Origin of the sequence: Nocardia mexicana NBRC 108244, from assembly GCF_001613165.1 — a bacterium.
Classification (GTDB): domain Bacteria; phylum Actinomycetota; class Actinomycetes; order Mycobacteriales; family Mycobacteriaceae; genus Nocardia; species Nocardia mexicana.
On the sequence record NZ_BDBV01000074.1, the window covers coordinates 1 to 115,343 of the forward strand.

107 protein-coding genes and 1 pseudogene (1 of these 108 running past the window's edge) are annotated in these 115,343 nt (G+C 69.1%); 54 read left to right on the top strand and 54 right to left on the bottom strand.

The annotated features are described in order from the left end of the window. Positions 1-113: 113 nt before the first annotated feature. On the bottom strand, positions 114-1,385 hold the full coding sequence (locus NM1_RS27585) for a hypothetical protein (RefSeq protein ID WP_114699722.1): 1,272 nt from the start codon (positions 1,383-1,385) through the stop codon (positions 114-116). A gap of 457 nt (positions 1,386-1,842) precedes the next feature. Here NM1_RS27585 and NM1_RS27590 point away from each other — a divergent pair, with 457 nt between their 5' ends. Continuing rightward, positions 1,843-2,997 (top strand): glycoside hydrolase family 3 N-terminal domain-containing protein, encoded by a 1,155-nt coding sequence (locus tag NM1_RS27590; RefSeq protein WP_068026067.1) that lies wholly within the window; start codon positions 1,843-1,845, stop codon positions 2,995-2,997. 111 nt (positions 2,998-3,108) lie between these two features. Next, a complete protein-coding gene (locus NM1_RS27595) occupies positions 3,109-3,708 on the top strand; it encodes a TetR/AcrR family transcriptional regulator (RefSeq protein ID WP_068026070.1) in 600 nt (199 codons plus the stop codon). Between the two features lie 121 nt (positions 3,709-3,829). Here the strand turns inward: NM1_RS27595 and NM1_RS27600 are convergent, their stop codons facing one another. Beyond that, the gene (locus NM1_RS27600) at positions 3,830-5,254 is read right to left on the bottom strand and encodes an alpha/beta fold hydrolase (protein WP_068026073.1); all 1,425 of its coding nucleotides are present in this window, start codon (positions 5,252-5,254) and stop codon (positions 3,830-3,832) included. A 156-nt stretch (positions 5,255-5,410) separates the two neighbouring features. Here NM1_RS27600 and NM1_RS27605 point away from each other — a divergent pair, with 156 nt between their 5' ends. After that, on the top strand, positions 5,411-5,986 hold the full coding sequence (locus NM1_RS27605) for a TetR family transcriptional regulator (RefSeq protein ID WP_068026076.1): 576 nt from the start codon (positions 5,411-5,413) through the stop codon (positions 5,984-5,986). Between the two features lie 141 nt (positions 5,987-6,127). Here NM1_RS27605 and NM1_RS27610 read toward each other — a convergent pair whose 3' ends face one another. Continuing rightward, positions 6,128-6,988 carry a MaoC family dehydratase gene (locus NM1_RS27610; RefSeq protein WP_068026079.1) on the bottom strand — a complete coding sequence of 287 codons (861 nt, stop codon included), beginning with the start codon at positions 6,986-6,988 and terminating at the stop codon, positions 6,128-6,130. A gap of 10 nt (positions 6,989-6,998) precedes the next feature. Next, complete coding sequence (locus NM1_RS27615; protein WP_068026083.1) at positions 6,999-8,360, bottom strand: 3-oxoacyl-ACP reductase; 1,362 nt, start codon at positions 8,358-8,360, stop codon at positions 6,999-7,001. A gap of 229 nt (positions 8,361-8,589) precedes the next feature. Between NM1_RS27615 and NM1_RS27620 the strand changes: the two genes are divergently transcribed. The 3 genes from NM1_RS27620 to NM1_RS27630 all read left to right on the top strand — a co-directional run bounded on the left by NM1_RS27620 (position 8,590) and on the right by NM1_RS27630 (position 10,680). Next, a complete protein-coding gene (locus NM1_RS27620; protein WP_068026086.1) occupies positions 8,590-9,930 on the top strand; it encodes an acetyl-CoA C-acetyltransferase in 1,341 nt (446 codons plus the stop codon). Positions 9,931-10,051: 121 nt separating this feature from the next. Then, complete coding sequence (locus tag NM1_RS27625) at positions 10,052-10,258, top strand: hypothetical protein (protein ID WP_068026304.1); 207 nt, start codon at positions 10,052-10,054, stop codon at positions 10,256-10,258. Positions 10,259-10,260: 2 nt separating this feature from the next. Beyond that, a complete protein-coding gene (locus tag NM1_RS27630; protein ID WP_068026089.1) occupies positions 10,261-10,680 on the top strand; it encodes a type II toxin-antitoxin system VapC family toxin in 420 nt (139 codons plus the stop codon). A 54-nt stretch (positions 10,681-10,734) separates the two neighbouring features. Here the strand turns inward: NM1_RS27630 and NM1_RS27635 are convergent, their stop codons facing one another. The 3 genes from NM1_RS27635 to NM1_RS27645 form a co-directional block, all read right to left on the bottom strand. After that, a complete protein-coding gene (locus NM1_RS27635; protein WP_068026092.1) occupies positions 10,735-11,208 on the bottom strand; it encodes a hypothetical protein in 474 nt (157 codons plus the stop codon). Between the two features lie 140 nt (positions 11,209-11,348). Beyond that, entirely contained in the window at positions 11,349-12,686 is a 1,338-nt protein-coding gene (locus NM1_RS27640; protein WP_084520113.1) for an ADP-ribosylglycohydrolase family protein, read from the bottom strand. Positions 12,687-12,692: 6 nt separating this feature from the next. Continuing rightward, positions 12,693-13,139, bottom strand: coding sequence for a hypothetical protein (locus NM1_RS27645; RefSeq protein WP_147289063.1), 447 nt, complete (start codon positions 13,137-13,139; stop codon positions 12,693-12,695). A 347-nt stretch (positions 13,140-13,486) separates the two neighbouring features. Between NM1_RS27645 and NM1_RS27650 the strand changes: the two genes are divergently transcribed. The 4 genes from NM1_RS27650 to NM1_RS27660 all read left to right on the top strand — a co-directional run bounded on the left by NM1_RS27650 (position 13,487) and on the right by NM1_RS27660 (position 20,101). Beyond that, on the top strand, positions 13,487-13,972 hold the full coding sequence (locus tag NM1_RS27650; RefSeq protein ID WP_068026099.1) for a universal stress protein: 486 nt from the start codon (positions 13,487-13,489) through the stop codon (positions 13,970-13,972). Between the two features lie 108 nt (positions 13,973-14,080). Further along, positions 14,081-15,172 (top strand): isochorismate synthase, encoded by a 1,092-nt coding sequence (locus NM1_RS27655; protein WP_068026102.1) that lies wholly within the window; start codon positions 14,081-14,083, stop codon positions 15,170-15,172. Between the two features lie 257 nt (positions 15,173-15,429). Next, positions 15,430-15,600 (top strand): DUF2613 domain-containing protein, encoded by a 171-nt coding sequence (locus NM1_RS41545; RefSeq protein WP_084520114.1) that lies wholly within the window; start codon positions 15,430-15,432, stop codon positions 15,598-15,600. Then, positions 15,581-20,101 (top strand): alpha-(1->3)-arabinofuranosyltransferase domain-containing protein, encoded by a 4,521-nt coding sequence (locus NM1_RS27660; RefSeq protein ID WP_373864073.1) that lies wholly within the window; start codon positions 15,581-15,583, stop codon positions 20,099-20,101. The genes NM1_RS41545 and NM1_RS27660 overlap by 20 nt, the downstream gene beginning before the upstream one ends. Positions 20,102-20,113: 12 nt before the next feature. On the opposite strand, the gene NM1_RS27665 is transcribed toward NM1_RS27660, so the two are convergent. Then, entirely contained in the window at positions 20,114-21,181 is a 1,068-nt protein-coding gene (locus tag NM1_RS27665) for an acyltransferase family protein (protein ID WP_157124017.1), read from the bottom strand. A 346-nt stretch (positions 21,182-21,527) separates the two neighbouring features. Between NM1_RS27665 and pgfA the strand changes: the two genes are divergently transcribed. Further along, the gene (gene pgfA / locus NM1_RS27670; RefSeq protein WP_068026105.1) at positions 21,528-22,661 is read left to right on the top strand and encodes a cell envelope lipid trafficking protein PgfA; all 1,134 of its coding nucleotides are present in this window, start codon (positions 21,528-21,530) and stop codon (positions 22,659-22,661) included. A 90-nt stretch (positions 22,662-22,751) separates the two neighbouring features. Here the strand turns inward: pgfA and NM1_RS27675 are convergent, their stop codons facing one another. Beyond that, positions 22,752-24,068: a polysaccharide biosynthesis protein gene (locus tag NM1_RS27675; RefSeq protein WP_068026312.1), complete on the bottom strand. Its 1,317-nt coding sequence runs from the start codon at positions 24,066-24,068 to the stop codon at positions 22,752-22,754. Positions 24,069-24,310: 242 nt separating this feature from the next. Here NM1_RS27675 and NM1_RS44190 point away from each other — a divergent pair, with 242 nt between their 5' ends. Both NM1_RS44190 and NM1_RS27685 read left to right on the top strand, forming a co-directional pair. Then, positions 24,311-26,365, top strand: coding sequence for an MmpA family trehalose lipid delivery protein (locus tag NM1_RS44190; RefSeq protein WP_246011531.1), 2,055 nt, complete (start codon positions 24,311-24,313; stop codon positions 26,363-26,365). A 38-nt stretch (positions 26,366-26,403) separates the two neighbouring features. Next, complete coding sequence (locus NM1_RS27685) at positions 26,404-26,841, top strand: VOC family protein (protein ID WP_068026112.1); 438 nt, start codon at positions 26,404-26,406, stop codon at positions 26,839-26,841. A gap of 105 nt (positions 26,842-26,946) precedes the next feature. On the opposite strand, the gene NM1_RS27690 is transcribed toward NM1_RS27685, so the two are convergent. Then, entirely contained in the window at positions 26,947-28,122 is a 1,176-nt protein-coding gene (locus NM1_RS27690) for a glycosyltransferase family 4 protein (protein WP_068026314.1), read from the bottom strand. 582 nt (positions 28,123-28,704) lie between these two features. On the opposite strand from NM1_RS27690, the gene NM1_RS27695 reads away from it, so the two are divergent. After that, positions 28,705-29,508, top strand: a complete 804-nt coding sequence (locus tag NM1_RS27695) for a class I SAM-dependent methyltransferase (RefSeq protein ID WP_068026115.1) — start codon at positions 28,705-28,707, stop codon at positions 29,506-29,508. An 8-nt stretch (positions 29,509-29,516) separates the two neighbouring features. Here the strand turns inward: NM1_RS27695 and NM1_RS27700 are convergent, their stop codons facing one another. The 6 genes from NM1_RS27700 to NM1_RS27725 form a co-directional block, all read right to left on the bottom strand. After that, positions 29,517-29,816: a hypothetical protein gene (locus NM1_RS27700; RefSeq protein ID WP_068026118.1), complete on the bottom strand. Its 300-nt coding sequence runs from the start codon at positions 29,814-29,816 to the stop codon at positions 29,517-29,519. 186 nt (positions 29,817-30,002) lie between these two features. Beyond that, positions 30,003-30,206, bottom strand: a complete 204-nt coding sequence (locus NM1_RS27705) for a hypothetical protein (RefSeq protein ID WP_068026121.1) — start codon at positions 30,204-30,206, stop codon at positions 30,003-30,005. A 270-nt stretch (positions 30,207-30,476) separates the two neighbouring features. Next, positions 30,477-32,309 (bottom strand): phosphoenolpyruvate carboxykinase (GTP), encoded by a 1,833-nt coding sequence (locus tag NM1_RS27710; protein ID WP_068026124.1) that lies wholly within the window; start codon positions 32,307-32,309, stop codon positions 30,477-30,479. A gap of 459 nt (positions 32,310-32,768) precedes the next feature. Next, a complete protein-coding gene (locus tag NM1_RS27715) occupies positions 32,769-34,427 on the bottom strand; it encodes an AAA family ATPase (protein WP_246011532.1) in 1,659 nt (552 codons plus the stop codon). Continuing rightward, positions 34,414-35,553 carry a GTPase Era family protein gene (locus NM1_RS27720; protein ID WP_246011533.1) on the bottom strand — a complete coding sequence of 380 codons (1,140 nt, stop codon included), beginning with the start codon at positions 35,551-35,553 and terminating at the stop codon, positions 34,414-34,416. The genes NM1_RS27715 and NM1_RS27720 overlap by 14 nt, the downstream gene beginning before the upstream one ends. 117 nt (positions 35,554-35,670) lie before the next feature. Continuing rightward, positions 35,671-36,459 carry an SDR family oxidoreductase gene (locus NM1_RS27725; RefSeq protein ID WP_068026131.1) on the bottom strand — a complete coding sequence of 263 codons (789 nt, stop codon included), beginning with the start codon at positions 36,457-36,459 and terminating at the stop codon, positions 35,671-35,673. Positions 36,460-37,112: 653 nt separating this feature from the next. Here NM1_RS27725 and NM1_RS27730 point away from each other — a divergent pair. Then, a complete protein-coding gene (locus NM1_RS27730; protein WP_084520124.1) occupies positions 37,113-38,552 on the top strand; it encodes a lipase family protein in 1,440 nt (479 codons plus the stop codon). 103 nt (positions 38,553-38,655) lie between these two features. Next, positions 38,656-39,036, top strand: a complete 381-nt coding sequence (locus NM1_RS27735; RefSeq protein WP_147289064.1) for a hypothetical protein — start codon at positions 38,656-38,658, stop codon at positions 39,034-39,036. Between the two features lie 21 nt (positions 39,037-39,057). Here the strand turns inward: NM1_RS27735 and NM1_RS27740 are convergent, their stop codons facing one another. After that, positions 39,058-39,912: an NAD(P)H-binding protein gene (locus tag NM1_RS27740; protein WP_246011534.1), complete on the bottom strand. Its 855-nt coding sequence runs from the start codon at positions 39,910-39,912 to the stop codon at positions 39,058-39,060. Positions 39,913-40,198: 286 nt separating this feature from the next. On the opposite strand from NM1_RS27740, the gene trmB reads away from it, so the two are divergent. The 3 genes from trmB (at position 40,199) to NM1_RS27755 (ending at position 45,501) form a co-directional block, all read left to right on the top strand. Beyond that, positions 40,199-41,005: a tRNA (guanosine(46)-N7)-methyltransferase TrmB gene (trmB, locus tag NM1_RS27745; protein ID WP_068026138.1), complete on the top strand. Its 807-nt coding sequence runs from the start codon at positions 40,199-40,201 to the stop codon at positions 41,003-41,005. A 204-nt stretch (positions 41,006-41,209) separates the two neighbouring features. Next, positions 41,210-41,932 carry an NYN domain-containing protein gene (locus NM1_RS27750; protein WP_068026325.1) on the top strand — a complete coding sequence of 241 codons (723 nt, stop codon included), beginning with the start codon at positions 41,210-41,212 and terminating at the stop codon, positions 41,930-41,932. Next, positions 41,932-45,501 (top strand): MMPL family transporter, encoded by a 3,570-nt coding sequence (locus tag NM1_RS27755; protein WP_068026140.1) that lies wholly within the window; start codon positions 41,932-41,934, stop codon positions 45,499-45,501. The genes NM1_RS27750 and NM1_RS27755 overlap by 1 nt, the downstream gene beginning before the upstream one ends. 50 nt (positions 45,502-45,551) lie before the next feature. On the opposite strand, the gene NM1_RS27760 is transcribed toward NM1_RS27755, so the two are convergent. From NM1_RS27760 to NM1_RS27780, 5 genes are all read right to left on the bottom strand, one after another. Beyond that, entirely contained in the window at positions 45,552-46,361 is an 810-nt protein-coding gene (locus NM1_RS27760; RefSeq protein ID WP_068026143.1) for an alpha/beta fold hydrolase, read from the bottom strand. Between the two features lie 36 nt (positions 46,362-46,397). Further along, positions 46,398-47,096 (bottom strand): DUF1707 SHOCT-like domain-containing protein, encoded by a 699-nt coding sequence (locus NM1_RS27765; RefSeq protein ID WP_084520125.1) that lies wholly within the window; start codon positions 47,094-47,096, stop codon positions 46,398-46,400. Between the two features lie 72 nt (positions 47,097-47,168). Beyond that, a complete protein-coding gene (locus tag NM1_RS27770) occupies positions 47,169-47,849 on the bottom strand; it encodes a response regulator (protein ID WP_068026146.1) in 681 nt (226 codons plus the stop codon). Next, complete coding sequence (gene macS / locus NM1_RS27775) at positions 47,801-48,976, bottom strand: MacS family sensor histidine kinase (RefSeq protein WP_068026150.1); 1,176 nt, start codon at positions 48,974-48,976, stop codon at positions 47,801-47,803. Before macS ends, NM1_RS27770 begins: the two co-directional genes overlap by 49 nt. Positions 48,977-49,117: 141 nt before the next feature. Continuing rightward, positions 49,118-50,359: an AI-2E family transporter gene (locus NM1_RS27780; protein WP_068026328.1), complete on the bottom strand. Its 1,242-nt coding sequence runs from the start codon at positions 50,357-50,359 to the stop codon at positions 49,118-49,120. 244 nt (positions 50,360-50,603) lie between these two features. On the opposite strand from NM1_RS27780, the gene NM1_RS27785 reads away from it, so the two are divergent. The 3 genes from NM1_RS27785 (at position 50,604) to NM1_RS27795 (ending at position 53,824) form a co-directional block, all read left to right on the top strand. Continuing rightward, positions 50,604-52,139 (top strand): adenylate/guanylate cyclase domain-containing protein, encoded by a 1,536-nt coding sequence (locus NM1_RS27785; RefSeq protein WP_068026331.1) that lies wholly within the window; start codon positions 50,604-50,606, stop codon positions 52,137-52,139. A 79-nt stretch (positions 52,140-52,218) separates the two neighbouring features. Then, complete coding sequence (locus tag NM1_RS27790; protein WP_068026153.1) at positions 52,219-53,388, top strand: lysylphosphatidylglycerol synthase transmembrane domain-containing protein; 1,170 nt, start codon at positions 52,219-52,221, stop codon at positions 53,386-53,388. 37 nt (positions 53,389-53,425) lie between these two features. Continuing rightward, positions 53,426-53,824: a DUF3054 domain-containing protein gene (locus NM1_RS27795; RefSeq protein ID WP_068026155.1), complete on the top strand. Its 399-nt coding sequence runs from the start codon at positions 53,426-53,428 to the stop codon at positions 53,822-53,824. A gap of 124 nt (positions 53,825-53,948) precedes the next feature. Here NM1_RS27795 and NM1_RS27800 read toward each other — a convergent pair whose 3' ends face one another. After that, positions 53,949-55,625: an NTF2-like N-terminal transpeptidase domain-containing protein gene (locus NM1_RS27800; protein WP_068026334.1), complete on the bottom strand. Its 1,677-nt coding sequence runs from the start codon at positions 55,623-55,625 to the stop codon at positions 53,949-53,951. 276 nt (positions 55,626-55,901) lie between these two features. On the opposite strand from NM1_RS27800, the gene abmR reads away from it, so the two are divergent. The 5 genes from abmR to NM1_RS27825 all read left to right on the top strand — a co-directional run bounded on the left by abmR (position 55,902) and on the right by NM1_RS27825 (position 59,305). Continuing rightward, complete coding sequence (abmR, locus tag NM1_RS27805; protein WP_068026158.1) at positions 55,902-56,510, top strand: ATP-binding transcription factor AbmR; 609 nt, start codon at positions 55,902-55,904, stop codon at positions 56,508-56,510. A gap of 29 nt (positions 56,511-56,539) precedes the next feature. Continuing rightward, complete coding sequence (aroQ, locus tag NM1_RS27810) at positions 56,540-56,971, top strand: type II 3-dehydroquinate dehydratase (protein ID WP_068026161.1); 432 nt, start codon at positions 56,540-56,542, stop codon at positions 56,969-56,971. A gap of 321 nt (positions 56,972-57,292) precedes the next feature. Further along, entirely contained in the window at positions 57,293-58,225 is a 933-nt protein-coding gene (locus tag NM1_RS27815; protein WP_068026163.1) for an ABC transporter ATP-binding protein, read from the top strand. Continuing rightward, positions 58,222-59,073 (top strand): ABC transporter permease, encoded by an 852-nt coding sequence (locus NM1_RS27820; RefSeq protein WP_068026167.1) that lies wholly within the window; start codon positions 58,222-58,224, stop codon positions 59,071-59,073. Before NM1_RS27815 ends, NM1_RS27820 begins: the two co-directional genes overlap by 4 nt. Beyond that, complete coding sequence (locus NM1_RS27825; RefSeq protein WP_068026170.1) at positions 59,063-59,305, top strand: helix-turn-helix transcriptional regulator; 243 nt, start codon at positions 59,063-59,065, stop codon at positions 59,303-59,305. Before NM1_RS27820 ends, NM1_RS27825 begins: the two co-directional genes overlap by 11 nt. 9 nt (positions 59,306-59,314) lie before the next feature. Here the strand turns inward: NM1_RS27825 and NM1_RS27830 are convergent, their stop codons facing one another. Together NM1_RS27830 and NM1_RS27835 are read right to left on the bottom strand one after the other, a co-directional pair. Next, the gene (locus NM1_RS27830; RefSeq protein WP_255286231.1) at positions 59,315-60,181 is read right to left on the bottom strand and encodes an NAD(P)-dependent oxidoreductase; all 867 of its coding nucleotides are present in this window, start codon (positions 60,179-60,181) and stop codon (positions 59,315-59,317) included. Then, the gene (locus NM1_RS27835; protein ID WP_255286233.1) at positions 60,178-61,131 is read right to left on the bottom strand and encodes an NAD(P)-dependent oxidoreductase; all 954 of its coding nucleotides are present in this window, start codon (positions 61,129-61,131) and stop codon (positions 60,178-60,180) included. The genes NM1_RS27830 and NM1_RS27835 overlap by 4 nt, the downstream gene beginning before the upstream one ends. Before the next feature lie 91 nt (positions 61,132-61,222). Here NM1_RS27835 and NM1_RS27840 point away from each other — a divergent pair, with 91 nt between their 5' ends. After that, a complete protein-coding gene (locus NM1_RS27840; RefSeq protein WP_373864074.1) occupies positions 61,223-61,537 on the top strand; it encodes a winged helix-turn-helix transcriptional regulator in 315 nt (104 codons plus the stop codon). A gap of 99 nt (positions 61,538-61,636) precedes the next feature. Here the strand turns inward: NM1_RS27840 and NM1_RS27845 are convergent, their stop codons facing one another. After that, entirely contained in the window at positions 61,637-62,764 is a 1,128-nt protein-coding gene (locus NM1_RS27845) for a glycerate kinase (RefSeq protein ID WP_084520115.1), read from the bottom strand. Positions 62,765-62,810: 46 nt separating this feature from the next. Then, positions 62,811-64,349 (bottom strand): alpha/beta hydrolase, encoded by a 1,539-nt coding sequence (locus tag NM1_RS27850; protein WP_068026179.1) that lies wholly within the window; start codon positions 64,347-64,349, stop codon positions 62,811-62,813. Positions 64,350-64,509: 160 nt separating this feature from the next. Here NM1_RS27850 and NM1_RS27855 point away from each other — a divergent pair, with 160 nt between their 5' ends. Next, positions 64,510-64,821, top strand: a complete 312-nt coding sequence (locus NM1_RS27855) for a GNAT family N-acetyltransferase (RefSeq protein WP_068026182.1) — start codon at positions 64,510-64,512, stop codon at positions 64,819-64,821. A gap of 4 nt (positions 64,822-64,825) precedes the next feature. On the opposite strand, the gene NM1_RS27860 is transcribed toward NM1_RS27855, so the two are convergent. Further along, a complete protein-coding gene (locus NM1_RS27860; RefSeq protein WP_068026185.1) occupies positions 64,826-65,587 on the bottom strand; it encodes a lysophospholipid acyltransferase family protein in 762 nt (253 codons plus the stop codon). A 355-nt stretch (positions 65,588-65,942) separates the two neighbouring features. On the opposite strand from NM1_RS27860, the gene NM1_RS27865 reads away from it, so the two are divergent. From NM1_RS27865 to NM1_RS43615, 3 genes are all read left to right on the top strand, one after another. Further along, on the top strand, positions 65,943-66,557 hold the full coding sequence (locus tag NM1_RS27865) for a YqgE/AlgH family protein (RefSeq protein ID WP_068026342.1): 615 nt from the start codon (positions 65,943-65,945) through the stop codon (positions 66,555-66,557). Between the two features lie 66 nt (positions 66,558-66,623). Then, a complete protein-coding gene (locus NM1_RS27870; protein WP_084520116.1) occupies positions 66,624-67,208 on the top strand; it encodes a sigma-70 family RNA polymerase sigma factor in 585 nt (194 codons plus the stop codon). Beyond that, entirely contained in the window at positions 67,205-68,152 is a 948-nt protein-coding gene (locus NM1_RS43615; RefSeq protein WP_068026188.1) for an anti-sigma factor family protein, read from the top strand. The genes NM1_RS27870 and NM1_RS43615 overlap by 4 nt, the downstream gene beginning before the upstream one ends. Before the next feature lie 9 nt (positions 68,153-68,161). Here NM1_RS43615 and NM1_RS27880 read toward each other — a convergent pair whose 3' ends face one another. The 5 genes from NM1_RS27880 to NM1_RS27900 all read right to left on the bottom strand — a co-directional run bounded on the left by NM1_RS27880 (position 68,162) and on the right by NM1_RS27900 (position 73,428). Then, positions 68,162-68,638, bottom strand: coding sequence for a DUF1772 domain-containing protein (locus NM1_RS27880; RefSeq protein WP_068026346.1), 477 nt, complete (start codon positions 68,636-68,638; stop codon positions 68,162-68,164). A 79-nt stretch (positions 68,639-68,717) separates the two neighbouring features. Then, entirely contained in the window at positions 68,718-69,866 is a 1,149-nt protein-coding gene (locus tag NM1_RS27885; protein WP_084520117.1) for an aminotransferase class I/II-fold pyridoxal phosphate-dependent enzyme, read from the bottom strand. Continuing rightward, entirely contained in the window at positions 69,863-70,903 is a 1,041-nt protein-coding gene (locus tag NM1_RS27890) for a 3-oxoacyl-ACP synthase III family protein (RefSeq protein ID WP_068026191.1), read from the bottom strand. The genes NM1_RS27885 and NM1_RS27890 overlap by 4 nt, the downstream gene beginning before the upstream one ends. Positions 70,904-70,912: 9 nt before the next feature. Then, positions 70,913-71,572 carry a hypothetical protein gene (locus tag NM1_RS27895; protein WP_068026194.1) on the bottom strand — a complete coding sequence of 220 codons (660 nt, stop codon included), beginning with the start codon at positions 71,570-71,572 and terminating at the stop codon, positions 70,913-70,915. Beyond that, positions 71,569-73,428 carry a thiamine pyrophosphate-binding protein gene (locus NM1_RS27900; RefSeq protein ID WP_068026196.1) on the bottom strand — a complete coding sequence of 620 codons (1,860 nt, stop codon included), beginning with the start codon at positions 73,426-73,428 and terminating at the stop codon, positions 71,569-71,571. The genes NM1_RS27895 and NM1_RS27900 overlap by 4 nt, the downstream gene beginning before the upstream one ends. Before the next feature lie 152 nt (positions 73,429-73,580). On the opposite strand from NM1_RS27900, the gene NM1_RS27905 reads away from it, so the two are divergent. The 3 genes from NM1_RS27905 (at position 73,581) to NM1_RS27915 (ending at position 75,975) form a co-directional block, all read left to right on the top strand. Beyond that, positions 73,581-74,108, top strand: coding sequence for an EXLDI protein (locus NM1_RS27905; protein WP_068026199.1), 528 nt, complete (start codon positions 73,581-73,583; stop codon positions 74,106-74,108). Between the two features lie 122 nt (positions 74,109-74,230). Next, entirely contained in the window at positions 74,231-75,205 is a 975-nt protein-coding gene (locus tag NM1_RS27910) for an ATP-binding cassette domain-containing protein (RefSeq protein WP_068026202.1), read from the top strand. Continuing rightward, the gene (locus tag NM1_RS27915) at positions 75,202-75,975 is read left to right on the top strand and encodes an ABC transporter permease (protein ID WP_068026206.1); all 774 of its coding nucleotides are present in this window, start codon (positions 75,202-75,204) and stop codon (positions 75,973-75,975) included. Before NM1_RS27910 ends, NM1_RS27915 begins: the two co-directional genes overlap by 4 nt. Before the next feature lie 99 nt (positions 75,976-76,074). Here NM1_RS27915 and NM1_RS27920 read toward each other — a convergent pair whose 3' ends face one another. After that, positions 76,075-76,686, bottom strand: coding sequence for an HAD family hydrolase (locus NM1_RS27920; protein WP_068026209.1), 612 nt, complete (start codon positions 76,684-76,686; stop codon positions 76,075-76,077). Continuing rightward, entirely contained in the window at positions 76,686-77,087 is a 402-nt protein-coding gene (locus NM1_RS27925) for an SdpI family protein (protein ID WP_068026212.1), read from the bottom strand. Before NM1_RS27925 ends, NM1_RS27920 begins: the two co-directional genes overlap by 1 nt. 408 nt (positions 77,088-77,495) lie before the next feature. On the opposite strand from NM1_RS27925, the gene leuS reads away from it, so the two are divergent. Together leuS and NM1_RS27935 are read left to right on the top strand one after the other, a co-directional pair. After that, on the top strand, positions 77,496-80,393 hold the full coding sequence (gene leuS / locus NM1_RS27930; protein ID WP_068026215.1) for a leucine--tRNA ligase: 2,898 nt from the start codon (positions 77,496-77,498) through the stop codon (positions 80,391-80,393). Positions 80,394-80,583: 190 nt separating this feature from the next. Beyond that, positions 80,584-81,372, top strand: a complete 789-nt coding sequence (locus NM1_RS27935) for an N-formylglutamate amidohydrolase (RefSeq protein ID WP_068026217.1) — start codon at positions 80,584-80,586, stop codon at positions 81,370-81,372. A gap of 204 nt (positions 81,373-81,576) precedes the next feature. On the opposite strand, the gene NM1_RS27940 is transcribed toward NM1_RS27935, so the two are convergent. Continuing rightward, positions 81,577-82,278 (bottom strand): SDR family oxidoreductase, encoded by a 702-nt coding sequence (locus tag NM1_RS27940; RefSeq protein ID WP_068026220.1) that lies wholly within the window; start codon positions 82,276-82,278, stop codon positions 81,577-81,579. A gap of 422 nt (positions 82,279-82,700) precedes the next feature. Here NM1_RS27940 and ggh point away from each other — a divergent pair, with 422 nt between their 5' ends. Beyond that, positions 82,701-84,035: a glucosylglycerate hydrolase gene (ggh, locus tag NM1_RS27945; RefSeq protein ID WP_068026224.1), complete on the top strand. Its 1,335-nt coding sequence runs from the start codon at positions 82,701-82,703 to the stop codon at positions 84,033-84,035. A 112-nt stretch (positions 84,036-84,147) separates the two neighbouring features. After that, the gene (locus NM1_RS27950) at positions 84,148-84,897 is read left to right on the top strand and encodes a glycoside hydrolase family 25 protein (RefSeq protein WP_068026228.1); all 750 of its coding nucleotides are present in this window, start codon (positions 84,148-84,150) and stop codon (positions 84,895-84,897) included. Here NM1_RS27950 and NM1_RS27955 read toward each other — a convergent pair. Beyond that, entirely contained in the window at positions 84,894-85,478 is a 585-nt protein-coding gene (locus NM1_RS27955) for a TetR/AcrR family transcriptional regulator (protein ID WP_246011535.1), read from the bottom strand. The two genes, NM1_RS27950 and NM1_RS27955, sit on opposite strands and share 4 nt — an antisense overlap. Next, positions 85,475-87,016 (bottom strand): MFS transporter, encoded by a 1,542-nt coding sequence (locus NM1_RS27960; RefSeq protein ID WP_068026234.1) that lies wholly within the window; start codon positions 87,014-87,016, stop codon positions 85,475-85,477. Before NM1_RS27960 ends, NM1_RS27955 begins: the two co-directional genes overlap by 4 nt. Before the next feature lie 247 nt (positions 87,017-87,263). Between NM1_RS27960 and NM1_RS27965 the strand changes: the two genes are divergently transcribed. Continuing rightward, on the top strand, positions 87,264-87,560 hold the full coding sequence (locus tag NM1_RS27965) for a hypothetical protein (protein WP_068026237.1): 297 nt from the start codon (positions 87,264-87,266) through the stop codon (positions 87,558-87,560). A 71-nt stretch (positions 87,561-87,631) separates the two neighbouring features. Here NM1_RS27965 and NM1_RS27970 read toward each other — a convergent pair whose 3' ends face one another. The 6 genes from NM1_RS27970 to NM1_RS27990 form a co-directional block, all read right to left on the bottom strand. Next, positions 87,632-89,692 (bottom strand): PhoX family protein, encoded by a 2,061-nt coding sequence (locus NM1_RS27970; protein ID WP_068026240.1) that lies wholly within the window; start codon positions 89,690-89,692, stop codon positions 87,632-87,634. Positions 89,693-89,807: 115 nt separating this feature from the next. Beyond that, positions 89,808-90,572 carry an amino acid ABC transporter ATP-binding protein gene (locus tag NM1_RS27975; RefSeq protein WP_068026349.1) on the bottom strand — a complete coding sequence of 255 codons (765 nt, stop codon included), beginning with the start codon at positions 90,570-90,572 and terminating at the stop codon, positions 89,808-89,810. Between the two features lie 44 nt (positions 90,573-90,616). After that, positions 90,617-92,419, bottom strand: a complete 1,803-nt coding sequence (locus NM1_RS27980) for an ABC transporter substrate-binding protein/permease (protein WP_068026242.1) — start codon at positions 92,417-92,419, stop codon at positions 90,617-90,619. Between the two features lie 31 nt (positions 92,420-92,450). Continuing rightward, entirely contained in the window at positions 92,451-93,557 is a 1,107-nt protein-coding gene (locus NM1_RS27985) for a YeiH family protein (protein WP_307719338.1), read from the bottom strand. Continuing rightward, positions 93,554-93,679 carry a hypothetical protein gene (locus tag NM1_RS44200; protein ID WP_255286234.1) on the bottom strand — a complete coding sequence of 42 codons (126 nt, stop codon included), beginning with the start codon at positions 93,677-93,679 and terminating at the stop codon, positions 93,554-93,556. The genes NM1_RS27985 and NM1_RS44200 overlap by 4 nt, the downstream gene beginning before the upstream one ends. A 114-nt stretch (positions 93,680-93,793) precedes the next feature. After that, positions 93,794-94,588, bottom strand: a complete 795-nt coding sequence (locus NM1_RS27990) for an LLM class F420-dependent oxidoreductase (RefSeq protein WP_068026249.1) — start codon at positions 94,586-94,588, stop codon at positions 93,794-93,796. 183 nt (positions 94,589-94,771) lie between these two features. On the opposite strand from NM1_RS27990, the gene NM1_RS27995 reads away from it, so the two are divergent. After that, the gene (locus NM1_RS27995; protein ID WP_068026252.1) at positions 94,772-95,860 is read left to right on the top strand and encodes an ABC transporter ATP-binding protein; all 1,089 of its coding nucleotides are present in this window, start codon (positions 94,772-94,774) and stop codon (positions 95,858-95,860) included. 74 nt (positions 95,861-95,934) lie between these two features. Here the strand turns inward: NM1_RS27995 and NM1_RS28000 are convergent, their stop codons facing one another. Then, positions 95,935-96,426, bottom strand: coding sequence for a winged helix-turn-helix transcriptional regulator (locus NM1_RS28000; RefSeq protein ID WP_068026352.1), 492 nt, complete (start codon positions 96,424-96,426; stop codon positions 95,935-95,937). 109 nt (positions 96,427-96,535) lie between these two features. Between NM1_RS28000 and NM1_RS28005 the strand changes: the two are divergent. Beyond that, a pseudogene (locus NM1_RS28005) lies at positions 96,536-97,704 on the top strand (thiolase family protein). A gap of 67 nt (positions 97,705-97,771) precedes the next feature. Here the strand turns inward: NM1_RS28005 and NM1_RS28010 are convergent. Both NM1_RS28010 and NM1_RS28015 read right to left on the bottom strand, forming a co-directional pair. Then, a complete protein-coding gene (locus tag NM1_RS28010) occupies positions 97,772-98,119 on the bottom strand; it encodes a hypothetical protein (RefSeq protein ID WP_068026255.1) in 348 nt (115 codons plus the stop codon). 18 nt (positions 98,120-98,137) lie between these two features. Next, the gene (locus tag NM1_RS28015) at positions 98,138-98,524 is read right to left on the bottom strand and encodes a hypothetical protein (protein WP_068026257.1); all 387 of its coding nucleotides are present in this window, start codon (positions 98,522-98,524) and stop codon (positions 98,138-98,140) included. 165 nt (positions 98,525-98,689) lie between these two features. Here NM1_RS28015 and NM1_RS28020 point away from each other — a divergent pair, with 165 nt between their 5' ends. Continuing rightward, positions 98,690-99,664 (top strand): o-succinylbenzoate synthase, encoded by a 975-nt coding sequence (locus NM1_RS28020; RefSeq protein ID WP_068026260.1) that lies wholly within the window; start codon positions 98,690-98,692, stop codon positions 99,662-99,664. A 64-nt stretch (positions 99,665-99,728) separates the two neighbouring features. Here NM1_RS28020 and NM1_RS28025 read toward each other — a convergent pair whose 3' ends face one another. After that, a complete protein-coding gene (locus tag NM1_RS28025) occupies positions 99,729-100,202 on the bottom strand; it encodes a MarR family winged helix-turn-helix transcriptional regulator (RefSeq protein ID WP_068026262.1) in 474 nt (157 codons plus the stop codon). A 93-nt stretch (positions 100,203-100,295) separates the two neighbouring features. Between NM1_RS28025 and NM1_RS28030 the strand changes: the two genes are divergently transcribed. The 4 genes from NM1_RS28030 to NM1_RS28045 are packed head-to-tail and all read left to right on the top strand — an operon-like array spanning position 100,296 to position 102,750. After that, on the top strand, positions 100,296-100,937 hold the full coding sequence (locus NM1_RS28030; protein ID WP_084520119.1) for an SgcJ/EcaC family oxidoreductase: 642 nt from the start codon (positions 100,296-100,298) through the stop codon (positions 100,935-100,937). After that, positions 100,934-101,653, top strand: a complete 720-nt coding sequence (locus NM1_RS28035) for an SDR family NAD(P)-dependent oxidoreductase (RefSeq protein WP_068026265.1) — start codon at positions 100,934-100,936, stop codon at positions 101,651-101,653. Before NM1_RS28030 ends, NM1_RS28035 begins: the two co-directional genes overlap by 4 nt. 33 nt (positions 101,654-101,686) lie before the next feature. Next, on the top strand, positions 101,687-102,127 hold the full coding sequence (locus NM1_RS28040) for an SgcJ/EcaC family oxidoreductase (RefSeq protein WP_068026267.1): 441 nt from the start codon (positions 101,687-101,689) through the stop codon (positions 102,125-102,127). Further along, positions 102,127-102,750 (top strand): NAD(P)-dependent oxidoreductase, encoded by a 624-nt coding sequence (locus NM1_RS28045; RefSeq protein ID WP_068026270.1) that lies wholly within the window; start codon positions 102,127-102,129, stop codon positions 102,748-102,750. Before NM1_RS28040 ends, NM1_RS28045 begins: the two co-directional genes overlap by 1 nt. Before the next feature lie 182 nt (positions 102,751-102,932). Here the strand turns inward: NM1_RS28045 and NM1_RS28050 are convergent, their stop codons facing one another. The 4 genes from NM1_RS28050 to NM1_RS28065 all read right to left on the bottom strand — a co-directional run bounded on the left by NM1_RS28050 (position 102,933) and on the right by NM1_RS28065 (position 105,964). Then, positions 102,933-103,643: a GbsR/MarR family transcriptional regulator gene (locus tag NM1_RS28050; protein ID WP_068026272.1), complete on the bottom strand. Its 711-nt coding sequence runs from the start codon at positions 103,641-103,643 to the stop codon at positions 102,933-102,935. 64 nt (positions 103,644-103,707) lie between these two features. Then, a complete protein-coding gene (locus NM1_RS28055; RefSeq protein ID WP_068026275.1) occupies positions 103,708-104,079 on the bottom strand; it encodes a hypothetical protein in 372 nt (123 codons plus the stop codon). 357 nt (positions 104,080-104,436) lie between these two features. Next, on the bottom strand, positions 104,437-104,949 hold the full coding sequence (locus NM1_RS28060; RefSeq protein ID WP_068026277.1) for a TIGR04338 family metallohydrolase: 513 nt from the start codon (positions 104,947-104,949) through the stop codon (positions 104,437-104,439). 190 nt (positions 104,950-105,139) lie between these two features. Continuing rightward, complete coding sequence (locus NM1_RS28065) at positions 105,140-105,964, bottom strand: DUF2786 domain-containing protein (RefSeq protein WP_068026356.1); 825 nt, start codon at positions 105,962-105,964, stop codon at positions 105,140-105,142. A gap of 199 nt (positions 105,965-106,163) precedes the next feature. Between NM1_RS28065 and NM1_RS28070 the strand changes: the two genes are divergently transcribed. From NM1_RS28070 to NM1_RS28095, 6 genes are all read left to right on the top strand, one after another. Further along, a complete protein-coding gene (locus NM1_RS28070) occupies positions 106,164-107,465 on the top strand; it encodes an ABC transporter substrate-binding protein (protein WP_068026280.1) in 1,302 nt (433 codons plus the stop codon). A gap of 45 nt (positions 107,466-107,510) precedes the next feature. Next, positions 107,511-108,536 carry a carbohydrate ABC transporter permease gene (locus tag NM1_RS28075; RefSeq protein WP_068026284.1) on the top strand — a complete coding sequence of 342 codons (1,026 nt, stop codon included), beginning with the start codon at positions 107,511-107,513 and terminating at the stop codon, positions 108,534-108,536. Then, positions 108,536-109,423 carry a carbohydrate ABC transporter permease gene (locus tag NM1_RS28080; protein WP_084520121.1) on the top strand — a complete coding sequence of 296 codons (888 nt, stop codon included), beginning with the start codon at positions 108,536-108,538 and terminating at the stop codon, positions 109,421-109,423. The genes NM1_RS28075 and NM1_RS28080 overlap by 1 nt, the downstream gene beginning before the upstream one ends. 124 nt (positions 109,424-109,547) lie before the next feature. Next, positions 109,548-111,800 carry a transglycosylase domain-containing protein gene (locus NM1_RS28085; protein WP_068026287.1) on the top strand — a complete coding sequence of 751 codons (2,253 nt, stop codon included), beginning with the start codon at positions 109,548-109,550 and terminating at the stop codon, positions 111,798-111,800. Between the two features lie 272 nt (positions 111,801-112,072). Beyond that, entirely contained in the window at positions 112,073-112,543 is a 471-nt protein-coding gene (locus NM1_RS28090) for a GyrI-like domain-containing protein (protein ID WP_068026290.1), read from the top strand. 11 nt (positions 112,544-112,554) lie between these two features. Beyond that, entirely contained in the window at positions 112,555-112,980 is a 426-nt protein-coding gene (locus NM1_RS28095; protein ID WP_068026294.1) for a GyrI-like domain-containing protein, read from the top strand. 190 nt (positions 112,981-113,170) lie between these two features. Here NM1_RS28095 and NM1_RS28100 read toward each other — a convergent pair whose 3' ends face one another. Together NM1_RS28100 and NM1_RS28105 are read right to left on the bottom strand one after the other, a co-directional pair. Next, entirely contained in the window at positions 113,171-114,271 is a 1,101-nt protein-coding gene (locus NM1_RS28100) for an inositol-3-phosphate synthase (protein ID WP_068026297.1), read from the bottom strand. Further along, the gene (locus NM1_RS28105) at positions 114,264-114,821 is read right to left on the bottom strand and encodes a PadR family transcriptional regulator (RefSeq protein WP_068026300.1); all 558 of its coding nucleotides are present in this window, start codon (positions 114,819-114,821) and stop codon (positions 114,264-114,266) included. Before NM1_RS28105 ends, NM1_RS28100 begins: the two co-directional genes overlap by 8 nt. Before the next feature lie 146 nt (positions 114,822-114,967). Between NM1_RS28105 and NM1_RS28110 the strand changes: the two genes are divergently transcribed. Then, a protein-coding gene (locus NM1_RS28110) for a DUF5318 domain-containing protein (protein WP_169814335.1) crosses the window boundary here: on the top strand, positions 114,968-115,343 show its 5' portion. It continues 35 nt past the right edge of the window; 376 of the gene's 411 nt are visible here — the first part of the coding sequence; the start codon lies at positions 114,968-114,970; the stop codon falls past the right edge of the window.

Below are 115,343 nucleotides of genomic sequence, written 5' to 3' on the forward strand. Positions count from 1 at the left end.
TGCCCACCGCGGGCGCGGTCGGCGCCGGGGCCGGTTGTGCCGCAACGGTTCCCGCGGCGGTGCACAGCATCGCCAGGCTAGCGGTCACCGCGATCAGATTTCGTCTACGCATCTCAGCCCTCCTGTCCTGCCGTGGCCGGGGCGACCTTCAGTTCGTTCGCCGCCGAGGTCAGCAGCTGCGGGATGTTCAGCAGCGGGCGATGCGATTCCATCTGCTGCTCGTACGGGACGCGCATGGCGGCTTCCAGTGCGGGCCAGTTGTTTTCGACCTGGTCCTTGTACTTGGGCAGCAGCTGGCCGGTGATGTAGTCCCACCGCTGGTCCAGCACCGACCAGTTCCAGTCCGGCAGCGGCAGGGTCAGCTGCATGGGCCGGCCGTTGGACCCGGTGAAAGGCACATGCACGGGACGGAATTCGCGCGGCGGCACCACGCCGGCGACGGACGGCGAACCGACCGCACCGCTGAGGTAGGTGATGGCCTCGCCGACGGGCCCCTTGTAGGCGCGCACCTCGTCCCACTGCTTGCCGATCGCCCACTGCTGTTCGCGCCGCAGCAGCGCGCCGTTGCCGTCGGCGATCCGGGCCCGGTCTCCCGAGGCGACATCGCGCCAGGCGTCCATGATGTCGTCACCGAACAGCCCTGCCCGCTGGAACTCCTCCACCGCGGGCAGCCCGCCGGTGACGTAGGCGTCGTGCATGGGCATCAGGTCGGAGAAGATGTTCTTCTGCATCACCAGGATCATCCCGAGGATCCAGTGCAGGTCCTCCGGCGTGATCTGCGGACCGGCCTGGGCCAGCGCCCGCAGTCCGCTCGGCAACATGGCCACCGCCTGCGGTCCCGCCGCCTGCTCCACCGCACCGAGCACGGTGTTCGCCGCGTCGGCGATGCCGGGCAGGTCGTAGATGCTGCCCATCAGCTCGAAGTCGATGAGGCCGCCGCCGAAATCGGCGCCCACCTGGCCGCCCATCCCGGCCCACTGCAGTTCGCGGTGGCCCAGCTGCAGATCCTCGTAGTAGCGGTAGGACTTGATCAGGTTGTCGCGGTTGGCCTGCACGCCCGCGCGCGGGTTCCAGGACTTCAGGTCGATGCCCGCCTTGCCGGTCGCATCGACCAGCCAGTACTGGTACAGCAGCGCGGCATACCGCGTGGGCGCCACACCCTCGGCCCGCGCCTGATCCAGCAGACGGCCGAGTTCGGCATGGTCATAGGGCAATTCGGGGTTGACGCCGCCCGGGCTCTGCGCGGCGTTCCGGTTGACCAGCGGGAGATCGAGATAGCGATCCACCTCGCTGCTCGCTGACGCCGGCGCCGCGGCGACGAGTCCGAGTCCTACCAGTGCCGCGAGAGCCAGGCCCGCGCCGCGCATCATTGCGCCGATCCGCATGGTTGTTTTCAGCCTTCCGCTTACGCTGTGGGGGTCGAAATAGTGACGACGACGGCTATTTGCCATCGAATAGCTGATATGTGCCGATATTCGGCCCATACCGTGCGGCGCGCGTGCTCGCACCGACGGTCTACGCCGACCGCTGGTCGACTCAATGGTTAACGAAAGATTACCAATGCTCGTTACAGCCGTTTACCTAAGTCATGGGATGATTTTGCGCCGCAGTTAAGTCGACGGACGGTGCAAATTGCCTGCAAGTAGCAGGTTTTGCTGATCCAGCGAAGGATCGCCGCACCCGTTCGCGCGACAGATATAGATGGTGCATATCACAGACCGATAACGTTTGATATAGGTAATTGCGGTGCGGGTCACATTCGCGCGGTCGTCGGCCGCCGGAGGCGCCACACACCGATCCCGAGCTGTCGAGCCGTCGCCCGGGCGGCTACCGTCGGATGCCATGCGCACCGTTCCCGGGATCGTTCTCGCGGTACTCGCGGTCACCGTGACCGCCTGCTCCGGCGGCAACCGAACCGCCGACACCTCCAGCGCCACCGCGGCGCCACCGAACTCGACCACGGCGGCGACCACCAGCGCGCAACCCGACTGCACCGCAGGGTTTCTCGCCCAGTACACCACCCGCCAGAAGCTCGCCCAACTGCTGACCGTCGGCGTCAACGGCCTCGCGGACGCCGAGAGCCTGGTGCGGTCGGAGCAGATCGGCGGGATCTTCCTCGGCAGCTGGACCGATCAGTCGCTGCTGGCCGACAAGCAGATCGACCGGGTCAAGGCGGCCGCACGCACCCCGCTGATGGTGACCATCGACGAGGAGGGCGGCCGGGTGTCGCGGCTGAGCAACCTCATCGGCGCCGCGCCGTCCGCCCGGGTCAGCGCCCAGACCGTCTCCGCGGAGGACTACTACCGCGAGAGCGTGGCGCGCGGGCGGGCCATGAAGGACCTCGGCATCACCGTGGACTTCGCACCGGACGTCGACGTCTCGAGCCAGCCCGACGACAGCGTGATCGGCGACCGGTCCTATTCCGACGATCCCGAGGTCGTCACCCGGTACGGCGACGCCTACATCCGCGCGATGCACGACGCCGGGCTGGGCGCGGTGATGAAACACTTCCCGGGCCACGGCTCGGGCTCGGGCGATTCCCACACCGGCGCGGTCCGCACGCCGCCGCTGGATCAGCTTCAGCAGGTCGATCTCGTGCCGTACCGCGCCCTGATCGGCTCGGGCGCGGGCGTGATGGTGGGCCACCTCGACGTGCCCGGCCTGACCGATCCCGGCGTGCCGGCCAGCATCAGCCCGCAGGTGATGTCGCTGCTGCGGCAGGGCAGCGGCTACGGGGCCGCGCCGTTCGACGGGCCGATCTTCACCGACGACCTGAGCGGCATGGCCGCGATCACCAGCCGGATGGGGATCGCCGACGCGGTCGCCGCGGCGCTGGAGGCCGGCGTCGACAATGCGCTGTGGATCAACTCCGACGCGGTCACCCAGGTGCTGGACCGGCTCGAGCAAGAGGTGCGCGAAGGGCGGCTGCCGCTGAAGCAGGTCGACGACTCGGTGCTACGGATGGCGCGCTACAAGGGCATCCCGATGCACTGCTGAGGCGCCGTACGCGGGCAATCCCCCGCAGTGGGGAGCGAATCGCGGGCAAGTGCCTTCCCTCGAACTTACCTTGGAGTAAGATAAGAGTTTCACCATGGTCTAGGAGAGCGGATGGCAGGCGGAACGAAACGGCTTCCTCGGGCGGTTCGTGAACAGCAGATGCTGGACGCCGCCGTGGAGGTGTTCTCGCGCAAGGGATACCACGACACCTCGATGGATGCCATCGCCGCGGAGGCAAAGATCTCCAAGCCGATGCTCTATCTGTACTACGGCTCCAAGGACGAGCTGTTTCGCGCCAGCATCCAGCGTGAGGCCGCGCGCTTCATAGAATCCGTTGCGGTGGCGGGCAACCCGAAACTGACGCCGCACGAGCAGTTGCGCGCGGGCCTCGAGGCGTTCCTGTCGTACGTGGACAACAACCGGCTGTCCTGGCAGGTGCTCTACCGGCAGGCATTGGGCCAGCAACCGTTCGCGTCCGAGATCGCCAACAGCCGCGAGCGGGTCATAGAGCTGACCGCGAAACTCCTCGAGTCCAGCGCGAAGTACGCCGAGCCCGGAACGAATTTCGACATCGTGTCGGTCGCGGTCATCGGCGCCGGGGAGGCCATCGCCGACCGGATCGCCGACGGCGAGGTGGAGGTCGCCGAGGCCGTGGATCTACTCGACAACCTGGCCTGGCGCGGCCTGGCGGGCAAGAAGAAGGCGGAGTAGCTTTCTCTCCCACTCGGTCGCGGGGCATCGTCGAGATCGGTGTTTGGGGCAGCGCGGTTCACCAGGTTCGGCGTAGGGCTTGCGAGTCCGGAAGGACGCCGCAAGCCCTGCGGAACGCAGGTCAGGAAGCCTGCGCGTCCTCGTCCTCGAACCAGTAGGTGAGGTTGTAGACCGACAGCGGGCCGGTGGGGCCGTCGAGCGTGACGTCGAATTCGCCCTCGCCACGCAGCCCGGCCAGTTCCCCGGTGCCCGAGCCCTCCACCACCGTCCACCGGCCGTGCGTCATGTTGTAGCGGTCGTGGTAGGCGGCGTCGGTGATGACGAACGACCCCTGCCGCCCGTCCACCGTGCCGACGATCCGCTCGACCCCGGTGATCGTCGTGGTCCCGTCCTTGCGGACGACGCTGACATGTGAGGCGGTACCGGTCCCGGTGACACCCCCGGAGAACTTTTCGGTCATGCCGTACCGCACCAGCGACACCCCGGACTCGTCGGCGGCGGCGACCTCGGTCTGCTGGAAGGACTCGGGCAGTACGAGATTGAATCCGCTGACCCTTGCCCGCACGGCGTAGCCGCGAGGCGCCGCACCGGCCGGTCGGATGGCCGATGCGGTGTGCCCCGGCGGCTGGGTGAAGCCGAGCGACTCCCGCTGCGGCGCGACGCCTGTCTGTTGATCGGACATGATCACTCCTGTTTCTTGTTGTGTTGCAGGGACTTCGGAATTCCGGCGAGAGGTTGCGAGGGAGCGGATCAGCTCGGCGGTCGCGACCGGCTCGCTGACGTGCGGCAGGTGTCCGCCGGGAAGTTCGCGCAGGGTGTTACCGGCGTGGTCGGCAACCCACTGCGCGGTCGTGCGCAGCAAGCCGTCGGCGGAATCGGAAGCGGCGGCGGCGAATACCGGAACCCGGGTGCCTCGCAGCCGTTCGGCCAGGATGGCGGCGTCGGGCATCGACGCCAGGAATCCGGGCAGTTCGACGGTGAAGAAGACCTCCGCATTGCCGAACATCCGCTGTCGCCGCTTCGGGGACAGCCGGTCGAAGGCGGCGCCCAGCTCCTGGCGCGCATGCGCCTCCAGCGCGCCCGACAGACCGCCCTGCCGGATCGCCGCAGCGGTGTCGTCGGACAGCTGCCGAATCACCCGCTCCGGACCGTCCAGAGCCGAGAACAGCGGCGGCTCGTGCACGATCAGCGTCCGCACCAGATCCGGTCGCCGACACAGCAGATCCAGGGCGATCACCGCGCCGACGCTGGACGCCCACACCGTCGCGGGCGCCACGCCGAGGGTGTCGATCAGCGCGGCGAGATCGGCGGATTGCTGGGGAATATCGGTACCGCGGTGGCGAGGCGCCGGGCTCCGGGAGTTTCCCCGGCGGTCGTAGGTGACGACGGTGAATTCGTCTGCGAGCAGATCGGCGACCTCGTCGTAGAAGCCGCCGTCGACCGTTCCGCCGTGCACCAGCACGAGCGCGGGCCCGGTACCGCGTCGTTCGTGGTACAGCCGCAGGTCACCCACATCGATCAGGCCCGTGGTGTCGGTTGCGTTCATCGGCGCGTATCCCTTCGCGAGCGAATTTCTAAGTGTTCCGTATGAGCGTTTGCCTAATTCAGTAAAATGCGCCTGAGTGACAGATGTCAAGAGTGGGCGCGATATGGCAAGCTGATCCCGGTGCCGAACGACGGCCGGGGAGTTGGGAGTTGGTCGATGACGTTGCGCGAACAGAAGAAGGCGGTGACCCGCTCGACCATCGAGGCCACGGGCCTGCGGCTGTTCCTCGAGCGCGGCTTCGACGAGGTCCGGGTCGAGGACATCTGCCAGGAGGTGCTCGTGCACCGCCGCACGTTCTTCCGGTACTTCGCCTCGAAGGAGGACGTGGTGCTGTCGCCGTTCCGGCGCGACCTCGTCGAGGCGGCCGATTTCCTGCCGGGCCGACCCGCCGCGGAATCGCTCTCGGAATCGCTGCGCGCCCTGTGCGACGTGATCGCGGCCCGCTTCGACAACGACAACGACGACGACCGGCAGACGAATCTCGCCCGGCTGCGGCTCATCGCCGAGGTCGAGTCGCTGGCCTCCGCGTATCTCAAGGTCCTGGCCGACTTCGAACACCTGCTCGGCGGGTTCCTTGCCGACCGATCCGACACCGACGCACGGCTCGCCGCCGCTGCGGCCGTCACCGGCTTCCGCGTCGCCCTGGAGACCTGGCGAGACACCGCGGCCGCTCGGCCCTTACGGCCGATGATCCGGCGGAATCTCGATCTCCTCACCGCCGGGATGGTCTAGGCACAACCCACCGCAACGAGGAAGAGCCGCACGCCTTTTCGGCTTCGTCGCGTATCGAATCCCCCATGCGACTCGATATGCGGCGACCTAAAAGACGTGCGGCTCTTCTCGTTCGGTCCCCCGACGGGACCGAAGTTCAGCTCAGCGCAGGGTGGCGGTCAGGTGCGGGTAGCCCTTCTTCGGGTTCTTCAGCGACAGGTCCCAGCCGCCCTCGGCCTGGTCGGCGTACACGTTGACCGTGGACGGCAGCAGGATCGGCTTGCCGAACTTCACCGAGTAGGTGGTCTGCGCCGGGACGCGGCCCTCGATGACGCCGAGAATCGCCGCGGCCGACCACATTCCGTGCGCGATCGAGCGCGGGAACCCGAAGGCCTTGGCGCTCAACGCCGACATGTGGATCGGATTGCGGTCGCCGGACGCCGCCGCGTAGCGGTGGATCATCGCCTGGTCCACGCGCAGCGTGCGCAGCGGCGGCGGGGGCACCTCGTCCGGCTTGGGCTCCGGCTTCGGCCCGCCCGACAGCGACGTGCGCTGCTGGTGCAGGAACGTGGTGACCTGCCGCCACACCTGTTCACGGCCGACGCTGATCTCGCTCACCGCGTCGACCAGCAGGCCCTTCGGATGCTCGCGCAGGTTCTCCACGTGCGTGTGGATGTCCAGCGGCTCGCTCACCGAGATCTCACGGGTGCGCTCGATCAGGTTCTCCGCGTGCACCGCACCCACCGCCACGAACGGGAAGTCGCGCGCGACGACCAGTTGCATGGCGAGCGGGAAGGTGAGTACGAACGGATAGGTCAGCGGCAGCGAATCGCCGAATCGCAGCCCGGTCGCGTGGCAGTACGCGGCGAGGTGGTCCGGGTCGACCTCGAGACCGCTCATCTCTATGGAGCGGTCGGGGATCTGCGACTTGCGCGCCGAGAGCAGCGGGACGGCCCCGAGGGCGGCCTTCAGGTAGAGGCTGCCCGTCTTGGGGGGCTCGTGCAACGAAATGGTCTGGGTCATGATGCTCCGATCAGGCGCCGATGAGGCTCTGGCCGCAGACACGGACGACATTGCCGGTCACCGCGTTCGACGCCGGGCTGGCGAAGTAGGCGATGGTCTCGGCGACGTCGACGGTCTGGCCGCCCTGCGACAGCGAGCTCATCAGCCGGCCCGCCTCGCGGGTGCCCAGCGGGATGGCGGCGGTCATGGCGGTCTCGATGAAACCGGGGGCGACGGCGTTGATGGTGACGCCCTTCTCGCCCAGCTTCGGGGCCTCGGCGTCGACCATGCCGATGACACCGGCCTTGGAGGCGCCGTAGTTGGTCTGGCCGCGGTTGCCCGCGATACCGGCGATGGAGGACACGTCGATCACGCGTCCGCCCTGCTTCAGCGCACCCTTGGACACCAGCGACTCGGTAATCCGGTGCGGCGCGGCGAGATTCACGTTCAGCACCGAGTTCCAGCGGCCCTCGTCCATGTTGGCGAGCAGCTTGTCGCGGGTGATGCCGGCGTTGTGCACGATGATGTCGATGCCGCCGAAGCGCTCGGTGGCGAACTCGGCGATCTTGTCGGCGGCGTCGGCCGCGGTGACATCCACGGCGAGCGCGGTGCCGCCGACCTTGTTCGCGGTCTCCGACAGCGCCTCACCGGCGGCCGGGATATCGGCGACGATCACCTTGGCGCCGTCGCGCGCGAACACCTCGGCGATGGTGGCGCCGATGCCGCGCGCCGCGCCGGTGACCACGGCGACCTTGCCCTCGAGCGGCTTGTCCCAGTTGATGCCCGCGACGGCGTTGTCGTCCTTGCCGACCCGGAACACCTGGCCGTCGACGAACGCCGACTTGCCGGACAGCAGGAACCGCAGCGTGGACTCCAGGCCGGTGGCCGCGGCGGCCGCCTCCGGGTGCAGGTAGACCAGGTTGGCGGTGGCGCCGCGCAGCAGCTCCTTGCCGACGCTGCGGGTGAAGCCCTCCAGCGCGCGCTGCGCGATCTGCTGCTCGACGCCCGAGGCCAGCTCCGGCGTGGTGCCGACGACCAGCACCCGGCCCGACGGCGCGATCGAGCGCATGGCCGGCTGGAAGAACTCGAACAGCTGCTCGAGCTCCTCGATGGAACCGAGGCCGGTGGCGTCGAACACCAGCGCGCCGAACTTCACGCCCGGCGTGGGGGAATCCACGAAGGTGTAGTCCGACAGCAGGTTCCGGGTGGCGTCGGCGACGCGGCCCTTGCCGCCCACCAGCACCGGGCCGGGCAGCGCGGGCTCACCCGGGGTGTAGCGACGCAGGTTCTCGGGCTTCGGCAGTCCCAGCTTGCTCGCCAGGAACGCACCGGGGGCCGAGTGAATGAACGATCCGTAGAGGTTGGGAGCGCCCTTACTCTTGCTGGCTGCCACTGTTCCTACCTTTTCTCGTGTCGAATGTGGACGTCTGCATCGACCATCGCATGCCTGCCGCCCCGAGCGTTGTTGCGCACATCTACGGGGTACGGTGTCGACAACGAACTTACTCCAGAGTAAGTTTAATGTAAACCGACAGCGTAGGGGCATCGGTGCGGAGCCGACTTTCGGCCACGCCCGAGCGCCGAACATCCGACGAGAACAAATCCGACGAGTGGAGACTCGAGTGACTACCAAAGCCCGTTCGGCGAAGGCCGCCGCTTCGAACAGCAGCGGGGCCAAGAACACCAAGCAGACCCGCCCCGTCGCGGTCCTCGGCGGCAATCGGATTCCGTTCGCCCGCTCCGACGGCAAGTACGCGCACGCCTCCAACCAGGATATGTTCACCGCCGCGCTGAACGGCCTGGTCAGCCGCTACGGCCTGCAGGGCGAGCGGCTGGGCATGGTGGTCGGCGGCGCGGTGCTCAAGCGCGTCGGCGAGCACGGCATGATCCGCGAGAGCGTGCTCGGCAGCGAGCTGTCGCCCTACACCCCGGCACACGACCTGCAGCTGGCCTGCGGCACCGGCCTGCAGTCGATCGTCACCGTCGGCGACGCGATCGCGCTGGGCCGCATCGATGCGGGCGTGGGCGGCGGCACCGACACCACCTCGGACGCGCCGATCGGCGTGAGCGAGCCCATGCGCGAGTGGATGCTCGACGCCAACCGCGCCAAGAAGAACTCCGACTACGTGAAGCTGGTCGGCCGGCTGCGTCCCTCGATGGTGGGCATCGAGATCCCGCGCAACGCCGAGCCGCGCACCGGCCTGTCGATGGGTGACCACGCCGCCATCACCGCCAAGGAGTTCGGCATCGCCCGCGAGGCGCAGGACGAGCTGGCCTACCTGTCGCACCGCAATATGGCCGCCGCCTACGACCGCGGCTTCTTCGACGACCTGATCACCCCGTTCCTGGGCCTGACCCGCGACGACAACCTGCGCCCGGGCTCGACCATCGAGAAGCTGTCGACGCTGAAGCCGGTGTTCGGCAACAAGCTCGGCGACGCGACCATGACCGCGGGCAACTCCACCCCGCTCACCGACGGCGCGTCCGCGGTGCTGCTGGGCAGCGAGGAGTGGGCCGCCGAGCGCAACCTGAAGCCGCTGGCCTACCTGGTCGACAGCGAGGTCGGCGCGGTCGACTACGTGTGGGGCCCGGACGGCCTGCTGATGGCGCCGACCTACGCGGTGCCGCGCCTGCTGGCCCGCAACGGCCTGACCCTGCAGGACTTCGACTACTACGAGATCCACGAGGCCTTCGCCTCCGTGGTGCTCGCGACCCTGCAGGCCTGGGAGTCCGACCAGTACTGCAAGGAGCGGCTCGGCCTGGACGGCGCGCTCGGCTCGATCGACCGCAGCAAGCTCAACGTCAACGGCTCCTCGCTGGCCGCGGGCCACCCCTTCGCCGCGACCGGCGGCCGCATCATCGCCTCGACCGCCAAGCAGCTGGCGGAGAAGGGCTCCGGCCGCGCCCTGATCTCCATCTGCGCCGCAGGCGGCCAGGGCGTAGTGGCAATCCTGGAGCGCTGAGTCTCGAAGGGCGGTGCCCGGTTCGTGAACCACGAACCGGGTGCCGCCCTTCTTGTACGAAAGGGCCATCCATCCGGCCTCGTGCCTGCCTCGAATCTCAGTGGTGCATTATCGTGAAATCGTGAGCGCTGAGCGTGACGAACTGAAGCGCCTGGTGGAAGAGCTTCCTGAAGACCAGGTGCCGCAGGTGCTGGCGGACGTCCGTAGGCATCTGCACGTTGCCACGGAGCGCACGTGGCCCCCTGCGTGGTTCGGCAGTGCGGAGGGGGACGGTACGGCTTACGGCGCGCGAAGCGAGGAGCTGCTGCGCGACGGCTTCGGCCACTGAAAATGATCGTTTGCGATACCGGCCCGCTGGTCGCCGCGGCATTCACGAAAGATCCCGACTACCACGCCTGCGCTGAACTTTTTACAAGCCTGCATCTGGCGAATCGGCCGATGCTCGTGCCAACTCCGGTACTTGGAGAGGTCGGCTACCTTCTCGGAAATCTGGCCGGTCCGCGAACCGAGGCCGCACTCCTCAGGTCGCTGGCGGCCGGAGATTTCACCGCGCTGGACCCGATCGGCGAGGATTACCGACGCACTGCGGAACTGGTCGAAAAGTACGCGGACCTTCCACTCGGAACGTGTGATGCGATCGTCATCGCGGTCGCGGAGCGATTGGGGATCACCGAGGTAGCAACCCTCGACCACCGGCACTTCACAGTTGTAAGACCTCGGCACGTGCAGGCGCTGACACTGTTGCCCTGACGAGGGGCCGGATTGGGACGCCGTCGAGATCGCACGGACAAGCCCGTGGGCTGATCAGCAGAGGGTGCCGCCGTTCATGGTGCCGGGGGTTGTTCCCGGGGGGCAGGCCAGTTGGCGGTTCTGCCGGTCCTGGTCGCGCTGCCACTGCTGGCGCTGCCAGTAATCGTCCTGCTCGCGGTTCCACTCATCCTGCTGTTGACGCTGCCACAGGGTCTGCGCCTGGGCATTCCACAGGATCGGGTGTGCGCCGGGGCCGCAGTCCTCGACGAACTGCTGGGTGGAGTTGGGCTCGAGGGTGTAGGTGGACCAGAAGATGCGCAGGTTGGTGCACAGCGCCTGCATGTATCCGGAGGCCGGGGCATCGTCGTCGTTGCCGCATGTCGTCACCATCCGGCTGTCCTCGGGCTGTGCGCCGCAGCCGGCCAGCCCGAAGGGACGCGCCGATGACGATCCGGCGCCCAGGGCCACGCCCGCTCCCAGAACGATCGCCGTGGCGGCGAGACATGCCGATATCGGACGTAGATTCATGGATCCCCCTCGTGTCAGTGCGGCACCGAACAGGCAGAGCCTGGCACACACGAGCGCGGCATGTCAACGGACCTTCACCTGGAATAGGCAGTGGCGCTTGAGATCTGGCTTATCAGCGCCGTACCGCGGCTCGCCCGCACTCATCCGCACACCACGTGCTGGCGGGCCAGGTCGAAGGTGCGGCGGGCGAGGTCGGAGACGCTCAGGCCGTCGCAGCCGGAGACGGCGCTGCGCAGGTGGTCGTGCAGGGGCGCGGTCCACCGGTCGGGTATCGCCTCGGCGCCCAGCAGTACCCCGGCCACGGAACCGGCCGTGGCGCCGTTGGAGTCGGTATCCCAGCCGCCCTGCACGGTGAGCGCCACGGTTCTGGTGAAATCTCCTTCGCCCCAGAGCAATCCGCACGCCACGAGGCAGGCGTTACCGATGGCGTGCACCCAGTTGTAATGCCCGTGCCGGGTGTGCACCGACTGCATCGCCGACTCCCAGTCGATGCCGCGCCGGTGGTCCTCGATCACCTGGGACAGCGCGACGGCGAGTCGGGAGCGCTCCGGAATCACCTGCTGCGCAAGGGTTATCGCGGCGGCCGGATCGGAGGCGGTGAAGGCGGCGGATACCAGCGCGGCGGCCCACATCGCCGCCCAGATCCCGTTGCCGGTATGCGAGATCGAGGCATCCCGGGCGGCCAGCGCGGCCGCCCGCACCGGGTCGTCCGGGCAGACGTAGCCGTAGATGTCGGCGCGAATCATCGCCCCGATCCATTCGCGGTAGGGATTGCGGTGCCGGGCCGTCGCCGGCGGTTGCCAGCCGTCGATGAGATTGCGGTAAGCGACCCGCTCGGCGGTGTAGGTCTGCAGGAACGGCAGGCGCGCCAGCCATTCGGTGGCGACCTCGGCGGCGGTGAACTCGGCGCCGCAGTGCTCCAGCAGGTGCAGGCCGAGGACGGTGTAGTCGAGGTCGTCGTCGCGCGGGCAGCCGTCGATGCGGCCCAGGGTGGACTCCGGCCAACTGCGCTGCAGCCGGTAGCCGTCCGGCATCGGATCGAGCACCGGCACGTAATCGGTCAGCGGATAGGCGTCGGCGCGTTCCAGATAGGAGCGAATCAGCTGCGGGGTCCAGTGGAATCCGTTTTCCAGCGGCTTACCGAGCGTGCAGCCGACACACCGGCCCAGCCAGCCTCCGAGAATGCGATCGTAGAGCCTGTTCCCCGACTGCGACGGGCTCGGAATTTGTTGCGGTGTAGCAGCTTCCCCGATTTCGTCGTACGGCCACGCCGGATCGCGCGGCGCCGATTCGACGCGATCGAGCAGCTGCCAGCACGCCGCGGGATTGGGGGTCGGGGTGTGGGTGAGATCGCGGACTTCCTCCGCGAAATCGTCGACGATATAACCTGATTCGCTCCGCTGCAGCCATTCGAAATAGAGCAGGGCGCGCGGATCCCCTTCGGGATGGCCGAAGAAGGCCGATTCGATCGGTTCCATGATCTTTCACAGGATCGTGGTGACCACCGCGACGACCTCCGACAGCAACGGCAGCGACTCGTCCCGCTGTGGCGCACGCGCCCACCAGCGTCCCTCGTGGGTGTGCCGGCCGAAGCCGGTGGGCAGGATGACGTTGCTGCGATGCGGGCCGATGTCCACGCCGTGGCGCTCCAGTTGGACGGTACATTCCAGAGAGGGATACCCATCGAAGACCGCGAGGAACGTCCGGCGGGCCGGTCGGTCGCGCACCAGCACCGGGCCCGGTATCCCGCGCACCGTCAGTTCGCCGAGAATCAGCGCGCCCAGCGGTTCGGGGGTGTTCACCGCGGCAATCGAGTCGAGCAGGGGTAGTACGACGAACCCGGGCGAGGTGACATGCACGCGCGGCAGTCCGAACAGCGACCTATACGCCTGTGCCCAATCCTGAGGAGTGGCAAGTTCTTCCAACCGCAAGATCAACCTCATTCGGTTCGATACCCGGCCCCGGCAACCGGTAACGGTCGTGGGATCTTCCAGTGAAGACCGAAAAGCGGGGCGGGATCAGTGGTTTCGGTGAATCATGCGCAAATTGTCAGATACGGCTGCATAGAGGGGTTATAGCGAACGAACGGTTTGAAATCCTTGTGCCACAAACTGTTCGGTACGAATAGGTCGGCCGCGGCGCGCAACGGACCGGTCGAACGATCACAATCCCCCCGGAAAACATCCCGCAAAAGCATCCTCGACATCCGCGTTTCGGGAGGTCCGGCGGGGTACTCTCGCTGGCATAGGCCGAGGCACCGGAACCCGGGAGGTTCGCTATGCCCTGCGACACGATGCTCATTGCCTACGACGGCTCCGAGAACGCGAAGCGGGCCGTCGAGTACGCGGGCCGGTTCCTGTCCGCGACCAGAGCGGTGGTGCTCACCGCCTGGGAGCCGATGGTGCGCCAGGCCGCGCGAATGTCGGGGCTCTCGGGGGTGATGCAACCCGAATGGCTACCCGACGAGGAGATCGAGGACGTCGCCTACGTCGACGCCAAGCACATCAACGCCGAGGGCGTCCGGCTGGCCAAGCTGTCCGGGCTCAACGCCGAGGCGCGCACCGCCGAATGCACCTCCACGATCTGGAACGCGATCGTCGACGTCGCCGACGAACTGAACGTCGACATCATCGTGGCCGGCACCCGCGGCGCCACCGGCATCCGGGCGCTGATGCATTCCAGCGTCGCCGAGGCGGTGCTCAAACACTGCCACCGCCCGATCCTGCTGGTCCCCCCGGGCAAGGACCCGGCCGACTCGCAGTAGGCGCCCCGCTCCCGCGCACCGTCCGGGGACAGGTGCCGGTGACCACAGTGAGACCTCCATCGCTTCTCCCGGGGCATCTCGGATACCGCGGACTATGGTCGAGGAGTCATGGACGGTTTCCTGCTCGCTCAGCCCGGGGGTGTGGTGCGCACCAGCGGCACCCGGCGCACCTTCGACGATGCGCGCCGAGCGGCGGAGGCACTGCACGACGGTGCCGGACTGATCGTCGGAGCGCTGGCGTTCGACCCGCGCACACCCGCGGCGCTGTGCGAACCCGAGCGAGCCGAACACACCGCGGGACCGTGGCGCCCCGCGGCGCTGCCGGAGCTGCCGCCGGTCCGGGTGATCACCGAACTACCCAGCGCCGCAGAACATATCGCGCGGGTGACGAAACTGGTCGAACAGCTGTCGGACGCCGCCCAGCCGCTGCGCAAGGTGGTGGCCGCGCGATCCCTGCTCGCCGAGGCCGAGGCCCCCTTGGACCCCACGGTGGTGGCCGGTCACCTGCTGGCCCGGCATCCGCGCGCGAACGTTTTCGCCGTGGATCTGACCCCCGCCGGGCGATCCGGCGCCACCCTGGTCGGCGCCACCCCCGAGGTGCTGGTCGCCCGCCACGGCGACGTCGTGACACTGCGCCCGCTGGCCGGTACGGCACCGCGCGATCGGGATCCGGACATCGATGCCGAGCGGTCGCGGGAACTGCTGTCCAGCACCAAGAATCGCGCCGAGCACGCCTTCGTCATCGACTGGATCCGGGAGCGGCTCGCCCCGGTGTGCCGTGAACTGGACGTCCCCGACGGGCCGGAGCTGATCAATACAACCGAGGTCTGGCACCTCGCCACGCCCATCCGCGGCCTCCTGCGCGACCCCGGCACCACCGCGCTGGACCTGGCGATGCGGCTGCACCCCACGCCCGCCGTCTGCGGCACCCCCACCGATCTGGCGCTGGAGACCATCACCGAGACGGAAGAGGATCGCGGCTTCTACGGTGGCGCGGTCGGCTGGTGCGACGCCCGCGGCGACGGCGAATGGGTGGTCGCGATCCGCTGCGCCGAGCTGTCCGCCGACGGCCGCACCATCCGCGCCTTCGGCGGCGGCGGCATCGTCGCGGCCTCCGACCCGGCCACCGAACTCGACGAGACCACGGCCAAGCTGCGCACTCTGCTCGGCGGCCTGCACTGCGAAATGCCCGGCCACTGATCACGGGCCGCCCGAACCGGCACGCGCGCCACCACGGACCGGACCCGGTCTACGCGGACACAATTCACCTTCCCGAAGCACATAGCGCCATCTGATTACGGCTTGTGTCCGGCGACGCCGGGCAGCGCCGCCGACACGTCCCGGCGGACCTCCCGGGCATCGGTCCCCGTCCCATTCACCCGCGCCCGTCGCCGCACACAGCTCGATGTTGTAGGTTGACTCGGAACACGCCTGCGTCGATGTATGGGAGTCCCGCGATGAAGTTTGCCGTCCCTGGTGCTGCGAGCGCCGTCGCCGGAGCGCTGCTCGGCGTCGTCGCCGTGTTCGTCATCACGACGGCGATGGCGCAGAACTCGCGACCCGAGGTCGACCGCAGCGGCGACGCGTCGTCGTCGCTGCTGAACAACGTTGAGTACGGCTCTCGCTGAGTCGTCGACCGTCGCTGCCCTACCCGCCGACACCGACCGCACCGCGCCGCTGGGTCGGCGCTGGTTCGCAGGCACCGTCGTCGCGGCATTCCTGCTGACCTTTCTGCAGGCACCCAGCCTGACCGTCGCCGACACCAAATACGATCTGGCGCAGAACCCACTGGGCTTCCTGGAGCGCGCCGCGCACCTGTGGAGCAGTCAGGCCCCGATGGGCCAGGTGCAGAATCAGGCCTACGGCTACTTCTTCCCGCACGGCGCCTTCTTCTCGCTCGGGCATGTACTCGGACTACCGGCGTGGGTGACCCAGCGGATCTGGTGGGCGCTGCTGATCCTGGCCGGATTCTGGGGGATCGTCCGGCTGTGCGAGGCACTCGGCATCGGCACGCGCGGCTCACGGGTCGTGGCCGCGCTCGCCTTCGCGCTGTGCCCACGCGTCCTGACCACGCTCGGGTCGATCTCCTCGGAGACACTGCCGATGATGCTGGCACCGTGGGTGCTGCTGGGCGTCATCGGATTACCGCGCTTGGTTCGGCGGGGCAGGACCGGAATCGCGCGCACCCCTGCGGGCAGCGCCCTTGCTTTGGCGCTGATGGGCGCCGTGAATGCCGTCGCCACCGTGGCCGCGTTCCTGCCCGCGCTGATCTGGTGGCTGTCGTATCGGCCGGACCGGCGGTGGTGGCGGTTCACCCTGACCTGGATCCCGCTGCTGGTCCTGGCCACCTGCTGGTGGGCGGTGCCGCTGCTGCTGCTCGGCCGGGTGAGCCCGCCGTTCCTGGACTACATCGAATCCTCCGGGGTGACCACGCAGTGGGCGTCGCTGAGCGAGGTGCTGCGCGGCACCGACAGCTGGACGCCGTTCGTGTCGCCGGAGCGCATCGCCGGTGCGGTACTGGTGACCCAGCCCGCCGCGGTCCTGGCCACCGGGCTGCTGGCCGCGGCCGGGCTGGCCGGGCTGGCCCTGCGATCCATGCCGTGCCGGGGGCGGTTCACGATCATCCTGATCGTCGGACTGGTCGGAATCTGCGCCGGCTACGTGGGCGAACTCGGCGGGCCGTTCGCCGAGCAGGTGCGGATCTTCCTGGACGCGGGCGGCGCGCCGCTGCGGAACGTGCACAAGCTGGAGCCGCTGATCCGCATCCCGCTGGTGGTCGGGCTGGCTCATCTGCTGCGCCGGGTCCCGCTGCCCGCCTCGGTGCCGATGCCGGTGTGGCGCAGGGCCTTCGCGCATCCCGAACGGGACCGGATGGTGGCCGTCGCGGCGCTGATCCTGGCCGCCCTGACCCTGTCGACCTCGCTGGCCTGGACCGGCAAGCTGGCGCCGCGCGGCGCCTACGACCAGGTCCCGTCGTACTGGCAGCAGACCGCGGACTGGTTGGCGCACAACGCCTCCGACACTCGCGCCCTCGTCGCCCCCGGTGCGCCGTTCGGCAGCCAGATCTGGGGATTGACCCGCGACGAACCGCTGCAGGCGCTGGCGCGTACCCCGTGGGCGGTGCGTGATTCGGTCCCGCTGACCCCGCCGGGCGCGATCCGGTCCCTGGATTCGGTGCAGCGCCTGATCGCCGACGGGCGGCCGTCGACCGGGCTGGCGCCGACCCTGATCGCGCAGGGCATCGGAATCCTGGTGCTGCGCAACGATCTCGACCCCGAGACCTCGCGCTCCACCCGGCCGATGCTCGCGCACCAGGCGGTCGAGGGCTCGCCGGGACTGACGAAGGTGGCCGAGTTCGGCGAGAAGGTCGAGATCGGGCGCGGCGACGGCCTCATCGCCGACGGCGATCTGCGCCCGGCCTATCCCGCGGTCGAGATCTATCGGGTCGGTGCCGCGCCGCCCGGCACGCCCGAACACATCCGCAGCGGACCGGGCGCGCCGTCGTCGTTCCCCGGCGCCTACACGGTGCCGCTCGATTCGGTACCGGTGGTGCAGGGCGGGCCCGAGGCGCTGGAACGGTTGCGGCGCACCGACGCTGCCGCCTCCGGGCCCGCGCTGCTCGCCTCCGATGCCGCGCGCGCCGGACTGCCGGGCGGCGCGATGACCGTGACCGACACCCCGATGGACCGGGAGGCCGACTTCGGCCGCGTCGACAATCACGCCTCGGCGCTGCGGGCACCGACCGATGCCCGGCGCACGCACAACCTGGTGCCCGACTACCCGGTCCCCGGCGCACCGCTGGTGGAGGGCGAATGGTCGGGCGCCACCGTGACCGCGTCCACCTCCGCCGCCGACGCGACGCAGCTCGGGGGCGCCGCGCCGGGTGGTTCCACGGCCGCGGTCGTCGACGGCGACACCTCCACGGCCTGGTTCAGCAACAGCGCCGAACATGCTGTCGGACAATGGCTTCGGCTCACCCTCGACCGCCCGATCCAGGCCGGGTCGCTGCAGGTGACGACCAGTCCAGCGGCGATCGGCGACCCGGTGAAATGGATCGAGGCGCGGACCAACAACGGCACCGTCGCGGCGCGCATCTCCGAACCCGGTGCGCCGGTGTCGGTATCGCTACCGCCCGGGCGGACCGAGTGGGTGCGGATCATGGCGACCCGCACCGAAGGCGGCACCGCCGGGGGCCAATTCGGCATCAGCGAACTGGGCTTGACCGATTACTCGAACCGGGACGCCCCGGCGCCCGTGGACATCCGGCACCGCACCGTGCTGCCGCCCGTGGCGGCCGGTACGGCGCTGCAGGGCTGGTCGCTCGGACAGGAATTCCCCGGCCGCAGTAGCTGTTTCGACGCACCCGACCGCGTGCGATGCAGTAAGGGACTGGGACTGGGCGCGGAGGAGTCGGGCACCTTCCAACGCACGCTGGACGTCCCGGCACCGATGGATGTCACACCGCAGCTGACCGTCCGCACCCGCCCGGGCCCCGCCCTCGAGTCCCTGCTGACCGATCCGGACCGGCCGATCGCCCGCGGCAAGGCCGACGTCGGCGACCTGCGCGGATCCGCCTTCGCTGCCACCGACGGCGATCCGCGCACGAGCTGGACGGCGCCGGAGGACACCGTGCGCCATCCGTCCGGCCCGAAACCGACGCTCACCATCGAACTACCGCGACCGGCCCTGGTGACCGGCCTCGAGGTGACCACTCCGCACGGCGACCTGCCCGCCCGCCCCACCTCGGTCGCGGTGAATCTCGGTGACGGACCGCAGGTTCGCGAACTCGACGACGAGGCCGAGCCCGGGGCACCGACCCGGATCGAGTTGCATCCGCGGGTGACCGACCGCATCGAACTCAGCATCAACACCTGGCGATCGGTACTGGATCGCACGGCACTGGGTTTCGCGCAGGAACAGCCGCCGGGACTGGCCGACGTCTCGGTGCTCGGCCCGGACTATCCGGCTCCCGCGGCGCCGGACCGCCCGATCACCGTCGACTGCGCGCGCGGCCCGACCGTGGCGCTGGCGGGCAAGATCGTGCACACCGCGGTGACCGCGACCGCGGCCGAACTGCGTTCCGGGGCACCGGTTCCCGCGCAGGTGTGCGGGGTGGACTCGAGTGATCCGGCGGCGCCCCAGGATGTTTCGGCCGACCCTGTGATCGGCCTGCCGAACGGCCCGGTGGATGTCACCGCCGCACCGACCGAGCTGTTCACGGTCGACCAGCTGCGCCTGAACCGCACCGACGCCACCCCGCAGCCGCTGTCGGCACCGCCCGGCACCCGGCTCCTGGTCCTCCCGCTGAGCACGAATGTGGGCTGGGAGGCGCATACGGCCGACGGCCGCGCGCTGAACCCGGTCGTGGTGGACGGCTGGGAACAGGGGTGGTTACTGCCCGCCGACGCCAAGGGCCCGGTGACCGTCGAATTCCCGGCCGACCGCTGGTACCGGCTGGGCATCTTCGGCGGGCTGCTATTGCTTGTTCCCCTTGTCGCCCTGGTGATTCCGTGGCGACGACGAGCACCGGTAGACAGCGCCTCCGAGGGGACGATGCCGACCGCCGGCGATGCCGCACCCGCAGACACAAACGGACCCGCGCGTGCACCTGAAGACGACACAGTTCGCCGGCACTCTGACGAAGCGGGGCTCGGGAGCGTTCCTCCTGCCGATCCGAAGCCCGGGGCGGGCAAGGACAATCCGCCGTCCTCGGCAAGCCGGACCGATCCGTCGACTCGCACACAACCGCAGCGGGCAGGCGGCAGCGCGATTCGGTCCCATGGCACTGATACCGGCACCGGATCATCGAATACCCCTCCGCGCACGTGGAACAGCCGTGCCTTCGGCGCGATCGGCCTCGGGCTGGCCACGTTCCTTATCGCGGGGCCGGTCGGAATCGCCGCCACGGCAGCGGGTCTCGTCGCCGCGTACTTCGGCGGTCGGATCGTTCCGCGAGTGCTGGTCGCCGTGGCGGGGATCGGTGCGGCGGCCTCGATGGCCGCGCTGTCCACCGGCCCGTGGCGGTCGCCCGAGGGCTATATGGGCGGCTCGATCTGGGCGCAGCTGCCCGCGTTGCTCGCCGTCGTCGCCGTCGGCGTCGCCGCCCTTCCGTCACGTGATCGCACCTGACCTGCCCCCGGATCAGCCGAAGCGACGCCGAACCCAGTGGCGCACAGGTTCTTCGACGAGTGCGTAGCTGGCGGCCGCCAGCGGCAAGGTGAAGGCGACGGTGAGCACCAGTACCGGCACGAAGCTGCGCTGGAAGGGCACGATCCCGAACACCGGGAACACCATGGCCAGCACGGCGAGATGCCAGATGAAGATGCCGTAGGACCAGCGCCCGATCGTCGCGGCCACCCGGCTCTCCAGCCAGCGGTGTGGCCGGTCGCCGAGTACCAGCGGCGCCAGCAGCGCGAAACCGATGACGGCACCCAGTCCCATCTTCATCGCGTACTGCCACGGAACTCCCCGGGTGAGACCGGCCGGGCCCGCGAGATCGGTGGCCGACAGCAGGAACACGATCAGCGCGACAGGCCAGATGGCCCAGGGGTTTCCGGCGATCCGCCGCCACGTCGAACCCGCGCCCGCACCGCCCTCCACAAGCTCGGCCAGCAGCATGCCCGCGACGAACCACGGCAGATATCCGGGCAGCCAGTTGTCGGCGTTGATCGCGTCGGGCGTCGGCACCGGGAGGAAGTTCCAGCCCAGACTCACCACCCCGAGCGCCAGCACCACCGGCGCGCGCCACCGGGCCGCGGTGCCGCGCAGCCGCACCGCCGCCAGCGCCAGCAGCGGCAGCACGAGGTAGAAGGCCACCTCCACCGACAGGCTCCACATCTGTGTCAGCCCGTCGGTCAAGGTCAACGGCACGAATACCTGCAGCAGCGCCAGATTCGCCCCCCACACCCGCAGCCCGGCCGAATGCGCCGCCGACGGCAGGAGAATCAGCACCGCGCACACCACGACCCAGTACGCGGGGAGAATGCGGGCCGCGCGGTGGAGCAGGTAACGACCCGCGGGCGGTGCCACGCCGAGGCCCCGCGCGGCCGCGGCGTGCGGCCGCCACAGCAGGAAGCCCGACAGCCCGAAGAACACGGCGACCGCCATATCGAATCGCCCCCACACCCGGCCCACCACCGGCATGCCGGTCGCGCCGGTCTGGAAGGCCACGTGGGTCACCACCACCCCGAGCGCGGCCAGCCCGCGCATACCCTCCAGCGCCGGAACGAACGCCCTCCGGCCGGGGCCGCCGATCCGCCGGACGGGGCGGTCGCCGCCGCATCCCCGGCCGCCGCGGGCCGCTGTTCGGCAGGCGCTGCCGCCGTCCCGCCCGAGGCGGCGATCTGCTCGGCATGGGGTGTCACGGGCGCTTTCATCGGGCTCCAGTCTGCCGCTTCCGCCCTGCGGTCGGCAGTCCCGCATCGGATTCCGAATGTTTCCGGCCTCAGCTCGGCATGCATACCACAGGGACTGTTAGTGTCGGGGCTCACGAATACTGCGCTGTGACCGTAGTGTTCACCCCGGAACGGCCTGTTCGACGACGAGGAGAGTTTGCATGGCACTCAGTGCCGGAACCAAGAGGACGGTGGCGTGCCTGCTCGTGGGCCTCGGTGCGCTGCTGATCGTGGCAGCAGTGCTGGTCCCGACATACGCGGTCGGCCAGCTGGCCAAGACTCCCCTCGACCTCGAGATCACCACGATCGCCAAGAACAAGCCGGACGCACCCAGTGAGGTACTCGACTCCAAGTCCCTCACGAGCGGTGACGGCCCCGCGAAGGTCGACAAGAACGTCCGGCTGCTCTCGCAGCGCTTCCTCACCGTCGAGGATCCGTCGGACAAGAACGACATGACCATCCAGGCCGGGCAGACGCTGCGCAATATCGACAAGCAGGGCGACACCGGCCTGCTGACCGCCACCATCGACCGGGTGACCATCGACCGCAAGGACGGCATGCCGGTCGACACCGACCCGAACGGGTCCATCGCGTCCACGGTCAACACCAAGGGTGAGAGCGTCGCCGAGCCGGTGCAGCACACCGGCCTGCAGTACCGGTTCCCGATCGGCACCGAGAAGAAGACCTATCCCTACTTCGACACCAACGCGCGCAAGTCCTTCGACATGAACTTCGTCGAGGAGACCGAGATCAACGACCTGAAGGTCTACCACTTCCAGCAGCAGGTCCCGGTCACCAACCTGGCGAAGGCGTACAACTCGCCCACCAACAAGCTGGCCCTGCCGGCCAGCAAGTGGGGCGTCGAGGGCGGCGACGCCACCGTCACGATGGACCGCTACTACAGCGACGTGCGCGACGTGTGGGTGGAGCCGGAGACCGGCACCGTCATCAAGGGCGCCGAGCAGCTCCACATGTTCTACTCGCGCACCGGCGAGCCGGAGGTCACCGCGCTGAAGTCGACCCTGGTGTTCGACGACAACACGGTGAATTCGCAGATCGCCGAGGCGAAGAAGTACACCGACGAGCTGTCGCTGTACAGCCGGATCCTGCCGATCGTCTTCGCCGTGCTCGGCGTGATCTCGCTGATCATCGGGCTGTTCCTGGGTCTGCGCGGCGGTGACGGTTCCGGTCCGGCCGGTCGCCTGGTGAAGCGTCGCGACCCGTCGCCGAACGAGCCGCAGCCCGGCGCGGACGACTCCCCGACGCAGCAGATCAATATCGGCAAGCAGCCGTAGGCTTTTCGAGTTCGTCAGTGGCTCCCCGGCACGAATGCCGGGGAGCCACTTGCGTTTCCGGGCTGGTTCAGCCGCATATCGGACTGTCGTTCAGTGCCGTTGCCGAGTCGCGCGGAGAACGACCGCGACCATCGCCGCGGTGGCGGTCGCCGCAACGATGGTTGCCGTCCCGATCAGTGCGGGCAATGAACGCGCGAAGACCAGCATGACCACGACCTCCACCGCCAGCGCCGCCCACGTAACCGCCGCGGGCGCAGTGCGATCCACCGCGATCGCCGACAGCAGGGCGCCCTGCAGGAGGGCGAGCAGGGCGCCGTCGAGCGCGAACAGCCACAGCCATCCCTCGATCGGGGCGTAGTCCTGGCCGGCGAACAGCGGGGCCAGCGGGGCACAGACCGCCGCACCGGCCACCGCGACGACTCCGATCGCCGACAGCACGCCGAGCGCGTCACGAACCGCTCGCGCGGAATGCTGTGGCTGCGCCATCCGCGGATACAGCACCACCCCGACCGCCTGCGGCAGCCAGAAGGCGATCTTGGTCGCAATGGCGCCGAGCGCATAACGGCTGGCGTCGGCGTCGTCGAGCACGATCCGCGCCACGATCAGGTCGGCCGAGGACAACGCCATCAACACCGCCTGCACCTGCGCCGCCCGCAATACCGGCAGCACCCCCACAGCCGCACTCCCTGCTTGTTCCCGCACGCGTTTCCCGGGCTCGAAAGGAGTGCGGGGATGTGCAGGGGGTGCGGCTGGGCTGGAAGGCTGCCGGGGACGATCGGGGCCGGAGCTGTCGCCCGCCGTGGTCGTCGCGCCGGGCAGATCGGCGGGTGGAGAGTTGCCGGCGACGCGGCGGGCTCCGAATGCGGCGGCGGACAGGCCCGCCGCGGTGGCCCACAGCGCGACGGCCGAGCCGCCGCCCACCGCGAGCACGATCAGGGCCGGGGTGACGCGAGCGACACCCGCGCCGCCCAGAACCAGTGCGAGGGAACGGAATCGGCGACCGCCCTGCAGCACGCCCTGCTCCCCCGACAGCAGGACCAGCGCCGGTGCCGCCAGCATCGCACCGGCGGCCGCGACCGCGCTCACGTGCAGCACCACCGACACCGCCGGGACGAACACGACCGCCGCCACCGCCACGATCGCCGCGCACCGCCATCCCAGCCGACGCACGGCGGCGATGGACGCACCCCGCACCAGCTCCCGCGCGACCACGTTCTGCAAGGCCAGCGCCGGGACCGCACACAGCAGCTGCACCGCCAGCAGGCTCGCGAATTCGCTGTACCCCGCCACCCCGAGCCACCGCCCGGCCAGCAGCTGCAACAGATATCCGGCGACATTGGCCGTCATGGCCCCCGCCGTCACCAGCGTCAAATCGGCGACGACAGGCAGGCGACCAAGGGCAGACACCCCGTCATGCTGCCATCCGCCCCGCCACCCCGGCACAGTGCCCGACAGAACCGGCGAACGCACCAGTCGCCCGGCAGCACTCCACGCGGATTCGCTCGATCGGCTGCACCGTCACCTGCATGGATCAGCTCGAACCTTTGCCCGTGGGCAGAGCGGGATGCTCCGCCGTCGATATCCCGTCGGGGACATCTCGGATCAGGCCGGCATATGCACGGGGAGCGGGGCACGTAGGGTGGCTGAGCGTGGTCGAGGGTGGTCGGGCGGGTAGCGGGCGGTGGGGGCGGTTCGTGCCGGTCGGCTACAGCCTGGTGCTGGCGCTGATCGTGGTCGGCCCGCTGCTCCGGCCCGGATACCTGCTGCTGCGGGATGCGGTGAGTACGCCGCGGTCCTATCTCACCGATTCGGCGCTCGGGCTGGGTGATGCGGCGCCCCGGGCCGTTCCGCAGGACGCGCTGCTGGCCGCGGTCTCGACTGTCGTCGACGGCGGGATCGTCGTGAAGGCGATTCTGGTGCTGGCGCTGTGGGCGGCGGGCTGGGGCGCCGCCGAACTGGCACGGCGGCTGCTGCGGGCATCGACCGCTCCCCAGTTGCTCGCGGCGACCGTCGCGGTCTGGAACCCGTACGTGGCCGAGCGCCTGCTGCAAGGACATTGGAGCCTACTGACCGGATACGCCGCCTTGCCCTGGACGGTATTGGCGGCCCACCACATTCGCCGGAGGGCCAGGCGGGCGCGACGTCCTGGCGCGAGTGCACGAGTCCCTGCACGGCATGCCGATGCTGCGCCAGACGATTCCCCCTGCCGGACAAGCGAAGCCGACGAGGATACGGGCACGCCATCGAGGACAGGCACGCGGTCTGGGGCGGGGACGCCGAACGGCCGGGCCGAGACAGCGGACCATGGCGGTGCCGGATCGGCCGAGGCATCAGACCGTCGACCGGACGACGCCCGAAGGATGCCCGAGTACAGCCGGGCGAGCACCGGCCGTGCTCAGCGACACGGGTACGCCGGGTCGGCGGTGTGTGCGTGGGCAATGCTGGCGGGCTGTCTCGCCGCGGCCGGGTTGACTCCCACCGGGGCGTTGCTGGCGGGGTGTATTGCGCTGGTGGTGGTCGGCCGGCGGAATATCCCTGGGGCACTGGTGCTCTGGTGTGCGGCCTCGGCGCCGTGGCTGATGGCCACCGCGCTGTCCGGGGCGGGTGCGGAGCCGTCGGATCCGGCGGGGGTCGCGGCGTTCGCGGCGCGGGCCGAGCCGGGACTGGCGACGCTGGGGAGCCTCGCCGGGCTGGGCGGGATCTGGAATGCGGACGCGGTGCCGGGCTCGCGCACCACGCTGATCGCGGTGGCGGGCACCGCGGTGCTGCTCGCGCTGGTGGCGGCGGGCCTGCGGCAGATCGCCGGGGCCGGTGCGGCATCCACGCGGCACACCCGCCGGGCACTGCTGGTGGTGGCCGCCGTGGCGATCGTGCTGCCCGCACTGGGCGCGACCGCCTGGGGCGTGCACATCGGCGAATTCCTCGTCACCCGGGTGCCGGGCGCCGGGCTGCTCCGCGACACCCAGAAGTACGTCGCCCTGGCAATGCCCGCCTTCGCGCTGTGCGCGGCCGCCGGGTGCCGGGCGATCGCCACCGCGGGCCGCAAGCACACGGGTTCGACGAGCGGAACACCGTTGACCGCAACGCTTTTCATAGCGCTGCTGATCTGCACGCTGCCCGATCTGGCCTGGGGCGTCGGTGGCGAGCTCCGGCCGGTGCGCTATCCGCCCGCCTGGCAGCGCGTCGCCGTACTGGTCGACGGCCCGGGTGACGTCGCGGTGCTCCCCGGCGGCATGTTCCGCAAGTTTCCCTACAGCGGCCGCGCCGCCGTGCTCGACCCGGCGCCGCGCATGCTCCCCCGCGATGTGCTGCAGACCGGCGAGCTCCCGGTCCGCGGCCGCACGGTCAATGGAGAGGGCGCCCGCGCCCGCGCGGTCGAGCAGCTGTTGCTGCGCGGCGGCACCGCGTCCGATCTCGCGGCGCAGGGGATCGGCTGGGTACTGATCGAGCGCACCACCCCGGGCCCGCTGGGTGATTCGAAAACCACGCTCGCCCAACTGGTTCCGGAGTACACCGACACCGAACTCGCCCTGTACCGCGTGCCCGGCCCGATCGAACCGCGCGCGAATGCTTCGGAGACGCACCGCCTGCTCGCGATCACCGCCCACCTGCTCTGGGCGCTGTTGCTCCTCGCCGGACCGGCGGGCCTGCTCGCCGACCGGGCCCTGCGCCGCCGCGCGCTCGCCGGGCGGGCGGTCCGGTAGTCCGTTCCCCGGCAGTCGCGATACGCCATGATGGGCCCATGGCAGAGAGCTTCCCCACCCTGCGCTCGACGGTCTTCGACGCCACCGATCCGCGCGGTCTGGCCGAGTTCTACCGGCGGCTGCTGGGATACGAATACCGCCCCGGCGACGAGCCCCCGCCCGCGGGCGAGCCCGACGCCTCGGACTGGCTGGTGCTCCTGGCACCGAACGGCCGGGCGCGGCTGGCCTTTCAGGGGGTGCCCGAGCTGCCCCGGCCGACCTGGCCGAAACCGGATGTGCCACAACAGCTGCACCTGGATCTGAGCGTGCCGGACACGGCGGAACTGCTCGCTCAGCACGAGCGGGCGCTCGGCCTGGGCGCCACCATGCTCTACGACCGCTTCGACGACCCCGTGGAGCCGCTGTACGTCTACGCGGACCCGGCAGGGCACCCGTTCTGCATCTTCGTCGTCCCGCCGGACAGCAACGAACTCTGAGGGCGCGGAACCGAAGGAGCACGCCGCGCCCGGGCGAGAGCTGGGCATCCGCGAGATGTAGCCGCGAGCACGCAGCGCGGAACCACCGGGAAAGGCCCCGGGCTATTACTCCCGTTCGGCGGGACCGGCGACCAGGCCCTCGACATACTCCCCGCGCATCGCCGCCGACAGCACCTCGTACACCCCGTTCCCCGTTTGCTCCCAGGAGAATTCGCGGGCCCGGATGCGGGCCTTCTCGCCCATGACGGTGCGGGCCTCGGCCGTCGCGAGCAGCTCCCCGACCACCTCCGACAGCTGGGCGGCGTCGTCGACCAGCATCCCCGTGACCCCGTCGACCACGGAATCGGTGAGGCCGCGGGAACTGCGATAGCCGACGGTGGGGACGCCGTGCTGGGCCGCCTCGATCACCGCCAGCCCCCAGCCCTCCTTACGGGACGGCAGCACGTGTACCCAAGCGCGGGACAGCAATTCGTGTTTGCGGCACTCGTCCACGTGGCCGTGAAAGGTCACCGCGTCGGCGATACCGAGCCCGCGCGCACGGTTTTTCAGATTTTCGGCCCACCAGCCGTCACCGACCACATCCAGCCGCAGTTCCGGAATGCGCGGGCGCAGTTCGGCGGCGACGGCGATCGCATCCTCGATCTGCTTGTGCGGCACCAGGCGAGACAGCACCACGATGCTCGGGTGGGCCGTGCGGGTCTGCGCGGCCCCGGTCGGCGCCTGCCGCGGGATCGGCTCGGCACCGTTGCGCACCACGGCGATTCGGTCACGGTCCACACCGAGCGCGGCGAGCTCCTCGGCGGACGGCAGCGAGACCGTGAGGTACTGATCGCGCCGATGCAGGCGCGGGGACAGCCACGATTCGATCCACCAGCCGATCCGCCCCACCAGGCGCCCGGCGACCGGCCACTGCTCGCGATGCCCGTGATGCACCAGCAGCACCGACGGGGCTCGGCTCACGGCGCGGGCGAAGAAGGGGATGCCGTTCTGGGTATCGATCACGGCGTCCGGCCGCAACCCGCGCAGCGGGCCGAAACCGAGCCGCCCGCACACCATCGCCGCCAGCGCCCGCGGGTACACGGTGTAGCGCCCGCCGCCCCGGCTGATGTCGATGCCATCGATCCGCTCGCGGCGCGGGGCACCGGGATAGTGCGCCGTCCGCAGCGTCACCCGGACTCCGCGGGCGGCCAGCTGCGCCCCGACCTGCTCCAGATACCGCTCACTACCGCCACCCTGCGGATGCCCGGTGTCGCGCCAGCACAGCAGCAGCACCTCCCGCAACTCCCCGGCGGCGGCCTGCGTGACCGTAGAGAGTTCGCGAGGGCCGGTTTCGGGCACAGCAGATCTCCAGGTCGTACTCGGTCGGGCGACTGACAATGCGCTCCACCATATAGGTCACGTCCGCAGACCGCCTGATCGGCAGCCTGTCCGACCGCCCGGCGAACCGCGGCCGATTCCCGGCACGCTCGCCCCTCTACATCCCGGCACGCTCGCCCCCTCCGCATCCCGGCACGCTCGCCCCTCCGCATCCCGGCACGCTTGCCCCTCCGCATCCCGGCACGCTCGCCCCTCCGCATCCCGGCACGCTCGCCCCTCCGCATCCCTGCACGCTCGCCCCTCCACATCCCGGCACACTTGCCCCGCCACATCCCGGCACGCTCGCCCCTCCGATTCCCGGCACGCCCCCTCCACATCCCGGCACTCTCTCGGCCGGGATCGGTGCCCACCGCAGACGGCTGCTCGGCACGGGTTCCCAGGCTCGGAGCGGGCGCGGCGGGTGGCTCCCGTGTTGCTGTGCGAAACTGGGGCGCTGTGCATGAGCGGTCAGGGCCGCGGCGCGAGGACGGGAGCGGAAGCGGCAGCATGCTTAATCACAACCAGGCACTGCTTCGGGCCGGTGGATCCGGGCCGCGGGCCCGCTTCGCCCGGCGGGCCACCCTGCGCCGATCGCTGCGGCTGCTGGGCAGCTTCCGCTTCGAGCAGACCGATCCCGCGGTGTTCTACGGCGGCCTCGCCACCGATACGGCGGAGCTGATCGGCGACTTCTACCGCGACCTCACCGGCCGCGATCTCACCGGCACCACGGTGCTGGACGTGGGCGGCGGGCCGGGCTACTTCGCCGACGAGTTCACCGCCGCCGGCGCCCGCTATCTCCCCGTCGAACCCGACCCGAGCGAAATGCACGCCGCCGGGCTGACCGTCTCGGGCGCGGTCCGGGGCTCCGGGATGGCGTTGCCGTTCCGCGACGGCTCCGTGGATATCTGCCTGTCCTCCAATGTGGCCGAACATGTGCCGCACCCGTGGCTGATGGCCGAGGAGATGCTGCGCGTGACCAGGCCGGGCGGGCTGATGATGCTGTCCTACACGGTGTGGCTGGGCCCGTTCGGCGGGCACGAGACCGGCCCCTGGCACTACCTCGGCGGCGAGTACGCCGCCCGCCGCTACCGGCGCCGGTTCGGCCGCGAGCCGAAGAACCGCTTCGGCAGCTCGCTGTTCGAGGTGCGGGCCGCCGACGGCATGGACTGGGCCGAGCGGGTGCGGGGACGGGCGCGGATCATGGCCGTCTTCCCCCGCTACCACCCGCGCTGGGCGTGGTGGCTGGTCCGGGTGCCCGGCCTGCGGGAACTACTGGTCAGCAATTTGGTCGTGGTGGCGGCAAAGATCTAGCACCGCTGCTAGCGGTCCAGACTGCCGCGACGCCAGAACCTGCCGGTACCGGTGTGGGTCGGTTCGCTCCAGGGTGGCTCCTGCATTGCCAGCCCGACCGTCTCCAGTGGGGTCAGCCCCACCCGATCGGCCAGGGCCCGCACCGTGGTGACCGCCTCGGCGGCCTGTAGCGCCGCGGCCGCTTGCTCGAGCGTGAGGGTGCGACCGGGCAGGAAGGAGACAACCCAGCCCCCTTGGCCTACACACCTCGCCTGATGTGGGGTTTGGTCGCTGGTCATCAACGACCGGCCGACCACTTGCACCGCCATGACTCGGACTCCCCTGCGATTGCATTTGCAAAATCGAACGGGCAAAGCAGATTGCTACAAGCATGCTCCGCCACACGTCGGAATGCAATAGTGCGTTCTCCGAAAAGCGAACCGGCAGGTAGGGTTTCGAGACTCGAGATACCTGGGGATGCCTCGAGTTAACTGACGTGACGCGTGGTACGCCCGTCAGTTCTCCGGCATCCGGACCCGCAACACCGGTTCGAACGGTGCACCCGGCGCCTGGGCGCCGTCGACGACGTCGACCAGCCAACCCGGCGGCAACACGTCCTGCAACCGGCCCGCCTCACGCTGCAGCGGGGTACTCGGCGCCGACAGCCGGACCTCGGCTATCGTCGGGACAACCAGCGCGTCGAACTTCAGATCGGTCATGCCCACCACCCACCTATCCACGTTCGGCCCCAGGTTCGCCGCGGCCGAATTACGTCCACGGGCAACACTGAAGCAATCGGTGCAGTCGATCAGTTAATACCCGGCAATCGAACTGGTCAGTCCTGAGACGTAGAACACATCCCAGGATAGGGCAGAGAGCGGCGAAACCTCGCTCAACGGACGCGGCACGCATGACAACATCGCATAACGAAACCGCCCGCACCATACGAATGACGGTGCGGGCGGCTGCGTTTCGCGGAACGCCGGAAGTTATCCCAGGCGCTGCTTGAGTGCGTCGAATTCGTCGCGCACGCCCGTGGGCAGCTTGTCGCCGATGAACTCGAACCACTCCTCGATGAGCGGGATCTCCCGGCGCCACTCCTCGACGTCGACCTTCAGCGACTCGTCGACGTCGGCCGGGTTGGCATCCAGGCCCTCCAGGTCGAGCTGGGCCGCGGTGGGCACGTTGCCGATCGCGGTCGTCTCGGCGTCGGCCTTGCCCTCGATGCGGTTGACGATCCACGCCAGCACGCGCGAGTTCTCGCCGAAGCCGGGCCACAGGAAGCGGCCGTCCTCGCCGCGACGGAACCAGTTGACGTAGAAGATCTTCGGCAGCTTGGCCGCGTCGGCGTTCTTGCCGACATTGCCCCAGTGGCCCAGGTAGTCGCCGACGTGGTAGCCCATGAACGGCAGCATCGCCATCGGATCGCGGCGCACCGTGCCGACCTTGCCCTCGGCCGCGGCCGTCTGCTCCGAGCCCATCGTGGCACCCATGAACACGCCGTGCTGCCAGTCGAAGGACTCGGTCACCAGCGGCACCGTGGTCTTGCGGCGGCCGCCGAACAGGATCGCCGAGATCGGCACACCCTGGGGATCGTCCCACTCCGGAGCCAGGGTCGGGCACTGCGACATCGGGGTGCAGTAACGCGAATTCGGGTGCGCGGCAAGGGTTTCGGTCTCCCGGAGGAACCAGTCGTTACCCTTCCAGTCGACCAGGTGATCGGGCTCGCCCTCCATGCCCTCCCACCAGACGTCGTTGTCGTCGGTCAGGGCGACATTGGTGAACACGGTGTTGCCCGCGTCGATGGTGGCCATCGCGTTCGGGTTGGACTTGTGGTTGGTACCCGGCGCGACGCCGAAGAAGCCGAACTCCGGGTTCACCGCGTACAGGCGGCCGTCCTCACCGAAGCGCATCCAGGCGATGTCGTCGCCCAGGGTCTCGGCGCGCCAGCCCGGCACCGTCGGCTGGATCATCGCCAGGTTGGTCTTGCCGCAGGCGCTCGGGAAGGCCGCGACGACGTAGTAGTTCTTGTTCTCCGGCGAGATCAGCTTGAGGATCAGCATGTGCTCGGCCAGCCAGCCCTCGTCGTGGGCCATGGCCGACGCGATCCGCAGCGAGTAGCACTTCTTGCCCAGCAGCGCGTTGCCGCCGTAACCCGAACCGTAGGACCAGATCTCGCGGTCCTCGGGGAAGTGGGTGATGTACTTGGTGTCGTTACAGGGCCAGGGGACGTCGGCCTCGCCGTCGGCCAGCGGGGCGCCGACCGAGTGCAGCGCCTTCACGAACGGCTTGTCGGTGCCCAGCTTCTCGAGCGCGGCCTTGCCCATGCGGGTCATCACGCGCATGGAGACGACGACATACTCGGAATCGGTGAGCTCCACGCCCAGCTTCGGGTCGGCGGCGCCGAGCGGGCCCATGCAGAACGGCACCACGTACATGGTGCGGCCCTTCATCGAGCCGCGGTACAGCTCGGTCATGGTCTTGCGCATCTCGGTCGGATCGACCCAGTTGTTGGTCGGGCCGGCGTCGGCCTCGTCGCGCGAGCAGATGTAGGTGCGCGATTCCACGCGCGCCACATCGGAGGGGTCGGAGAGGGCCAGGAAGGAGTTCGGCTTCTTGGCCTCGTTGAGCTTCTTGAAGGTGCCCGCCTCCACCAGCTGGGTGGTCAGCCTGTCCCACTCCTCGTCGGAGCCGTCGGCCCACACGACGCGGTCCGGCTGTGTTAGTTCAGCGACCTCCTGCACCCACGCGAGCAGCCCTGCATGCTCCGTCGGTGCGGTGCCATCGGATCCGTGAAGACCAGGAATGGTCACTGAGGTCATGAAAACTCTCCTGAGACGGGCGGCTCTCGGCGGCTCGCGACACCGGGGGAGCCACCGTTGGCGGTGGGTACCCGCTCCGGCTTGCCGAAAGCACGCCCCGGCTGGGCGGCCTACAAGGACGAAAGCGGATGCCCAGGTTCCTTGATTAAGAGGTTAACGCGATGGGACCCCAGGTACGGAATGGGGTCGCTCACTCGGTACCCGGTCGAGATACCCGGCAATCGTCATGGACCGGAGGCGTTACGAGCCGATACCGATCGGTAACGGGGCCCGGCCGGGAGTCATAGGTGGTGCGGGCCTTATTAATAAGCTACGCGGCATTCGGGCAGCGTGTGACAGGTCACACACCGTTCGGCCCGAAATCCGGTCGAATCGCACACCGGAGCGCCGCCGGAATTTCCGGCCGGAATGATCACGGCACAACCGATTCGTAATGCGGATAGACAAGCGGACGCGACGCTATTCCGGGACGGCCGCGTCGAGTACGGCGAGATCGCGTTCGCAGGCGGCCAATTGGGCAGGCTGCTGCGCGGACAGCTCGCGTAATTGCTTCTCCAATTCCGCGACCCGCCGGTCGGCGTCCACCACGCGGGCGGTGCTGGCCCGCACCACCTGGTCGGTGAGCCGCGATTCGGCCTCCACCAGCGCGGTCGCGACGCGCTGCTCCAGCTGTGCCTTGACGTTCACCAGCGCATCGGACATCCACTGCCGCAGGTGGGCGCGGTCGGCGAGGTGGCCGCGCGCCCGCACCACCCAGTACGCCACGCCCGCGCCGAGCAGCAGGGTCACCGGGACCGTCGCGTAGTCCAGGGCGGGCACCAGCGCCAGCGGCGACACCACCAGGCGGCCCAGACCGAATCCGGCGGAGGTGCCGAGCGCGATCATCAGGTAGTCCTCGACGCCGCGGTGCCGCGGTTCGGGGTCGGGACCCAGCCGCGGCGGCGGATCCGTGTGCAGTTGCCCGGGGCCCGGTCCCGGCGCGGGCCCGGTGACCGCCTCCAGCTGGCGGCCCAGTTCGGCGAGCCGCTGCCCGACCACGACATCGAGTTCGGCGGTCAGCTGATTCACGGCCTGCTGCAACTGTTCCGGGTAGTCGCCGGTGGCGCGGCGATCGAGCCGGTCCAGCTCGGTGCGAGCGGTCGCGTTCAGGGCGCGGATGCGGGCGCCGACCTCGTGCAGCAGATCCACGCGGGCCAGATGCAGCCGGTTGCGCAGCGCGGCCATGGCCTGCGCCCGGCCGCCGTCGCGCCCGGCCAGCAGGGTGGCACGCTCCTCGCGCAGCCGGGCCACCGATTCGCCGGATTGCAGCGTGGCGACCTGGGCGCGAATGCGCCCGCGGGTGTCGGCGAGCACCCGGCCGATGACCGCGGCCGCGCTGCCCGTGCCGCCCGAGGCGCCGATCATTCCGGTCAGGTGCGCGTGCAGGGTGCCCAGACCGGAGCGATCCAGCAGCGACGGATCGCCGTTGGTGCGGGCCGCCACCGCCAGCCGCGCCGAGACGGGCACGATATCCGGATCGGCACCCAGCACCGGACCGAGCAGCGCCCCGTTGCGGTCGAAGACGGTCCGCCAGTCCGGATGCGCGTGGATGCCGTTCATGGCGAAGACGATTCGGGTGCCGCCGGACCGCAGCCGGGCCACCAGGTCCAGCGTGGCCGCGCCGAGCGTGGCGCCCGCATCGAGCAGCAGCAGCGCCAGCGGCGGCGGTGCGACCAGTGTGGATGGATCGGTGAGCGGATCGGAGAGATCGATGTGCGGCTCGAAGCGGGCCAGTTCGGTGCGGAGCAGCGTGGTGTTGGCGTCGCCCGGGCCGATCAGCGCGACGATCACCGGGGGCGTGCCCGGCTCGGCTCGCTTCGCTCCGGCTCCGGGGACCGCCCGCAGCAGCGCGCTGCCCTGCGGATTCCACCGTGCGACAACGGCTTCCGCCTCGGGCGGCAAGCTCGGTACCGCGTCGACACCCGATGCGGATGCCGGGTCCGGCGTACCCCCGCCGGGCACGGCCGCCGCGAAGTCGGCAGGCTGCCCGGGACTCGAACCGGGACCGACCGCCGACGCCGGGTACCCGTCCGGCGGGTGCGCCGGGCGGGCGGGATCGGCGGAGTCAGAATCCGGCACTGCTCATCCGCTCCCAGATCCGGACGTAGCCGTTGTGGACCCGGACCGCGGCGCGGCGGGCCGCGGGAGACATATCGCTGGACACCACGGCGCGCCAGCGTTGCGCGCGGGTCAGTGCGTCGTCGGCGTCCGCCGGCTGCGGGGCCGGATATCCGGTCGCCAGATGCCTGACGTCGGGGCAGGCCAGCCCGGCCTGCAGGCCCAGCCACAGCGCCTCGTCACCGGCCAGATAGTCCTCGAGCAGATCGCGGGCACGGCCGCCGCCGCCCGGCGCCACTCCCGGAACCGAGCGCGCGGCCAGCCGGTCCAGCTCGTCGAGGAAGTGGCCGCCGCGCTGGGCGCCGATCTGCTCGTAGCGCCGGTGCAGCAGCGCGTGCACGGGGTCGATACCGCTGACCGCGTGCAGCAGCTGCAGCAGTTCCCGCGGGCCGAGATTCGGCTCGTAGCGCAGGGCGGTCAGCGCGCACGACACCCCGTAGAGGCCCCAGCGCTCGAGCACCGCCTGCCGCTCCGCGACGTCGGGACCGGCGGCCGGTGCGGTGAACAGCTCCGGCGACAGGGTGAAGGTCGGATCGGCGTTGGTGGCGTGCCGGCGCAGCGTGCGCAGGTCGTCGTCGCTCGGGGTGCCGGCGCGGGTGCGCACGGCCAGCGCGGAGACCAGTGGCAGCACCGGAACGCCCAGCCCGTGCGCGACCTGCTCGGCCGCCGCGACGGCGTCGCCCCACCGGGAACCGATCGCGTCGGCCTTGTTGAGCACCACCATCGTCCGATCCCGCGGCAGTTCGGCCAGCATGCGGCGATCGGCGGCCTGCAGCGAGGCCGGAACGACATAGACCACCAGGTCGCCGTCGAGTACGGGGTCGGGGCGGCCGGGTTGGTCCACCGGCTCGGTCTCCACCGCCGACATCAGCGCCAGGGCCTGCAGCAGGGTGGATTTACCGGCGCCGGACCGGCCCGCGACCTGGATGCGCAGCGGACGCCGCCACACCCCCGCCGCGGTGACGAGCTGGTCGGCTATGCGCGGATCGTTGCCCGCGCCGACGCGCAGGGTGGCGATGAGTTGATCCAGTTCGGGTGCGGGACCGCCGTGATCGTTCATGAGCCCGGACGCGGTGACTGTCGACACGGGTGATACCCCCTTCCGCCGCGCAATTCTGTCAGAAGCACGGCCTGTTGTCGGCACCGACCGCCAGGTTTCCCGAAGACGGGCGCGCACGCCGCGGCGGGCCCGGCCGCCGCCGCGTCACCCGGCGCGGGTGATGACCCGATTCGCCAGGCGCACCGCCCAGTTGGGCCCGTATTTTCCGGCGGCCGCCAGCAGCTTGGCCTGGGTGCCGATCGAATAGTGGACGCGGCGCAGCGGTCCGCGCCGCGGCCTGGTCGCGTCCCATACGCCCGCGGCGACGTCGTCGACCGTGAGCCGCACGCCCAGCGACCGCGTCGAGCCGGTGTCCACACCGGTCAGCATCGCGGTCGCGACGAACAGCGGCCAGACGGCCAGCACCCGGATATCGTGCCGCCGCCATTCCAGATCCAGCGCCTCGGTGAGGTTGCGCACCGCAGCCTTGGAGGCGCCGTAGGACGCCAGCTCGGCCTGTCCGTAGATCGCCGACGCCGAGCACAGATTCACCACCTGCGCTCCCGGTGTGTCGCGGAGATATTCGAAGGCCGCGTGCGTACCGGCGATGACGCCGCCGAGATTCACCTCGACGATGCGGTGATGCGCGGCCGGATCGATGTCCTGGAACGGGCCTGCGCGCAGGATCCCGGCATTGTTGACCAGAATGTCGAGTCGCCCGGCGGCGGAATGGAATTCGGCCAGCCGCGCCCGCCACTGTTCGATCTCGGTGACGTCCAGCGTGCCGGTGTGCGCGGTCCCCCCGGCCGCGGTGATGTCGGCGGCGAGCCGATCCAGGCCGGGCTCGTCGACATCGAACGCACCCACGCGATACCCCCGCGCCGCGAACAACAGCGCGATCGCCCGCCCGATACCGGCCGCCGCACCGGTAATGAAAATCGCCGGTCCATCCATGCGCGCAGCATAAGCGCCCCCACCCCGAATCACCCCCGCCTTGCGGCCGTCCGTGCCCGCACGCACCCCTTGGCCGTTCACGCACCCCCCTCCATCGCTTGGAACGCGTGCGGGGACGAATACGAGGTGCGCGAAAACCAGGCAGCGGCCGATGCGAGGCAGCGCACTGCCAACGGTGCTCCCGCGCATCCACACTCGTGCACACCGTGGACGCTCACGAACTCTCGTGGTGCCTGCACACGGTGCGGCAACGAGCGCGGGGGTGCGCAAAGTCCGCGCGCTCGACCGACCCCGGGGGCAATTGTGTTTGCACCACAGGTGAATTGGGACCGCGAGGGTGAACTCGCACCCCTACGTGCCCCGTATAGCCAAGGGTTACGAGTGTGCGATCGATCACGCCGGGAGCGGACGGCCCGATGGCGGACAGATACCTGAGACGATCTTGTCGGTGCAGGTGGAGCGATCGCGCGGCGGCTCGGGGATCAACTACGCAGTGTCGTGGTTTTTACTGTGGCACAGCACAATTCATGCCAGAGTCGGTGTCGGTACGAAGGCGTGTGACCTAGTCTGAGTCGATCGGCCGACGCCGATGCGCGGCTGCGGTGGGGTGGGATCCCGGGGGAGCGGCCGCGGGAACCTGTGAGGAGGGCAGGATGACCGTCACCGACGTCATCGGGAAAGTCGGCGCCGCCGGGAGATCCGGCGTCACCGGGGCGGCCGGAGTCATCGGCCGGGCCAATGCGGCGCTCGGCCTGGTGGACACCCTCGTCGGCAGCCGACCGCTGCTGCCGTCGCAGGACCCGTTCCTGCGTGCGCCCGCCGGGTTCGCCGCGCACGCCCCCGGCACCGTATTGCGCAGCCGCCCTGTACAACTGGCCCTGCTGGGCGTCGTCCCGCAGGATGTGCGCGCCTGGCAGCTGTTGTATCGGAGCAGCGATCTGCACGGCCGACCGGAGGTTGCGGTCACGACGGTCCTGCTGCCGGCCGATGCGGACCCCGCCACCGAGCGCCCGCTGCTGGCCTTCCAGTCGGCGATCGACGCGGTCTCCGAGCGCTGCGCCCCGTCCTATGCCCTGCGCCGCGGCGCATTCGTGCCGGGTTCGATCACCCAGCTCGAGTATCTCCTGGTCGCCAACGCGCTGCGGCGCGGCTGGGCGGTGAGCATCGCCGACCACGAGGGACCACACGGCCACTTCGGCGCCCCGCGCGAACCCGGATATCGCGCCCTCGACGGCGTCCGCGCCGCGCTGCGATTCCCGCCGCTCGGCCTGCACGCCCGGACCCCGATCGCGGTGTGGGGCTATTCGGGTGGCGGCATGGCCAGTTCCTGGCTGGTGGAAATGGCCCCGACCTACGCCCCCGAGCTCGATATCGTCGGCGCCGCGCTGGGCGCGCCCGTCGGCGATCCCGGCGAGGTCTTCGTGCGGCTCAACGGCAGCCGCTACGCCGGATTTCCCGCCATCGTCATCGCGGCGCTGCGCCCGCTCTATCCGGCACTGCGCCGGGTCCTCGACGAAAACCTCACCCCCGACGGACGGCGCCTGATGGATCGGGCCGCGGCAATGGCGCCGATTCTGGCGCTGCCGGTGCTGGCCCGCCGCAATGTCTCCGACTACCTGACCCGGCCGCTCGAGGAGATCCTCGACAATCCGGACATGCGCGCCATGTTCGACGATCTGCGCCTGGGGACCGCCGCGCCGCAGTGCCCGGTGCTGGTGGTGCAGCCGCTGCACGACCGGATCATCCACACGGAACACGTCGATGCGCAGGTCGACCGGTATCGCCGCACGGGCGCCGACGTCACCTACATCCGCGACCGCTGGAGTGACCATTTCTCGCTGCTACCGCTGTCCACTCCGCTCAGCCTGGACTGGCTCGCCGACCGGATCGCCGGTCGGCCGGTGAGCAAGCCCGCCGGCGCGGCGTCCGTGAGCGACACCACAGCGCGGGATGTGCGGTCTGTGGTGGCGTCTCCGGCACGCTGGCGAAGCCTGCTCGAAATGGCAGGCACCGCAACACGAGTCGTACTCGGCCTGCCGCTGCGTCAGCGGTCCGAACCCGTCCTGAGCCCCGCGCCGACCCTGGCCGCCTGAATCGAGTGCCCGGCGGCGCGCGGTCCGAGTAACGTACCGGGGCGCGAGCCGATGAATCCGTTCGGAAGTACTTCCGGGATCACCGAGGGGATGTGTAGGCGGCATGACTGCAACAGTGCGGCGCCTGGCGGGCGCGTCGATGGTGATCGCGGGCGCGGTGGCCGCAATCGGTTTCACGGCCGGTAACGCGTCGGCCGCTCCGACGGATTGCGTCACCGACCGCTGGACGACCGGCGCCTCCGCGCACTGTGGCGGCGACGGATTCTTCACCGTGGAAGTCGATTGCGTCGGCGTGTACGTGACGCGCACCGCCCCGCACCTCGCGGTCGGGCCCTACATGCAGGCGAGCCAGCGGTTCGCGTATGCGGGGGATCATCCCGAAATGGACCCGACGCAGACCCACCCCAGGGCCGACTGCTTCGAGTTCACCACCGGCCACTTCGGAATCGCCACCGGCACCAGGGTGTACGAAACCTTCCGGTGAGATCCGCGGCCGGACAGCGGATCACGCGGCCGACCACACGCCGGTGGCCGCCGCCCGGCGGGCATAGTCGGCGAAATCACGTGGCTCCCGGCCGGTGGCCCGCAGCACCCCGTCGCTGAGGAAACCGGTGTTCCCGCGGTGCAGCCACTGGAACGGGCCCGCCTGCATCTCCGCCGCGCTGCGGTCGTAGCCCCGGTCCACGAGGTGCTGCACGTACTCGGGCACCTCGACCGGTACGTAACGGATCCGCCGGCCGGTGGCCTCGGCGATCTCGGCCACCGCGTCGGCGAAGGTCATCGCCCGCGGTCCGGACAGCTCGTAGATCTGCTCCTGGTGACCGTCCTCGGTGAGCGCGGCGACGGTCACGGCGGCGATGTCGGCAGCGTCCACGAAGGGCACCGTTCCGGCGCCGACGGGTATCACCACCTCACCGCTACGCACCTCGGACAGCTTCGGATCCTCCTCGAAGGTTTGCGCGAACCAGCACGGCCGCACGATCGTCCACTCCGCGCCGCTCCCGCGCGCGGCGCGCTCACCGTCCGCCACGGCCTGCGCCCATGGCCCGTACGGAGTCTTCAGCAGGTAGTCGTCGCCGCCGTCCCCCCGCCCGGACAGCGCGACGATCCGCCGGACCCCCGACCGCACGGCCAGCGCGGTGAACTCCGCGGGATCCACCACCCCGACCACGCCCCACACATTCAGATACACCGTGTCGACATCGGCCAGGGCGGGCCGCCAGGTGGACCGGTCCGCCCAGTCGAAGCGATCAGGACTGGACCGGGATACCGCGCGCAGCGGGTGCCCCAGCTCACGCAACCGAACGACCACGTGGCGGCCGACCTTGCCGGTCGCGCCCATCACCAGAATGTTGTTCACGCCCAGCAACTTACGCCTCTAACTTTGGTTAGGCTACCCTAATCATCAGTCGAAGTGGCCGCATGCACCGGCGGGCGAGCGCTCGACTAGGGCGATTCGGGGACCGATCGCTGGCCCAGCGCCGGTACGCCGATCCGAATGGGTACGTTCGAAGCGTGATCGACAACGCTGAGGTCCTCGAGTTCCTGAACCCGGAAAATCCCGGTAATGTACCGGTCTCGGGGTCCGACGCGTTCACGTCAGCAGCCTGACCAGGGGTTTATACGATGTCATCGAATACTGGACAATGGACGCCGTGAACGACGCCGCGAACCCCACCGCCGGGAGCGACGGGCCCGAGGGCTCCGCCACGGCCTCCGCGACGGCGCCGGGGCGCTCCAATGGCTCACGGCTCTACCCGCGGGTGACCAGTTTCCGGTCCCGGCGGGGCGCCCTCACTCCCAATCAGCAGCTGTCCTGGGATCGGACGTGGCCGCGCATCGGGCGCGAGGTGTCCGACGATCCGCTCGACACCGCGGCCTGGTTCGGCCGCCGGGCGCCCCTGATCGTCGAGATCGGCTGCGGTACGGGCACGGCCACCGCCGCGATGGCGCTGGCCGAACCGCAGTTCGACCTGATCGGGATCGAGGTCTACCAGCCGGGCCTGGCGCAGCTGGTGCAGCGCATCGAGCGCGAGCACATCGACAACATCCGGCTGCTGCGGGGCGACGCCGTGGATGTCCTCGAAAACATGATTGCCAAAGATTCGCTGTCGGGCGTTCGTGTCTTCTTTCCGGATCCCTGGCCGAAGGCCCGCCACCACAAGCGGCGGTTGCTGCAGCCGGACACGGTGACCCTCATCGCCAGTCGCCTGAAGGTCGGCGGCGTGTTGCACGTGGCCACCGATCATGCCGGTTACGCCGAGCACATTGCGGAGGTGGGAGCGGGAGAACCGCAGCTCATCGGCCTGAACGAGGCCGCCGGCGGAGATTCGGAGCGGTTGCGGACCGCGGCCCCGATCGGCGTCGATCGACCCGTCACCAAGTTCGAAAGCAAGGCGCATCGCGCCGGAAGCGCCATCACCGAGCTCATTTGGGGGAAGATCGAATTATGAGCGAGCGCAGCGAGCGACCCATTAGCTCAGCCGTCCTGACGGTCCTGATTCGACCGAGCGCCAGCGAGGCCCAGCCATGAGGGAGCGGAGCGACCGAACCATCGGCTCAGCCGTCCTGACGGTCATGGGTGGGCCGAGCGTCAGCGAGGCCCAGCCATGAGCGTCAGCGAGATGGCCCACGAGGTCATGGATGTTGCCGAAATAATGCACGGCACCACCTCGGAGTCGAACGACGGCACCGCCGTGTCGGGGAACTCCGGAGTTTCCGCGGTACCGGGCGGCACCACCGACGTGCGCCGGGTGCTGCTGGTCTGGGACGCCCCGAACCTCGACATGGGTCTGGGCGCCATCCTCGGCGGTCGGCCCACCGCCGCGTATCGCCCCCGGTTCGATGCCCTCGGCCGGTGGCTGCTGGCCCGCACCGCCGAACTGTCGGTGGGCAGCGTGCAGCGCGTCGAGGCCGAGGCGACGGTGTTCACCAATATCGCGCCCGGCACCGCCGACGTGGTGCGGCCGTGGGTCGAGGCGCTGCGCAATGTCGGCTACGCGGTCTTCGCCAAGCCCAAGATCGACGAGGACTCCGACGTCGACAGCGACATGCTGGCGCATATCGAGGCGCGGCGCCGGGGCGCCGGACTGGCCGGGATCATGGTGGCCTCCGCCGACGGCCAGGCCTTCCGCGAGCCGCTCGAGGAGCTCGCGGCCGGCGGAATTCCGGTGCAGGTGCTGGGATTCCGTGAGCATGCGAGCTGGGCGGTGACGTCCGATATCCTCGAGTTCATAGACCTCGAGGACATCCCGGGCGTGTTCCGCGAACCGCTGCCCCGGGTCAGCCTCGACTCGCTGCCCGAAGAAGGAGCCTGGCTGCAGCCCTTCCGACCGCTGTCGGCCCTGCTCACCTCCCGCCCCGCTCAAGGAGTCGCTTAGTGTTCACCCGCTGGGGCGACCTGGTCTACAGATTCCGCTACATCGTGCTCGGCCTGGCCGTGGCCGGACTGCTCGGCCTCGGTGCCTACGGGATCGGTGTGGAGAACCATCTCAGCTCCAGCGGTTGGGACGATCCCGGGTCGCAGTCGACGCAGGCAGCCCGGCTGAAGGACGAGGTGTACGGGCGCGATCACAACAGCGACGTGATCGTGCTGTACACCGCGCCGGAGGGTAAGACCATCGACGATCCCGCATGGGGTCGCGAGATCACCGACAGTCTCAACAGCCTGCCCAAGGAACATCCGGAGATCTCCAAGGTCAACGGCGCCTACTGGAAAACCGAGACCGGTGACGTGTCGCCGACGCTGTTCGGCTCCAAGGACAAGAAGTACGCCTTCGCGTCGATCGCCATCAAGGGCGACAACGACACCGAGATGGTGAACAACTTCCGCAAGGTCCGCGACGCCTTCGACATCCCCGGGGTGGACGTCCAGGTCGCGGGCCTGCAAGCGGTCGCCGGAACGTTGAACGACACCATCTCCGCCGACACCAAACGCATGGAGCTGCTGGCCATTCCCGCGGTCGGGGTGCTGCTGTTCTTCATCTTCGGCGGCATCGTCGCCGCGGCGCTGCCGCTGATCGTCGGCGGGCTCACCGTGGTCGGCGCCAACGGCATCGTGCGGGCGCTGACCAACTACACCGAGGTGAACTCGTTCGTCGGGGCGGTCGTCTCGATGATCGGCCTCGGCCTGGCCATCGACTACGGCCTGTTCATAGTCAGCCGATTCCGAGAAGAGTTGGCGGAGGGATACACCACCGGGCAAGCGGTGCGGCGTTCGGTGATGACCGCCGGGCGCACCGTGACCTTCTCCGCCGTCATGATCATCGCGGCGAGTGCGGGCATGCTGCTGTTCCCGCAGGGCTTCCTCAAATCGATCGGCTACGCCACCATCGCCACGGTGCTGCTGGCCGCGCTGGCCTCGATCACGATCCTGCCCGCGCTGCTGGCCATTCTCGGCAAGCGCGTCGATGCGCTGGGCCTCAAGTGGTTCCGCAAGACCAAGACCGCCGAGGAGATCGAGAACGGTTTCTGGGGGCGCAGCACGCAGTGGGTGATGAAGCATCCGCTCAAGATCGCGATTCCCATCGTCATCGTCCTGCTGCTGCTGATCATCCCGGTGAAGAACCTGAAGTTCGGCGGCATCAGCGAGACCTACCTACCACCGGACAATCCGACCCGCGTCGCGCAGCAGAACTTCGACAAGATCTTCCCGCTGCGCAAGACCGACCCGATCCAGCTGGCCATCGTCACCGACAACCCGCGCGAGATCTACGGGGTGCTGAAGCAGGCCAACAGCATCGAGGGATTCACCGCCGACTTCCCCACGCCGAAGGTGCCGCCCAACGGCTCCAACGTGTGGACGTCGGAGGCGACGCTGAACGCCGACGCCGATCCCAACACGGTCATCGACGAGCTACGTGCGTTGGAGATGCCCGACGACGTGGAGTTGCTCGTGGGCGGTCAACCCGCGATGGAGAAGGACAGCGTCGACGCATTGCTCGACCGGATGCCGCTCATGATCGCGCTGGTCCTGTTCGTCACCACGGTGCTGATGTTCCTGACCTTCGGCTCACTGGTGCTGCCGATCAAGGCCGCATTGATGAGCGCGCTCGGTCTCGGTTCGACGCTGGGCATTCTGACCTGGATCTTCGTCGACGGCCACGGCGCGTCACTGCTGAACTTCACACCCCAGCCGATCATGTCGCCGGTGCTGGTGCTGATCATCGCGATCATCTACGGCCTATCCACCGACTACGAGGTATTCCTCATGTCGCGCATGGTGGAGGCGCGCAGTCTGGGGGCCAGTACCACCGAGGCGGTGCGCATCGGCACCGCGCAGACCGGTCGCATCATCACCGCCGCAGCGCTGATCCTGCTGGTGGTCGTCGGTGCGTTCGCATTCTCCGATCTGGTGATGATGCAGTACATCGCCTACGGCATGATGGCGGCGCTGTTCATCGACGCCACCGTGCTCCGCATGCTGCTCGTCCCGGCCACGATGAAACTGCTCGGCGACGACTGCTGGTGGGCGCCGAAGTGGATGAAGAAGATTCAGCAGAAGATCGGCCTCGGCGAGCCCATCCTCGATGACGAGCGCCCGGGCAGCGACAGCGTGGTCGACCTGGTGAAGACCACCCCGGTCACCGATCCGGTGACCCAACAGATCCCGGTCATGCCCGATGGCACGCCCTCCAAGCCCGCCCGCAAGATACTCAAGCGGCCGCGGTTCATCGGTGGCGTGGACGGCGACGCACCCACGCAGCAACTGGGTGTGATCAAGACCGAGCCTCGGCCCTCGGGTGACACCCCCGGGTCCTCCGGCGACTCGGGCACCGAGACCTCCGGCGACGCCGGACAGAGTGGGCCGCAGACGTTTTCGAGCTTCCCGTCCGCGAACCCGGACGCGCCGAGGCTGAACCTGAGTACCTCGGAGCCGAAGCTGGACCTGGGTACGTCACAGCCGAACCCAAATCTCGGCACGTCATCGACGCTGAATCTCGGCACGTCACAGCCGAATCCGTCCGGCTCCACGGGCGCGGCCACGCCGGTGGACAACCCGGGTATGTTCGCGCCGCAGACCACGCCGCAGACCAATCTGCGGCTGCCGCGGTCGATCGAGCCGCAGTCCGGGGTCATCGGCGTGACACCGAGTGCGGATGTGCCACAGGCGGATCCGGAGCCGCACGGGCCCTCGACGCCGCCCGCCGTATCGACGCCGCAGTCGGCGCGGCCCCCGCTCCCGCCGCGCACCGTGCCCCAGCATCCGACCGATTCGACCCAGCCGACGCAACCGCAGGAACCGGCCCGGTCGCAGTACCCGGCCCAACCCGACGATCCGGGCCGGCCGCTGGACTCGGACCGGTCGGAGGACGCCACGGGGTCGCAGGAGCCGGGCCGGCCCACGGGCACGACACCGCGGGTGCTGCCGCCGCAGCCGAGCGCAGCGAAGGTGGCGCCGCATCCGGCCACCCGCGCCCAGCAGTTCCACTCGCACGAGGCGCAGGGTCGGGAATCCGATTCTCCCGCACCGTATCCCACGACGGCACCGGAGCAACAACGGTCCGCGGCACCGGAGCAGCGGCCCTTCTCGGAGCCGGAACGACAGGGTTTCGCGGCACCGGAGCAGCAACGCTTCGGGACGCCGGAACAGCAGAGTTTCGCGGCACCGGAGCACCAGGCTTACCCGGCACAGGGGAGCCAGGCTTACCCGGAGCCCGAACACCAGGCTTACTCAGCGCAGGAGAATCAGGCTTACTCGGCACCTGAACACCAGGCATACTCGGCACCCGAGCAGCCCGCGGAGCCGGACGAGCCGCCCGCCCCGCAGGCCGAGGCCGATCCGCCCGATGATTCCAACCGCAACAGCATCGAGCGGTGGATGGCCGACCTGCGCTCCTCCCGCCGCAAGCCCGAGCAGCCCGATCCCGACGACGAGGGCAAGCACCGCGGCGGCGCGGGCCGCACCGTCAGCGTCAACGAGCTGCTGCGCCGCCAGAACCGCGACTGAGCCACGGCGGGCCATCCGGCGCGGCAATTCCGGCGGAGGCTCGGTCGATCTCAGGTCGTGGCGGCGGACCGGCGGCCGATGCTCGCGCGGATTTCGCTCGCTACCAAACCGGGGGCCTCGAGCATGGGGACGTGGCCGACGCCGGGAAGGATGCGGGACCGCATGGTCGGCGCCTGCGCCGCTGCGGTGTGCAGGCGCGGCGGCAGGACGCGGTCGTGTTCGCAGTACAGGATCGTGAGGGGTGTCGCGATATCGGTGAAGCGGCCGAAACCCGTTGCGAGGGCTGGATCTTCGGCGAGATCATCGACGATGCGGCAGTGCCCGGGAGCCGCGGCGACGGCGGTGGCCAGGCGATGCGGGACCGCCGCGGGGCGGTAGGACAGCAACGGAACCACCAGGCTGCGCGCCATCGTGCGGGTCGCACCCGCACCGACGCCGATGACCGGTGCGAAGGCGCGATACTTGCGGAGCAGCTGCGCGGCGGTCCGAGTCTCCGAATCCCACATGCCGCCCGGGGCGATGGCGGTCACCGTGCGGGCCCGGCCGCGTGCGGCCAGCTCCAGCGCCAGCCAGCCGCCCAGCGAGTTGCCGACCAGATGCGCTGTCTGCCAACCGGTCTCGTCCATCAGCTGCTCGGCGAAATCGGCCAGGGCGGCGAAGGTGGCCGGGCGTCGCACCACCGGCCCGCCCCAGTGCCCGGGCAGGGTGGGCGCCAAAACCGCGTGGTCGCCGGATAATTCGTCGAGCACCCCGCCCCACGACTGCCAGTTCAGCAACAGCCCGTGCAACAGCAGCAGCGGTTCGCCTCGCCCGGCACGGTATTGCGGCTCCGGTTCGGTCGCGCCCACGCCATCGGCCATGCACCGACAGTACCGGCCCGCCGGAGCGGCCGCCGGTCAGAAACCGGACATCAGGCGGCGCCACTGCGCCGCGAAAGGCTGTTTGGCCGTGACGGATCCGAACCGCAGCCTGCCCTGCACCACCACGTGCAGGGGGCCGATAGGCGGGCCGGTGCGCACCTTGTTGTTCGCGCTGGAGCCGATCAGGTCCAGACCGTTGAGATCGACCGTCGCCTCCGCCGGGACGATGAGGGTGAGCGAACTGCCGAGGTCGTCCACGTGCAGCTCCACCACCTGGGTGGACATCGTCGCCTGGGTGAAGTCGAGGGTGACTCCCGACAGCAGGTTGTTCAGATACAGCACCGGCGGCACCTGCCACCGGCCCTTGCGCGTCACACCGGACAGCCGCGCCCGGATGGTGTTCCCGGTGGCCGTGGGGGCGGGCGGCGGGCCGCCGAACGCCGGACGCCTAGGGGGCGGCGGCGCCGACATCGGGTTCGGCTGCCCGGCCAGGCGGATCCCGGGGAGATCGACCAGCACCGCGTTCAGCTCGCCGCGGGTCTTGGCGGCCAGCGCGGTATCCATGCGCTCGGTGAATTCGCCCAGCGACAGCATCCCGAGCCCCACCGCCCGCTGCAGCAGGGTGCCGACATGCTCGCGCTCGGCATCGGTCACCCGGAGATCGCGATCGCCCACCGGGCTCCCGGACTCCGGAACCGGCCGCGTACCAGGAGTGGAAACCGTCTCACCGCCCATGCGATCGAGGGTACCGACGGCGGCGTTCGCGCACATCAGGGCAATCCCTGAGTGACGAGTACGACCCCGCCGCTACTCCAGCCCCTGCTCGATCGCGTACCGGGTCAGCTCGACCCGGTTACCGAGTTGCAGTTTGCGCAGGGTGGCCTGGACGTGATTCTCCACCGTGCGGTGGCTCAGGCTCAGGCGGGTGGCGATCTGCTTGGCGGACAGGCCCTTCGCGACCAGCCGCAAAACCTCGGTCTCGCGCTCGGTGAGGGCCGGGCGGTGCGGTTCGTCGCGATCCGCGGGCGCCTGGGCGATGCGGCGGTATTCGCCGAGGACCAGGCCCGCCAAGCCGGGGGTGAACACCGCCTGCCCGGCCGCGGTGGCGCGGACGGCGGCGATCAGCTCCGCCGCCGATGCGCTCTTGACCAGGTAGCCGGTGGCACCGGCCTTGATCGCATCGAGCACGTCGTCGCGTTCGGCGGAGGCGGACAACACCAGCACCCGGCTCTGCGGCGACACCCGCAGGATCTCCGCAGTGGCCTGGGCGCCGTTGCCGTCGGGCAGCTGCATATCCATCAGGACGACGGCGGGGCGGACCGCGGTCGCGCGGCGGGTGGCCGCGGCGACCCCGTCCGCCGTGGCGGTCACCTGGAAGCCCGCCTCGGCGAGGTCGCGCGAGACGCCGTCCCGCCACATCGGGTGGTCGTCCACCACCATCACCGAGATGGTCTCGGCGGCAACGTCTTCGGTATCCGCAGTTCCCATTCCGTCCCCTCCTCCGTGGTCAGTAGGTCGGCCACCCCACCCAGCGCCTCGATGCGGCCGATGATCGAGCGCGACACCCCCATCCGTCCCTCCGCGGCGGCGTCCGCCAGGCGGCCGGGCGCGATACCCGGGCCGTCGTCGCGGACGCTGACCACCACAGCATCACCCATATCCTCCAGCAGTACATAGGCTTTTGCGTCCGGCCCGGCGTGCCGTCCGGTGTTCGACAGCGCGGCGGCCGTGGCGGCGGCGATCTCGTGGGCCGTCCACTCCCCGACCGGTACCGCCTCCCCTGGTGTGGAGACGAAGACCGCCGAGGACGCCTGGGCGGTCAGCAGAGGGCGCAGATCGACCTCGGCGCCGGTCTCGGCCCGGCGGCCCTGCTCGGAGATCAGCACCCGCAGCGCCACCTCCTGCTCCCCGGCATGCAGCGCCAATTCCTCTGTCTCACCGCCGATTTCGGTACCTCGACGCTTGATGTAGCTGAGCACCTGCAGCACACCGTCGTGCACCTCGCGCGCGAGCCGCTCTCGTTCCTCGGCGGCGGCGGTCAGGCGCACCGCGGCCTGCAGTTGCCGCTGCGCGCGGCGGGCGGTGTTGGCGGCCAGGCCGATCGCCAGCCCCACCGATACCAGCACCGGTGCGGTGGCATCGCTCCACAGATCCAATTCCCACTGCTCGCGCACGACGATGCTCACCGCGGACACCAGGACCCCCGAGAGCACCCCGCCGATCGGACCCCACAGAATTGCCGCCGACATCACCGCATTCGCCGCCCACAGGGTGGTCGGCAGCGTCTGGTGCCCGTGGTACCAGTCGTAATCGGCGACCAGCCGGGTGCTGGCCATCAGCGCGATCACCACCGCGTGATCGCCGATCACCACGAGGGTGCGCAGCCGGGCCGCGTCGCCACTCCCCCACTGCGACAACAGGATCGCCGAGATCACCGACCAGACCACGAGCACCCCGATCAGCGCCCAGCTGAGCCCCGGCTCGCGATAGTTGTCCACCGAATCGATCTGCTGACCTACCGCGTACAGGACGGTGACCAGCCGGAACACCTGCACCGCGCGCCACAGCGGAGTGGTTGCGGCAGTATCGGATTCGGAGCCGGTCCGCGCCCGCATCACCGGCCTCACCCCGCCGCCGAACTCGGTGCCCGGTCACTCACGCCGCGATCGGGCACCGTCCCCACGGGCGCGCCGGTGCTCGACTCGACAGCGGATGCCGCGGTGGCGCATCGGCCCGCCGCACCTCGCGCGCCATGCTCAGCCGTCGCCTGCATCACTGGACTCTTCTCGGCCGGACCGTCCCGCTCCGGGTGACTCGGAACCTCTTGTTCCCATGCTGATTCCGGGAATCGGATCCCGCCCGGGTTTGTCCGGCTCGGCGTGGTACATCGGATCACCCGGGTCGCCCGTGTTGAGTTCCTGATAGAGCTCCTCGGGATCGTCGGCCAGCAGCGAGCGGATGGCCGTGTTCAGCACCGCCACGAACGGCACCGCGAGCAGGCCCCCGGCGATGCCCGCCAGCACCACGCCGGCGGTGATCGCCAGCACCACCGCCAGCGGATGGATCCGGACCGCCCGGCCGAGCAGCAGCGGTTGCAGCACATGGCTTTCCAGCTGCATCACCGCGATCGTCACGCCGAGCACGATCAGCGCCGTCACCAGGCCCTTGGTCATCAGGGCCAGGAACACCGCGATCGAGCCGGCCAGCAGCGAGCCGATGATCGGGATGAACGCACCGATGAACACCAGCGATGCCAGCGGCAGCGCCAGCGGCACATTGAGAATCGCCAGGCCCGCCCCGATCCCGATGGCGTCGACCGCGGCCACCGCCACCGTCGCGCGCACATAGCCGATCAGGGTTCCGAACCCGAGCTGCCCGGCGGTGCGCACCCGCTCCCGCTGTGCCGTCGGGATGATCCGGGTGACGTACTGCCAGATCTGATCGCCGCTGTAGAGGAAGAAGATGGCGATGAACAGGGTCAGGAACGCGCCGGTGAGGATCTCCCCGACCGCGGCCGCGGTGGTCAGCGCCCCGCTGGTGAGCGAATCCTGGTTGGACTCCAGGGTTTTGATGATGGTGTTGCCCGCATTGCGGATCTGATCGTTGCTCAGATGCAGGGGGCCGTTGATCAGCCAGTCCTGAATCGTATGGATGCTGGTCTTGAACTCGTCGGTCAGCTGCGGCACACCGTTGACGAACTGTTCGATGACGAAGGTGAAGACACCGGCCAGCAGGCCCAGCGACCCGACCAGCGCCACCAGCACCGCGATCCCGCGCGGCAGCCCCATCCGCTGCATCCAGTCCACCGCCGGGGACAGCAGGGCCGCCAGCAGCAGCCCGATCGCCAGCGGAATGACGACGGTGGTCAGGCGCTGCGCGAGATAGGCGACCGACAGCACCGCGACCAGGATCAGCAGCAGCCGCCAGGACCACTCGGCCGCCTCCCGCACCAGCGGATGCACCGCATCGGCCGCGCGGCGAGCGGGGCGCTCCCGCACCGCGGTCCCCCCGCCCGGCTGCGACGCCGGGACGCTCCCGGCGGTGTCGCTGTTGTCGCGGCCGTTCCCCACGTCACTCACGTCGCGAGCCTATCCGCACCACCCGACACGGGCACGTGAGCGCGCGGAACGGCGCCGCGCGACGTGCGGCGGTCACCGCCCGCGGGAGCACCGGCGGTCCGGAACGGCCCGAAACGCTAGATTGGTCCTCGTGTCGGCGCCCTTGGAAGCGGTCAAACAGACCATGCGAACGCGCTGGCCGCTGTACCTCGCATCGACGCTGGCGGCCAACGCCTTCGGTGCGATTCTCGTGTACGCGTTCATTCAGTACGGCCTGCCCTCGCCGGAGGGCAGCCCGACCGGTGTGCGCCGCACCGGACTGCTGGTCCCGGTGACGGTCTTCGTGGTGGGCGGCGCGCTCAGCCTGGCCGCCGCGGCGCTGATGCTGCGGCCGGTGATGCGCTGGCAGCTGCGCGGCGGGCCGCCGAGCCGGCAGGAGCAGATGGCCGCGCTGCACGCGCCGCTGCGGCAGTCGATCGTGCACCTGGCGCTGTGGCTGGTCGGAGGCGCGGTGCTGGCCGCGACGATCATCGTGGACACCCCCGAGCTGGCGGGCGCGGTCATCGTCACCGAATGTATGGCCGCCACCATCGTGTTCGGGTTCACCTACATGCTCGGCGAGCGCATCATGCGCCCGGTCGCCGCGCACGCGCTGTCGACGGGGACCTTCGACCACACCCTCACCCCGGGCGTCGGCACCCGGATGGCGATGACCTGGGGTATGGGCACGTTCGCGCCGACCATCGCGATCGTGCTGCTGTGCGTCACCCAGATCACCTCGCAGGTGCAGTTCTCGGCGCGGTCGCTGGCGGTGTCGATCCTGCTGCTGTGCGGCGTGGTGATCATGCAGGCGCTGGCGCTGTCCATGCTGACCGGCTCCAGCATCTCCGATCCGGTGCGCCAGCTCTCGCGCGCGATCGACCGCGTGCAGGAGGGCGCGCGCGACGTGCAGGTGGAGGTGTTCGACGGCAGCGAGATCGGGCTGCTGCAGGTCGGGTTCAACCGCATGATGGACGAGGCCGCGCAGCGCCGCGAACTGCAGGAACTGTTCGGACAGCACGTCGGCGAGGAGGTCGCGCGGCGGGCGCTGGAATTCGGTACCGAGCTGGGCGGCGAAACGCGGTTCGTGGCCGTGCTGTTCGTGGATATGGTCGGCTCCACCGCCACCGCCGCCGAGCGGCCGCCGACCGAGGTGGTGAGCCTGCTCAACGAGTTCTTCCGGATCGTCGTCGACGTCGTCGACCGCAACAACGGCCTGATCAACAAGTTCGTCGGCGACGCCGCGCTGGCGATCTTCGGAGCGCCCCTGGACCGTCCCGACGCGCCGACCGCCGCGCTCACCGCGGCCCGCGAACTGCGCGAGGCGCTGCGCGAGGTGCCGGGCCTGGATATCGGCATCGGAGTCTCGGCGGGCCTGGCGGTCGCCGGGAATATCGGTGCCGCAAACCGATTCGAATACACCGTGATCGGGGATCCCGTCAACGAGGCTTCCCGGCTCACCGAACTGGCCAAGGAGTATCCGGGCCGAGTGCTCGGCTCGGGCAGTGCGCTGTACTTCGCCGACGACCACGAGCAGCGGCACTGGGAATCGGGCGACGAGGTGCAGCTGCGGGGCCGCCGCCGCAAGACCCGGCTGGCCTGGCCGAAACGCGCCGACGACCGGCCCGCCGAGGAGTCCGCGGAGGAATCCGAACGGCAGCCGGACACGGTGGTGGACTGACCGGCCGAACGACCCCTGGGAAGCGCATCCCCGAAACGGGGGCTGCTCCTGCTATACGCCGTTGGTTAGGCTGACGGGCGTGAGGGCCCATGGTGAACTAGCCGGCGACCCGGGATCGCCTGCCGAACCGGGTCGTCGCGGGCGGTTTTGGTGGTTGAAATGGGTTCTCGGGCTGGCCCTGTCGGCGCTGCTGATCGGCGAGGGCATCTATATGTGGCCCCGACTACACGAGTCGTGGCGCAGTCTCACGGAGATCCACTGGGGATGGGTCGCGGCCTGCATTCTGATGCAGGCGATATCGATGAGCGGCTTCGGCCGCATCCAGAAACAGCTGCTGTACGCCGGGGGCGTGCGCGTCAGTCAGCGCAAGTCCGTGGCGGTGGTGTACGGCGCCACCGCGATGTCGGTGACGCTGCCCGCGGGCCAGGTGTTCTCGACCGCCTTCACCTACCGCCAGACCCGGCGCTGGGGCGCGAGCCCGATCGTGGCGTCCTGGCAGCTGGTGATATCCGGCGTCGTCGCGGCGGCGGGCATGGTGCTGCTGGGCGTGGGCGGCGCGCTGCTGGCCGGTGACCAGGTCGGGCCGTGGAAGCTGGTGCTGCCGATCGCCGGCGTGATCGCGCTGGTGTGGGCGGGCAACTACATCTCCGGCAATCCGGGCTCGCTGGAGTCGCTGGCCCGCCGGATCCTGCACCTGGTCAATCGGATTCGGCGGCACCGGCTCGACGACGGCATGGACAAGGTGCACGAGATCCTGCACCAGCTCGAGTCGGTGGATCTCGGCCGCCGCGACGGCGTGATGGTCACGCTGTTCGCGTTGATGCACCGCCTCGGCGATGTGGCCTGCCTGGGCGCGGCCTGCTACGCCGTCGGCGCCGAACCGCGCTGGGCCGGGCTGCTGATCGCGTTCAGCGTGGGCAAGGCGGTCGCCACCATTCCGTTCGCCCCGGGCGGCATCGTCTATGTCGATGCCACGCTCTTCTACGCGCTCACCGCCGCCGCGGGGCTTCCGGCCTCGCAGGCGGTCGCCGCGGGTGTCATGTACCGGATGGTCAGCTTCATCCTGGTCGCGATCATCGGGTGGATCGTGTTCGCGTTCCTGTTCCGCAAGCCGCAGGCCGAGGACGCCGAGTTCGAGAAGGAGTTCGAGCAGCGCTCGGCGATGCTGGCCGAACAGCGGCTGCTGAACGAGAAGCGGCCGCGGCCCGAGGACGATGGCGAGAGCGAGAGCAAAAGCGACGACACCTAGCCGCCGAGCTGCCCGTTCCCCGGATTACCCTGTCGGCGTGAAGAAACTGGTGCCGTTCGTGATCGACGCCCTGCTGGTGATCGTGTTCTGCGCGATCGGCCGGCGTAGCCACCACGAGGCCGTCATCACCGGCCTATTACTCACCCTGTGGCCGTTCGGCACCGGACTCGTCGTCGGCTGGCTGTTGGCGGCGTGGATCGGGGCACGCGGGGAAATCACCGCCGCGCTGCGGCGCTTCGACGCTTGGGCGCTGTGGCCGACGGGCGTCGTGGTGTGGCTGTCCACCCTGATCATCGGCATGGCTATGCGTGTGGTCAGCGGTCAGGGCACCGCGGGAAGCTTCATCGTGGTCGCCGCCACGGTGCTGGCACTGTTCCTGCTCGGCTGGCGAGCGGCCTGGCGAGCCCTGGTCCCGGCCAAAAGCATGCCGGGATGACGAGGCGTTCATGCCGGGGATGACGAGGCGTTCATGGCGGGGATGACGAGGCGTTCATGGCGCGATGACCCTGGACATCTCATGCCGGGATGACGAGGGACGTTGATACCGGACGACGAGGGAGTTACTGGTCGGGGGCGGCCAGTGACTGGAGCATGCGGGAGGCCATGCGGGAGGTGGCGTCGCCGCTGTCGGCGTTGTCGATGTGGATGGCGAAGGCCAGGTCGCCCATGTTCGCCAGCAGCCAGCCGCTCGTGCCCGCGGTCGCCGCGTAGGCGGTGACCCCGGCGTACCGGCGCAGCGAGGCCAGCTCCGGGCCCCCGGCGGCATCGTCGGTCAGCATGCGGCGCAGCTGCTGGAGCACGTCGTCGGGCAGCGGCGTCAATTCCGCCTCGGTGGTGGACGGGCGGCCGATCTCGATCATCGGCGGCGCCACCCCGCCGCGGGAGATGGCCGCCGCGGCGATGGCCATCCCGAACGGACTGGCCAGGATCGGGTCGGCGCTGCCCTGCCGCACCTGCTCGACCCCGCGCCCGCCGATCGGCAGCCGGCCCGTGGTCTGGTCGAGTCCGGGCACCTTGAAGCCGATGCCGACGCCGAGCATGGCCGCCCCCTCGGCCGCATCCTGCACCGAGACGTCCTGCGGCGCCTTCTTCTTGGTGATGGCCGCGACCTGCTTGAACAGCTCGGTGGTGCCGCCCGCCGGATAGGCGCCGGTGAAGGCGACCGCCCCCTGTTCGGTGGCGTAGGTGTTCTGTGCGGCGGCGACGACCGCGCCGGTGGAGGGCTGAATCGCCACGATCGATGCCGGGGTGCCCGCGCTGACCACCGCGTCCTCCGCGGCGCGCTGCAGTTTCTGATCCAGCGTCGAGGCGACATCCGGACCGGGCGGGCCCTGCTGACCGGCGAGCTGGGTGACGGGCCGGCCGTCGGCCTCGAACAGCTTCACGCCCCAGCCCGCGTGCTGATCCCGGTTCTCCTGCCACACCTTGCGTAAGCCGTCGAGCATCGGGGACCAGATCCGGCGGTCGGTCACGATCAGCCGCGGCTGCTTCTCCAGCACCACGCCGGGGATCGGGGCCATTCGCGGTTCCAGGATCGCGAAATCGTCCTCGCGCAGCTGGACCGCGACGACCGGCTTACCCTGCGAGGTCGACAGCTGCTGCATCAGCGACGGCCCGGTGATCAGCGGCGCGACCGGGGCGATGGCATCGGCCAGGGCATTGGTCGAGGCCACCGGGTCGGGTAGCTTCGCCGGATCCAGCTTCACGACGTTGATCACCTGCTCGGTCATCAGCGTGTTGCCCGCGTTGTCGTTGACCTTCGGCGGCGGCGCGTCGGTGCGCACCAGCTTGACGCCGCGCTGGTTGTTCAGCTGCGGCACCACCACGCTGGGCTCCCAGGAGATTCGCCAGCCGATCGCGAGCTTGCGGATCGAGCCCTGCAGATCGTAGGTCCAGTCCTTGCCGGGGCCGAAGTTCCAGTTGGCCTTCAGGTTGAACATGGCCGAGTTGTCGTCCAGGCCGATGTACTGGGCCAGTTGATAATCGGGTTTGCCGGGATTGAGCCCGTCGAACACCTTCGACAGGGTGGCCTCGGCGCCGTTGGGGTATGAGGTCAGCTGGGCGGCGCCGTTCGCGTCCTTGTCGTCCAGCAGCTGGGTGAACTTCTTGACGACGGCCTCGGGGCTGTTCGGCTTGTCGTTCAAGCCGCACGATCCCGTCACGATCGCCAGGACGATCGCGCCCGCAACCGCCACTGCGCCCCGAACGCGAATGCGGCGGGATCCCCACACATCCATATCGCCCACTCTTCACTCTTGTCACTCCAGCAACAAGACCAACGGTACCCGAAAAGAACTGACCCGGCGCCGGGTTGGCGCCGTCCGCATTCTCCATGCTCAGCACCAGAATAATGCCCAAATCGCGACATCCTATGCAGCACCCGCGAAATCGTTAGCCGTGTTCACTGTGCGGCCGTCCCGGAACCGTTCTCCGAGAGCGGAATTCGATCTCGGCAAATCGGCGTAATCTTGTAATCACTGTTACAGCCCATGGAAAGTAAGCGAGGTAGCACCATGAGGCACGGAATGCGCGGCCGGGGATTCGGCCGCCCGGGCGGTTGGCAGCAGGCCGATCTGCCGGACGCCGCCGAGGCGCCGGACTGGTTCGCCGGGAGGTTGCCGAGCGAATGGTTCAGCGGGACGCCGACGATCGAGATCGACCGGGACGAGATCGTCGTCATCGGCGAGTTGCCGATCCCGAAGGGGGATTCGGCGGCGGAGAGCGAGGCCCCGGCCGACAGCGATCAGCCGACCGAGGAGGTCCCCCGGGCCACCAAGGAGGGGCTCGTCGCCCGCTTCCGCGAGTCCACCCGCCCCGCCCGCATGCAGATCGCGCAGGAGGCGCAGGCCCGGTTCGGCCGCAGCGTCGCCTGGGGCGTGTCGGTGGACGGGGAGCGGATCCTGTTCACCCACTTGGCGGTTCCGGTCATGACCCGGCTGCGTCAGCCGGAGCGCAAGGTCCTGGACACGCTGGTGGACGCCGGGGTGGCGCGGTCCCGCGCCGACGCCCTGGCCTGGACGGTGAAGCTGGCCGGCGAGCACGCCGAGGAATGGCTCGAGGAGCTGCGCACGGCGATGCGCAAGGTCGACGACCTGCGCGCCGAGGGGCCGCGCGGGCTGTAACCGGCCGTCACAGCGATAGGGTGTCCGGCATGGCACCGATCCTCGTGCTCAACGGCCCGAACCTGAACATGCTGGGCACCCGGCAGCCCGAGGTGTACGGCTCGGAGACCCTCGACGACGTCGTCGAGCTGTGCCGCAGCACGGCCGCCCGGTTCGACCGGGAGATCAGCGCGTTCCAGTCCAATTCCGAAGGGGCGCTCATCGATCGGATCCATGCCGCGCGCGGCGCGGTGTCCGGCATCGTGATCAACCCGGGCGGCCTCACCCACACCTCGGTGGCCCTGCGGGATGCGCTGGTCATCCCGGAGGCGCCGCTCGTGGAGGTGCATATCTCGAACGTGCACGCCCGCGAGGAATTCCGGCACCACTCCTACATCTCCCCCATCGCCACCGCCGTGATCGCGGGCATGGGGGTGCGGGGATACGCGGCCGCCGTCGAATTCCTCTGCACGCGAACGTAGTTCGGGCGCCGGGAACGCCCGCCATCCCGGCACGCCCGCCTGTCCCGGCACGCCCTTCCTCACAGTCCCGGCACGCCCGTCACCGTCCCGGCACGCCCGTCACCGTCCCGGCACGCCCCTCACCGTCCCGGCACGCCCCGCGCTGTCCCGGCACGCCCTTCTTTGCATTCCCGGCATGCTTTTGGCCGGGATCCACTGCCGCGGGTGGCTTCCGGCCGAGAGCGTGCCGGAAATGCACATGGTCGCGCCGTAATTCCCTTGTTCGTCCCAAAATGTAGTAGGTATGCTACGGCCCATCCTGGAATTACTACGGAGGGCAGGATGACGGTAGGCGAGGAAGTCGTACTCGACGTCCAAGGACTGCGGATGCGGTACGGCACCCGAGATGTATTGCAGGACGTGACTTTCCAGGCCCGCAGCGGCGAGGTCCTGGTGCTGCTGGGCCCCAACGGCGCGGGCAAGACCACCACCATCGAGATCCTGGAGGGCTTCCGGATGCGCTCGACGGGGGAGGTGTCGGTGCTCGGCACCGATCCCGCGCACGGCGACGAGGCCTGGCGGGCGCGCATGGGGGTGGTACTGCAGTCCTGGCGCGATCACGGCCGCTGGCGGGTGCGGGAGCTGCTGTCCAATCTGGGCTCGTACTACGGCCCGTATTCGACACCGGCGATCCGGCGCCCGTGGGACACCGACGAGCTGATCGCGGCGGTGGGGCTGACGGAGCAGTCCGGCGCCAAGGTCAGCAGCCTGTCCGGCGGCCAGCGCCGCCGCCTGGACGTGGCCATCGGCATCGTGGGGCGGCCGGAGCTGCTGTTCCTCGACGAGCCCACCGCCGGTTTCGATCCGCAGGCGCGCCGCGAATTCCACGATCTGATGCACCGGCTCGCCGACGACGAGCAGACCACGATCATGCTCACCACGCACGATCTCGACGAGGCGGAGAAGCTCGCCGACCGGATCCTCGTGCTGGCGGGCGGGCGCATCATCGCCGACGGCTCGGCCGACGAGCTGTCGCGGCGCATCGCGGGCGAGGCCGAGATCAAGTGGACCCGGGACGGGCAGCGCTTCGTGCACACCACCACCGAGTCGACCAAGTTCGTCTACGAGCTGTTCAAGCAGTACGGCGAGGACATCGGCGAACTCGAGGTGCGGCGCGCCTCGCTGGAGGACACCTACATGACGCTGGTGCAGCGCTTCGAAACCGGCCAGGGCGAGGACGCCGAGATCCACACCCTCGAGGAGGTCACCCGATGACTCCGATACTGGTGGCCGCGCGCGCCGGGGTGTCGCAGGGGCTGATCGAGATACGGCAGATGCTCACCAACGGCCAGGACCTGTTCATGCAGTACTTCTGGCCCGTGCTCATCCTGGTGGCATTGTTCTTCATGCGCGACGGGCAGTTCGGGTCGACCGGCATCGGGCTGGGCGCCCTGGCCCTGCCGGGCGTGCTGGGCATGCTGGTGGCCTCCAGCGGGCTGATGGGCATCTCGCAGTTCCTGAGCGTGGACCGCGAGGACGGAACCCTGTTGCGCGCCAAGGCGACTCCGAACGGCATGGTCGGGTATCTGATCGGCAAGATCATCACCACCGCGGGCACGCTGCTGGTTCAGGTGGTCGTCATGCTGATCGTCGGCGGAATCATCGTCGGCGGGCTGGATCTCGGCAGCGTCGGCGCCTGGGCGACCCTGATCTGGGTCTTCGTGCTGGGCATGCTGGCGACGCTGCCGATGGGCGCGGTGTTCGGCTCGATCTTCGAGAACCCGCGCAATGTGGGATTCGCGATGATGCCGGTCATGGGCCTGATCGCGGTGTCGGGCATCTTCTATCCGATCACGTCCATGCCCGGCTGGGTACAGGGCCTGGCGCAGGTGTTCCCCATCTACTGGCTGGGCCTGGGCATGCGCTCGGCGGTGCTCCCCGACGAGGCGGCGGTCGTCGAGCTGGGCCAGTCCTGGCGGCACTGGGAGACCTTCGGCGTGCTGGGGATCTGGACCGTGGTCGGGCTGGCGCTGGCGCCGATCGTGTTGCGGCGCATGGCTCGCCGCGAATCCGGATCGAGCGTCGCGGCCCGCCGCGAGAAGGCCATGCAGCGTGCCTACTGAGGTCATCTACAACCGCATCGCGATGCTGCGCGCCGAGCGCGGCATCTCGCGGCGGCAGCTGGCCGAGGCGCTGGGCGTGCACTACCAGACGATCGGGTACCTGGAGCGCGGTGAGTACAGCCCGAGCCTGCATCTGGCGCTGCGGATCTCGGAGTACTTCGGGGTGGCGGTGGAGGTGATCTTCTCCACCGCCCCCTTCCCGCGCCTGGGCTCGAACTCCGAATCCGCCTGAGGGGCAGCGTCACACCGCGTCGCCCCGAATCAGGCGCAGGGTCGGCACGGGCTCCCCCGCCGCCTCGGTGGCGGCGAGGGCCTGTCGCCAATAGCCCTGCGCGGTCCGCGTGAGGGCGGCGTCGACCCCGACATCCTCGCTCGCCTCGATGGCGTGCTGGGTGCTCGCGTCCATCATCCGCATGGTGGCGATGTCGCCCCAGCCACCGCTTTTCGCGAGATCGGCGAAGACCGCGAACGAGGTCTCCATGCTGTCGAGGAAACGCTGTGCGTAGGGGAGGAAGCGGTCGATCGGCTGGCCGGAGCGGTCGATCGTCGCCATGGCCTGCTCGTAGGCGAGGATCAGCGGGTGCATCAGGATCAGCAGTCCCTGGTAGAACACCTGGGACAGGCCGGGATCGGTGCCCAGATACTCCGGCGGGCACAGCGGCCGCAGCAGTTCGGCGTGGGCGTCGAAGACCTCCCGCGGGCCGCTGTAGAAGATGTAGGAGGTCGGGCTCGTGATCGTGTTGCCGTCGGAAATCACACCGCCGGAAAGGAATTGAGCGCCACGCTCGAGTACCCATTCCGCGCCACGACGAGCCCGCTCCGGCGAATCCGAGGACAGGTTCACGATCACCTTGCCGCGCAGGTGATCCGCGGCCTGACCCAGCACGTCGTACATCGCGGCATAGTGGGTCAGGCTGAGCACGGTCACCTCGTTGGCGTCGAGTGCCTCGGCAACGGTCGCCGCCCGCTTCGCGCCCAGTTCGACCATGGCGTCGGCCTTTTCGGGGCTCCGGTTCCAGACGGTCACCTCGAAACCGGAGGCCAGGAACTGCTTCACCATCGCCTGGCCCATCGGGCCCAGGCCGATCAGGGATAGCGAACGGCTCACGCCTTGCCTCCGTGCATCAGCTCGAAGACGGAGACCGGCCGCCCGGCCTGCTCGCTGGCCGCAATCGACTTACGCCAGAATCCCTGTGCGGTGTGCGACAACGTCGCGTCGACACCGACCTCCTCGCTGGCATCGATGATGTGTTGCGCACCGGCATCCATCATCTTCGACGACGACAGATCACCCCAGCCGCCCGCCTTGGCCGCCTCGATCCACTCCTCCATGAAGAACGGGTACGCCCCGGCGGATCGCTGCGCGTAGGGCAGGAACTGGTCGAGGTCGTGGCCGGACCGCTGGATCATGGCCATCGCCTGTTCGAACGACAGCAGCCAGGGGTGGAACGTGGTCAGCAGGGCCTGGTAGAAGACCTGCGAGACGCCGTCGTCGGTGCCCAGATACTCCTGCGGGCTGAGCGGGCGCAGGAGTTCGGCGTGCGTGTCGAAGACCTCCCGCGGGCCGCTGTAGAAGATGTAGGACGCAGGGTGGGTGATGTTGTCACCCGCCGACATGACGCCGCCGGAAAGGAACTGCGCCCCGTGCGACCGGACCCAGGCCGCGCCCTCGCGGGCCTTCTCCGGCGAGTCCGACGACAGGTTCACGATCACCTTGCCGCGCAAGCGATCCGCCGCCGGACCCAGCACGTCGTACATCACGCCGTAGTGGGTCAGGCTGAGCACGGTCACCTCGTTGGCATCCAGCGCCTCGGCGACCGTGGCCGCCCGCTTCGCGCCCAGTTCGACCATGGCGTCGGCCTTCTCGGGGCTCCGGTTCCACACCGTCACCTCGACACCCGCCGCCAGGAACTCCTTCACCATCGCCTGACCCATCGGGCCCAGGCCGATCAGGGAAACGGAACGTTGAGACATCGTGCATCCTTCGGTAGTCGCGTACTCGGTATCGGCGCCGGATACCGATGGTGGCGGCTGCCGGTATTCTCGGAAAGACCGCACGTCGAGGGCCGGTTGCTTACCTCGAGGTTCGAAATATGGTCAGGAGGCCACGGTGACAACGAGCAGTGACGCAGCTCACGATGTGTGCGGCATGTCCGTGGCGATCGATGTGGTCGGCGGCAAGTGGAAACTGCACCTGATGTGGGTGCTCGGCGAGGGCCCGCAGCGGTTCGGGCAGATCCGCAAGATGCTGGACGGCGTGAGCGAGAAGGTGCTCGCGGAGAATCTGCGCCACCTGGAGACCGCCGGGGTCGTGCACCGCGAGATCTACCCGGAGGTGCCGCCGCGCGTGGAGTACTCCCTCACCGAACGCGGCGAAGAACTCGCCACCGCACTCCGCCCCCTGGAGGCCTGGGGCGAAAAGCACCGCGACCACCTACTCCAGTGCATGCTCAGCCCCGTATAGAACGTCTCCCGCACCCCCTGTTCGCTCCCGCACCGGCTACAACGCTTGTACGGGGTGCGGGAGTGAGCGCGGGGTGCGGGAATCGTCCGGGCTCGCGGGTCAGTGCTGCAGGTGGCTGAGGGCGAGGCGGGCTCCGAGTTGTTCCAGGAGCGAGGCGGCGTGGGCGATCGAGCGATCCACATCGGGCTCGAGTTCGGCGAGCGTGTACGAGGCAGCGAAACCCGCGGCGCGTAATTCGTCCTCGCTCAGCAGGGACCGGCCCGCCACCGCGACGACGGACACGCCCGCCTGCCGGGCGGCTTCGCACACCCCGATGGGCGCCTTTCCGTGCAGGGTCTGTTCGTCGAGCGAGCCCTCGCCGGTGACGACGAGATCCGCGCCGCGCAACCGCGATCGGAAGTCGATCAGGTCCAGCACGACATCGATGCCGGAACGTTCGACGGCACCGAGGACGGCCATCGCGCCGAATCCGGTGCCGCCCGCCGCGCCCGCACCGGGACGGTCGGCGCTTTCGGGATCGACCAATTTCGCCCAATGGGCCAGTGCCGCCTCGAGTAGCGCGCACTGTTCGGGATCGGCACCCTTCTGCGGGGCGAAAACCGCCACGGCCCCGGCCGATCCGAGCAGCGGATTGTCGACGTCACTGGCGAGGATGAATGCCGTATCTGCCAGCGCCGGATGCAGCGTCGACCGATCGACCCGCACCGCGCCCGCGAGAGCCGCTCCGCCCCTGGCCACTTCGGCACCGGACGCGTCCACGATCCGCAGCCCGAGCGCCTGCAACATCCCCGCGCCACCGTCGCTGGACGCGCTGCCGCCGACCCCGAGCACGATCGAGCGCACGCCGCGATCGAGCGCGTGCCCGATCACCTGCCCCAGCCCATAGGTGCTCGCCGACAACGGATCCGGTTGCCCGCCGGGAAGTTTCACCAGCCCCACCACGGCCGCCAACTCGATCACGGCGGTATCCCCCTGCACCGCATAGGCGGTGGCCACCGGCGCACCGGTCGGCCCCTCCGCCTCGACCGCCACCCGCTCCCACCCCGCCGTCAGAAACGCGTCGACGGTCCCGTCCCCACCATCGGCCACCGGCACCCGCACGACTTCGGCCCCCGGCACCACCCGCCCAATCCCGCCCGCCAACGCCTCGGCAACCTCCGGCGCGGTCAGCGACCCCTTGAACTTGTCCGGCGCCAACACCACCCGCCACGACATCTCGTCCACCATCCAGCCATTCTGCGACCCAAACCGCTCCCCCGCCCATCACAACCCACTACAGCGGCGCTTGATCGGCGTGCTCGATCCCCACCTGCCCCGTCCGCAGATACGTCAGCACCGCATCATCCACCACGGTGTTCCCCCGCCCGAAAGTGCCATGATCACCGCCCTCGACGGTGATCAGCGAGCCCCGCAAGGCCGAGGCCATCGCAGGTCCGCCCTCGTATTTGGTAACCGCATCGTGCCGACTCTGCAGCACCAGCGGCCGAGTGCGCAGCCCCTGATCGGCAATGGCGACCGGCCCGGCCACCGGATTCCAGTCGGAGCACGCCACGCCGGACCGAATCATGTCAGCACGGGCATTCAACGCGCTCCCACCGGAAGCGACGGTGGCCGCCGCGGCCCCGAGCAGTTCCGACCGCCCCGGTATCGCGTTCTCGTTGCAGGTGATGGCGGCGAACACGTTCCGCCCCGTCGGGTCGGTCGCGGTCAGCCCCTCGATGGCCCGCAGCTGCCCGGTGTCGGCGGGGTCGGCGTTGGCGTCGGCCATGGCGCGGGCGAAGGTGGGCCAGAACGAGCGGGTGTAGGTGGCGACCGCGGTGGCCGCCAGCAGCGGCACCTGCGCCGAGGTCCCGCCGGAGGCGAGCGTCCGGACCAGGTTCTGCAGCTGCCCGATCTGGTCTCGTCCGCCGTTGAATCCGTCGCGCGCCACCTGCGCGATGGGCTCGGGCAGTTCGCCCGGCAGGTCGGCGGTCGACGCCGGCGGCGGGGTCAGGTTGGCGTACCAGCCGCCGCCCTGCGCGACCACCAGCCGCACCCAGTTCTCGTAGACCCGAAGCGGTGTCGCGCCGAGGCGGTACTCGCCGTCGTGGTCGGCGATCCAGGTGAACAGGTCGTCGAGCCGCTGCTTACCGGCCAGCTGCTGCTGCGCGAACTGTTCGTTCCACACCCAGTCCGGATGGACGCTGGAGTCGAGCACCATGCGGTCGATCCGCTGCGGGAACAGCGTGGCGTAGACGGCGCCCAGGTAGGTGCCGTAGGAGGTGCCGAAGAAGTCGATGCGCTCCAAGCCGAGCGCGGCCCGGACGGCGTCCATGTCGCGGGCGGTGTTCTCGGTGGTGACGGTCTCGACGTAGCCGGGCTGTGCGCTGTCGCAGGCGGATTTGGTGGCGCTGCGTTCCTTGCGCTCGGCGTTCCCGCAGTCCAGCGGCGTCGCCCAGCGCAGTCCCCGGGGCTGCACGGCGATCCGGTCGTAGTGGGTGTTGAGCTCGGCGGGCAGGTCCGGCGAGCGCCGGGCCCAGTAGTCGAGGGCGTCGGCGCCGGGGCCACCCGGATTGGCGAACAGCGCGCCGCGGCGTTCGCCGGTGGCCCGGATCCGGCTGACCGTCACGTCGATTCGCGGGCCGTCGGGCGCCGAGTAGTCGCGCGGTACCGAGATCACCGCGCATTCGGCGCCGCGTCCGGGTGTCACGGCGCCGTCCGGGCACGCGCCGAATGCGGGCTCGGCGGTGGCCTGCGCGACAGCGGCCGACTGCATCGCCAGGCATGCGGCGAATACCCAGGCCACCGAGCGCGCCGTACGTCGTGTCATCATCCGCGTCATTCTCTCCGGTCAGGCGCGGCCGCACATCCGGCCGCGCTCGCATTCGACCACAAGCATTCTCGGCGGCCGGGGACGCGGTCACAACTCGGGGGCCGTCGTGTCCTCCGCCGCAATCGAACATATTGCGCGCGAGAAACAGTAGCGTCGAGCCATGTCGACAGAGGTTCGCAACAACAGGGAGCTCGATCGTTTCGAGATCTATGTGGACGGCGGTCTCGCCGGCATCGCGGAATATCAGGACACCGCCGCCGAGCGCGCCTTCGTCCACACCGAGATCTACCCCCGCTACAGCGGTCAGGGCTACGCCGGCACGCTGGTGCAGGCCGCGCTGGACACCAGCCGCGACGAGGGCTTCGGCATCCTGCCGCTGTGCCCGATGGTGCGCCATTTCGTGGAGTCGCGGCCGGAGTACCTGGCGTTGGTGCCGCACTGGGCGCGCGAGCGGTTCGGTCTGCCGCAGTGAGGGATCAGTAGGCGGCCACGGCGCCGTCGAGAGCCAGCTGCAGCTGGTCGCGTACGACCCGGGCGATCTCGGCGGGCCGCGCCGGTAGTTCGGGCACCGGCGGCCCGAAGTAGAAGCTGGCCGACTTCGCCTCCTCGAAGGTCGGCTCCACGGTCGGATCGGCCCGCGGCCCGTAGCTGAGGCCCATACTGACCAGGGCGGGCCGCGCGCCGAGCTTCATCGCGCGGAACGCGATGTGCCCGATCCCGCTGCCGACCGCCTGCACCTGGGTCGGGTCGACGTCGTTGCAGGTGCCCTCGGGAAAGACCGCGACGGCATCGCCGCGCGCCATCCGCTCGGCGCAGATATCGATCATGCGCTGCCCCGCCGCGTTCACCGCGCGCAGCCCGTGATCCTTGCCTCGGAACACCGGGATGCCGCCCATCATGTCGACCTTGCGGCGCTGCTCCGGGTCGATGAACAGCTCGTCCTTGGCCAGCACCCGGGCCCGCCCGATCACCGGCCGCAGTCCGCTGCGCCAGGCCGCCGCCGCCACGGTGTAGGGATCCTGCTGGGAAAGATGGTTGATCGAGATCAGCAGCGGCCGCCCCTGGGAGATCAACTCCCGCAGCCCTTCCCGAGCCCCCGCCGCGTAGCCGATCCGCGGCCGGTAGCGCCGCGCGAGCACGGCGTACGCGCCCCACGCCTTCAGGCGATTCTGCCGATGATCCCGATAGAAGTCGTAGACGGCATCACAGTTGTCGAGGACCACCTCGGGGTGCTGCATGCGGCCACACTAACGATCCGGAACCACCCCGCCCAACGGAACTGTGATTTGACTTACATTTCGGACTCCGAACACGAGCAACCCCCGTCAGCAATGCGACGTAGGAGCGAGCCGAGCAGGAGCCGCGTCGTGCAGAGCGTCTCCGTACCTTGCCAACTCGACCACCCTCCCGACCCCGGCCGCGAAGCGATAGCCAAGCAACAACACCTGGGAGGTTTTCGGCGCGTCTCGATTTTCAGAGGTCGCTGCGTCCGCGACGAAGGAGCCAGCAGCGGCCTCTGAAAATCGAGACTCCGGGCGCCGAAAACCCGCCGGAGCGAAGCGGAGGCCACATACACAGTGCGATGATGGCGTGGTGTCACGCGCAGACGAACACGGTGATCGCTCCAGACGGGAATCCCGGCACGAGGAACAGGCGGTCCGGCCCGGCACGCTGCTGGTCTCGGCCACCGATCTGACCGAGCCGTCGTTCCGGCGCACCGTCGTGTACATCGTGGAGCACAACGATGCCGGCAGTCTCGGCGTGGTCATCAATCGTCCCAGCGAGACGCCGGTGCAGGAGGTGCTGCCGCGGTGGGCCGAACTGGCCGCGCAGCCGCGCGCGCTGTACATCGGCGGCCCGGTGAAGCGGGATGCGGCGCTGTGCCTGGCGACGGTGAAGGTGGGCACCGCGATCGACCGGGCCGCGGGTCTGCGCCGGGTGGACGGCCGGGTGGCGCTGCTGGATCTGGATTCCGATCCGGAGGTGGTCGGGCCGATGGTGGAGGGCATCCGCATCTTCGCCGGCTATGCGGGCTGGACGTTCGGGCAGTTGGAGGGCGAGCTGGAGCGTGGCGACTGGATCGTGCTGTCGGCGTTGCCGTCGGATCCGATCGCGGGCCGCACCGACCTGTGGGCGCAGGTGCTGCGCCGCCAGCCGCTGCCACTGTCGCTGCTGGCCACGCACCCGATCGAACTAGAACGCAATTGAGTACGTATCTGCTTAGTGTGGGCACTACATCCGGATCTCTGATCCGACGATCTGTTCGGTGAGCGCATGGCACGCTCACCCCGCCTCCCCAGCGATGGGGCCGATACCCAGCCGTCTCGGAGCGCGGTCCCCGAGCTCCCGACCGGCGACCCGGCCCAGGCGGAATTGCTGCGGGCGCTCTACGACCAGCACGCACCGGCGCTGTGGCGCTACACCTACAGCCTCGTCGGTGACTCGGGACGAGCCGAGGACATAGTGCAGGAAACGCTGCTGCGGGCCTGGCAACGCCCGCAGGTCCTCGATCAGTCGACGGCGTCGGCGCGGGCCTGGCTGTTCACGGTGGCACGCAACATGGTGGTCGACGAGTACCGCAGCGCCCGTCATCGGCGGGAGTTCCGCACCGATTCGCCGCCCGAGCAGCCCACCCCCGACCAGGCGGACCGGACCCTCGACGGCTGGCTGATCGCCGACGCGCTGGCCCGGTTGAGCGTCGATCACCGGGAGGTGATCGTGCGCTCCTACTACCGTGGTCTGTCGACGCACCAGATCGCGGCGGAGCTGGCCATCCCCGAGGGCACCGTGAAGTCCCGGATGCACTACGGCATGCGCGCGCTGCGCACGGCACTGCGGGATATGGGGGTGACGAAGTGACGGAGACCGCGCCTGCGGCGGCGCCCGAGGGCGGCGACGACTACGCGACGTGGGACGCCCCGTATGTGCTCGGTGCCCTGGACCGCGCCGAACGCCTGGAATACGAGGCGCATCTGGCGCAGTGCCCGGGCTGCCGGGAGGCGGTGGCGGAGCTCTCCGGAATGCCCGGGTTGCTCGGGCAGGTGGATGCCGAGGTGGCGCTGGCATTGATCGACCCCCCACTGGAATCGGTGGGTGGCAACGGGTTTCGGGCCACGGATAGGACATTGCCCGAGGTTGGGTCCCGGGCCGCCGATGGGTCGCTGCCCGGGGGCTCCGCGCAGGCCGGGACTGGAGCCGCGACCGAGGGCGCAGGCCGGTCAGGGGGCGCAGCGCAGTCCGGGAGCGCAGCGCGATCCGAGAGCGCAGCCCAGTCCGGAGCTCCCGATTCCGAGGGCCGAGTACCGGGTGTCGAGGAGCCTCCCTTTCCGCTGGCCGAGTTGGCAAGGCGGGCTCGCCGGGAGCGGCGGCGCGGGCGATTACTCGCGGTCACCGGTGCGGTGGCGGCGGCCGCGGCGGCCGTGGCGATCGCCATTCCGGTGACCGCCTCGCTCACCGAACCCACCGCGCCCCCGACGGCCGATCAGGTGGTGGCCGAGCGCAGTATGAACCCGGTGGTGCCCTCGCCGATCACGGCGAGTTTCCGGCTGGTCGCGGTGAACGACGGCACCCGGGTCGAAATGTCGTGCAGCTACGCGCCGTCCAGCACCGACTACAGCTGGCAGGGCTCGCTGTGGGTGGTGCATTCCGACGGCACGCAGTCGATGGTCGCCCAGTGGACGGCCCGGCCGGGCGAGACGGTGACGCCCGACGGCACCACCGCGGTGCCGCCGGACCAGGTGCGCATGGTCGAGATACGTTCGGCCACAACGAATCAGGTGATGCTCACCAGCTCGCTGCAGTAGGGCCACCGGTTACAGCAGGATCAGGGTGATGCCCAGAGCCGCGACCGCGGTGGCCTGCAGGCCGATTCGGAACCCGAGGATGCTGTCCCACTTCTCCTGCAGCGCACGGGCATCGGACGGAATGACACCCGACTGCGCGGCCGCGGTCTGCGCCGTGTTGATCGGTTTGGCGACCCGGACGTAGAACGCGAGCCAGATCAGCAGTGCCGCCAGCGCGACCCCGGCCGCGATACTCGCCGCGGCGTGACCCGCGACGGCGGCCGCGACCACCGCCAGCGCCGCGGTGACCACCCCGCCCACGCCGGCGAACGGCATCCGGCGGTCGCCGTAGTAGTGCCCCCAGCCCGCGACCTTGGTCATGGTGGCGTCGTCGAGGCGCCGATAGACCGAGCGCATGATCAGGGCGGCGGTTGCGTCGGCCCCGTAGACGATGCCGTTGCCGAGCACGGCGAGGACGGCCAGGACCTGGGCGATGGTGGTGAACATCCGGTACTCCTTCTCCAAACCTAGCAACGCTAGATGCTGGAGCGAGCTTAACAAGGCGAGGCTAGATTGTCTAGCAGCGCTATATTTGGCTCTCGGGTGCGGCCGGCGCGGTGGTCGAGTACAGCCCGCTGTCCTCGCGGCGGAATCGATGGCGGTGCCCCTCCTGCGACGCCCGCTCGCCGAGCGCCCACCGGACGGCGATATCCGCGGCCGGGTCGCCGACGGCGATCCGGGCGCTGCCGTCGGGATAGGTCTTGGCGGCGATACCCGCGCGGGACAGCCGCGCGGCGATATCCGCCCCCGGCAGATAGAGGAAGTTCGCACGGCTGCGCGGAACTCGGATCCCGCTGCGGCGCAAAGTTGTTCGCAGCAGCTCCCGTTCGGTGGTGATGCGCAGCACCCGCTCGCTCAGCTCCGCCTGGGCGGCATAGGACGCCGCCACCGCGGTGGCCGCGGACGCGGGCATCCCGAACGGCAGCTGCAGGCGGCGCACCCGGCGCACCAGATCCTCGTGCCCGAACGCGTATCCGATGCGCAGCCCGGCCAGCCCGTAGGCCTTCGAGAAGGTGCGCAGCACCAGCAGATTCGGATACCGCGATACGAGCTGCAGTGGGTCGAGAGTGTCTGCGGCACCGAGGAATTCGGCGTACGCCTCGTCCAGGATCACCGGGATGTCGCGCGGAACGCCGAACAGGAACGCCTTGAGCTCGCTGGCCGGGACCACCGTCCCGGTCGGGTTGTGCGGGCGGCACACCACGACCAGGCCGGTATCTCCGTCGACGGCGCGCGCCAGCGACCACAGATCCTGACGGCCCGACGAATCCAGCGGCACCGCCGCGTTTTTCAGCCCCGTCATGCCCGCGAGGATCGGGTAGCCGTCGAAGGTCGGCGTCGCGAACACCATCCGGTCGCCCGGCGTCGTCAGCGCCTGCATGATCTGCAGGGCCACCCCGGTCGCACCCGAACCGACCACGACCTGATCCGCGCGGATCCCCACATGCTCGGCGATCAGCCGCGGCAGCCGGTGCGGCAGGAACTCGGGGTACCGGTTCGCCTGCTCCAGTGTGTGATTCAGGGCTGCGAGCACCGAGGGCAATGGCGGGAACGGATTTTCGCTCAGTGTCAGGTCGAAGCGGACCGAATCCGCCGTCCGCCCGGCAGTTACGTGCCGGATCGGCCGCGTCGACCGGTCCGTGCGCCGCACCGATATCGATCGGCTGCCGCTCATCGGGCAGCACCCCAGCGCACCGCGGCCGCGGCGGCGAAGTCACCGGCGTGCGCGAACGCCGACAGCAGCACGATCGAGCCGTTGCGCAGCCGCCCCGCCCGGTTCTCCGCGTCGAGCGTGACGGGAATGCCTGCGGCGAACAGATTTCCGCAGCGATCGAAGGTGTCGGGGTGGCGTTCGGCGGGCAATTCCAGTGCGTCGTGCCAGTTGCGCAGGAACAGCCGGTTCGGCTGGTTGGTGACGAAGGTGTCGATATCGCACCCCTTCACCCCGATCCGCTCGCACACCGCCAGCGCCACCTCGGGCACCAGCCGATTGCCCCGCGCGAACACCTTGGTCAGCTTGGACTCGGTGAAACTCACGCAGCCCTGCCCCTCCCCCGGCTCCCAGTACTTGCGATCGGAGCCGGTGCTGAAATCCATATCTCCCGCGAATTCGGGGTAGGTGCGGGATTCGATGTCCAGGATCGGCGCCTGATTGTTCTTCAGCAGCAGCCCGACACCGCAGCCGTCGCCCGGGACCGGAGCCTGGGCCAGGCCGCGAATCTCGGACTGGGTGAACACCGGGCCCGCCGTGTTCTGGACCGTCGCGATCAGCGCGCTGCGGGCGGCGGTGGTCTGCAGGATCATCCGGGCCAGCGACATCATGTGGACGAAGGCCGCACAGCCGCCGTTGTGCACATCGAACACCCAGCCGGGGCGCATGCCGAGCCGCCGCGCCACCTCGGGGCCCGCGCCCATCACCGGGTTGGTCGGCAACTGGGTATGGGTGATCAGCACGTCGATATTCGAGATCAATTCCGCCCCATGACGTTCCCGCAGCGGTACGACGGCCTGTTCGACCATGTCCACCGCCGTCTCGTCACGGTCGACGTGATGACGTCCCTTGGGCGCCCGGAACATCACGTTCTTCGCCATGCGCTCGGACCGGGAGAACTGCGTGAAATATTCGGTGCCGACCGGTTCTCCGGGCAGATAGCTCGCGACGTCGGCCAGGCTGACCGGCGGCAGCGACAGCGAGGGTTCGGTGAAATCCATTGGCGCGCCTCACTTCATCCAGTCGGGTTTGACGGGCAGGTCGTGCGCGGCCCGGTACTCGCAGATCGCCCGCAGGTTGTCCATCTCCAATTGATGTCCGGCCGAGAACATCTCCCAGAAGTCACCGACCCAGACCGGCCGCTTCGGCGGCGCGGTCTCCGGATAGGGGTTCTCGTCGTAGAAGGGGTGGTGACAGTTCACCCAGAGCACCACCGAGCCCGGTTTGTCGAACACCACCTGTGCGTCGATCACCCGCAGCAGGTAGATCATCCACAGGTGCTCACCCTGATCCCAGGCGCAGTGATAGTCGACGGTCATGGCGTCGGGATTGGCGACCGTGCGGGTGAAGATCTTGGTTTCCGGGCCCAGCCGGTCGTAGGCCAGCCACAGTCCGGGCTCATCGGTTTCGACGAATCCGCGCAGGCTGTAGGTCCATTCCTCCAGGCTCCGGGTGTCGGCCAGATACTCGTACACCGCGCGCGGCGGTGCGGCGATATACGACTGGACCGGGCAGAACTCGCCGAAGATCTGGTCGTGCGGGTACACCGACCGCAGCATGTCCATGATGATGGGCGTGGTGGCCTCGCGATCGGAATTCTCGATGCGCAGGACCGCGGGTATCTCGTGCTGTGGGATATCGCTGAGCGCGGGCAGGGCACTGGTGGTCACGGGTTCCTCCTCGGTACCGACAGAAACGGGGTGAACGGCGGGATCTCGTCCGGGTCGCATTCGATCGAAATGAACGACGGCCCAGCGGTTTCGAAGCATCGGTCCAGCACGGCGGCCAGTTCGCCGGTGCCGGTGGGCGAGTACGACGGCAGCTCCGGGAACATCGCGGCCAGGCCGTCGCCCAAATGCGCGGGACGAAACCTGTTGAAGCTGTAGCGATCTCCGTAGTAGAGCTGCTCGCGCGTGATGCACATGGCATGTGCGTTGTTGTTGAGCACGACGAAGGTCACGGGGAGCCGGTGTTCGATGGCGGTGTGAATTTCCATGCCGTGCATGAAGAACGCGCCGTCACCGGCCACCACGACGGTGCGGCGCACACCGCCGCCGTGCCGGTGCCGCCGGGCGAAGGCCGAGCCGATACCGGCGCCGAAGGCATACCCCATCCCGCCCATACCCAGAGCGACCACGAACCTGCCCCCGGGCGGGAGCCTCAGGTGGTGCACCACCGACGCGCCGGTATTACCCGCGTCGGCAAAGACATCGGTACCGGGTTCCAGTGCGGCATTGAGCGTTTCTACGATGTCGCGGTACCGCAGTCCGGGACCGGTGGATGGGGGGACCTCGAGTGCCGTGAGCGACCTCACCCCACCCGTGGCTGTAGCACCCAACTCACCCGTAGTTCCGGCGGACGCCGGAATCGATACGGGGCCTTTGTGCACAGCCTCGCCTCTCGGTCCCGGCGTTCGCCGGGAATAGTGTGATGCGGGAGCTGACAACGGTGACGCGGATTCGGACAGCGGCGCGACAGGCCCGGAGGACGGCGAAGCAGGTTCAACCGGCGCCAGCTCGTCGAACACCAAGCCGCCCAGCAGCTCTGCGAGGACGGAACGCAGGTCGCTCGCGGTGGCGTGGACCGATTCCACGTGCGGCGGCTCGGCGCCCACGCTCGCCACGGCCGGATAGGACAGTGCCTCGTCCAGCCCGGCCCGTGCGGTCACCGGCATCCGGGTCCCGATCAGCAGGCACAGGGCGGCATGCCGTACGGCATCGATGAGTTCGGGGTGGCCCATACTGCCGGCCACCCCGCAGAATCCGGGTTCGTCCTGGGCGTAGACGTCCTTGGCGTCCGGGGCCACCCCGACCGCGGCGTCGAGAACGACTGCCAGGCGCTGCAATTCGTCCCGCGCGTCGTTGCGGGCCACCTGGTCCCCGGCGATTATCACGATCTTGCCGGTGGCGCGGGCGGCCCGCAGCGCCGCCCGCACCCTGTCCAGACCGGCCTGGTCGCGCGTGTGCATCGGCCGGGGCGGGCGGAACGGCGGCAGGTCTCCGACGTCGGCCTGCTGCACGTCCTTGGGCAGCAACAGCACCGCCGGACCGCCGCGCCGCGCGGCCGCGACCGCCCGCGCCAGGTGCCACGGCAGCGCCTCGATCGCGTCCACCCGCGCGCAGTAGCGCGAGATCTGCTCGAAAAGCCGTGCGGCATCGAATGTTCCCGCCAGGCCGCTGGAGTCCTGGAAGGCGCCCCGGCCCTCCAGCGTCGTCGGCGCCTGTCCGACCAGCGCCAGCACCGGCACCCGGGAGGCGAACGACTCCGTCAGTCCCGCAACCAGATTCATGGCCCCGCCGCCGGACGTCGCGCAGACCACGCCCAGCCGCCCGGTGCTGCGGGCATAACCGTCGGCCATGGTGGCGGCGGAGAACTCGTGCTTGGCGACCACCCCGGTGATGTCGTGCGGGCTGTCGAAGATAGCGTCGTAGAGGTCCTCGATGTTGGCCCCGTCCACACCGAAGATGTGGCGGACCCCCAGGGTCGCGACGGCCTGCACCAGATAGTCCACCGCTCGTGTCGGCATCGGCGCTCCTTCCTGCCGGGCCTCGAGCGCACACCGGCCGTCCGCTCTCACCCGGGATACGAGGCACGCCGCGGCGCGGTTCAGCCCGCCCGCGCACGATCTGTGATCGACCCACCCTTGTGTGTATGTATACGTCTACGTATAGTGGAGTCATGCCCAACAAGACCGTTTACGTATCCGACGACGATCTGCCCCTGTTCCAGCGCGCACAGGAGCTGGTCGGAGGCAATCTGTCAGGCGCGATCGTGACGGCGCTGCGCCGGTATATCGAACTGGAAGAGGGCCGCCTGGAGGGGTTCGAGGAGGTCGTCCTCGGCGTCGGCCACAACGGCGTCCGACAGGTCCGCTTCTCCGGCGCCCTGCTGGGTGAGGTGCGCGACGTCAACGACGAGCACCAGCAGCACATCCGCGTCTACCGCAGCCGCAAGGGCAAGTTCGTCCTGCACATCCAGACCTCCGCCTGGTCCGACTACCCCGTCTACGGCGGCGAGGGCACCAAGTGGATCAAGGATCTGACCAACTGGCGCAAGCTCCTCGGCGTCAGCGATCCGGACTGGGGCGATTTCACCATGGACATCTACGACTCGGTGACCGATCTGAAGGGGAGGATTCCGGCCAAGCTCTATCAGCGGGTCAGCGACATCGTCGAGCATCCACAGATCGAGGATCTCGACATCTGATCCCGGCGGGCCCGGTCCCGCACAACTGAACACCACACAGCCCCCGTCTTGACCGCGCAACCCAGCGGTCACGACTCAGCACACGCATGCATAAATGCCTATTCATTGATGAGAGGAACACCATGACCACCGGGTATCCCCTGCCGGCCATATCGGTCGGCGGCCTGCGGAAATCCTTCGGCGACCAGGTCGTGCTCGACGGTATCGATATCACCGTCGAGGAGGGCACGATCTTCTCGCTGCTCGGGCCCAACGGCGCGGGCAAGACCACCACCGTGCAGATCCTGACCACGCTGCTGCGGGCCGACGACGGCGTCATCCGCGTGGGCGGGTTCGACCGCAACGCCGATCCCGACTCGGTGCGCTCGATCATCGGTGTGACGGGTCAGTTCTCGGCGATCGACGAACTGCTCACCGCGCGCGAGAACCTGCTGCTGATGGGCGATCTGCACCATCTGCCGCGCGGCGACAGCCGTCGGCTGGCCGGGGAACTGCTGGAGCGGTTCGATCTCGTGGACGCCGCCGACAAGGTCACCAGCACCTTCTCCGGCGGTATGAAGCGCCGCCTCGACCTGGCCATGACCCTGGTGGGCGATCCGCGCATCATCTTCCTGGACGAGCCCACGGTCGGGCTCGATCCGCGCAGCCGCCGCGACGTCTGGGATATCGTCCGCGAACTCGTCGCCGACGGCGTCACCATCTTCCTCACCACCCAGTACCTGGAGGAGGCCGACGAGCTGGCGCATCAGATCGCGGTGCTGAACAAGGGCAGCATCGTCGCCCAGGGCACCGCGGATCAGCTGAAACGGCTGGTGCCGGGCGGGCACATCCGGCTCACCTTCGCCGATCGCGACGCGCTGGCCACCGCCGGGGATCTGTTCGGCGGCGTCCCGGACTACGAGGACCGCACCCTCGCCGTGGCCAGCGACGGCTCGGTCAAGTCGCTGCGCTCGATGCTGGATCGTCTCGACGACGCCCGCATCGAACCCGAAGGCCTGTCGGTGCACACGCCCGACCTCGACGACGTCTTCCTCACCCTGACCGGCCACACCGTTCCCGAGGGCGAAACCGTGCCCGCGGAGGAGATCGCACGATGAGCACCGCTACCTTTACCTTTGCCGATTCGAAGACCATGCTGCGCCGGAATCTGGTGCACGCCAAGCGATATCCGGGCCTGACCTTCGCCGTGGTGGTCATGCCCGTCGTCCTGCTGCTGCTGTTCAAGTTCGTCTTCGGCGGCGCGCTCGGCCAGTCCACCGGCGGCGACTACATCGACTATCTGACCCCGGGCATGATGCTGATGATCCCGGCCTATCTGGTCGCCGGAATCGCGGTGTCGGTGGCGACGGATATGACCAAGGGCATCATCAACCGGTTCCGGACCATGCCGATGAATCCCTCGTCGATCCTGACCGGCCATGTCATCGGCAATACGATCCAGGGCCTGCTCGGTGTGACCCTGATGGTCGGCGTCGCCGCCCTGGTCGGGTTCCGGCCGGACGCCAACGCGCTCGAGTGGGTGGCCGCCTTCGGCCTGATCGGCCTGATCCTGTTCGCATTCCTCTGGCTCGGCGCCGGATTCGGCATGTCCGCCTCCAGCCCCGAGGCCGCGAGCAACACACCGACGGTGATCCTGTTCCTGCCCTTCCTGGGCAGCGGCCTGGTCCCCACCGACACCATGCCCACCGCCGTCCGCAAGTTCGCCGAATACCAGCCCTTCACCCCCATGACCGAAACCCTCCGCGGCCTCCTCATGGGCGACCGAATCGGCGGCAACGCCCTCGGCGCCATCGCCTGGTGCCTCGGCATCCTGGTAGTCGGCTACCTCTGGTCCAGCATCCTCATGCGCCGCAAGGCCAACGCCTGACCGGCCCGAAAAGCGAACGCCCCGAGGCACTTCCGGTGCCTCGGGGCGTTGTGCTGCGCCTTGCGAACTCACCGACGGATCTACCGCACGACCGATACGTCAGCGGGCGTGGTACTCCGCCAGCCACGCGGGGAATTCGGTGAGGTCGGAGAGTACCACGTCGGCGCCCGCAGCGCGCAGTTCCTCCTCGTCGCACGGGCCGGTGGCCACCGCGACCGAGTAGGCGTCCGCCGTGCGGGCACCGAGGATGTCGCCTATGTGGTCGCCGACGTAGACCCCGGCGCCGTGCTCGCGCAGGGCAAGGCCCTTCTTCTCCGCCCACAGGTCGCCGATTACCGCGTCGGCGGGCAGGCCGAGGTGCTCGAGGTGGAGTTTGGCGTTCGGCTCGAACTTGGCGGTGACCACGACGGCCTGGCCGCCGAGGCTCTGGACGGCCTCGATCGCCTCGCGCGCCCCGGGCATCGCCACGGTGCCGGTGACGGCGTGGCCGGGATACATCTCCCGGTAGAGGGCGGTCATCGCGTCGACGTCCTCCGCCGGGAACCAGTTCGCGAGTTCGTCCTCGAGCGGCGGGCCGAGCCGGGTGACGACCAGGTCGCAGTCGATGTAGGTGCCGGTGCGCTCGGACAGCGCCCGGTAGCAGGCGGCGATGCCGGGGCGGGAGTCGATCAGGGTCATGTCCAGGTCGAAGCCGACCGTGAGCGGACCCATCAGTTGGCGGGCTGGCAGGCGTCGCGCAGCGAGCAGGCGCCGCAGGCCTGACCGCAGCCGCCGACCTCGGGGGCGATCCCGGCGATGGCGCCCGCGGCGGCGTTGACACCCGCGCCGAGCACGAACACCGCGATCAGGGCGGCCAGCAGCGCGCCGACGATCCCGACGACGGGGCCCGCGAACAGCGCGATCACGCCACCGGCGACCAGCAGCACGCCGGCGCCGAAGGAGGTCGGCGCCGCCACCCGGTTGGCGATGCGGAAGGTCTCGTCGGTCCGCAGCGCCTCCTCGGTGTGTACACCGACGAAGGGATTGCGGGGGAGGGAACCGGTCAGCCCGAGCACCCCGGTGACAACGGCCACCGCCGCCAGCACGAACAGGATCAAAGCCACCACGAACACTCCGAAGACGGTACTCGCGTGCCGGTTTACCGTGTCCACCGGGCCTCGAGCGAATGTGGTGCATCCGCCGCGAACCGGCGTCACCGGCCTGAGCGGACACAAATCGGCGATGCACAGCGGATAATGCCGCGTACACGCGAATCGTGACTACGGAGGCCGGTTAAGGACCCTTTTGGCCCCGACGTGCGCACCCGTATAGGGCTTGCACGAGGTGCGGTAGCCGCCACGGGGGTTGCGAGAACCACCGGAGGACACCAGGGAAACGCGGACTCGCCGCGGCACTGTCCCGCGGGATCGCAGGTGCGCCCGCCGATGGGCCGCAGTACCCTTTTTGGGCCCTGACGTGCGCACGCTTTACCCTGATGAGCAACGTTCACCCGGGGACATCGGCGACAAGAAGGCAGGACAGTGCAGGACACTCGTGTAACCGACCCAGTCGGCGCGGCGACGACCGGCGACAGCGACGTGCCCGCACACCGCTACGGCGCCGAGCAGGCCGGTCGGATCGAACGCAAATGGCAGCAGCAGTGGGAGCGGCGCGGCACGTTCTTCGCGCCCAACCCCGTGGGCCCGCTGGCGGGCGACACCCCCGCCGACAAGCTGTTCATCCAGGACATGTTCCCGTACCCGTCGGGCGCCGGGCTGCACGTCGGCCATCCGCTGGGTTATATCGCCACCGACGTGTTCGCGCGCTATCACCGTATGAACGGCCGGAATGTGCTGCACGCCTTGGGGTATGACGCCTTCGGCCTGCCCGCCGAGCAGTACGCGGTGCAGACCGGCGCGCACCCCCGGGTGACCACCGAGGCCAATATCAAGAACATGCGGCGCCAACTGGACCGGCTGGGCCTGGGCCACGACCGCCGCCGGTCGTTCGCGACCACCGACCCCGAGTTCTACAAGTGGACGCAATGGATCTTCCTGCGCATCTACAACGCCTGGTACGACACGGAATCGAACCGGGCCCGGCCGATCGCCGAGCTGGAGGCCGAATTCGATTCGGGCGCACGGGAAACCCCCCAGGGCCGTGCCTGGTCGGAGCTGAACGCGGACGAGCGCGCCGAGGCGCTGGACTCGTATCGCCTCGTGTACCTGTCGGATTCGGTGGTCAACTGGTGCCCCGGGCTGGGCACGGTGCTGTCCAACGAGGAGGTCACCGCCGAGGGCCGCAGCGAGCGCGGCAATTTCCCGGTCTTCCGGAAGCGGTTGCGGCAGTGGATGATGCGCATCACCGCCTACTCCGATCGGCTGGTCGACGACCTGGAGCTGCTGGACTGGCCGGACAATGTGAAGGCCATGCAGCGCAACTGGATCGGGCGCTCACGGGGCGCGCAGGTCACCTTCCCCGCCGACGGGGAGACCGTCGAGGTCTTCACCACGCGGCCCGACACCCTGTTCGGCGCAACGTATGTCGTGCTGGCGCCGGAACACGAGCTGGTCGACCGCCTGACCGCCGCGCAGTGGCCGGAGGGCGTGGACCCGCGCTGGACCTTCGGCGCCGATACGCCCGCGGAAGCCGTTGCGGCCTACCGCCGGACGATCGCGGCGAAGTCGGAGCTGGAGCGGCAGGAGAACAAGGAGAAGACCGGGGTCTTCCTGGGCACGTACGCGACCAACCCGGTCGACGGCGCGCAGGTGCCGGTCTTCGCCGCCGACTACGTCCTGAGCGGCTACGGCACCGGCGCCATCATGGCGGTTCCGGGGCACGACCAGCGGGACTGGGAATTCGCGACCGCGTTCGGGCTGCCGATCGTGGAAGTCATCGCGGGCGGCGATCCCGGCCAAAAGCATGCCGGGACAGGCATTTCGGACGGGGCCCACACCGGTGACGGCACCCTGGTGAACTCCGGCTACCTGAACGGGCTCGACGTCGAGGCCGCCAAGGCGAAGGTGATCGAGCACCTGGAGGCCGACGGCCACGGCACCGGCCGGGTGCAGTACAAGCTGCGCGACTGGCTGTTCGCGCGGCAGCGGTACTGGGGGGAGCCGTTCCCGGTCGTCTACGACGAGGACGGTCGCCCGCACGGGCTGCCGGAATCCATGCTGCCGGTGGAACTTCCGGATGTGCAGGACTTCGCGCCGGTCACCTTCGATCCCGACGACGCCGACTCCGAGCCGTCGCCGCCGCTGGCCAAGGCGACCGACTGGGTGACCGTCGAACTGGATCTGGGCGACGGCCCGAAGACCTACCGCCGCGACACCAACGTGATGCCGAACTGGGCGGGCAGCTCGTGGTACCAGCTGCGCTACGCCGATCCGACCAATGCCGAGACCTTCTGCGCCCCGGAGAACGAGCGCTACTGGCTGGGCCCCCGGCCCGAGGAGCACGGCGCCGACGATCCGGGCGGCGTGGATCTGTACGTCGGCGGCGTCGAGCACGCGGTGCTGCACCTGCTGTACTCGCGCTTCTGGCAGAAGGTGCTGTTCGACCTGGGGGACGTGTCGAGTTCGGAGCCCTATCGCCGACTGTTCAACCAGGGCTACATCCAGGCGTACGCCTACACCGACAAGCGCGGGGCCTACGTCCCTGCGGCGGAGGTCGAGGAGCGGCTGGGCAAGTTCTACTGGACCGACGAGTCGGGCGCCGAGCACGAGGTGTTCCAGGAGTACGGCAAGATCGGCAAGTCGCTGCGCAACGCCGTCTCCCCGGACGAGATGTACGACCTGTTCGGGGCGGACACCTTCCGCTTCTACGAGATGTCGATGGGCCCGCTGGACACCTCGCGGCCGTGGGCGACAAAGGATGTCGTCGGCGCGCACCGCTTCCTGCAGCGGGTGTGGCGCCTGGTCGTGGACGAGGAGACCGGCGGCCTGCGCGCCACCGACGGCGAGGCGACGGACACCACGCTGCGCCTGCTGCACAAGACGATCGACGGCGTCCGCGCCGACTATGCCGCGCTGCGCGACAACACCGCGGGCGCCAAGCTGATCGAGCTGACCAACCACTTGACCAAGGAGTACCCGCAGGGTGCCCCGCGCGCGGTGGTGGAGCCGCTGGTGCTGATGCTGGCCCCGATGTCCCCGCACATCGCCGAGGAGCTGTGGGAACGGCTGGGCCACACCACCGCACTGGCGCACGGCCCGTTCCCGGTCGCGGATCCCGCTCTGCTGGTGGAGGATTCGGTCGAATACCCGATCCAGGTCAACGGCAAGGTCCGCAGCCGGATCAGCGTCCCGGCCGACGCCGACCAGCAGTCCATCGAATCCGCCGCCCTGGCCGACGAGAAGCTGCTGGAGTTCCTGAACGGCAAGCAGCCCCGCAAGGTGATCGTCGTCCCCGGCCGCCTGGTCAACGTGGTCGCCTGACACAGGCATCCACAGTCGCCACGCTGTGCACGCAGGAGCGCCTGTGCGTGCAGGAGGGAGCGGCGGGCTTCACAGGCTCGTCGCACCCGCCGCATATTCACGCACCCCCTACAGGCAGCGCTACGGGTGCGCGAACGTGCGAGGGGTGCGGGTGCGATCGTGACGAGGGTCTGCGGCCGACAATGCACAGATGCACTACACCCTGACGGCGGGCGCACCGGAATCTCCCGTACTGCTCCACGCGCCGCACGATTCTCGGACGATTCCCGCCGAGGTGCGGCGGCGCATCCTGCTGGACGATGCCGGGCTGACTGCCGAGTTGGACCGGATGACCGATGCGCATACGGCGCTGATCGCGGAGCGAGCGGCCGGGCGGGCGGCGGCGCGGCCGTGGGTGTTCGCCAATCGGCTGTCTCGCCTGGTAGTGGATCCGGAGCGTTTTCCCGACGACCGGGAGGAGATGCGTGCGGTGGGCATGGGCGCGGTGTATACCCGAACATCGTCGGGGGAGCGGTTGCGCACCGACGATGCCGACCATGAAAAATCGCTTCTGACAAGCTATTTCGAGCCGTATGCGGAAGCGATGGCGGATGCTGTGGATGCGCGTCTGGCCGCGGCTGGACGGGTCGTGATCATCGACGTGCACTCGTATCCCACCGTGCGACTGCCGTACGAACTCCATACGGGCCCACGCCCCGAGGTATGCCTGGGCACCGACGCGAGACACACCCCACCGTGGTTGTCGGCGGTCGCGCAGCAGGCACTCTCCGCCTTCGAAATCGGCCTGAACTCGCCGTTCGCCGGAACCTATGTGCCGCTCCGGCATTACGGCACCGTCCCCGCCGTCGCCGCCCTCATGGTGGAGATACGCCGCGACCGATACATGCGCGAACACGGCGGGCCGACGCACGAAGGGTTGGGCACACTGGTACAGGCATTGACGGCGCTGATCGATGAAACCAGCACCGCCACATGGTGATCCGGTGCCAACACGCTCAGCATCACCAGGGACAGCCTTATACAACCCGCAAGGCCGAGCGCGGGTCTGCGCCCCCGACAGCGAAATGCGGGTCACCGCAACGGAATTCGGACAACAGCGCTAGCGGTGGTGCTCCGGTGGGCTCCCGGGACCGAGTCCAGAACGCATCCGGCGCGAACACGGCGAGGCGTCGGGACGCCGATGTCAGCGCGCGATCGGCCGCAGCACGATTTCGGTCGGATGGGCGTCACGCGGCGTCTCGATCGCATTGCGCACCGTGCGCGCGACCGTCTCCGGAGCGAGGAATTCGTTCGGGTCGAACTCGCGCTGCTCGCTGGCGACGATGGCGCGCTGCATATCCGTGGCGATACGGCCCGGATGCAGCGAGGTCACCCGTAGCTCGGGTTCCTCGAGCCGCAGCGCATCGCCGAAGGCGCGCAGGCCGAACTTGCTCGCCGCATAGACTCCCCAGTTCGCGTTCGCCCTCAAGCCCGCCCCCGAATTGATCAGCACCACATGCCCATTGGCGGAACGCAGCGCCGGGAGCAGCAACCGCGTCAGCTCGGCGACGGCGATCAGGTTGGCCTCCAGCGTCTCCCGCCACTGCTTCACCGAAGACTCTGCGACGGTACTCAATTCGGCGACGCCGGCGTTGTGCACGAGCACGTCCAGCCGGTCGATGGCGGCGGTGGCGTGCGCGACCTCGTCGTAGTCGGTGAGTTCCACCGGCCACGCCGTCGCGTCGGGCAGCTCGGCGAGCACGCCGGTCAACGACTCCGCCGAGCGGGCGCCCAGCAGCAACTTGTGCGAAGGCGCCAGTTCCCGTGCAATGGCGGCGCCGAGCCCGCGGCTCGCCCCGGTGATCAGCGCGGTCGGCCGCGCTGTGTCGGACGTGGATTCGGCCATGCAACCCACGGTAACGGTGCTCCCGTCGCACCGGGACGCAGACCTCGCGAAATCACGCCCGGGCGCGCTCGCCCAACCGGCCCGACACGTGTGGCCGCCCGACAGGTCGTCTCGAGTCAACCGGTCGTCGCGAGGCACAGGGGACCGTCACCTGTCGCGCACGCGCGTCCCCGCGGGTCTGAACCCGCGCGGACGGTAACCCTCCGGCAGTCGCCGCCGATGCACGGGATGGCCCTCCGTCAGCGCTCGGTCACCGCCGGGTGGCGATCACGGTGCGGCCGGGTGTATCAATCTCGGCAACCGATTCACGAACCGAGGCGAAGAGTGTGAGAACTGCCGAACAGCAGCCGGCACCGCACCGGCCCGAGGGTGGGGAACCCGCGCAGCGCGCGTACCTGAAGGTGACGTCGCAGAATAGGGGGATGAACGGGCCCGGATTCACTCCGACACAACTGGCGGCCCGGGCCGCGTACCTGCTGCGGGGAAACGACCTGGGCACGATGACCAGCGCCGCCCCCAAGCTGTACCCGCACATGTGGAGCTGGGACGCCGCATTCGTCGCGGTGGGCCTGGCGCCGCTGAGTGTGGAACGCGCGGTGGTCGAGCTCGACACCCTGCTGTCGGCGCAGTGGAAGAACGGGATGATCCCGCACATCGTGTTCGCCAACGGTGTGGACGGTTACTTCCCGGGCCCGGCCCGCTGGGAATGCCGCCGCCTGGCCGCCAACGCGCCGGACGGTCCGGATACCTCCGGGATCACCCAGCCGCCCGTGCACGCCATCGCGGTGCAGCGCATCCTGGATCACTCCCGGCGGCACGGCCGCACCACCCGCGGGGTCGCCGAGGAGTTCCTCAACCGCCGCTGGGCGGACCTGATGCGCTGGCATCGCTGGCTGGCGCACGCCCGCGACCCGAAGCAGAACGGCCGCATCACGCTGTACCACGGCTGGGAATCGGGGATGGACAACTCGCCGCGCTGGGATCGCGCCTACGACAACGTGATTCCCGGCGATCTGACGCCTTACGAACGCGCCGACATCACGCTGGTGGATCCCGCGCAGCGACCCACCGATCGCGAATACGACCGCTACCTGTGGCTGGTCGAGCAGATGCGCAGATGTGGATACGACGATTTCCAACTGGCCGCGACGATGAGCTTCGCGGTCGAGGACGTCTTCGTCACCTCGATCTTCGCGCTGGCCTGCGAGGTGCTGGCCAATATCGGCGAGGACTATCGTCTCCCGCACGCCGACGTGCGGGAACTGTACGAATGGGCGGACTACTTCCGCGCGGGGGTCATCGCCACCACCGATCCGCGCACCGGCGTGGCCCGGGATTTCGATATCCGGCTGGGGCGGCCGATCAACACCGAGACCGTGTCCATGTTCGCGCCGCTGCTGTGCGGCGGCCTGCCGCGCGACGCCGAGCGCAGCCTGCTGCGATTGTTCGAGGGGCCGAGATTCTGCGGCCATCCGGACCTGCGCTACGCCCTGCCGCCGTCGACCTCGCCGGTGTCGAAGGACTTCCGGGCGCGCGAGTACTGGCGCGGACCGGTGTGGCCGGTGATGAGCTGGCTGTTCTCCTGGGTGTTCGCCCGGCGCGGCTGGGCCGAGCGGTCGTTCATGCTCCGCGCGGAGGGCCTGCGCCAGGCCAGCGACGGCAGCTTCGCGGAGTACTACGACCCGTTCACCGGCGAGCCGCTGGGCAGCATGCAGCAGTCGTGGACGGCGGCATCGGTGCTCGACTGGCTGGGCTGACCGGCCGCGATTTGGGACCGAGGCCCGAATCCGCACATCTCGAGCAATCACCGGTCACAGATCACAGCGATGACTGTGGTCACATCCGCTTCCGCTGCTTACCCTCGTAGCCATGTATCGACGCACCGTGGCCCGCCCGAATGTTCGTCGCACGCTCTTGGCCCTGCCCGCCCTCGCGGCCGTGGGCATCCTTTCGGCAACTACCGTCGCAACGGCTCAGCCGACGGGCCCGGACGTCTCGTCCTGGCAACATGTCGACGGCCGGATGATCAACTGGTTCGAGGTGAAGGCCTCGGGCAACAACTTCGCGATGGTGAAGGCCACCGAGGGACTCAACTACGTCAATCCCTACTTCGTCCCCGACAGCGTGCTGATGCGCGCGGCCGGGGTGGCCCGCGGCACCTACCACTACGCCCATCCCGAACTGCCGCCGGAACCGCAGGCCGCGCTGTATTCGACCCTGGTACTGGGCCAGAACGGCCCGCTGGACCTGCCGCCGGTGCTGGACCTGGAGAACTCCGGCGGCCTGCCGCCCGCCGCGCTGATCGACTGGACGCACCGCTACCTCAACACCGTGCAGGCGCTCACCGGCCGGGTGCCGATCGTCTACACCTATCCGACGTTCTGGAAGACGGCGATGGCCGATACGAACGAGTTCACCCGCTACCCGCTGTGGATCGCCGACTACCGCGGCAACGACCAGCCCGAGGTCCCGGGCGGCTGGCCCGCGTGGACGTTCTGGCAGCAGACCGATTCCGGCCGCATCCCGGGCATCGCGGGCAACACCGACATCAACGTCTACAGCGGGGCCCAGGGCGATTTCGCCCGCTTCGCCAACATGCCCCCCACGGGGAGCAGCTAGCGGCCGTGTCCCGGCAGCGCGTTCCCGAGGATCGCGCGAATATGTTCCGGGTCGGCCTCGTGGTCGTCGAGGAGGATGGCCGCGCACAGACCGTCGGCCAGCGCGACGAAGGCTTCGATCCCGGCCGGGTCACGGGTCCGGGTTCGGGCGAGTTCCGCGACGTTGTCGCGCCAGCGTCGCGCCACCGGTCGTAGGGCGGGCCGGCGAGCGGCCAGGGTCGACAGCTCCCGTTCGGCCAGTGCGCGCTCGCGGCCCGGCCCACCGGATTCGGCGATCAGCAGAGCGAGCCCGCCGACCGGATCGTCCTCGGAGTCGATGAGACGGCGGATGCGATCGGTGTATTCGTCCGCGACGCTGGTCAGCGCGGCCACCAGCAGATCGTCGAGGGTGGCGAAGTAGTAGAGGGTGAGGCTCGTGGTGATACCGGCCTCTCTGGCGACGGTGCGATGGGTGACGCCGGTGGCGCCGTCGCGGTGGACGACCGCGAGCGTCGCCTCGATGATCTGGGCCCGGCGACGATGCCCGCGCGCGGTGCGCCCGTCGACCGAACCTTCCTCGGCTGCCATGGTTTCACCCGTCATCGACCCTCCTGGGAGTCGAGGCTAACGGCTCCCGAGAGCGGCTCGGGATCGCCGAGCGGGCGGAGGTGCCGCAGTGTCGCGAAGCAGACCGCCGCAGCGACCGCCACGGCAATACCGGCCACCGCGGCGGAGATATTGAGTCCGCTGGTGAAAGCCTGTCGCGCGCTATCGAGAGCCCCGGGCAGCCGGTCCGCGACGGACGCGGCCCCGGAGAGGCTGTCGCCGTAGGCCTCCGCCGCGGGGCCGGGCAGCCCGGGCGGCGGCTCGACCCTGCTCCGATAGATCGCGGTGGTGAGGCTGCCCAGCAGCGCCACCCCCGCCGCGATGCCGAGTTCTTGCACGGTCTCCGACAGCGCTGCCGCCGAGCCGGATTTCTCCGGCGGCGCCGCTCCCACGACGATATCGGTGCCGAGTGCTGCGATGACCCCGAGTCCGAGGTAGACGAACGCGAATCCGGCGACCACGCCCGGCCTGCCGCCGGTGTCCGCGACGGCGAGCAGCATGTAACCGGCCAGCGACAACGCCAACGTGGCCGACATGACGAGACCGGGTGACAGGCGGCGGGAAAGCAGCGGCGCACCGATGGCCCCGACGAGCATGGCCAGCGCGGGCGGCCCCATCCACAGCCCGGCCGCCGTCGGCGAGAGGTCCTCGACGAGCTGCAGATACTGGGTGACCAGGTACATCACCCCGCCGAATCCGACCAGGCCGATCAACAGGACGGTCAGCGCCGCCGAGAAGGCCCGGCTGGTGAAGAGCTTCATGTCCAGCAGCGGTTCGCTCAGACGCAGCTGACGACGGACGAAGACGACGGCGGCGCCACCGCCGACGAGCCCGGCGGCCAGCGCCTGCATGTCGATGCCGTCGGCGGCGGCATGCTTGATCGCATAGATGGTCGGCAGCACCGCCGCCAGGGATAAGCCGACACTCGACAGGTCGAGCCGACCGGCGCCGGTCCGGTACTCCGGCAGCAGCACCCGCGCCCCGGCGAGCGTCGGCACGGCCACCGGCAGCGCGACGAGAAAGACGGCGCCCCACCAGAATTCGGCCACCAGCGCGCCGCCGACGACCGGACCCGCCACCATACCGAGGGCGAACATCGTGGCCCACACGCCGATCGCCAGCGCCCGCTGCCGGACGTCGGCGAACATCGTGCTGATCAGCGACAGCGTCGAGGGCATCAGCGTTGCCCCGGCCACGCCGAGCAGAGCCCGCGCCACGATCAACCACGCGGCACCCGGGGCGAACGCCGCGAAGACCGAGGCGACGCCGAACGCGACCATCCCGATCATCAGCAACCGGCGCCGGCCGATGCGGTCGCCCAGCGTGCCCATCGTGATCAGGAAACCCGCGATGAAGAAGCCGTAGGCGTCCATGATCCACAGCGTCTCCGTCGCCGTGGGATTCAGATCCGCGGCCAGACTCGGAACGACGAGGTACAGCGCCGTCACGTCGAGCCCCAGCAGCATGGTCGGCAGCGCCAGCAGCGCGAGCCCACTCCACTCGCGCCACCCGGCACGCACCGTCGGCTGCTTCACGCTCGTCACATCACACCGCCCAAAGTTGAACTATCGTACTATTTGTACCATAGTTCAATAATCTTGCGGTGCAATGACTACTTGCAAAGCTCTCATCCCTGCGCGGAAGCGTTCCTTGGCGCCCGGACGGGGAGTTCGCCTGTGGATCATCGCCTCGAGCTGTGGATTAATGCGCACCTGTTAATGTGTGGTTATCATCACAGCGCTCTGCTGACACGGAAAATCCACACGAAAAGAGGGAAGTTCGATGACCACAGCGCATGCTCCGCATACCGATCACACCCATGTGCACGGTGCGGGTTGTGGACACGTCTCGGTGCCGCACGGCGATCACGTCGACTACGTGCACGACGGCCACCTGCATCGCGAGCACGAAGGTCATTTCGACGAATGCGAACCGGCCGGGCACGCCGAACACGCGAGCCACGACCACGTGCACGGCGAGGGCTGCGGACACGTCTCGGTGCCACACGGCGATCACGTCGACTACATCCACGACGGGCACCGGCACGCGGCCCACGACGGGCACTATGACGAGCACTAGGTCCCGGCCGGGTGGCGGCCCGCGCGGCCCCTCATCTCGCCGCGCGGCCGCCCCCGAATCGGGCCCGCCTCCTAGACGCCGATGCTGCCGCCCTGGGCCTTCCACACCGCGACCACGGCCGGGCGGGGCTGTGCGGTGCCGCCCTCCGGCCAGTGCGAGGCAGGCTTGTCCGCCGAGGCCCCGTCGACCTCGCCCGGGTGCTGAACGCACACCAGCACACGCTTCTCGGTGACGACCGGGCCGCACGTCTCCGCGCCCTTCGGCACGGTGAGGAACTGCTTGGTCTCACCGCGCCGCTCACCCTCGAGCACCACCGAGAACAGGCCGTCGTTGGACTTCAGCGCATTGCCGTCGGTGGAGATCCACAGGTTCCCGTACGGGTCGAAGGCCAGATTGTCCGGGCAGGAGATCGGGCTGACCTTCGTCTTGTCGAATCCGCCGAAGTAGGTGTCGGCGGCCTTGGGGTCGCCGCAGACCAGCAGCAGCGACCAGGTGAACGCCGTGCCCTTGTGATCGTCGACGATCTCCAGCACCTGGCCGTTCTTGTTCTGATTGCGCGGATTCGCCTCGTCCACACCGGCCTTGCCCTCGGTGCCGCGGTTGCTGTTGTTGGTCAGCGCCACATAGACCTTGCCGGTCTTCGGGTTCGGCTCGAAATCCTCCGGGCGGTCCATCTTGGTGGCGCCCACCTTGTCGCCCGCCACGCGCGTGAACACCGCGACCTCTTCCGCGGTCATCCCCTCGACCAGCGACGTGCCCTTGCCGTCGGCACCGGTCTGCAGAATCGGAATCCATTGGCCCTTACCGGTGAATCCCTGATCGGAGGGGGCCTTGCCGCTGCCGTCGATCTTGTCCGGATGGTCGCCGGTCAGCTTCGCGACGTAGAGCGTGCCCTCGTCGAGGATGGTCATGTTCTGCTTGCGGCTCGCCGCGGTATCGCCCTGCTGAATCTTCTTGGCGGAGACGAACTTGTACATGTATTCGAAGCGCTCGTCGTCGCCCGAATACGCCACGACCGTCCCGTCCTGGGTGACGTAGATATTGGCGGACTCGTGCTTGAACCGGCCCAGCGCGCTGTGCTTGATCGGCGCCGAGGCCGGATCCCACGGATCCACCTCGACGATGTAGCCGAAGCGGTTGGCTTCGTTCGGCTCCTGAATCACGTCGAAACGCTTGTCGAAACGCTCCCAGTGCCTTGGCATTTCACCCTGCCCCGCACCGGGGTGGCCGAGTCCGTAGCGCTTGCCGCGATCCTGGGCGACCGGCTCGGCCAGCACACCGGCGAAGTACTGGTTGAAGTTCTCCTCGCCGGACAGCACCGTGCCCCACGGCGTGAGACCGCCCGAGCAGTTGTTCAGCGTCCCCAGCACCTTGGTGCCGGACGGATCGGCCGAGGTCTTGGTGAGGGCGCTGCCCGCCGCCGGTCCGGTGAGGGTGAATTCGGTGGTGCCGGTGATGCGGCGGTTGTAGCGGCCGATGACCGGCGTCAGCTTGCCGGTCCCGGACTCGGCCTTCACCTCGACGACCGAGAGTCCGTGCGCGGCAAGGCAGATCTCGAACTGCTCCCGGACCGGGGCGTCCGGGTTGTAGCCGGTGAACATGTGCGGTTCGGTGGTGTACTCGTGGTTCACCACCAGCAGGTAGGCGTCCTGCCGGCCCTCGATCGGCAGCAGGCCCGCGAAGTCGTTGTTGTATCCGAACTGCTTGGCCTGCGCGGCGGCGGACTGCTTGCCGAAGTCGAAGGCGGGCGCGTCCGGCAGCACCGGGTCGCCCCAGCGGATGACCACCGACTGCTCGTAGCCGCCGGGGACGACGACGGCGTCCTCCGAATTGGGCGCCACGGCGGCGAAGTCGGTACCGGTTCCGGGGCTGGCGGAGGTATTCGTCGTCGCCTCGTCGTCGCCGCACGCGGCCAGGACGGAGCCCGCGCCCGTCGCGAGCACGACGGCGGCACCGCCCTTCAACAGGCCGCGCCGCGAGATCGACGCGACGATATCGCCGAAGTATTCACCGGCCGAGGTGTTGGGAACCTCGTGGAAGCACGCGTTTCCACATTTGTAGGTGCACGTTGTCGAGGAGCGCGACGAGCGGCCGTCGTGCGTCACGAACAGAGACAGGGGCTTCAAATTCACAATCGCTCCTCGAATGGGCTGGCGTGCGCACCGTAAACGGATCGTGCGATCCGAAGGAGACGAAAAAGTGAACATCCGACCAATTAGGCGACCCTCAGTCGGCCGGAGCGCCTGGCTAGAGCACCTGCGAGAGGAACTGCCGCAGCCGGTCGGTCTCGGCATCGTCGAAGATCCGATCCGGCGCACCGGACTCGACGATCCTGCCCTGATCCATGAAGACGACGCTGTCGGACACCGACCGCGCGAAGCCCATCTCGTGCGTCACGACGATCATGGTCATGCCGCCGGAGGCCAGATCGGCCATCAGCGCCAGCACGCCCTTCACCAGCTCCGGGTCCAGCGCCGAGGTCGCCTCGTCGAACAGCATCAGCTCGGGCTTCATCGCCAGCGCCCGCGCGATCGCGACGCGCTGCTGCTGGCCGCCGGACAGATTGCCCGGGCGAGCGTCGGCGCGGTGCGCCAGGCCCACGGTCTCCAACTGTTCGAGGGCCACCGCCCGCGCCGCCTCCTTGGACAGGCCGCGCAGTTTGCGTGGCCCCAGCGCCACATTGTCGGCGACGGTCCGGTGCGGGAAGAGGTTGAAGTGCTGGAACACCATGCCGATGCGCTGGCGCAGCTTGTCCGGATCCTCGGACAGCACCGAGACGCCATCGATCAGCACATCGCCGGAGTCCGGTTCGTGCAGGCGGTTCAGCACGCGCAGCAGGGTGGACTTGCCGGAACCGGAGGGGCCGATGACGGTAGTGGTCTTGCCCGCGTCGACGTGGACGTCGACACCGCGCAGGACGTGGTTGCTCCCCAGCGTCAGGTGCAGATCGGTACCGGTGAGCGAGGAACTGCGGGCCTGAACGTCGCTGCCCGGCTTCGGATCATCGCTCACGCGAGGTTCGGAATTGTCGCTCACGCGAGGTTCGGAATTGTCGCTCACGCTCCGCGTCCTTCCGTGATGACGGCCTGTTCGACGGGGTCGATCGGCTCCTCGGCGCGCCCGGTCCGCAACCGGCGGTCGATGTAGTTCACCAGGTGCGTGAGCGGGATGGTCAGTACCAGGTAGACCAGACCGGCGGCGACCAGCGGGGACAGGTTGCCGGTCTGCGCGTTGAGGTCGCGCCCGACGGCGAACAGCTCCCGCTGCGAGGCGAGCAGCCCCAGGAAGTAGATCAGCGAGGAATCCTTGATCAGCGCGATGAACTGATTCATCAGCGCCGGGAGCACCCGCCGCACGCCCTGCGGGATCACCACCAGCGTCATCGCCTGGCGATACCCGAAGCCGATGGCGCGCGCGGCCTCCAGTTGCCCGGCCTCCACCGACTGGATGCCGGATCGGAAGATCTCGCCGATATAGGCGGCGGCCAGCAGCGCCAGCGCGACCGCGCCCAGCCAGTACGGGTTGTTCCCGGTGACGTTCTTGACCACCGGCCCGATGCCCAGGCCGATCAACAGGATGATGACGACCGCGGGCAGGCCCCGGAAGATATCGGTGTAAATCCTTGCGGGCCAACGCAGCCAGCGCGTCCGCGAAATCCCGGCGACCGCCAGGAGCATGCCGATCAGCGTGCCCAGCACGCCCGAAACCAGCGCCAGGATCAGGGTATTCGGCAGGCCGGTCTTGATCAGGTCCGGAAACGCCTTGCGGTACAGCGACCAATCGAAGAACGTGTCACGCAACTGTTCCAGCGTCGACTTCGGCGCGGACTGCTCGGCAGCGCCGCTCTGCTGGTGCTCGGCGGCGATCTTGTCGAAGTCCGGCAGCTGCGGCAGCGGCGCCGCCTTGGAGCCCGGCTTCCATCCCGGCGGGAAGGGCCTCGGCTCCCATTCGGAATAGAGCTTCGCGTAGGTGCCGTCGGCGATGACCGCGTCGAGTCCCGCGTTGAGGGCATCGGTCAGCGGCTGATTGTCCTTGCGCACCGCCCAGGCGGTGAAATTGTCCAGGCTGAAGGTGTTCTGGACGATCGAGGTCGAATCGCCGGGCTTGACCGCGCCGGTGGCCTGGGCCGACGGCGCCACCCACGCGTCGATCTGGCCGGACTTCAGGTTCGCGTAGGCGGTGTTGTAGTCCGGGAACTTCACCGCATCCAGATGCAGGGTATTGGCGACGTACTCGTCCTGCACGGTGCCCTGCACCACGCCGATCCGGACGCCCGGTCCGAGATCCGAAAAGCCTTTGAGAGCACTGCCGTTCGGCACCACGAGCGAGAAGTAGCCGAAGTCGTAGCCGTTGGTGAACCCGACCAGCTGCCGTCGCGCATCGGTGGTGGTGATGCTCGACGAGCCCGCATCGAAGCGCCCGTTGGCCACCTGCGCCAGCAGGCCCGCGAACTCGGTGCCCGAAAACTCCACCTGCAGACCGAGTTTCGCGCCGATCGCCCGCAGCAGCTCGTTGTCGAACCCGGTGAAGGCGCCCTGGGAGTTCACGCAGATGCTCGGCGGGGCGTCCGACAGCGTGCCGATGCTCAGCTTGCCCGGGGAGAGCAGGCCGAGTTTGCTGGTGTCGATCCGATCCAGCGGGACGGTGTTCGGGGTGGTGAACCGGTCCGCGCCCGCCTCGGCGCCGGACGCCAGGTTGGTCGGCGCGGCCGACGCGGATTCGACGCCGGGCGGCGCACACAACCCGCTGCTTGCGGACGAATTGCTGCTATCCGATCCGCAGGCGGCGAGGAACAGCACACTCAGGGCCGACACCACCGCTATCAGCGCACGGGATCGTGATACGGGCAAACGGGCCATAGGCGGAAACATTAGCCGGAAACGTTACCGATCAGTCCACCACGCCCCAGTGCAGCACCCGCGAGGTGAGCAGCACCAGGCCCAGCGAGACCGTCGCCACCACGACCAGCCCGACCACGGCCACCGCCAGCGGCCGCCAGCCGGTGCGGCCGAGTTCGCGGAAGTCGGTGTTGAGCCCGACCCCGGCGAAGGTCAGCAGGAACGCCCACTTCGACACGTTGCCCAGGCTGGTCAGCTCGGGTTTGTCGATCCAGTGCGCCGTCGCCAGCGCCGACACCGCCAGGAATCCGAGCACGAATTTGGGGAACTTGGCCCAGACGAACGCCGCCTTGGCGCGCAGGCCGGGCGCGAGCGCGTCGGCCTCGCCGCGCGCGGCCCAGTACAGGGCGAAGCCCAGCACCACGAACCCGATGAGCGCGTTGCGGGTCGACTTCACCAGCACCGCCAGCTTTCCGGCGGCATCGGAGTAGGCGTAGCCGGTGGCGGTGGTCTCGGCGGTGTTGTCCACCGCGAGCCCCGCCCACAGGCCGAATTCGTGATCGGTCAGGCCGAGGCCGTGCCCGATCGCGGGCAGGGTGAACAGCGCGACCGCGCCCAGCGCGAGAATGGCGGCGATCGCGTAACTCACGTCGGAGTTGCGGGCACGGATCGCGCCGCGCGCGGCCACGATCGCCGACACACCGCAGATCGAGGTGCCCACGGCCAGCAGCGAGCCGAGCTTGCCGGACAGGCCGAGCAGCCGCGCGACGGTGAGGATGATCGCGCCCGCCACGGTCATGTCGACCAGGATCAGCACGAAACTGGTGCCGCCCAGCTTCGCGACGTCACCGAGCACGAACCGGGAGCCCAGCGCGACGATCCCGACCTTCAGCCAGAATTCGTACGTGCCGATGCCGGGCTTGAAGATCCGGGGTACGCCAACGGTATTCGCGATGACGAGCCCGAAGATGATGGCCCACAGCACGTATTCGATATCGGGAAAGCGCCACCCCCGGTCGTGGGTCAGGTCGTTCACCCAGACCTGGGTGTACTTGCCGAGCAGGCCGACGGCGATCAGCAGCACGATGCCCGGCAGGTAGGCGAGCGGACCGCGCGCCACTCCGGATTCCGCTTCGGGAGCGGACGTTTCGGCGGTCACCACGGAATCTTCGGCAGCACACCGGCGACGGCGAGCAGCACGAACGCGCCCGCGACGATCACCGCCCACCAATCGACGCCGATGCGCTCCCACGCCGATCGCCGCGAGCCCGGTTCACTCATCGCCTACTCCCTCATCGCCGATCGCGGCAGTGCCCGCGCGATCAGGAGCAATAGTGCGGGGCGACGTCGAGACAGGGAAGTGATCGAATCAGCCGGATTCGAGCCCGGGATCCGTCAGGCGATGCCCGTGACCGACTCCGGGTTGAACTCGTCGCGCCAGCGGATCGCCTCGACGACCTCGTTCAGCTTGTAGTCGGGGCCGCCGGTGCCCACGGTGAAGGTGGTGGCTCCCGCCGCCACCAGCGCCGGCGCCTTGTCCGCACCCGGCCAGTCCACCGAACGCTCGATATTCGCCGGATCGGTGCCGACGTCCGCGCAGTGCTCGGCGAGAATCTTCGACTTGCGTTCCAGCACTTCCAGATCCGCGAAGGTATGCCAGATGTCGCCGTACTCGGCCACCAGCCGCAGCGTCTTCTTCTCGCCGCCACCACCGATGAGGATCGGGATATCGCGCACCGGCAGCGGGTTGAGCTTCTTCAGGCGCTCGTCGATGCGCGCCATGTATTCCTTCAGCAGCGCCAGACGCGTTCCGGCCGTACCGAATTCGTAGCCGTACTCGTCGTAGTCCTTCTCGAACCAGCCGGCACCGATGCCGAGGATCAGACGGCCGCCGGAGATGTGGTCCACGGTGCGGGCCATATCGGCGAGCAGGTCCGGGTTGCGGTAGCCGCCGCCGGTGACCAGCGCGCCCAGCTCCACCCGCTCGGTCTGCTCGGCGATCGCGCCGAGCATCGTCCAGCATTCGAAATGCGCGCCGTCGGGATCGCCGTACAGGGGATAGAAATGATCCCAGTTGAACACGATGTCCACGCCCGCGTCCTCGGCGCGCAGCACGGCATCGCGGATCAGTCCGTAGTCGGGGGCGTGCTGCGGCTGCAGCTGAACTCCGATGCGAACCGGTCGGGTCATGGCTCCTCCTCGCTGTGGTCGGCCGTTCCCGAGGCTACTCGCCGCGCGCCCGCCGCGTCCGGAACGAACGGATCGGCCACCCGCGCGGCATACGACCAGTAGGATTCCTGCCTGCGGCCTGCCGCACCCACCCTCTACTCGGATCGTCCGGCACGTTCCTGCCGGTGAAGGGATTGATTCACCATGGCCACGGTCACCTTCGACCGCGCGACCCGGCTCTACCCGGGCGCCACCAAACCCGCCGTCGATCAGCTGAATCTGGAGATCGCCGACGGTGAGTTCCTGGTTCTCGTCGGTCCGTCCGGCTGCGGCAAGTCCACCTCGCTGCGCATGCTCGCCGGGCTCGAGGACGTCGACGGCGGCCGCATCCTCATCGGCGACAACGACGTCACGAGCGCCGAGCCCAAGGAACGCGATATCGCGATGGTGTTCCAGAACTACGCGCTCTACCCGCACATGACCGTCGCGGAGAACATGGGCTTCGCGCTGAAGATGGCGAAGGTGCCGAAGGCCGAGAAGGAGCAGCGGGTGCGCGAGGCGGCCAAGCTGCTGGACCTCGAGCAGTTCCTGGACCGCAAGCCCAAGCAGCTGTCCGGCGGCCAGCGCCAGCGCGTGGCGATGGGCCGGGCGATCGTGCGGCAGCCGCAGGTGTTCCTGATGGACGAGCCGCTGTCGAACCTGGACGCCAAGCTGCGCGTGCAGACCCGCACCCAGATCGCGCAGCTGCAGCGCCGCCTCGGCACCACCACGGTGTACGTCACCCACGACCAGGTGGAGGCGATGACCATGGGCGACCGGGTGGCGGTGCTGAAAGACGGTGTGCTGCAACAGTGTGCGACCCCGCGTGACCTGTACCGCGATCCGGCGAACCTGTTCGTCGCCGGGTTCATGGGTTCGCCCGCGATGAATCTGTTCACGCTGCCGGTGCGCAACGAGGGCGTCGTGCTGGGCGGCCACACCCTGCCGCTGCCGCGCACGGTCGCCGACGCCATCGAGGGCACGGTCGTGGTCGGCATCCGGCCCGAGCACTTCGACATCGCCGATACCGGTGCGGGCATCGCCATGGAGGTGGACGTGGTGGAGGAGCTGGGCTCCGATGCCTATATCTACGGCCGCACCCTGGGTGAGAACGGCGCCTCGGGGACGGGGGAGACCATCGTGGCCCGCGCCGACTGGCGCAAACCCCCGGCCAAGGGCGAAAAGCTCTCCCTCACGGCCACATCCGAGCACATCTACTTCTTCGCCCCGGCCGACGGGCGCCGCCTCAACTGATTCCGGCCAAAAGCACGCCGGAAATACGAGGGTGGCGCACGCCCAGGGAGTAGGGGGCTGGCGCACGCCCCAGGTCAGGGTTTGGGGCGGCGCCAGTTCTTGTTGAGGCGGATGCGGAGGTTCTCCAAGGGGACCTCGTTGCCCGCGGCGCTGCGGATCTCGACGCGGACCGGCTCGCCGGTGGAGTCCTCGACGCGCTCCAGGGGAGCCTCGCTCCCCTGGAGGTACTTGTCGCCCCACTGCCACAGGGCGAAGATCACCGGGAGCAGGTCGCGGCCCTTGTCGGTGAGCACGTATTCGTGCCGGGTGCGCTTGCCCTCCTCCTGATACGGCTCCTTGCGCAGCAGCCCGGCCTCGGTCAGCTTGCGCAGCGCGGCCGCCGCGGCGGCATCGGTGATGCCCACGCGCGCGGCGAATCCGTCGAAACGCGTGGTGCCGTAGATGGTCTCGCGCAGGATCAGCAGCGCGGACCGGGTACCGACGACATCGAGCGCCTTGACGATCGAGCAGTGGTCGGGCTTCCACGACCGCAGATCACGCAGCGGTCCTTCCAGCACAGCGGACATGACGCCGATCATAGCAATTCTGACTTGTGACAACTATTGTCAGCTCCTATTCTGGCTATAGAAAACCTTAGCTAGAGCCGCGACGCAGCGGCGTTCGGAAGGAACCGCCATGAGAGACGCAGTGATCGTCGAGGCCGTGCGCACCCCGATCGGCAAGGGCAAGGCGAACGGAGCCCTGCACCCGGTCCACCCGGTCGACCTGCTGGCACACAGCCTGCGCGAGGTGGTGCGGCGGACCGGCATCGATCCGGAACTGATCGACGACGTGATCGGCGGGGTGGTCACCCAGGTTGGCGAGCAGGCCGCCAACGTGACGCGCCGCGCGGCCCTGGCCGCGGGATATCCCGAATCGGTGCCCGCGACCACGGTGGACCGCCAGTGCGGCAGCAGCCAGCAGGCCATTCATTTCGCGGCGCAGGGCGTGATCGCGGGCGCGTACGACGTGGTCGTCGCGACCGGCCTGGAGTCCATGAGCCGAATTCCGATGGGCGCCAACCTGGTCGGCGCCACCGACCTCGAGGGTGTCGCCTTTCGCGAGCGGTACCCGGAAGATCTTGTCCCGCAGGGCATCAGCGCCGAGCTGATCGCGGCGCGCTGGGGCATCGGGCGCACCGCCATGGACGAGTTCTCCCTCGGCAGCCACGAAAGGCCGCGCGGGCAACCAAGAACGGCTCGTTCGAATCGCAGCTCGCACCGATCGGCGGCCTGACCGTCGACGAGGGCATCCGGGTCGGCAGCACGCTGGACACCTTGGCCGGACTGCGCCCGGCCTATTACAGCGAGGAGTACGCCGCCCGATTCCCGGAGATCGGCTGGAATGTGACCGCCGCCAACGCCAGCCAGATCAACGACGGCAGCGCCGCCGTGCTGATCATGACCAGCGAGAAGGCCCGGCAGCTCGGTCTCACCCCGCTCGCCCGGCTGCACAGCTTCGCCGTCGCGGGGGACGATCCGCTGCTGATGCTGACGGCGGTGCTTCCCGCGACACGGAAAGTGTTGCAGCGCGCGGGTTTACAGCTGGACGACATCGACCTGATCGAGATCAACGAGGCCTTCGCCTCGGTGGTGCTGGCATGGCAGCGCGAGACCGGCGCCGATCTGTCGCGGGTCAATGTCCACGGCGGGGCGATCGCGCTGGGCCATCCACTGGGTGCCTCCGGTGCGCGGCTGGCCACCACCCTGGTGCACGCCATGGCCGAACGCGGTGCCCGCTACGGCCTGCAAACCATGTGTGAAGCAGGCGGTCTGGCCAATGCCACCATCTACGAGCGGCTGTGAACCAGGACGTTCCCGCAGTGCCCGCCGGGGCTCCGGCCCCGGCGGCACAGAACATGCGCCGGTTGCGTCAATACGAGATCGCGACCATCGCAACGACGAAACCGGCCAACCATGCCTCGGCGATCAAGGCGAAGGCGAACAGCGCGTACGGCAAGGCAGGTCGGCGATCCAGGATCGCCTCGACAACCCGGTAACCGGAAAATACCAGTGCCCCGGCGATTCCCACCCACGCCACGATGTAGGCGAGGGGCAGGTACCGCGCCGACCCGCGCGTGCGCTGCGCGGCCATCAGATCGTAGGGCAGGCCGTAACGCGCTACCGCCCAACCCAATCCGCACATGATGGCGTAGACGAACAGGGTCGGACCGAAGTCCCGGCCGCGCGGCAGCGGCTTAGATTCCGGCCAAAGCGCCATACTCCAGTGAACCACCGATCAGGGTACGACCTGCCCGGCCAGCGTGAGACCCACGGCGAAGGTGAGCGGAATCAGCAGCAGCGCGAGCCCGGGCCAGATCCACATCTGCCACCGCTTGACCGCCGCCACGATCATCATCGCCAGCCCGCCGCCGAGCGCCACCGCGGTCCCGCCCCAGGAGACGAAGATCCCCCACATGGCGAGCTCCTCGCGACACCCCGACTGGTACCCGCACGGGTCGGTGGCCATGGCGAAGAACGGGGTGATCGATGCCGCGAACATGCCCGCGACGGCCGCGAGCAGGTACAGCACGATGGCCAGCACCAGATCCCAGGTCGGGACGGGTCGGCGACCGAGCTGCCCGGTCGTCACCGGAGCGGCACTCAGCGGATCGAGGTAGGTCATGCCTCCAGCCTGGCCCGCCTCGCCCGCACCCGAATCCGCAGAACTACTCACGCCGTGGGAATCGGGCCGCGATCGTTAGGCTGGCGGCGTGAGCGAGCTTGCGAGCGAACCGAGGACACAGCGCGCCTCGCGCACGACGAAGCCGAGCGCCGGCGAGGCGGAGTCGTGAGCGAGCTGCTGAAGCCGGAATCCGCCTTCGTCTACGCGATACCGCTGCGCACGCGCTTCCGCGGCATCACCGTCCGCGAGGGAGTGCTGCTCGAGGGCCCGCTCGGCTGGGGCGAGTTCTGCCCGTTTCCCGAATACGACGATCGCGAGGCCGTCGGCTGGCTGGCCACCGCGGTCGAGCAGATCACCGCCGGGTGGCCGGAGCCGGTTCGCGAGCGCATCCCGGTCAATTGCACCGTCCCCGCGGTCGGCGCGGAGCGGGCGTACGAGATCGTGTCCGGATCCGGTTGTGGCACCGCGAAAGTGAAGATCGCCGACCATCCGGAGTCGCTTGCGGAGGATCTGGAGCGGGTGGCCGCGGTGCGCGATGCCCTCGGCCCCGGAGGCGCGATCCGGGTGGACGCCAATGCCGTATGGGATGTCGATACCGCGGTGGCGAGCATCGGGCGGATCGACCGTGCCGCAGGCGGTCTGGAGTATGTCGAGCAGCCCTGCCGCACCATCGAGGAATTGGCCGCCGTCCGCCGTCGGGTCGACGTCCGCATCGCCGCCGACGAATCCATCCGCCGCGCCGAGGATCCCCTGCGCGTAGCCGTAGCCGGCGCCGCCGATGTGGCCGTCCTGAAATGCACGCCGCTCGGCGGCGTGCGCCGAGCCCTGCGGGTGGCCGAGGCCGCCGATCTGCCCTGCGTGGTCTCCTCGGCGCTGGAAACCAGCATCGGCCTGTCCGCCCAGCTCGCCCTCGCGGGCGCACTGCCCGACCTCGAATTCGCCTGCGGGCTGGGCACCGTGCGGCTGTTCGAGGGCGACGTGGTCGCCGACTCCCTCGTTCCCGTCGACGGATACCTCCCCGTACCCCGCACGCCGCCGCGGCCGGATCCCGAACTGCTGCACCGATTCCGGCACCCGGATCCCGAACGGACCCGCTGGTGGCGCGGCCGCCTCGCGCGCGTGCTCGAGCTGCTCGACTGACGCCCCGCCCGAGTCGGCGTACCTCCGCATTCGCTCCGGCCGTGCGTCGGCCGGCGACGGCCCATCAGGCGGGATCGTTCGGCTCCCGGTCGTCGCCGATCTCCTCCGCGGCCCGCTGGAACGCCTCGCCCGCGCGGGCGAAGTAGTCGAACAGCAATTCGCGCTGTTCCGGCGTGTAGCCCTGGACTATCTCGCCGATTCGACCCCGGGCCGGGGCGAGGACCCTGTCCAGATCGGCGGGCCTACCCACCGGCTCGACGATCACCTTGCGCCGATCGCCGGGATCCGCGGCCCGCCGCACGTACCCCGCATCCTCCAGGCGATCGATGAGCCGCGTGGTCGGGCCGGTCGTCAGGCCCGTGCGGGTGCCGAGTTCCCCCGGTGTCATGGCGCCGCTCAACTCCAGGATGTTCAGCGCATACAGGTCGGTGGCGCCGAGCCCGACCGCCTTCGCACCCGCTTGAGCGTGCAGCACAACGGAACTCAGATACCGCCGAAAGATCCGACCGGGGTCGTCGTCATGCCGAGGTGTTGACACGGGGCATCCTCTCTCGTAATCTCTTCTCAAACGAAGAGATTGCATAGCGCAGATTAATCTTCTAAGCAGAGAATAACACGAGAGGCCCTCGCCATGACCACCACCGTCCCCGCCAGCGATCTCGAAGCAACCCCCCGCAGATCGCGGCGCCGCACCATCGCCAAGGTGACCGGCGCGACCGTGCTCGCGCTCGGCCTGGCCGCCGGAGGCGGCTACCTGTGGCTCGACACCATGTCCGAGGTCCGCAACACCGGCGTCGCCGAGTGCACGAGCGTGACCCCCGACGGCGGCAGCGCCGCGGACCTGAACGCGGTATGCGCGACGCTGTCCGACATGACCGCGGCGTGGGATCGCAACGACGCCGCGGGTTTCGGGGCGACCTTCACCGAAAACGCCACGTACACCACCTATGTCGGCACCCACTACCAGGGCCGCCGCGATCTGACCACGGCACATCAGGCCCTCTTCGGTGGATTCCTGAAGGGCACCAAGCTCGCCGACTCCTACCTCGGTGTCCGGTTCTACGGTCCCGGCGCCGCCGTCGTCACGAGCCGTGGCGACACCTATGAGGACGATCGACCGACCGACCTGCCGAAGACCCAGACCTACACCGTGGTTCGCGAACAGGACGGAGCGTGGCGCATCGCCAGCTTCCACAACACCAAGCGGCAGTCGGTGATGGAACGCATCTCCTTCCTGTTCGCGCCGGATACCCGGCCGGAGGCGGAGCGGTGAGGGCGCTGGTTACCGGGGCGAGCGCGGGTATCGGCCGGGAGTTCGCGACAGCCCTTGCGGGAGCCGGATATTCGGTGACCGCGGTGGCACGGGGCAGGCGGGACCTCGAAACGCTGGTCGACGAACTGGGCGGCGACCACGACTATCTCGCCGCCGACCTCGCTACCGAGGACGGAATGCGCGCGGTGACGGAGCGACTGCGCGATGGCGGGTACACGCTGCTGGTGAACAATGCCGGCACCGCCGACCACGGTGACTTCGGGACGCTGCCGCTCGAATCCGCGCTCACCACACTGGATCTCAACTGTCGCGCGGTGGTCGTGCTGGCCCACGCCTTCCTCGGCGCGGCAGGCCCCGGCAGCGCGCTCGTGAACGTGTCGTCCACCCTCGGCCTCGCCCCGAAACCCGGGATGGCCCTGTACAGCGCGTCGAAGTCCTTCGTCACGACGTTCTCCGAAACGCTGTGGCACGAGCAGAAACGACGGAACGTCCACGTCATGGCCCTGTGCCCCGGCGTCACCACCACCGCATCGCAGACCGCGGCGGATGTCCCGTCCTGGCTGGTCCAATCACCGCGAGAGGTAGTCGAGCGCGCCCGGAAGGCCCTGTCCGACAAGGCCGGTCCCGTGATCCTCACCAGCCCGGCCAATCGACTGTTCAGCACCGCGGCGCGGCTGCTTCCCCGCCGCCTCGCCCTCGCACTGCTGGCCGACTGAAACCACCACCCATCGAATCGAAAAGACACAGCCATGAACGACATCGACACCACCGCAATCCGCGCCCTGATCGAGCTCAGCCGAGACGCCTGGAATCGCGGCGACGGCACCGCCTACGGCGCGTGCTTCACCGCCGACGCCACCGACGTCACCTACATGGGCACCGTGTACCACGGGGGCGAGGAGATCGGCCGTGCGCACCAAACGCTGTTCGACAGCTTCCTGAAGGGCACCCGGCTCACCGTCGACATCATCGAAATCCGCCGCTACGGAAACGATATCGCCGTGGTCGTCACCCGCGGGGAATCCTCGAAAGGTGAGCCGAAGAAGCTCGGCAAGCTCGCCACCTACACGGTGATCCGAGACGCCGACGACGAATGGCGCATCGCGGCCGTCCAGAAGACCCAGCGCAAGCCGCTGCTGGAGGCCGCGACCTTCAAGTTCCAGCCCACCTCCCGACCGGCCACCCGCTGATGTCCGCCATCGCAGTGGTCGGGGCCACCGGACGCACCGGGCGCCTGGTGGTGGCCCAGGCCCTGGCCCGCGGACATCGCGTCACCGCGATCGTCCGGCGGGCCGGGAGCCTCACCCCCGCACCGGGATTGACGATCGTCGCGGCGGACCCCACCGCCCCGGGCGCCCTCGCCGGAACCCTCGACCAGCAGGACGCGGTGATCTCGGCACTCGGCGCCACCGGCCGCGGACCCACCACCCTGTACTCGACGGCGGCCACCGAACTCATCGCCGCCCTGCGCCCCGGCGCCCGCCTGCTGGTCATCTCGTCCGCGGGCCTGGACGTCCCGGACGACGCCGGTCGGACAACGCGCCTCTTCGCCCATATCCTGCACCGCATCATGCGCCACATCTACACCGACATGAAACGCATGGAATCCCAACTCACACAAAGCAACCTGCGCTGGACGTCGGTGCGCCCGACCCGACTCACCGACACCCCACCGACCGGCAGCCCACAAATCTCCTTGGGAGCCAACGAGAAAGTCGCCGCCCGAACCTCCCGAGCCGACCTCGCCGCCTACCTACTCGACGCCGTCACCGACCCCCATACCGAACACACCGTCGTCGCCCTCTCATCCTGACCCGACAATCTCGGAGGCCGAGTTACCGGCTCGACGCGATGACATACGAGAAACGTCCGATCCTCGGTAGACATGTCTGAAGATCCGAAAGGTCGTAGAACGTCACGACGGTCGACATTCTCATCAGGCTGCGGTAGAGCCGCCCGCCGCAGACTCTTTCGGGGTGGCGGGCGGGTGGTGAATCAGCGTAGGAGTTTTGTTCGCCACTGCTCCGCCGAGCGGATCATGTCGCGGCCGACCTCGTCCAGGTATTCGCCCATACCCAGGAGGCGGGCGGCCGCCGGGGTGCCGGGGCCGAGGGCCGCGGCGCCGTCGCGGGCCTGCGCGGACAACAGTTCGTTGAAGCGGGCGCCCGCCAATGTGGCTCGGTACCAGGCGCTTTCATCGAGGATGTAGCGCTCGCGGCGGCTGTTCGCGTCGCGGTCGCGGCGGATGAGTTCCTGGTTTTCCAGATAGCCGATGGCGGCGGAGACAGTGGCGGGGCTGACGCCCAGATGCCGCACCAGCTCGGTGGCGGTGAGACTGCCGGAGTCGACGGCGTAGAGCCGGGCCAGCACGGCGGACGCCGTTCTGGGCATCCCGGTCTGCACGAACAGCTCGGCGAGACCGGCGCTGAAGGCGTCCAGCGTTTCCGGGTCGCGCCCGTATTCATCGGTGCCCGAGTACTTCTCGGTCGCGTCCGGGCGCGGCGTACGGCGCCGGGACCGCACCGCCGCGGCGGCCTGCGCCAGCTCCGGGCGGTAGCGTCCCGGGCCACCGTTGCGCGTCACCTCGCGGCTGACCGTGGAGGTGGGGCGGCCGAGGCGCCGTGCGATCTCGGCGTACCCGAGCCTCTCGGCGAGTCCGGCGGCGATCAGCCTGCGGTCGTCCTGTGACAGTCTGCCTCCCGGCACCCCGGCCTCCTGTGCACCAGCGCGACTACAACCCCCAGACATTGCAACATAGCGCGAACCGGCATCAGCACCAGGACGCCTGCGGGCGGCAGACGGCCCACCCCGTCCCGTCGGCGTTGGGCACACTCGTCCAGGTCGAGGCGCCCGGCTCGCTGCCGGGCGCGCGCTGCGGGACCTCGGGCGCGGTACGGCGCTGCTGCCGGTATTCGCGCCGGTTGTCCCGAATCTCGGCCTGACGCAACGGATTCGATTCCTTGTGGTGGTAGCCGCGCGGATCGATGTGCCGCCAGCCGGTGGTGTCTCGATTGGTGGCCGCGCCGCGATCGGAGGAATGGTTCGCGCGGCCCCCGGGGTCCGCACCGGCCGCCCCGGAAGCGAGCACGGCGCCCGCCGCCGTGGCCCCCGTGACCAGAACCAGCACGGCCGCCCGCGACATCCACCGTCCGGCAGCTGTCGGTGACCGGCGGACCCCGCGACCCGTCGCGCCCTCGACCGCCCCGATGGACGCAGTCGGCGTAGCCGTCATCGGCCCGCGCACGGCCGGAGCGAATGCGGTGGTCCGCCGAACCGGTGCGTAGCGATCACCGGAGTCTCGCCGTGACGACGGAGGGGAGGTTCGCCGTTCTGGAAGTACACGTCGCATTTCGGCTCCTTTGCCTGACTGCTCTCGTGCGCTCTGGTCACCGATTCGACAGAGCCCATCTACGTAGATGAATAGTACGTAACAAAATAGTACGTACTTAGACAGTAGATAGCCGGTAGATGTGGCCGAGGCCATAGGGCCGGGCGAACCTCAGCCGAAGCGGACGCCGCAGCCCGACATGGTGCTGCGCAGCAACAGCGCGGCCTCCGGGCCGATCACGCCGTCAACGAGTTCCACATAGCGGGAACAGAATTCGGGACCGTGCGGGGCCAGCTCGGCGCCCACCGGCTCGAGGTGATGGGCGATCTCGTGCAGGATCACCAATTCCCGCAGGGCCCAAGCGGTTCCGCCGCGGTGCAGCGGAACGGCGAGCACGGCACTCTCGGATTCGTAATGGGCTGCCGTGGTTCCGGTACGAGCGCGGACGATGAGCGGAGTGGCCGCCCGGTCCCACTGCGCGCGGACCCAGTTCAGGGCCAGCACACGATCGGCATACGTCTGAACCGAATCCACCGAGGCGAACCGCCGCTCGACCGGAAGCGTGATCTGCGAGCCGTGCAGCTCGACGGTCCGCATCCCGTGCTCGTCGGCCCGCTCGAACATCCGCCGCACCAGCCCCTCGGCGTCGTACACCCGCGCCCGCTGCCCATCCCGCACGCTCATCGCACAACCCCTACCCGCCGGAAACCGCTACGCGGCCCGCATCCCCGGACTCCTTGCACGACCCCGCACCCCCTGCAGGCCTTTGCAGCGGGTGCGTGAACGAGTAAGGGGTGCGGGAAGCTGGCGTGCTCGGCAGCAGGCGCACTGCGGCGGTGTGTCCCGGCGCGGAATCGGCGGTGCGTTTTCTGGGTCACGTGTCGCGAGGGTTGAGTTGCCCACGTGCTGCGCCGAGTTCGGGCGAGTTGCCGAGGCGCGCCGCACGCCCCGCACGATCGCCCGCGCGGCGCGCCGCGGCCGAATAGCCGGCCGACTCCTGCGGTCCGCGCCAGGTGCCGCGCGCCTCCGAGGTCCGGGTGTAGAAGTCGTGCAACTCGAGTTCCTTGTCGCGCAGGGCGAGTGCGGTGCCGGTGGCGGCCGGTTCGGCCCGCACCTCCGCCTCCACGTCGGCCCGCACCTCGGCGAGGCGCTTGCCGACCCGGGCGGCGAAGGCCATCTGGAAGTTCAGCCGGGCCGTCACCGCTGCGACAGGGGCCTGAACGCGCCGCTGCACCGTTCGGCCCCAGCGCTTCTCGACGACGATCTTCTCCACCATGGCCGACTTGTACCGGCCGGACTTGATGTACTGATCCGACGCCCGCACCATCTGCACCAGCAGGCTCGTATAGAGCGCCTCGCAGGTCGCGATGTCGGTGTCGAAGCCGTAGGCGTAAACCTGGGTCGACGACCGCGCCACATCGCAGCGCACATCGTTGGCGGCCGCGATCGCCACGAACAGCTGGACGTAGGTGCGCAGACCGCGCTTGCCGGCCTCGCCGATCGGAATGACCTTCTGCGTCGGCGTCTTCCGGGCCTCACGCCCGGCGACGTGGGCGCGCGCCACCGTGAGATCGATGGACGAACGCGTCGCCAGGCGCTGCGCGGCGGCGAGAAATGCCTCGGCCTCGTGCTCGTTGTCGGTCGACTCGGCCTGGCGCAGCAGGCCGCCGATGCGGGTGAGCAGTTTGTCCTGAGTCAGCTGGGTCGACATCGGAGCCCAGGATAGGAGAACCGACCGACACATTCCCCCGCGAACAATGTATCTTGCCTTGTGCAACCGGCTGAGTGTGCTGGCGCTCACGAGTACGCGTCGCTGGCGCTCGGCGTCTCGTGCGTCGGAGCGCGCGGCGTCGATGGTTCGCTCGCGAGCTCGCTCACGTCTCGACCCTGGAGTATCGATGGCTTTGAACAAGGTGTCGTCACGACGCTCGTCCCTGGTGTCCCGCGCCGCGTTGGCCGCACTGTCGGCGGCGCTGCTGACCGCGGGCTTCACCAGCGCGTGTTCGAGCGGCGACGGAAACGACGCCACCTCCCAGAACCTGAGCGGGCGCGGCCCCATCACGTATGTGGAGGGTAAGGACACCACCGAATCCGGTGCGGTCAAGCAGCTCATAGAGCGCTGGAACGCCGCCCACCCGGACGAGAAGGTGACCTTCAAGGAGCAGTCCAACGACGCCTCCCAGCAGTACGACGACCTGGCCCAGCACATGCGGGCCAAGCAGTCCGACTACGACGTGATGGCGCTGGACGTCCCGTGGACCGCGGAGTTCGCGGCCAAGGGCTGGATCCAGCCGCTGAAGGACTCCTTCGCCGTCGACACCTCCACGCTGCTGTCGCCGACCGTCGCCAGCGCCACCTACAAGGGCACCCTGTACGCGGCGCCGCGCAACACCAACGGCGGCCTGCTGTACTACCGCAAGGACCTGGTCCCCAACCCGCCGCGGACGTGGTCGGAGCTGCTGTCGCAGTGCGGCGCCGCGCGCGATCCCCAGATCGGCTGCTACGCCGGGCAATTCGCGCCCTACGAGGGCCTGACCGTGAACACCGCCGAGGTGATCAACGGCTTCGGCGGCACCTTCGTCGGCCCCGACGGCAAGACGCCGACCGTCAACAGCCCGCAGTCGCGCGCCGGGCTGCAGGTGCTCGTGGACGCGTACAAGAACGGTGAGATCCCGAAGGAGGCCATCTCCTTCAAGGAGCCCGAGAGCCAGAACGCCTTCGCCCAGGGCAAGCTGATGTTCCTGCGCACCTGGCCGAACTTCTACGGCGTGGCCAACGCCGACTCCTCGGCGGTGAAGGGCAACGTCGGCGTCGCCCCGCTGCCCGGCAAGGACGGCATCGGCGCCTCCACTCTCGGTGGTTACAACGCCGCCATCAGCTCCTTCTCGAAGAACAAGGCCACCGCGCTGGACTTCCTGCGGTTCATGATCAGCGAGGACGCCCAGCGCATCGTCGCCGAGGGCGCCTTCCCTCCGGTGCGGCAGTCGATGTACGACGACCCGGCCCTGATCGCCAAGTTTCCGTACCTGCCCGCGCTGAAGGATTCGATCGCCAGCGCGGTACCGCGCCCGGTCACTCCCTACTATCCTGCGGTGTCGAAAGCCATCCAGGACAACGCTTATGCTGCGCTGACCGGAACGAAATCCGTCGATGACGCGATTACCGGCATGCAGAAGGGCATCCAAGCCGCCGGCTCGTAAGCGGCGGTGAACACACACCGAGTCAGTCCCGTAGGAGAGAAGAACGTGTCAGATCCTTCGGGAGCGACCGACCTCGCGCCGCCCGCCGCACCGGCGGATCCACCCCCGGTCCGGGCGGCCCGGTCCCGAAGCATCCTGCAGGGTCCGGCCCGCGCCTGGTTGTTCGTCGCACCCGTGCTTGTGGCCTTGGCCGTCATCATCGGCTATCCCGTGGTGCGGGCGCTGTGGATGTCGTTCCAGAAGGACTCCGGGCTCAACGAGGCCACCGGCATGTTCGAAGAGGGCGGCTTCGCCGGCTTCGACAACTACACGCACTGGCTGCTGCAGCAGTGCACGATCCCGGGCGGCGCCATGGAGGCGTGCCCGACCGGCAACCTGGGCTCGCAGTTCTGGGCGGCCATCGGCATCACGCTGCTGTTCACCGTCGTGACCGTCACGCTCGAGGCGACCATCGGGCTCGGGATGGCCGTGGTGATGGGCAAGACGTTCCGCGGCCGCGCGCTGCTGCGGGCGGCGGTGCTGATCCCGTGGGCGATCCCCACCGCCGTCACCGCCCGGCTGTGGGAGTTCATGTTCCAGTACGACGGCGTGGTGAACCGGGTGCTGGGCACCCACATCCTGTGGCAGACCGACCCGATGTGGTCGCGGTTCGCGGTGATCATCGCCGACGTCTGGAAGACCACGCCGTTCATGGCGCTGCTGATTCTGGCCGGGCTGCAGGTGATTCCGACCGATGTGTACGAGGCGGCCCGCGTCGACGGGGCCTCGGCCTGGCAGCGGTTCGTCCACATCACGCTGCCGCTGCTGAAGCCGGCGCTGCTGGTGGCGGTGCTGTTCCGGACCATGGACGCGCTGCGCCTGTACGACCTGCCCGCGATCATGACGCAGGGCAACCCGGCGACGCGGACCATTTCCATCCTGGTGGTCGACCAGGTGCGGCAGGGCCAGAACAGTGCCGCGGCGCTGTCGGTGATCACCTTCCTGCTGATATTCGCCGTCGCCTTCGTCCTGGTGAAGGTGCTGGGCGCCAACGCCGTCGCGACCCAGGAAGAGCAGCGGAGGGCGCACTGATGACCACGACCCTGACCGAGCCCACCACCACCCCCGTGACCGCGCGCGTGCCGTGGCAGAAGCGATTCGGCTCCGCGCGCGTCTACATCGGCGCGCTCATCGTGCTGGTGTGGGGCCTGGGACCGTTCTACTGGATGGTGGTCACCGCCTTCCGCGACCCGGCCTACACCTTCGACAACACCCCCTGGCCGACCCATCTCACGCTGGAGAACTTCCACAACGCCTTCGACACCACCCGCGGCAACGACTTCGGGCGGGCGGTGACCAACAGCGTCATCATCGGCCTCGCCACCGCGGTCATCGCGTTGCTGATCGGCATGTTCGCCGCCTACGCGCTGGCCCGTCTCACCTTCAAGGGCAAGACGCTGGTCGCCGGGCTGGTGCTGAGCGCATCCATGTTCCCGGTGGTGGTGCTGGTGACGCCGCTGTTCCAGCTGTTCACCAATATCGGCTGGATCGGGCAGTACCAGGCGATGATCATCCCGAACATCTCGTTCGTGCTGCCGCTGACCGTCTACATCCTGGCCTCGTTCTTCGCCGACCTGCCGTGGGAACTCGAGGAGGCCGCGCGCATCGACGGCGCGACCCGCTTCCAGGCGTTCCGGCTGGTGATGCTGCCGCTGGCCGCCCCGGCCGTGTTCACCACCGCCATCCTGGCCTTCATCGCCGCGGTCAACGAATACCTGCTGGCCCGGCTGCTGTCCGCCGACGCCACCGAGCCGGTGACCGTCGCGATCGCCCGCTTCTCCGGCAACGACCCGCTGGTCCAGCCGTACGCGGCGATCATGGCCGCGGGCACCATCGTCACGGTCCCGCTGGTCATCATGGTGCTGATCTTCCAGCGCCGGATTATTTCGGGCCTGACCGCGGGCGGCGTGAAGAGCTAGATTCGGCGTCGCAAGTCTTCCCGAACGCGTCGAACAACCCAGTAGTGTGGGGTTTCGATTCCTGATCTGGTGGTAGTTCGATCTTTGTTCGTGCAGGTGTTCGTGCAGTTCGACATCTCGGGAGATGATCGTGAGCTCGATCCGCAAGCGGCGGCACGACAGCAGTAACGCCGCGCCGTATTCGTCGGTCGCCGGATGGAACGAGCCTCCCAGTGTCTCCGCGCGGCGCCAGCGCATACAGCACGGCGGGCGCCCGCACCGGCGAGTGCGGCCGCCGAATCGCACGGGGCCGCAGTCTCGTCCGCCGCGTACCCGGGCGCAGCGCGTGCGGCGGCTGCTGCTGGCGCTGTTCCTGATCTTCGTGATGCTGCCGTCGCTGCTGGTGACGCTGGCCTACTGGAGTGCCGAGATCCCCGATCCGACGGCGGTGCAGAGCAAGCAGATCGCGACCATCACCGCCTCCGACGGCTCCACGGTGCTGTCGAAAGTGGTTCCGCCGGAAGGTAATCGAACTCCGGTACCGTTGTCGGACGTACCCGTCGGGGTGCGCGATGCGATGCTGTCCGCCGAGGACCGCAACTTCTACACCAATCCCGGCTATTCGACCTCGGCGTTCCTGCGCGCTGCCCGCGACAACGTACTGAGCCGCGACGACGCCGGTGGCGGCTCCACCATCACCCAGCAGTACGTCAAGAACGCCTTCCTCAGCTCCGAGCGCACCCTGTCGCGCAAGATGCGCGAGCTGATCATCTCCGCGAAGATGGCGCGGCAGTGGAGCAAGGACGACATCCTGGCGGCCTACTTCAACACCATCTACTACGGCCGCGGCGCCTACGGGATCGCCGCGGCGGCGAAGGCCTACTTCGACAAGCCGGTCCCGCAGCTGACCCTGGCCGAGGGCGCGGTGCTCGCCTCGGTGGTCCGCACGCCGTCGATCCTGGATCCGGAAACCCATCTGGAACAGCTGAAAACGCGCTGGAACTACGTTCTCGACGGCATGGTCGAGATGGGGGTGCTGCCGAGCACGCAGCGCGCCGGTATCCAGTTCCCGGTCATCGCGCCGATCACGGTGGCGGCCGACGACTCCGCGCGCGGCGCATCGGGCCTGATCCGCGCCCAGGTGCTGCGCGAGCTCCGCGCGGCCGGGGTGAGCGAGCAGGAGATCAACACCGGGGCCCTGCAGGTCGTGACGACCATCGACGCGCGGGCCCAGCAGGCCGCGCTGGACGCGGTACACAACCGCCTCGGACCGCAGCCGCCCGAGCTGCGGGGCGCGGTGGTGTCCATCGACCCCCGCTCGGGCGCGGTGCGGGCCTACTACGGCGGCGAGGACGGCGCCGGTTTCGATTTCGCGCAGGCCCCCCTGCAGACCGGGTCCGCGTTCAAGACGTTCGCGGTGATCGCCGCGTTGCAGCAGGGGATGCCGCTGACCTATCCGCTCGACAGCTCACCGCTGACGGTGAACGGGCAGAAGGTCACCAACGTCGAGGGCGAATCCTGCGGAACCTGTTCCCTCGCAGAGGCATACAAGCGCTCGCTGAACACCAGCTTCTACCGGCTCACCAACACGGTCGGGCCCAAGGCCGTCGCCGACGCCGCCCACATGGCCGGAATCCCCGAGCAGATTCCCGGCGTCCCCGGCAAGACGCTCACCGAGAACGGCGACCTGCCGACGCCGTCGATCGTCCTGGGCGTGTACTCGGTGCGCCCGATCGATATGGCCTCCGCCTACGCCACCATCGCCGCATCGGGCGTGTACCACCAGCCGTACTTCGTGCAGCGCGTCGTCACCGGCGACGGCCGCGTGCTGCTCGACCGCGGCGCCCCGGACGGCGGCCAGCTGCCGCCCGGGCAGCAGCGCATCGCGCGACACGTCGCCGACGGAACCATGCAGGCGATGCTGCCGATCGCCGCGTATTCGAACGGGCACGGCCTGGCGGGCCGCCCGTCGGCCGCCAAGACGGGCACCACCCAGCTCGGCGAGACCGGAGAGAACAAGGACGCGTGGATGATCGGCTTCACCCCGTCGCTGTCGACGGCGGTGTGGATCGGCACCGAACAGTCCCAGCCGATTCACACCGCGCGGGGCGGGCCCATCTACGGGGCGGGCCTCCCGGCGGACATCTGGAAGCAGACCATGGACGGCGCGCTGGCCGACACCCCGGTCGAGCAGTTCCCGGCGCCCGAGCCGGCCGCCCCGACGGGGCCGTTGTTCGGCGGTCCGCCACCGGCACAGGGGCAGGGCGGCCCGTTCGATGTGCTCGCCCCGCCCTCGAACTCGCCGCCGGAGCAGGTGGTCATCATCCCGCCCGCGCCGCCGGAACCGCCGAAACAGGTCGAGATCTTCCCCGGGCTGAGCATCCCCGTACCGGGCTGAGCAACAAGGGAGTCGGGCAATCGGTTGTGACAAAACGAATCCTCGTTGTGCGGCCATCACTCTGCCGCCGCCGATAGGGTGGAGCAGGGCGAAATGCCCGGTGCGCCGAAATCGATGACATGGCACGGATCGGCCCGGATGATCATGGATGGATCGGAACGGTTCCGAATGGGCCGATACCGGAGACGGGTGGCAGGATGCGGGAGGATGTGCGCACACGAGGAACCGGCGAGGGGTTCCGTCACACAGCACGAGACATAGGGGCGACACCGGTGGATTTCAATGTCGTTGACCGCCACGAAACGCTCGTGGCGGGGACGGTGCTACGCAGCCCGGCACTGGCGGTCGAGGGACCGCGCCGGTTGAAGGTGGAGGAGGCCTGGAAGCGCAATCTCGCGCGCAAACTCCCCGGGCCTCCGGCGACCGCGTACGTGGACCACGCACCGGAGATCGGGTCGTATCTGACCCATATCGTCGGATATCGCTGCGAGAGCCTGGACGATCTGCAGCCCGGCGATGTGCTGGCGCGGGTGCCCGGGGGCCGGTTCGCACGATTCATCCGCACCGGGGAGAACCTCGGCGACACCATCGTGTCGGTCTGGCGCGCGGTCTGGGATCTCGAGGCGGCCGGCGCCCTGGTCCGCGCCTATACCGGCGATTTCGAGCACTATCCGGATTCCCAGACGGTCGAGGTGTTCGTCGCCCTGACCGAAGACGCCACCCTCGGCGAGGGCAACAGGTAGGGGGCACAACCGTGGACTTCGAGATTGTCACGCTGGACGAGAGCCTGGTCGCGGGCCTGACGGTGCCGCTGGCGGGTCGCGAGGTGACCGCCCGCGACCTGGACCTGGTGAACTTCACCTGGGACCGGTACCTCTCCCGGGAGAAGAACGTGCCCCGGGTGGCGGCCTACATCGGGCAGAACGACCACGCCGTGGCGGTGCTCGGCTACGCGCTCGACACGCTGGACCAGTTGGACGTCGGCGACGTGACGACCCGTATCCCGTCCGGGCGCTACGCCCGCTTCGTCGTCTCCGACAAGCCCTACGACCTGCTGCGCACGGCCTGGGCGAAGGTCTCCAAGGCCGAGGCCGCGGGCACCATCACCCGCTCCCACCGCGCGGAGGTCGAGCGCTACACGGGCCCGACATCCGTAGAGGTCTACGTCTCCCTGGACTGATCTCCCGCCTCTCCGCGATTCTTGGCCAGACCAAGGTGCGACGCACGTGACGTCGGCGACCGGCGGCTACGAGATGGTCGGGTTCGCCCGTACCCGACAAGTTACCCATGTTCTTGCGAAATCAGTTGGTGCCTCTGCAATCTCGATGCGGGCCGAGATTGCAGAGGACCAGAACGCGGCGCGGGGGAGCCTATTCCGCCCCGACGATGAACGCCTCCAGCTGCGACCGCGCGACATCGTCGGCCAGCTGCTTCGGCGGGGACTTCATCAGGTAGGCCGAGGCCGGCAGGACCGGCCCGCCGACGCCGCGGTCCTTGGCGATCTTGGCCGCGCGGATCGCGTCGATGATGATGCCGGCCGAGTTCGGCGAGTCCCACACCTCGAGCTTGTACTCCAGATTCAGCGGCACGTCACCGAAGGCGCGACCCTCCAGCCGCACATAGGCCCACTTGCGGTCGTCGAGCCAGCCGACGTGGTCGGACGGGCCGATGTGCACATCGTTGGCGCCCAGCTCCTTCTTCAGGTTGCTGGTGACGGCCTGGGTCTTGGAGATCTTCTTGGACTCCAGCCGCTCGCGCTCGAGCATGTTCTTGAAGTCCATGTTGCCGCCGACGTTGAGCTGCATGGTGCGGTCCAGCTGCACCCCGCGGTCCTCGAACAGCTTGGCCATCACGCGGTGGGTGATGGTGGCGCCCACCTGGCTCTTGATGTCGTCGCCGACGATCGGGACACCGGCGTCGGCGAACTTCTTCGCCCACTCCGGATCCGACGCGATGAAGACCGGCAGCGCGTTCACAAATGCGACACCGGCGTCGATGGCGCACTGCGCGTAGAACTTGTCGGCATCCTCGGAGCCCACCGGCAGGTAGGACACCAGCACGTCGACCTTCGCGTCCTTCAGCGCCTGCACGACGTCGACCGGTTCGGCATCGGACAGTTCGATGGTTTCCGCGTAGTACTTGCCGATGCCGTCCAGCGTCGGGCCGCGCTTGACGATGACTCCGCTCGGCGGCACGTCGGAGATCTTGATGGTGTTGTTCTCGCTGGCGAAGATCGCGTCCGACAGTTCGAAACCGACCTTCTTGGCGTCGACGTCGAACGCGGCGACGAATTTCACATCGCGAACGTGGTAGGGACCGAACTTGACGTGCATGAGGCCGGGTACGGTCGCGTTCTCGTCCGCGTCCTTGTAGTACTGCACGCCCTGGACCAGCGAGGAAGCGCAGTTGCCCACACCTACGATGGCCACGCGAATCTCGCCGCCGTGCTCAGCCTTGTTGACATCACTCATGGCCGGTTTTTCCCTCTTTCTGTGGTGCCGCCTTCATTGACTGCTCCGCTGCAATCAACTCGTTGAGCCAGCGCACTTCGCGCTCGCTTGATTCCAGACCGAGCTGGTGGAGCTGGCGGGTGTAGCGATCCAGGGTCCCGCTGGCCCGTTTGATCGCCTCCCGCAGTCCCTCTCGGCGCTCCTCGACCTGCCGCCGCCTGCCCTCGAGAATCCGCATCCGCGCCTCGGCGGGAGTGCGGCTGAAGAAGGCGAGATGAACGCCGAAGCCGTCGTCGGTGTAGTTCTGCGGGCCGGTGTCGGCGAGCAGTTCACCGAACCGCTCCCACCCGGCCTCGGTCAGCTGATAAACCCGTCGCGCCCGCCGCGTGACCGCGCCCGCCGGACTCTCCTCCGCGATCAACCCGTCGGCCTGCATGCGTCGCAGGGTCGGGTAGAGCGATCCGTAGGAGAAGGCGCGGAACGGTCCCAGCAGACCCGTCAGCCGCTTACGCAGCTCGTAGCCGTGCATGGGCGCCTCCAGGAGCAGCCCGAGAATCGCCAGCTCGAGCACGGGCCTCACCTCCTGACTGTTATGTGCAGACCTAACCGCTTGATGCGATGACAAACTATATCGCGCCGATACATCCGACAACACCCGTCCGGATCCTCGAATTTGTGGGGGGCGCGGGGTCGGTGGGGACCGCTACTCTGGTTGGCGTGCGAATTCAGCGGCAGGTGGTCGACTATGCGCTCCGGCGCAGGTCGCTGCTGGCCGACGTCTATGCGGGCCGAGTGGACGTCGCCGAGGTGTGCGATGCGAACCCGTACCTGCTGCGGGCGGCGAAGTTCCACGGGCGGGGGAGCGAGGTCACATGCCCCATCTGCAGGAAAGAGCAGTTGACTCTCGTATCGTGGGTCTACGGAGATGGGCTGGGGCCCGTCGCGGGCTCGGCCCGGACACCCGAGGAGCTGGCCCGGCTGGCCGAGACTCGCGAGGAGTTCACGGTGCACGTCGTCGAGGTGTGCCGGAGCTGCAGCTGGAACCATCTGGTGCAGTCCTACGTGCTCGGTCACGCACCGGCGCCCACGCGTC

Excerpts from the sequence above, each read along its gene's own strand:
- NM1_RS27910 (WP_068026202.1), top strand. The coding sequence starts at position 74,231 with ATGACCACCGGGTATCCCCTGCCGGCCATATCGGTCGGCGGCCTGCGG.
- NM1_RS27730 (WP_084520124.1), top strand. The coding sequence starts at position 37,113 with ATGACCGTCACCGACGTCATCGGGAAAGTCGGCGCCGCCGGGAGATCC.
- NM1_RS41545 (WP_084520114.1), top strand. The coding sequence starts at position 15,430 with ATGAAGTTTGCCGTCCCTGGTGCTGCGAGCGCCGTCGCCGGAGCGCTG.
- NM1_RS27935 (WP_068026217.1), top strand. The coding sequence starts at position 80,584 with ATGCACTACACCCTGACGGCGGGCGCACCGGAATCTCCCGTACTGCTC.
- NM1_RS28060 (WP_068026277.1), bottom strand. The coding sequence starts at position 104,949 with ATGAGCGTGCGGGATGGGCAGCGGGCGCGGGTGTACGACGCCGAGGGG.
- NM1_RS27770 (WP_068026146.1), bottom strand. The coding sequence starts at position 47,849 with ATGGGAACTGCGGATACCGAAGACGTTGCCGCCGAGACCATCTCGGTG.
- NM1_RS28055 (WP_068026275.1), bottom strand. The coding sequence starts at position 104,079 with ATGTCGCGGGCGGCCGTGCTGGTTCTGGTCACGGGGGCCACGGCGGCG.
- NM1_RS27650 (WP_068026099.1), top strand. The coding sequence starts at position 13,487 with ATGCCCTGCGACACGATGCTCATTGCCTACGACGGCTCCGAGAACGCG.
- NM1_RS27760 (WP_068026143.1), bottom strand. The coding sequence starts at position 46,361 with ATGGCCGATGGCGTGGGCGCGACCGAACCGGAGCCGCAATACCGTGCC.
- NM1_RS28085 (WP_068026287.1), top strand. The coding sequence starts at position 109,548 with ATGATCGTGAGCTCGATCCGCAAGCGGCGGCACGACAGCAGTAACGCC.
- NM1_RS27610 (WP_068026079.1), bottom strand. The coding sequence starts at position 6,988 with ATGACCCAGACCATTTCGTTGCACGAGCCCCCCAAGACGGGCAGCCTC.
- NM1_RS27880 (WP_068026346.1), bottom strand. The coding sequence starts at position 68,638 with ATGTTCACCACCATCGCCCAGGTCCTGGCCGTCCTCGCCGTGCTCGGC.
- NM1_RS27655 (WP_068026102.1), top strand. The coding sequence starts at position 14,081 with ATGGACGGTTTCCTGCTCGCTCAGCCCGGGGGTGTGGTGCGCACCAGC.
- NM1_RS27905 (WP_068026199.1), top strand. The coding sequence starts at position 73,581 with ATGCCCAACAAGACCGTTTACGTATCCGACGACGATCTGCCCCTGTTC.
- NM1_RS27695 (WP_068026115.1), top strand. The coding sequence starts at position 28,705 with ATGCTTAATCACAACCAGGCACTGCTTCGGGCCGGTGGATCCGGGCCG.
- NM1_RS27965 (WP_068026237.1), top strand. The coding sequence starts at position 87,264 with ATGACCACAGCGCATGCTCCGCATACCGATCACACCCATGTGCACGGT.
- NM1_RS28040 (WP_068026267.1), top strand. The coding sequence starts at position 101,687 with ATGAACGACATCGACACCACCGCAATCCGCGCCCTGATCGAGCTCAGC.
- ggh (WP_068026224.1), top strand. The coding sequence starts at position 82,701 with ATGAACGGGCCCGGATTCACTCCGACACAACTGGCGGCCCGGGCCGCG.
- NM1_RS27710 (WP_068026124.1), bottom strand. The coding sequence starts at position 32,309 with ATGACCTCAGTGACCATTCCTGGTCTTCACGGATCCGATGGCACCGCA.
- NM1_RS27800 (WP_068026334.1), bottom strand. The coding sequence starts at position 55,625 with ATGGATGTGTGGGGATCCCGCCGCATTCGCGTTCGGGGCGCAGTGGCG.
- NM1_RS27590 (WP_068026067.1), top strand. The coding sequence starts at position 1,843 with ATGCGCACCGTTCCCGGGATCGTTCTCGCGGTACTCGCGGTCACCGTG.
- NM1_RS28070 (WP_068026280.1), top strand. The coding sequence starts at position 106,164 with ATGGCTTTGAACAAGGTGTCGTCACGACGCTCGTCCCTGGTGTCCCGC.
- NM1_RS27845 (WP_084520115.1), bottom strand. The coding sequence starts at position 62,764 with ATGGTGGACGAGATGTCGTGGCGGGTGGTGTTGGCGCCGGACAAGTTC.
- NM1_RS27725 (WP_068026131.1), bottom strand. The coding sequence starts at position 36,459 with ATGGATGGACCGGCGATTTTCATTACCGGTGCGGCGGCCGGTATCGGG.
- NM1_RS28100 (WP_068026297.1), bottom strand. The coding sequence starts at position 114,271 with ATGAGTGATGTCAACAAGGCTGAGCACGGCGGCGAGATTCGCGTGGCC.
- NM1_RS27855 (WP_068026182.1), top strand. The coding sequence starts at position 64,510 with ATGTCGACAGAGGTTCGCAACAACAGGGAGCTCGATCGTTTCGAGATC.
- NM1_RS27700 (WP_068026118.1), bottom strand. The coding sequence starts at position 29,816 with ATGGCGGTGCAAGTGGTCGGCCGGTCGTTGATGACCAGCGACCAAACC.
- NM1_RS27955 (WP_246011535.1), bottom strand. The coding sequence starts at position 85,478 with ATGACGGGTGAAACCATGGCAGCCGAGGAAGGTTCGGTCGACGGGCGC.
- NM1_RS27665 (WP_157124017.1), bottom strand. The coding sequence starts at position 21,181 with ATGCGCGGGCTGGCCGCGCTCGGGGTGGTGGTGACCCACGTGGCCTTC.
- NM1_RS27900 (WP_068026196.1), bottom strand. The coding sequence starts at position 73,428 with ATGCCGACACGAGCGGTGGACTATCTGGTGCAGGCCGTCGCGACCCTG.
- NM1_RS27600 (WP_068026073.1), bottom strand. The coding sequence starts at position 5,254 with ATGAACGCAACCGACACCACGGGCCTGATCGATGTGGGTGACCTGCGG.
- NM1_RS28015 (WP_068026257.1), bottom strand. The coding sequence starts at position 98,524 with ATGACCTACCTCGATCCGCTGAGTGCCGCTCCGGTGACGACCGGGCAG.
- NM1_RS27885 (WP_084520117.1), bottom strand. The coding sequence starts at position 69,866 with ATGAGCGGCAGCCGATCGATATCGGTGCGGCGCACGGACCGGTCGACG.
- NM1_RS27585 (WP_114699722.1), bottom strand. The coding sequence starts at position 1,385 with ATGCGGATCGGCGCAATGATGCGCGGCGCGGGCCTGGCTCTCGCGGCA.
- NM1_RS28045 (WP_068026270.1), top strand. The coding sequence starts at position 102,127 with ATGTCCGCCATCGCAGTGGTCGGGGCCACCGGACGCACCGGGCGCCTG.
- NM1_RS28010 (WP_068026255.1), bottom strand. The coding sequence starts at position 98,119 with ATGGCGCTTTGGCCGGAATCTAAGCCGCTGCCGCGCGGCCGGGACTTC.
- NM1_RS27915 (WP_068026206.1), top strand. The coding sequence starts at position 75,202 with ATGAGCACCGCTACCTTTACCTTTGCCGATTCGAAGACCATGCTGCGC.
- NM1_RS27685 (WP_068026112.1), top strand. The coding sequence starts at position 26,404 with ATGGCAGAGAGCTTCCCCACCCTGCGCTCGACGGTCTTCGACGCCACC.
- NM1_RS27820 (WP_068026167.1), top strand. The coding sequence starts at position 58,222 with ATGACTCCGATACTGGTGGCCGCGCGCGCCGGGGTGTCGCAGGGGCTG.
- macS (WP_068026150.1), bottom strand. The coding sequence starts at position 48,976 with ATGCGGGCGCGGACCGGCTCCGAATCCGATACTGCCGCAACCACTCCG.
- NM1_RS27995 (WP_068026252.1), top strand. The coding sequence starts at position 94,772 with ATGGCCACGGTCACCTTCGACCGCGCGACCCGGCTCTACCCGGGCGCC.
- NM1_RS27850 (WP_068026179.1), bottom strand. The coding sequence starts at position 64,349 with ATGATGACACGACGTACGGCGCGCTCGGTGGCCTGGGTATTCGCCGCA.
- NM1_RS28080 (WP_084520121.1), top strand. The coding sequence starts at position 108,536 with ATGACCACGACCCTGACCGAGCCCACCACCACCCCCGTGACCGCGCGC.
- NM1_RS27765 (WP_084520125.1), bottom strand. The coding sequence starts at position 47,096 with ATGGGCGGTGAGACGGTTTCCACTCCTGGTACGCGGCCGGTTCCGGAG.
- NM1_RS27860 (WP_068026185.1), bottom strand. The coding sequence starts at position 65,587 with ATGCAGCACCCCGAGGTGGTCCTCGACAACTGTGATGCCGTCTACGAC.
- NM1_RS28030 (WP_084520119.1), top strand. The coding sequence starts at position 100,296 with ATGACCACCACCGTCCCCGCCAGCGATCTCGAAGCAACCCCCCGCAGA.
- NM1_RS28000 (WP_068026352.1), bottom strand. The coding sequence starts at position 96,426 with ATGTCCGCTGTGCTGGAAGGACCGCTGCGTGATCTGCGGTCGTGGAAG.
- NM1_RS27990 (WP_068026249.1), bottom strand. The coding sequence starts at position 94,588 with ATGACCCGACCGGTTCGCATCGGAGTTCAGCTGCAGCCGCAGCACGCC.
- NM1_RS27815 (WP_068026163.1), top strand. The coding sequence starts at position 57,293 with ATGACGGTAGGCGAGGAAGTCGTACTCGACGTCCAAGGACTGCGGATG.
- NM1_RS27890 (WP_068026191.1), bottom strand. The coding sequence starts at position 70,903 with ATGGATTTCACCGAACCCTCGCTGTCGCTGCCGCCGGTCAGCCTGGCC.
- NM1_RS27605 (WP_068026076.1), top strand. The coding sequence starts at position 5,411 with ATGACGTTGCGCGAACAGAAGAAGGCGGTGACCCGCTCGACCATCGAG.
- NM1_RS27840 (WP_373864074.1), top strand. The coding sequence starts at position 61,223 with ATGTCCGTGGCGATCGATGTGGTCGGCGGCAAGTGGAAACTGCACCTG.
- NM1_RS27870 (WP_084520116.1), top strand. The coding sequence starts at position 66,624 with ATGGCACGCTCACCCCGCCTCCCCAGCGATGGGGCCGATACCCAGCCG.
- trmB (WP_068026138.1), top strand. The coding sequence starts at position 40,199 with ATGGACGCCGTGAACGACGCCGCGAACCCCACCGCCGGGAGCGACGGG.
- NM1_RS27920 (WP_068026209.1), bottom strand. The coding sequence starts at position 76,686 with ATGGGTCCGCTCACGGTCGGCTTCGACCTGGACATGACCCTGATCGAC.
- NM1_RS27980 (WP_068026242.1), bottom strand. The coding sequence starts at position 92,419 with ATGGCCCGTTTGCCCGTATCACGATCCCGTGCGCTGATAGCGGTGGTG.
- NM1_RS27640 (WP_084520113.1), bottom strand. The coding sequence starts at position 12,686 with ATGGAACCGATCGAATCGGCCTTCTTCGGCCATCCCGAAGGGGATCCG.
- abmR (WP_068026158.1), top strand. The coding sequence starts at position 55,902 with ATGAGGCACGGAATGCGCGGCCGGGGATTCGGCCGCCCGGGCGGTTGG.
- NM1_RS27635 (WP_068026092.1), bottom strand. The coding sequence starts at position 11,208 with ATGAATCTACGTCCGATATCGGCATGTCTCGCCGCCACGGCGATCGTT.
- NM1_RS27785 (WP_068026331.1), top strand. The coding sequence starts at position 50,604 with ATGCGAACGCGCTGGCCGCTGTACCTCGCATCGACGCTGGCGGCCAAC.
- pgfA (WP_068026105.1), top strand. The coding sequence starts at position 21,528 with ATGGCACTCAGTGCCGGAACCAAGAGGACGGTGGCGTGCCTGCTCGTG.
- NM1_RS27705 (WP_068026121.1), bottom strand. The coding sequence starts at position 30,206 with ATGACCGATCTGAAGTTCGACGCGCTGGTTGTCCCGACGATAGCCGAG.
- NM1_RS27950 (WP_068026228.1), top strand. The coding sequence starts at position 84,148 with ATGTATCGACGCACCGTGGCCCGCCCGAATGTTCGTCGCACGCTCTTG.
- NM1_RS27750 (WP_068026325.1), top strand. The coding sequence starts at position 41,210 with ATGCACGGCACCACCTCGGAGTCGAACGACGGCACCGCCGTGTCGGGG.
- aroQ (WP_068026161.1), top strand. The coding sequence starts at position 56,540 with ATGGCACCGATCCTCGTGCTCAACGGCCCGAACCTGAACATGCTGGGC.
- NM1_RS27630 (WP_068026089.1), top strand. The coding sequence starts at position 10,261 with ATGATCGTTTGCGATACCGGCCCGCTGGTCGCCGCGGCATTCACGAAA.
- NM1_RS27595 (WP_068026070.1), top strand. The coding sequence starts at position 3,109 with ATGGCAGGCGGAACGAAACGGCTTCCTCGGGCGGTTCGTGAACAGCAG.
- NM1_RS27940 (WP_068026220.1), bottom strand. The coding sequence starts at position 82,278 with ATGGCCGAATCCACGTCCGACACAGCGCGGCCGACCGCGCTGATCACC.
- NM1_RS44200 (WP_255286234.1), bottom strand. The coding sequence starts at position 93,679 with ATGAGTGAACCGGGCTCGCGGCGATCGGCGTGGGAGCGCATCGGCGTC.
- NM1_RS27735 (WP_147289064.1), top strand. The coding sequence starts at position 38,656 with ATGACTGCAACAGTGCGGCGCCTGGCGGGCGCGTCGATGGTGATCGCG.